The sequence below is a fragment of the Antribacter gilvus genome (genome assembly GCF_003946865.1).
In the GTDB taxonomy this organism is placed as follows: domain Bacteria; phylum Actinomycetota; class Actinomycetes; order Actinomycetales; family Cellulomonadaceae; genus Antribacter; species Antribacter gilvus.
The window spans coordinates 1-111,279 of the sequence record NZ_QXTH01000005.1; the positions used below are offsets into that span (position 1 = coordinate 1).

A 111,279-nucleotide genomic window follows, 5' to 3' on the forward strand; every position below is an offset into this window, starting at 1 on the left:
CGACGCCGTCACCACCGCCGCCGACCCCAACACCATCGCAGGCGACCTCCTGGACTGGATCAACCAACGCTGACCCATTCCGAAACACGCCCTAGTCGACGAGGACGACGTCGCTTTCGAAGGGCATCACTGATGGCGGGGAGAACGTCGGTTCGGGGCTGGGAGGCTCCGCGGGGTCGGTGGGAGAGGGGGACGGTGTCGGCTCCGGCGGGGGCGCACTGAGGCACGTGCCGTTGACTTCCCAGCCGAGTCGGCCCCCGTCCAGGCAGAGCCCGCCGGAGAGCTCGATGCGTGCGGTCGCTGTGGCGGCCTGTCGAACGTCGGTGCGAGGAACCGTGTCGAGGTGCCGGACGCTTGCCGTGACCTCGAGCCGACCGGGATCCACGTCGAGATCCGTGAGCTCGGCGCCGTTGCGGGCGGCGAAGTCGGATGCTGCCGCCGCCATCGCATCGTAGGTCAAGGATTCTTCGACAGGCAGGCCGGCGAGCTGCCAGAACGTCGAGTGCTCCCCGGCCCCGAGGTGCAGTCCGTGGAGTCCCTTGAGGCGGCCGTCCCACTCTTGGGCGGCTGCGAGGGCGGCGGCGTCGGCGGCTGCCGAGGCACGGCGTCGGTCGTCGGTCGCCGATCCCACCATGACTATGACCAGGATCGCCACGGAGAGGATGCCCACCGCGGCCGGGATCGTCGCGACGTGCATCGATCCGCGCTCCCGATCGTCCTGGGGGATCACCTCGGGACTGCGTCTCGTCGCCGGGCGAGGTAGAGCACGACTCCGGCGAGGCCGACCCAGAAGACGAGGTCCACCAGGAGGGCTCCCGGGCCGGGCGGGAACCACATCTGGGCGATGAATGCCCGGCCGTCCCACGCCATCGGGTTGAGTAGGTAGCCGATGGTGGCGGCGCCGGCGGCCCAAGGGAGCGCGAGCCCGCTGCGGCGCGCGACGAGCAGCGATACCAGGAACACGACGAGTGCGACCAGGACCGCCCGGGCGACCAGTCCGACGGCGACGTCCTGGGTCCCGACCGCGACTCCGACGGCACTCACTCCCGCGATGAAGCCGAGGAGGGCGTAGAGGACGGCCCAGAGGGCGGTCCGGGCGATTGCCTTGCCTGTCATGCGCGCTCTCCTGTTCGTCGTGTGATCGCCCCGACAAGGCCAGCCCACAGGGCGGCGACTCCGGCGAAGACCAGGAGGAACACCCCGAACTTCCAGCCACGCAAACCGTCGTTCGACGGGCCCGTGGCGAAGGTTTCGAGCCCTCCGCCAGAGCAGGTGAAGTAGCTCAGGCGGTAGTCGGACAGGTCGGTCAGGACGACAAAGGTCCTCGCGTCGGAGCTCTTTTGCTGCCGCTCTCCGGACCAGCTAGCCGGGACGGTCACACCGTCCGGCTCGTCGACAGAGGTCACGATGCACTGGACCTCGTCCGGGCGGAGGTCCTCTCCGCTGCCCCAGGCCACGACGTCCGACGGGAAGGTCTCAAGGGTGTGCCCGGCTTGCGTCGCGGTGTCCATGTGCGGGGGTGCGAGGCGGTCGCCGGCCAGGACGAACCCGAGCCCGACGATCCCGAACAGGAGCGCTCCACCCAGCGCCACAGCTCCGGACATGCGGAACGTGCGGGCTACAGAACTGCCGATATCCATCATTTTCCTCTCGTCAGGAGCCATCGACCGGTGCGATGCAGCCGGGGCGCGAGACATACTCGTCGCCGTCCCAGTACTCGTACGCCACGCCACGCCGGGCGGTGGCGGTGTACCCGGCCGCGAGCGCCGCTTCCAGGACGTACTTTGCGTCCAGCATCCCGCTCTGCTCGACCGATGACAGCAGGTAGTTCTGGCTCCACGCGTAGCCGTCGCGCATCGCCGCGTCCTGGAAGTCGCTCCAGCTCTGGCCGTAGTTCAGAGGACCGGGATCGATAGCGCTCAGTTCGGTGGTGACACCGTCGATCCCCAGCCCGAGCCCTGCGGCTACCCGGCCGGCGATCTGTCGCTGCTCGACCGTCTCGAGGGGCAGCTGCCAGGTCCGCTCGTCGTACGACGGGTCTTCCAGGGCGCCTTCTCCGACAGCGTCGGCGTAGACGGAACCGGTGAGACGCAGCCGCATCGACGTCGGGTTCCCGTTCTTGTCGCGGTCGACCTCGATCGCGACAGTGCCGTCGTAGGACGCTTTTGCGTTGTCCATGCCGTAGATCTCGTCATCGCGCTGCTGGCCGTCCACATCGCCGAAGCCGCCGAAGGCCGCGTTCGCCGCGCCCTTGGAGGACGCCTGGTAGAACTCGGTCATCGATCCGTCCTTCTTGGTTCGCTCGCCTTCGTAGAGTCCGGCGTCCACCTTGGCCCCGAGGTCGACTGCGATCACGTTGGCGAACGTGCCGTTGAGGCTTGCCTCGACCTTGCTCCCGTCACGGGTGAATGTCTCGTCCGGTTCCACCTTTTCAGCGTCGGAGGCCTGGGTCATCCAGTCGACGACGGACCGTCGCCACCCGTCCTCGCCGACGAGCGTGTCCTTCACAGTGTCGGCGACGGTCGCCGACAGCAGCTCCTCGGCCTCGGACTGGCTGCCGACGTAGAAAACGTCTCCCTGCTCGGAGACCTTCGTCGCGCTGGCGCCCGCGCCGAGCCCAGCGCCGTAGCGGTCGTCCCCGCTGGTGATCGACGCGTCGAAGCCGATCCCGACCTCTAGGCCGACGCCTGACTCGCTGGACCGGGTCATGCGGTACCCGCCGTCACCGAGCGCCTCGATGAACCACGTGACGCCACCGTCCACCTGGACGGCGGCCGCGACAGATCCGCGGACTTGTCCGCCGTCACCCTGAGCGACGCAGGCCTCGGGAGGTACGTAGTCCTCCGGGGCGCGCCCGCCGGCCGACACCGCAGTACTTCCGCAGGTCGCTCCGAGCGCCTCGCACAGTCGTGCCGCGATCGCTCCGCCCACTGGGGTAGCACCCACAGCGACCAGGACGAGCACCATCGTGACGACGACCGCGACGATCCCGACGTGCTCGGTCGACGCCGCGCCTCGTTCCCGGTCGTCGGTTCGCTGCTCGGTCACGGCGGCCGCCCTCAGCCGTCCGTGACGGGCACGTCGGTGATCCGGAACCGCTCCGGTGCGTCGATCGTCACCGTGTCCTGACCGGTGTCCGGCCAGACCACGGTGATGAGCACGACGTCGCCCACGCTGTCGAGGTGGCCGATGAGCTCCTCGCCGAGGAGCCTGCGGGTTGTTGTGCCTTCCGCGTCGTCGCCGACCTTCTCGTAGTCGAACGGCAGGACCCGCTCGGCCCCGGTCAACAGGGACAGGTTGTGCGTGCCGCCCATCTTGGACATGCCACGGAAGTTGCGTTCGCCGATCAGGCTCCCGTAGGACGGCAAGAACCAGGCGACAGTTCCTGAACCCTCCAGGAGCTCGCCTCGCAGCGTCCCCACGAGCGCACCCGGGCGTCGGACGACGGAATCCACCTCGACGGAGTACCTGCTGCCGTTCGCCTCGATCTCGACCGGCCCGTCGCTCACCGTCTGTGCGCTCGTCGGGGCCAGCTCCTCCTCCGGATCCGCGTCGAGGACCATCTGGCCCTCGAACTCGATCTCGACTCGCCGGTTGGCAGCACGCGCCTCAGGGCTCGTGCCGTCGACCGCCGGGTCGCTCTCGCCGCGCCCCTCAGGCGTGACGCTGAATCCTTCGCCGAGGGCAGCGGAGAGGCGGGCGGCCACCGCCTGCGCACGGCGCTCGCCGAGCGCCTGGTTGTACTCGTCCGTGTTGACGTCGTCCGTGTGCCCGATCACCTGGATCGCGCCACCGTCCGCCTGCTCGCGTACCGCGGACGCTGCCTGGTCGACCGTGACCTGGGCCTCCGGGGTCAGCGCATCCGCGTCGGGCGCGAAGAGGACGTCAGAGGTCAGCGTCACCGTGATGGTGTCAGCGTCGGCTGCCGTCGCCGACGAGGCGTCATAAGCCTGCTGCACCAGCCGCAGGCTTGCGAGCCTCGGTTCAGCAAGGCCGCCCGCGCCCTCCACCAGGCTGTCGAAGTTCTCGCCGGCTTCCACGACCGGAACGTCGAGAACGGCCCCGAGCTCAGGGAACAGCACGTCCACGGTGTCGCCTGGAGGCGGCGCGAACAGCGCTGTGCCGATCACGTCCCACGGGGCATCTGCCCCGCCCAGCCGCTCCACCGTTCCTGCCATCTCGTCGTCGGCGTTCACGCCTACCGCAGACACGATGGGAGCCTTCGCCGTGGACGCCGCGCACCACTGTTACGTCGACTTCGCCGCCGTCGGAACGCGCGGCCCGCAGTACGGCGCCCAGGCGCTGCTCCACGAGTGCTCCCATCTGCTCGCTGACCACGCGACCCTCGCGCAGGACCTCGGCGTCGGACCGACGACATCCCAGATCTGGAACGTCGCCGCCGACGCCGCGATCAACGACGACCTGCGCGACGGCGGTTGCGAGATGTTCAACGACGACAACCCGCACGGGCTCGTCCTGCCCGCACTCCTCGGCGAGCCGGACTATCTCACCCCGCACCACTACTTCGCGTCACTCATGGCACGCCTGGGTGGGCTGTCGGGAGGTTCGCGTTCCGCCGTCGGGCGGGACGACGCCCCGTGGGCAGGATGTGGTTCCGGGTCCGGTGGGACGGCTGCGCCGTGCGAGCTGGACGACACCGACGATCTCGGCGGAGCAGCATCGGCTGCGACCGGCACCGAGCGCGAACGGGTTCGAGTGACCGTCGCGACCGCAATCCGAGACGCCGCCAAGATTCGCGGCAGCGTGCCAGGATCGCGCGAAGCTCGCGGCGGGCGTCCTCCACGGAGAGGAAGCCGCCCTGGAGTGACGGGTCGACTGCGCGCCAGGCTCGTCGGGGTCTGCCGGGACCGTCCACTCGATCAGCCATCGTCCCTGCCCGGAGCGGGTCACGTAGCGGCGCGGCTCTGACCCCTCGCCATGCTTGCGTTTCGGCCGCGTCACGCTGTAGACGGTCCGTCGGTCGACGCCGAGAAGCTCGCACGCCTCGTCGACAGTGAGGGTGAGCCGGGGCCGGGCGGGCGCTTCGGTGGCCGGGCTTTCGGAGTGTCTGTTCATGCCGGGGTGATGTGCGGTTGCCACCGCCCCGTAGACGTACTCCCGGGCTACGCCTTGTGCCGGGAGGCCACCCGGTGCCACCAGGACCGGCTTACGAGTGGAATTGCGAATCGGCTCCGGCGCGGCACCTTCATGAAGAAGTATCCGCGCTGTTCCAGAGCCTTTCGCCGTTCCTCGGGAGTGGCATCCGGGGACAAGTAGTCGTTGTAGCCGTGGACGTGGAGCACCGCTCCCTTGCTGCCCGACGCCGGTCGCTCGCCCGGGCGCAACGCGTCGGCCGGGGCGTAGCGCACCAGCGTGGCCTCGCCGAGCACGGCTTCCTCGAAGGGCTCGCCGAGAAGATGGTCGGTGCGCCAGGCGAGGCCGACTGCCTCGTCGCTGGTCGCGGGGCCGCCTGGCGCCGGTGTAGTACTCGGGCTCACCGGGGGCTCGTATCCGCGGACGGTGGACGGGAGGTGGCGGAGGGGTTGCGCGGGGTGGGTGATCGGGAGGGTCCGTGGGTTTCCGCACGGCCGAGCCGACGCCGCAAAAGCTACGATGCGGAAGCATGGCCGCCCACGCGAGACCTGCCGCTCGTCCTCAGCGTGTCCCAGACATTGACCTGTCTCCCGACGACCTCCGTGCGGTCACCGCATTCAACCTGGCGTGCGCCTTGCTCGTCATCGACCTGTTCGAGTCGGTCCGGCCTCACGATGATCGTCCACGCCAAGCCCTGGTCGCGGCCGAGGACTTCGTTCGCGGTGGGCCGCGGTCGCGAGCTCAGCGCATCACCTCTCCGGGTGCCCATCGGGCCGCGAAGGAGGTCACCGGTGCTGCTTTCTACGCGGCGATGGCTGCCGGTGACGCAGCGGCCTCCGCGTACCTTCATCCGCTGGCTGACCCGGCGCAGGTCGGCCACATCCTCCGGGCCCCCGCACATTGCGTGCTCGCGATGGAGACGCGCGTTGACGAGCCGCTGATCCGCACGGATGCCGTCGCGACGGTGCTGGAGAGGGCGACGCCTCGTCTGGTCGACGTGTTGTGCCGGTACCCGCGGGCGGCCACGGCCACAGGAGATCGGGCGATCGCCGACGTGATGACGTGCCTATGCTCCCGGCTTCGCTCAACGGTGAGTCGATAGGGGGCGCGTGATCGCGGCTCGACGTCGGCCCGCGCGGGCGCCCATCAGGACGCCGCGGATGAACGCCAGGCACGCCTCGGCACCGAGCGCGACCAACTCTGCGTTACGCAGAGGACCAGCCCGATGGCCGAGGCGCTCCCACCGCGCGCGTGACGCCGGGGCCGGTGCGGGGCAGTTCACCGCGCCGAGCGACCCGAGTCTGATGGTGGGACGGTGCTGGTCGACGAACTTCGCCGACCAGCGTGCCGTATGTCAGGAGGGAACGATGTTCTCCGCCTGCGGGCCCTTCGGGCCCTGAGTGATGTCGAAGGTGACCTTCTGGCCTTCCTGCAGCTCGCGGAAGCCCGAGGCGGAGATGTTGCTGAAGTGTGCAAACACGTCGGGGCCGCCGCCGTCCTGCTCGATGAAGCCGAAGCCCTTTTCAGCGTTGAACCACTTCACGGTGCCAGTTGCCACTGTTTTCTCCTGTCAGGTGTGCGTGGGCTCACCCGGGGGTGCGCTGCGCGCGAGATCTTCTATTGCCTGGTCCGCCGACCCACACACAAGTGAGGGTGTGAGCCTGGTGACGTCGTGCGATACATGGTACTCGGTCTCCGACGGCCAGGCGGGATGACGGGCATCAACCTATCCCCGACCGAGCGATGTTGTCTCATCGGGGATGGCGTCGCGGACGTCGGGCCGCCTGGGCGGCGTGCCGAAAGAGGGGCGCTCGCCCGGGGCCTCAGGTGCTGCAGAAGCCGTCCCAGGGCTCACCGAAGCCGAGGCGGTTGGGGTAGAGCTCGGCCCAGTCGTACCCACTGGGGTCGATGTCGTGCTTTTCGAGGACGAGGCCGAAAAGGACACCCGCGTGCCAGAACTGGAACGGGCGGATCGCGATGTCGGCGTACTCGAGTCCGGGGAGGGCATCGAGCTGATCGGTGAGCCAGGCTTCGACGTCGAGGTCGTCGCCCTCGACCCGGACCTCGGAGCCGAGATGGTTCCCGTCAAGATCGAAGCGGTGCAGCACACCGAACAGCTGCCGATCCGGTCGACTTTCACCGCCGTAGGTCACGCAGGCGAAGAACTGCCCGCCCTCGTACCGGCCGATCGTGTCGGTGCGATAGTCCGGCTCGTGGGCGATGGGGATGAGGTCGGGGACAGCCATGGGCGGCATGCTGCCAGGCGTCACCGACACGCCGATGTTGGGGGCCCGCATGGGGTTCGCCAGTTCCGTCGGATGTCAGTAACGCTGGCTACGGTTCAGGCCATGGCCAGCAGCTTCACGACACTGTGGACGAACGACCTCTGCCGCGCGCTGGAGCGCGCGGGCCTGGCCGGCAAGTTTCCCGAGGCCCTCTTCGGCGGGCCCCATCAGTCTCTGCCGTCGTTCGTGAGCGCCGGGGCCAGGACCGGAGACTTGGTCTACCCGATCCGGGTCCACCGCAAGAAGCTGTGGGTCCTGGGCTGCTTTCGCATCGACCGGATCGCGGAGACCCGTTGGATCTTCGACCCCGGCCTCAGGCAGCTCGTGGAGGGCGACCCGCTGCCAGAACGAGTCAGCACCGTGTCGAGTGACTGGAACATGATGCGTGGTTCCTGCTACGACGAGGTCGTCCCCGTGACTGGCATCTCGCCGCTCAGGTTCGACCGTGCGATCCCGGGCGACATGCTCGGACGGCTGACCTACGTCTCGCGCCGCGGCCAGCGCACCATCAAGCACGTGTCCGACGGTGAGATCACGCGAGCCGTCAGCGTGCACGGCATCTACCGCCTCCATCCGACGTCGGCCACGGAGATCGGTGACCTGGTCACCGCGCTTGACCTGGAGACGGAAGAACTTCAACCGCGGGATCAGCGTCCTTGACCGGACGCGGATCTCGGGGACCTCACGGGCGTCCATCGCCGGTAGACGGTCCGACGGTCGACGCCGACAAGCCCGCACGTACCCCGGCTCTACGCCTTGTGCGGGGAGGCCACCCGGTCCCACCAAGACCGGATGACGAGCGGGATGACGAACCGGCTCGGGCGTGGCGTCCGCATGAGGAAGTATCCGCGCTGGTCCAGCGCCTGTCGCCGCTCCTCCGGCGGCGCATCCGGCGACAAGTAGTCGTCGTACGCCTGGAGGTGGACCCCCTTGCTGCCCGACGCCGGTCGCTCGCCTGGGTGCACCACCTCGGCTGGGGCGTAGCGCACCAGCGTGGCCTCGCCGAGCGGGGCTTCCTCGAACGGCTCGCCGAGCAGGTGGTCGGTTCGCCAGGCGAGGTTGCCGGGGGCGACCGGCTCGTGGCTGGTCGCGGGGCCTTCGGGCGCGGGCGTCGTACTGGGGCTCACCGGGGGATCGTATCCGCGGACGGTGGACCGGAGGTGGCGGAGGGTTGCGCGGGAAGGGTTGTCGGGCCGGGCCGAAGAGTTCGGGAAGAATCAACCCTGCTGGCTGGCCGACGCTTGTCCTGGTTGATCGGAAGAAGGGGAACCATGACGGAGCGAGCGGACGAGCCGTCCGAGACCGGCGGAGGTCGGGACTCCCGGCGCGCCGCACTCGTGCAGTCTCTCGAGACGATGGGCTGGCGCCTGACCGTGCCTGGACTCGCGAATGGATGGGTCGTTGTGCTCGACCCCGTGACTGAGGCCCGGTTCATCAAGTGGTACGTGCCCACGTTCCTGAAGCGACTCGAGACCTGGGGGATCACCGAGCTACCGGGTCGGCCGTACCGAGAGGGTCTCGAGGACGAGCTGATCAAGCTGGGCATCGCACGGATCTACCAGCAGGCCGACGGTCGTGGCGCTGGGACGGTGGTTCTCACCCTGGAGGGTCAGGTGTCCTGACACAATGAGCCAGTCTTCGTCAGATGCAGTCCGGCGCATAGCCGACGAGTTCTGCTCTGTCGCGGACGAAGACCCGCCATGACTCGACGTTGACGGACTGGTCTGGGAACGCGCTGACGCCGAGGGGTGCTGGCGACCCTGTTGGCCGTGGTCCACGACGAGCACCGTACCCGCGAGTCAGGTTCGCGCGGCCCGCGGCGGTCGTCGGAAGGCGCCAAGCAGCCGGTACCAGACGGAGCGAAGTCGTCGGTGGCGGAGGTCGCGCCAGGTGAAGACCAGCGTGAGGGCCCACCAGTCCCGCGATGAGGGGTGGGCGCCGGTGTAGCCCTCGATGTCGTCCAGAGCGTTCTCGACCCGTGCGGCGAACTCGAAGGGGTATCCGGGGGCGGTCCGGAGCCGCAGCCGGCGCAGGGCAGGGAGAACGAGATCGGCGTCGAGCACACGGTAGATCCGGGCGGTGTGGCCGAGGCACGTGATCGCGAGGGCGCTGACCTGCCAATCCTTGTGATCGAGCGCGACCCGTACGAGGTACTCGAACATCTCCTGGGGATCGGCTTCGTTCATCGTGAGGCCGAGAAGGGCGCGGGTGGCGATACTCGTGTCCGCGTTGTCCACCGCTCGGGCGAGCCTGTCGCGCCAGAGGTCGTAGTCGACATCGTCGTCGAAGACGCTCTCGTCGGACTCGGTCACGCGATCCTCTATTCAGCACGGCCGCGTCTGCGGCGGACCGAGCCATGCTAGAGCCTGGCCGCATCCTTGCCGCACTCCATACGCGCATGGTTCGAGCTTGAGCAGGACTTCGGGGTGGCCCACACTTGGCCAACCACGACGTGACCTGGAGGTACTTGCCTGTGACCGGATCTTTGGGGCTGACCCCTGATCTGTTTCGCCTCCTGAGGTGACCGGATCCGACAAGAGGAAGCGCTTCGCCCCTCTGGCGGAGCAAATGGTTGGTGCTGATCGTCGACGGCTCGGTACGTTCCCGCCCATGGACAGCCTGAGTACACAACCTCCCGGCCGGGGTCGCGATGCCGGCCCGGTGGGCGAGTGAGCCTTGCCGGCACCCGGTGGAGGATCGGGTCGGCTTACGTCGCCGTGGACGGGCGTGAGTTTCGGGTCGTGCGCCCGGTCGCCGACGATCTGTGGCAGCGAGGACTTCGGAGAACGGTTCGACCTGGTGCTCATGCACCACAGCCTCGGCTTGCCGGTCTCGGACTGGAAGGTTGCCCGGTCGCGGGTCCGGACGCTACGGCCGCAGACGGTGACGCTCCCGGAGCGGCCGTTCCGGGAGATCTCCGACGTCGAGTACGACCAAGCTCGTCTTGAAGGGTTCCTGGACCATCTGCGGTTCGAGACGGCCGCCCAGACGATGTTCGAGCTCCGAGCGGAGCAGCTACGCGAGCTGGTGGAGGAATGCCCGAGTCGTCTGGGGAACCGGGAGACGCACTGCTGCGCCGAGATCGGGATCGGTGGTGGTGTCGGATGGAGCCGAGCCGGGCTCCACATCGAGTACTGTCGATGCGGCGCTGAACCCCGCCAGGACGGCGCGACGCCAGAACCGAGGCCATGATCCCGTGCACCTGACCGGAGAGCGTAGCCGGGTCCGACGTCGACCCGATCGAGGCCGCCTGTCACCGGACGTACCAGAGCTCCCTGTCTCGCCACCACGTGGTGCCGCGGTAGCTGGGGCCGATGATGCGATCGTCGAGCGCGAAGACCAGACGCCGGAGCTCCCGAGCGGGGCGGGGACGGAGCCGCTGTAGGAGGCGCTCGATCTCGTCGCGCGCCTGGACCGGGTCGTCGCGGTCGCAGTCAGGACAGCCGGTATGTGGGTCCCAGCGCCCGAACCGCGGTCTGGTGGCGACGTCGGCCCACTCGGTCAGGGCGTGGAGGGCAGCGTAGGTGTCATCTGGGCGGGCTCGCGCTTCGACGCACAGAGCCGCGTCGACGGCTGACGAGAGGCCAACGAACGCGAGGCGAACGCCGTAGCCGGATGATCGTCGCGGTCGGGCAGAAGCCCGGACCTCAGAGGGGCGTCTACGCGCCATGCTCCTTCGTGGTGGTCATGGCCGGAAGACTAACCTGCCTGGCTGTGGCACTGAACGGGGAGCGTCTGACCGAAATGGTGGGCTTCGGGTCTCGGCTACGCTGGCATCTCCTGTCGGCTGTTGGCCGGCACTTGCGATGGCCCGGGCGCGCCGCGAAGCGTCCTCACCATGACGGACCCGGTCTCCACCTTGACCCTCCGGCTCACTGCGTCCCCGAGCCGCGACTTCCCGGTCGTGACGATTCTCGTGAACGGTGCTGAACCGTTCGCCTCGACCCACTTGAGCCAGGGCGGTGGGTTCCCACCCACCGAGCTCCTCGGCGAGGAGTCCCCGTTGCTGCCGCTGCCTCACCTGGGGCGTCGCGTAGCTGTCATCACCTGCGGCTGCGGGTTCGGGGGGTGCGGTGTCGCGGCCCCGGTCATCCAGCTCTCCGCGGACGGCCGCCGGGTGTCCTGGATCGACTTCCGTGACTACGTAGGCGTATTCGTCAGGCCCGTGTATGACGGCGTCGGGGGCCTCGAGGACATCGACGGACAGCCGTTGGACGTCGCGGACGTCGTTTTCGACGCCGAGCAGTACCTCGCCGAGGTGCGTCGCGCCTCCGAGGACGGCTCGTGGCGTCCCGCGACCCGTGATTAATCCGGGGCCATCGACGCGCACCCTCGGACAGACTGGCCGCGTGCGGAGTGAGACCAGCGTCGGTGCAGCCGGGAGGGGACTCGGAGGCGTCTCGCCGGTCGCGACCCAGACCATCCGGGTGCTCGACCGCGCGGGGCTCGATCTGGGCCCGGGGCTGACGGACGACCAGATCGCTCAGGTGGAAGGGTCCTACGGGTTCCGGTTCAACCGCGATCATGTCGACGTGCTGCGTCAGGTCACCCCGGCCGGCTGGATCGACTGGCTCGGCGACGCGGAGACCGTCCGTGGCGTGCTGGACTGGCCGATCCGCGGCGTGCTGTTCGACGTCGGTCACGCCTTCTGGATGCCGGCCTGGGGCGAGCGGCCGCCGACGAAGGCGGCGGCGATCGACCGCGCGCGTGAGCACCTGCACAGGGCACCCCAGCTCGTGCCAGTTCGCGGGCACAGGTACCTGCCGGCGGCACCTCAGCCCAGCCGCGCGCCGGTCTTCTCCGCATACCAGACCGATGTCATCTACTACGGCTCCGACCTGGCGGACTACTGCGCGCACGAGTACGTGGGTCAGTCGACGGGGCGCCGGCCCCGGCGGATCCCGTTCTGGTCGGACCTGGTCGACGGCGCCGGAGGAGTCACGTTCTGGGACTGACGGCTCCTTACACTGGCAGCGCTCCCTTCCGAGCAGACCCCCTTCACACGAGAGGTTCCCGCGTGACCGACGTCGTCGCGATCTTCGCCCAGGTGGAGGCAGCAGTCAGTGCTGCCCTGGCCCAGGTGCTCCCGGCCGAGCTGGCCGGCACCGACCCGGTGGTCCGACGATCCGACCGCGCCGACTTCCAGGCGAACGGGGCCTTGGCTGTGGCCAAGAAGGCGGGTGTTCCTGCGCACGCGGTCGCGACGGACGTAGCCCAGGAGCTGTGGTCCTCCGGCTTCAAGACCCTGTGCTCCGGCCCGGGCTTCCTGAACATCACGGTGCCCGACGGCGTCGTGTGGTCGGCCGTGGCGGCCCGTCTCACCGATGCGCGCCTGGGTGTCGCCGCGCGGCGCGCCGGCGAGCGCGTGGTGATCGACTACTCGGCGCCGAACGTCGCCAAGGAGATGCACGTCGGGCACCTGCGCTCGTCGGTGATCGGCGACGCGCTGGTGCGCGTCCTCTCACACCTGGGCGCCGACGTCGTCCGCCAGAACCACATCGGGGACTGGGGCACCCAGTTCGGCATGCTCATCCAGTACCTCGACGAGCACCCGGACGCTTCCTGGAAGGGCCAGGGAGCGGAGACCATGTCGGCCCTGGACGTCCTCTACAAGGCGGCTCGCGTCGAGTTCGAGGCTAACCCTGCGTTCGCCGACCGGTCCCGGTCCCGCGTGGTCGCCCTGCAGTCGGGCGACGAGGCCACGGTCGCGGTCTGGCGCGACCTGGTCGCAGAGTCGGAGAGGGCGTTCGAGGCGATCTACGCTCGCCTGGGCATCCTCCTGGACGACGGCGACTTCGACGGCGAGTCCCGCTACAACGACGCACTTCCCGGCATCGTCGAGGAGCTCGTCGCCAAGGGCGTCGCGACCGAGTCCGACGGCGCGGTGGTCACCTTCACCGAGGGCGTGCTCAACCCCGACGGCGACCCGGTGCCGCTCATCGTGCGCAAGAAGGACGGCGGCTTCGGGTACGGCGCCACCGATCTGGCGACGATCCGCCTGCGCGTCGAGGAGTACAAGGCCGACCGCATCCTCTATGTCGTCGACGCCCGCCAGGCGCTGCATTTCAAGATGGTGTTCGACACCGCACGCCAGGCGGGCTGGCTGCCCGAGTCCGTGCACGCGCAGCACGTCCCGTTCGGCACGGTGCTCGGCAAGGACGGCCGCCCGTTCAAGACCCGCTCGGGCAAGACCGTCCGCCTGGCCGACCTGCTCGACGACGCAGAGAACGCCGTCCGCGCCGTGCTCGAAGCCCGCGAGCACGACTTCACGCCCGACGAGCTGAGCGTCGTCGTGCACGTGGCAGGGACCGCGGCGATCAAGTACGCCGACCTGTCCAACACCAGGACCAAGGACTACGTGTTCGACGTCGACCAGATGGTCGCCACCACCGGCAACACTGGCGTGTACCTGCAGTACGCCCATGCCCGCGTGGCCTCCATCCTGCGGAAGGCGGGCGACGCCGTCGGGCACCTGGACGCGACCCTCCCGGCGCACGCCGCGGAGAAGGACCTGGCCCTCACCCTGGACGCGTTCGACGCGACCCTGCGCGACGTCGCCGAGACGCTCGAGCCGCACCGCCTGTGCGGGTACCTGTACGACGTCGCGACGGCGTTCACCCGCTTCTACGAAGCCTGCCCCGTCCTCAAGGCCGACAGCCCGGCAGAGCGGGCGAACCGGCTCGCCCTGTGCGACCTGACCCGACGCACCCTCGCGACGGGCCTCGACCTGCTCGGCATCGCCGCTCCGGAGCGGCTGTGACCCGCGGCTGCACTTTCGGGTCCTACTGGGAGGGGCAGAGATGAGCGAGGGGATCAGGTCTGCGGCTGCGCGCCTGTCAGGCCGGCGGATCGCGTCAGTCACGTACTACCCGTTGCGCTACGAGCGTGACGACGGCACACCAGGCATCGAGGACTGGGACGAGGAGTTCGGGCACGTGCCGACGATGGGCGTCGCGCTGCGTACGAGCGACGGTGCGGAGTTCTTCATCGGCTGGGCGCAGTCCCAGTGCGAGTCCGGCGTTGCGCTGTCCGAGGGCCTTCCGCTTCTCGTGTCGGAGGCGTTGCGTGCAGCGGTGCCCGTGACGGGCCACCCGATGTGGGTCCCGCTGGTAGGCGAGCCGGTCGAGGTCGACGTCGGGCCCACGCTGGACGGGCACGAGGAACCCGTCGTATTCGTCACGCTCAGTGTCGGGGATGGATCGGTCACGTTCGCGGCCGCAGAGCCGCGCTACGACGTCGAGCCGCCGGTGATTCAGCACGGCATGGACTGCGTGATGGTCTTCTCCGGACGCGAGGCGTGGGCTCGGTCGCGAGGGGCGCAATGACGGTGCCCGAGCAGTCGGAGCCGGCAAGGCCCTGGCGCCTCGGAGATTTCGTCAGCGCGACAAACGGAACTGATGCCGGGTCATTGGACCTTTTGTCGTACGGTCCCGCATGACTACTGCCTGGGACCGCTGGGGTGAGCTGGAGCCGCTTCCTGCCGATTCCTCAGCTAGGCGCATCGAATAGGTCCACGACCGGGACGCGGCGGTGGTCGTTCCGGGTGGCGGAGTCGGAGATGAAACCGACCACACGCCCCGGTCGCAGGCCTAACCTCGCACCATGAGTCGACGCCGGGTGCTCGGGCTGGTGGCCACGCTGCTCCTCGCCGGTTGCGCGCCGTCAGGCCCTCCGCCCGACGACGGCCTCTCTCCGCCCGTCATCGCGCAGTCCGTCGAGCCGGACGGGTTCATGGAGGCGCTGATCGAGGGCGAGGTGGTCCTGGCCGGAGGCTGCCTCAGTGTCCGGGTGTCGATAGACGGTCATCCGACCGACCACGCGATCATGTGGCCTTACGGCACCCGCCGGAACAAGGATGACGTCGCGGCCGTCGACGTTCCGGGCGCCGGCACGTTCGCGGTGGGGGACTACCTGCGGGCGGGCGGCGGGTTCATTCGGCACGAGCAGGACGAGGACGATCCGTTTACCGACTGCGCCATCACCGATGAGTTCGTCGTGATCAACCCTGACGTGGCCCATGCGACCCCCTCGCCGACACCGAGCGAGTGATGAGGATGGGGCAGTGTCGAGGGGCACTATGAACCTTATGGGGGCCGCTAAAAGTCGCGCCCCATGGATGAGGCCCCGGGCTGGACAGCGATCGATGCCGCACTCACACAGATCTACGGCAGAACCCCGCCGCAGCACTGGGCCACGCTCCTCAGCTGGCGGTTGGGCGGGCCGGACCCGTTGGACGGGGTGAGCGCTTACGCGCGTGAGATGCCGGTCCCGCACTGGCACTACGTCACCTACGGGTTCAGCGAGCTGTCCGAGAACGCGGAGGAGTCCGGCTGGGGCTTCGAGCTCACGTTCCGGCTCACGCGCAGCGCGGACGAGACCGAGGCCCCCGTGTGGCCCGCGAACCTCCTCCAGAACCTCGCACGGTACGTGTTCGGGTCGGGCAACGGGTTCGGTCAAGGGCACTACATCGACGCGAACGGGCCGATCGCCGCGGACCGTCCGGACTCGCAGGTCCGGGCGCTCGCGTTCACCGAGGACCCGGAGCTCAGGACCATCGCGACGCCCCATGGGCGCGTGGTGTTCCTGCAGGTAGTGGGCTTGACGTCCGAGGAGCACGCGACCGCAGCCACGGCCGGTGACGCGGCGGCCATCCTGGACCTCCTGGCGACCCGGTACCCGCTCCTGATTACGGACATCGACCGGTCATCATTGCTCGCCACGTCGTGAGCCGCGTCATCGCGTGCCGTCCCGACGCGCCGTGGTTGCCCGCGGGCGGACGGGCCGACGTCGTCCTCGCTCCCGGCGATCCGCTCCCCGCCCCGCTCGGGCTGGTCCGGCTCCTGGTCCGGGACGCGGAGGGCCGCGCCTTCACCGTCGCCCGCACGGGCGGGCGTCCCGGCTGGGACCTGCCCACGGCCGCGGTGCCCGACGGCGTCTTGGTCGCCACTGTCGACCACCTCACCCAGGTGGTGCTGGGCCGGGCGGTCGAGACCGAGCTGCTCGGCTTCGTGCGCAACGTGGTGCCCGAGGGACGGTGTACGGGTGGCCGAGCCCGGTGGCGCACTTCGCCGTTGTGCAGCCACGGGAAGCTGGGCTGGTGCCGGTCGTCGACGGGATCTGGCTCGGCGGCGACGAGGCGGCCGGCGCGCTGGGGGAGCGGCACTGGTGGCCCCTGGTCACCGTCGACCCGGTCGTCTCCGGCGCTGCCGGCGACGAGCTGGTGGCCGCCGGCGGCTACCGGCTCGACCGCGACCCGCCCGACCGCGACCGCGTGGTACGGGCGGCCGCGGACGCGCTCGTCGCGGGTCTCGACTCGCCCGCGCTCCGAGCGCTTGCCGGGTTGTACTCCGACGCTGACCCAGTGGAGATCGACGACGTCGTGCGGGAGGTCGCCGCGGAGCTCGACCTTCCTGAGCCGGGCCGCGAGGCCGCAGTGTGGACGGAGGCGGGCATCGTCTCGCGGGCGGTGATCGAGGGCCGGCAGGAGCCGTGGACGCTCACGGCGTGGGCGCACCAGCGAATCGGGCACGACGGCGGTCCAGGGCTCCTGGCGCTCGTCCGGCTCGACGACGAGTACGCCATGATCGAGGAGGTTCCGGGCTACTACGAGGTCCCCGACCGTCAGGAGCGGCTGCGAGCGCTCGACGACGTCGTCCGTGCCGCGGCGACTGTGATCGTCGCGGGCGAGACGGACCTGACCCGCTTTGTGCCTGTCCGGTGGCGGGCGTGACGCCCATGAAGGAGTACTGATGATCTGGGCCCGCGCCGAAGCGGGCGCTAGTGAACTCCGTGTACGTATGCCTCCCGCGGTGGCCCGAGCTCCAAGTCATGGTGGGTGGCCAGTGGTACCTCGGTCGTTCGGGCAGCGAGGGAGAGTACGTGGTGGACGGAATCGCGGAGGAGGCGAGTTGCCGGGGCTGCGGGGCGCACTTCCTGGGTGACCTCGTCCTGGATCTCCCGCGACTCGGCGAGGAGAGGCCGGGTGGCCGAGGGCGCTCGAAAACCTCCTCGGCGGTGAGGCCGTGGAGGAGCAGTGAGTCCTCCACACGAGGGGCTTACAGTCTGCGATGTGATGACGGACGACGCCGACAACCGACTGGCAGAGATCATGACGGGCGCCGCCCGGGATGTGCTCGCAGGAGGCGGTGACCCCTATTGGGTCGGGATCGCCGCGGCGGGCGAGATTCTTGACGAAGTCATCGAACATGCCACCCACGGAGGGGCCGCCTACGTCCTGTGGGGCGAGCTCACCGATGTACAGGATCATCCCAAGCTGGATGCTCCCGCGTGGTGCGCGGCGCTCACCCGGCTCGCGGCTGAGGACTGGCTCGCGATCGACAGCACTGTGGCCGAATCGGTGGCTCGTTACTTCGAGCGGTGGGCAGACCCCATACTGCAGACGCCGGCGCTCTTCACCGGCTCCGTGCCGGACAGTGGATGGCGGGACGAGCACTACCGGTTTCTCAAGGCCTTGATCACGGACACGGCCAGGGAACTGGCGGACCGGCTCGTGACCCGAGACATCGATGAAGTCGTCGCGATCGCCACGAGCGGCGAATACGGCTCGGCTCTGGAGCACCTCACGGGTGCGTTGGCCGAGGACCAGGTCGGACTGGCGGATCGCGAGCGTCGTCGTCTCTCCTACCTGGCGAAGCTCCTGCCGAGCGCCAGGGCACACCGAGATCTCGCAAGGTTGCCGCCACCTACGTCGGCGACCTGACCCGCTGCGTGACGCCATCTTCTGCCCCGGCGCGAGCTGGTCGACTTCCTCAGCACGTTCGGCGAGGGGTTCGATCAGGCGGCGCGGTCATGAGGGGACACGGCGGCGTCTCGCCGTCCGGGTGCTCGATCCTGCAAGCCTCGACGTGGGACGTAGCACTCCACGGTCCCGGCTAGGACCTGCCCACGCCCACCGAGTGGACGAGGCTGTCGATGTGGACGCCCAGGACTCCTCCCGAAGCATCCCGAGTGACCCAGACCGGCAGGCACGCGCCGCCGTACTGGAGACGTGCGGCGACAACCGCCAGCGTGGGGCCGGTTCCCGGCAACGGGATGATGGCGGCGCTGTGCTCGGCGGCGTTGACCGTGTCCAGCCACGAGGGGTTGTCCGGTCCTAGCCCGTAGATGGCGAGATCCTCCCGGTCCTCCTCGTCCACGGTTGACCAGGCGGGCGCTACGGCGTCGTGGTCCACGAAGCCGACGACGCCGGACATCCCTGCGATCTCGCCGGCGATCTCCACGGAGGTTGGTTCGCCGTCGCGCAGGCAGACCGAGAGGTACGCGACGTCCGGATCGTCCTCGGCAGGCTCCTCGAGCACGGTCGCACGCACGGGAAAGGTGCCAGGCGGGACGTCAAGGACCAGGCCGCTCAGCTCAGGATCATCACGGGCGATATCCACCAGGTCGCCAAGGACGAGCAGGCGCCCGGAGGGAACCTCCAGCAGGCCGACGTCGATCACCCGGTGCCGTCGGCACGCCCCGGACGACACCACGGCGGTCTTCTTGATGTCCTCCTCAGCTCGTGCGCGCGCTCCGCTCTCATCGATCATCGCCGCAGGGTACTGAGAGAGTCCGTGCCTGCCTGTGGTGGTCCCACGGGCGGGCGGTTCCGGTCGACCACATTCAGTTCGCTGGCCTCGAGCAGGTCTTCGAACACACCGATCCCGTGTCGACGGATCAGGCGGGCCTCAGCGAAGGAGATGGGGAGCAGCCACAGGAGGCTCACATGGTCGTCGCCCACGTGGAAATTCCCGATCTCTGGAGGAAAGGCGTAGGGCCTGACGACGGCGAGATGATCGTTCCGGGACGCAGTTACCCACGGTCTGCCGATCTTGAGGACGGAGCCGTGACTGAGGGGCATCGGGCGGACGACATGCCAGTGTGCAACCCACGCCAGGGTCTCGACGTGCTCGAGCGACGGTTCAGACGCCTGGAGAAAGAACTCGTGTCGTGCGTCAGGCCGAGCGAGGGACGTCCCGACCGAGACATACGTCCACGGGCTCGTGCTCGTCTCGCGGACCTCGCGAACGTGGAACCAGGGGATGGCGTCCTCGATCGGCTTGCCCGGCCAGTGCAGGTCGCGATGCTCACGTCCGGGCCAGGAACGATCGAAGTGCGTCCAGAGCTCGTCGATCTGGTCTATCACCCGGCGAGGGTAGCGCTCCGCGACTTCGCCACGCCTAAGCGTGGAGCTCGCAGTAGTGGACGTGCAGAGCGCTGGGCGGGTTGCGGTGGAGCTCGCGGTACCAAGGCCCGCCGATGTCGATCTCGGCGCAGTGGTGCCATTCCGGATGCTTCGCGATGTGGGCGGGACAGTCCTCGGCCAGCTCGCGAAGCCCGTCGGCCTGGAGCTCGAAGGCCCGACGGCTGCCGATCAGGAAGAGCGTGTCGGCCGCCAGGCCCCAGCGGAGGTGGTCCTGGAACTCGCGGTGGTTCGTCGCCACGTGGTCCTCGCGGGTGACTGCGGGGAACGGTCGTACGGGCAGCTGCACCGATCCCGCGGTCGCTCCATGCCGTGTGCGTGTGCGTAGCTCCTTCCAGCGTGAGAGCTGGAACCCGAGCGAGTGGTGCAGCATGACGAGGTCGATCGGACGCCCATCAGGGTCGTCGTGGGGCCCACGGAGCGGGAGGTGGACGAGCGTCCGCGGGGAACGCGCTGCGAGCCACCACGCTGCAGCGAGGTCTGCGACCGCGCTGACGCCGCTGCGGTGCACCGTCAGGGTGGGTCCCCACGACGACATGCTCAGCGACGCGCGCGCAAGGTCGTGTGCTGGGCGGACGACGCGGAACTGGTCCGGTGCGAGCGCGACGGTGCTGACGGTCGTGCGCCACGTATGGCCTGCGAGCTTTACCAAGAGTTCATCACGGGCCCGAACGCTACGGGCGAGGGCGAGAGGTGCGCCAGGACTTTCCTCCTTGGACCTCGACGCCGTTTCGGCCCCACACCTACACCCTTCGACGAGGTGGATGCCCAGCCCGCAACGCGCCCGGGCCTGGTCGAGCGCGTGGCCCGTGCGACGGCGTTGCGCCGCACGAGCCACGCCCCATAGAACTGCTCAGCGCTTCAGCGTGAACGTGAAGTCGCTCGACGTCTTGCCCGTCAGCCGGAATGCCGAGACGAGCCTGCCCTCGGCGAGCAGCCTCTCGACCTCGCCCCGCGACAGTTCGCAACCCTCGGCGATCAATCGCAAAGGCCGGACCGGGATCCGCGCGGCGAAGCGAACCCCGACCTCGATCACCTCCTGATCGAGGTGGTCATCTCCGCCGGGGTCGAGTCGCCAGGCGTTGGCCCAGTCGAGGGCGAAGCGATTGCGGTGCTGCACCAGGGGATCCTGGAGCAGCTCGGCGATCAGACCAGGGTCGTTGTGATGCAGCCGGTCCAGCAGCTCAGGTGGTACAGAGCGCACCTTTGTTCGCTCCAGGACCGTGAGCTTTGCCGTTTCCCCGCACGTCGTACAGAGGGCGAGGAGCCAGGCGTCGATGAGCTTGTTGTTGGCATTGACGCGGAACTTTCCGCTTGCCCGGAAGCGCTCGGACGCACACGTATGACAACGGCGGCGGACGAGCGGAAGGCAGGCGGGTGCGACCACCCAGGTAATGAGCACAGAAGTACACCGGTCTCTGTGAGAAATCCGCAGCAAGAAAGAGCGCGGCGCACAGCGGCGACGCGCGACAGATCAGCTCTCGGGAGGTCTCACAGGGTGTACAACGGCACGTCCTCGACTCGACTACCAGTTTCGAAGGCACGGTAGTGGCGCACGGCGGCGCAGCTCCACTGGTTTTCGAGCGCCATTTCCGGTTGACCGAGGGCAGGCGCCGGTGCGACGGTTCCCGCGTGCAATCCGCGGCGGAACCAATGCTCATGATCGACCCCGTCATCGAGGTCGCCGGTGAGCGCGGCTTCGACCTGTGGCCGGTCCTCGGCCATCGGCGCCTCACGTACCTTGCTCTGCACGGTGGACTTTCCGACAGGGAGACCGGGTCTGCCGTCTACGAGATCCTGCACTGGTTCCACACGGACGACGACGGCGCGCCCGCCACGTCCGTCGACTCCTATCTCCAGCACGCGCTCGGACCGTACGACCCGGAGGGAACGCAGCCGCTCGCGATGGGCGGCCTGCGCTTCACCGACGCGACGACCGGGGTGACCATCCTTCCGGGCTGCTGCTACTCGATCGACGAACGCATCGAGGTCTATGGCGTCCTGGACGGCGGGACCGAGTGCTGGCTCGGGCACTCGCCCGACGGGCGCCTGACGATCTGCGACGGCGTCGTCGAGATCGTCCAGGACACCGACGAGCCGTCGAGGGGCTTGATCAGGGCGACCGAGGGTGACCTGCGTGCGGGGATGGCCGACGTCGAGGCGAAGCTCAGTGCCTTCGTCGGACGCGTGGCGGACTGGGCGCTCGAGCATGCGCCGGCCCACGCCGACCGGCTGGCCGAGGTGGTGGCGCTCGGCCTCGTCGTGGAGCGCCGGCAGGTCAGTCTCTCGAGACGCTCCGAGAACCGGTGACCTGAACGGCAGGTCAAAGAGCCCATTGTGGGAGACTGCGCCGTGCGCTTCGTGATCGCTGAACCGTCTGACGGCCTGCTGGCCGAGTACCTTGGCGAGCACGGCTACGTCGTCGACTGACCATGGCCCTGTTCAACTCGCTGTATGTCGAGCTTCCGTGCCCTGGCTGCGGTACGACCACCTGCCGCGAGATCCAGTACCGGTACGGACACATGTGGCAGCACCGCTACGAGCTCGGCGACACCATCATCTGGGGTCCCGCAGCCGTCGGGGACCCCACCGCTCACGACGTCGTCGTCGACGGCTGGCTCTCTGAATGCCCCGACTGCGACCACGAAGAAGACCGCATCGCTGTCTACGTGCGGGACGGCGTGCTGGACGCCGTCGGCCCGGTCGGAGAGGTCCCGAACCTTCCTCAGACCGAGTGGATGGTCCTTCCGGAACAGCCAGGCGTGCCGGGCTGAGCTTTGCTGACCACAGAGGCGGCGCGGCACGCCCCCGCCGTACGATCGGCCGGTGAGAGCGTACGAGAACCTGATTGCCACACAGAACCCCGCCTGGCCGGAGCTGGCGCAACGAGTGGAACAGGCAGGGACTTCGGTCCTGCTGTTCGAACCGGCCGACGCGACCGCTCGGCGGACGCTCGAGCAGCTGCAGGTCTCGACGGGGTCGTTCCTCGGCGCCGTCGTGGTTCACACGGGTGGCGTGCTGATCGACCACGGCTGGCTGCGCGTGTACGGGAGCCCGGCTCCGGGTGAAGGGTCCGGCATGCCGAGCCTGGCCGATGTGAACGGGTTCCCCGAAGCGGTCGAGGACTCGTGGTTCCCGGAGTACGGGCTTGTCGTCGCGCACGACGTCCTCGGCGGCACGTACGTACTGAACGGGCACGACCCGTCAGCCGTTGGTCGTCCCGGGGAGCGCGGCGAGATGACCTACCTCGCCCCGGACACTCTTCAGTGGGAGGCGCTCGGCGCCGGTTACGCGGCGTGGCTGACGTGGGCGCTCGAAGGAGGCCTGGGGGAGTTCACATCAGGTCTGCGCTGGGACGGCTGGGAGTCGGAGGTCGAGTCGATCCACGGCGACCAGGGTCTGAACTTCTTCCCTCCGTTGTGGTCGAAGGAGGCGCACGGGGATCTCGCGGCGACGAGTCGGCACGAGGTCCCGATGCGGGAGATCGTGGGCATGGCCTGGGAGACCGCTGCCCAGATCGACGGCGTCGACCTGGGGCCGCTCGGCAGCTTCGCGACGCAGTAGCTCCGGGACCCTGCGTACTCGAGTCCCGGGTCAGCGGCGGTCGTTCGCCAGCAGTCTGCGGCGATGTCCGACGACCCGATGCCCGACCTGCCGCAGGAGTCCTGAGCTTCGCCCCATCAGCTCCAGCCCACTCGCCGGCTCCTGCTGACCCCCGTAGGCAGGGTTTGGATGGTTCTGGGTCAGAGTGGTTTCCCCACCGGGGGCCCGGCAGGACGAAGCCGTCGCCTGCTGGGAGTCCGCCGTACTTCGCGCCCCTCGGATACGGTGGTCCTGACCGGAACAGAGAAGGGGCGTGGGCGTGACGGAGGTAGAAGGTTCCGATCGCTCGCTCGAACCGTTCCGTTCGGAGTTGCTGGCGTACTGCTACCGGATGCTCGGCTCGTCTCACGACGCTGAGGACCTGGTGCAGGACACGTACCTGAGGGCATGGCGAGCGCGGGAGCAGTACGACGCGACCCGCAGCTCGCTGCGCACCTGGCTCTACCGGATCGCGACGAACGCCTGCCTGACCGCCCTTGAGGTACGCGGTCGCCGGCCGCTGCCGTCGGGCCTGGTGGCCGCCTCGGAGCCGCTCGCTCCGTTCGTGCCGGGAGAGAACGCCGCCTGGCTCCAGCCGCTGCCGGACTCCTTGCTGGAAGCGGGTGATCCGGCCGGGGCCGTGATCGACCGCAGCAGCCTGCGGCTGGCGTTCGCCGCCGCACTACAACACCTGTCGGCACGTCAGCGCGGCGCCCTGATCCTGCGTGACGTGCTCGGCTTCTCCGCGTCCGAGGCGGCCGGCATCCTCGGTACCACCGTCGTGTCGGTGAACAGCTCGCTGCAGCGGGCGCGTGTCCGGGTGAAGGAGGTCGGGGTCCAGCAGGATCGTCTCAGCGAGCCGTCCGCGGCCGAGCAGCGCGCCTGGGTGGAACGCTACATGAAGGCGTTCGAGAACGCCGACGTCGAGGGCCTCAAACAGTTGCTCACCGAGGACGTCCTCATGGAGATGCCCCCGATGCTCAACTGGTTCGCCGGCCCCGACAACTATGGCGTCTTCATGGAGTGGGTCTTCGAACAGGCCGGAAGGGACTGGGTCCTCAAGGCGGTCGCGGCCAACGGCCAGGCCGGGTTCGCCGCTTACCGGCGCGTCGAGACGCATACCAGCTGCACACGCTCCAGGTCTTCACCGTCACCGCCCAGGGCATCAGCCGGAACTCGGTGTTCCAGGACCCCGAGATCTTCGCGGCCTTCGGCCTGGCGGCCGGACTCGACGCCCAGGGCCTCGGCGTCGTCGAGTGACGCGTCCGGTGCTGCTCCGCGTGCGTTCGTGGAGGGGTGTTCGGGAACGTCGTCCTGGTAGCCGTCCCGCTTGCGAGGTGGAGGGCGAATCCCCACTTCCCTCATTGCCGCGGTCGAGGTGACCAGGTCGAACTGTCCTTCTCCGCCCTGACCGCCGGGTCCTGCGACACGGCGGCCGATCCCCGGCGTGACGGCCCGCCCGCGGCGGGCGATCCGAGCGGGCGATCCGCCACGCCCCGCGACGGGCCCTCGCCGTCCAGCACGGCGCACCACCTTTTTCCGCTGGCGCGATGAGTTCCGACCCCGGCGCCGGTATGTATTGACGAGTTCGCCGGAACACTCCGGGCGAACCGAACCACAAGGGAGAATCCGATGTCAGACAGCCGTCCGGACGACGTGGCCGCCATCCAGGCCGTTATGGCCGACTCCTACAAGGCCTGGTCGGCGGGTGACGCCGACGGCATGGTCGCCAACTACACCGAGGACTCGACCGCCATCATGACCGGCTCGCTCCGCGACAGCCGTGCCGTGATCCGCGAGAGCATGGCCCTGGCCTTCGCGGGACCGCTCAAGGACACCTCGACCTACAACAAGCAGCTCAGCATCCGCTTCGTCGGCAGGGACGCGGCGATCGTCATCAGCGAGTCCGGCATCCTCTTCGGCAGCCAGACCGAGGTCCCGCACGCGGCCAAGGTGAACAACACCTGGGTGCTCGAGAAGCGGGACGGCCAGTGGCTGATCGCCGCTTACCACAACAGCCCCGCGCAGGCGCCGGAGCAGTAAGCCCCTGCCGGTGGCAGGCAGTTACCGCGTGTAGTGGTGCAGGGGCCTGTCATCGCCGGCCGATGTCCCCGCCCTACCGTCGACCGCGTGGAGCCCCTGGGAAGGCGAGCTCTCGTCGAGCCCGTCCTCTGCCAGGGGCTCCGCGCGGACACCGCCGACACCAGCCGGCCCGCTTCGACCACCAGCCCCAGCCACCCAGCCACCCGTACGCGCCCGACAGCCGTGCGGCCGTCGAGGCGACCGCCCCGGGCCCATCCGCCTGGCGGATCCGCGCCGAACACACTGACTTGCCAACGAACGGGCGGTCGCGGATGTCCTTCCCGGCGACGGCGAGGACGTCGAAGAGCACCAGCGAGGCGGTCTGTTGGGACAGGGGTCTTGGCGTGTCCGCCAACAGACGACGGCACCGACGGGAAACGGCCCAGGTTGCCCTGGGCCGTCGACCGGCGGACGCCACCGAGGTGACTGCGCTTCGTAGGAAAGGTCCTGCTCCCACCATGTAGCGAGGGCAGGGAAGCTGTCCGCGGCCCGGACGCTATCAGGCAAATGCCGCAGACCGTCAATCGCCCCGACGTGAAGAGGGCTACCCGAGCGTCAGGTCCACCCGGGACTCGGTCTGACGCCACCCTGCCGCGATGAACGCGCGGGCCATGGGCCAGTTGGCGTCGTCGGTCGTGGCGATCAGCGTGGTGGCGCCCTCCGCGACGAGGTCGCGTGTCCCGGCGGCGACGAGCCGCCGGGCGAGGCCGCGCCCGCGGAACGCCTGGGCGACCCCCACCTGGGACAGGTATCCGTTGCCGCTCGGCATGACGCGGCGCACGACGAGCCCCGCGTCCTGCCCGTCGACCACGGCGAACCGGAAGTACTCGATCGGGTCGCCGTCGAGGAGGGACTCGGTCTCGTCGGCAGCGGCCGCCTCGAGGCCGCGCTCGGCGAGGTTGGCCTGGTCGCGGACGTCGAGCGAGCCGGGCAGCATCTGTCGTACGAACGCCTCCACGCGGCTGCGCCCACCGAGCCCGGCCGGTTCCAGCCCGACGGGCGGCACGCCCTCGCCCAGCCCGGCGTTGGGCGCGTGCTCGTAGTGCTTCCGGGTCACCAGGACGCGCCAGCCGTGCGCCTCGAAGGCCGCGACGACGGCGCGGGTCGCAGGTTCGTCGAGCGGGACGTCGGACGGCGGCGCGTCGAACGACGCCTCGACGTGCCCGTACGAGCGAGCCCAGTCCGTCGCGGCGCCGACGAGGGCCTCGGCGACGTGTGGGTCGTCCGGCAGGGAGATGAGGTCGATCAGCCCGTCGGACGGCGAGAGGGTGCGCGCGCCGACCAGGCCGAGCCCGGCGTCGTCGGGCCCTGGGCCGACGGCGGCCTGGCCGGGCCGGGCGGCCCAGACCAGCTCCGGGCGGCGAGCGCCGCGCTCGAAGAGGCGCTCGAGGGAGGGGGCGCCGAAGAGGGTGCGCTGGCCGGCGGTGTCGAACGTGGGGGTGCAGGACTGGACCAGCGCGACCGCGTCGTCGCGCGTAGCGGGGGAGAAGAGCTTCATGGGGAAGGTCCTTCGAGGTGGGCCGGGGATTCCCCGGCGGTCGGGCGTGTGCCCGACGGCGTGTCAGCCGACCTCGGGACCGAGGGCGGCCGGGGATGCGTGGAACATGTCGACCTCCCTTCGGCTCTGGCTCCGTGCGGAGCGATGGAGAACGTAGCACGGCACGACTGCTACCGGCGGTCCCGAAGCTCCGCGTTGATCTCGGCGACGCGGTGCATCGTGATGCCTGAGAGCTGTTCGGTCACGAGAGGGTGGTCCAGCTCCGGGTGCAGCTCGATCCACGGCACGACGCCAGGTTCGCGAGTGTGCAGCCGGGCGGCCATGGGGCTGGTCGTCGGCTCGTAGGGGAGGCGGGTGCAGACCCAGGCGAACATCGGCTCGAGCCTCGCGCGCGCCGGGTCGTCCCAGTGCGCGACCTGCTTGCTCATGCTGGCCTGGCTCAGCGAGACCCAGACGGACCACACGAACGTGCCGACTCCGTCGTCGAGCACCGGGATCTCGATGTGGCCACGAACGAAGTAGTGGCGGGTGCCGTCGATGCCCGGCAGGACGCACATGTCGGCGTTGAGCTCCCCGTCGGCCTGCTCCGCGTCGGTCGCCAGCCACCACGGGTCGGGGGCCGTCGGGCCGAAGACCATCGTGAGCCCTGAGTGTGCCTCTCCGCAGGTCGCGCACGTCCACGCCGTCATCCGACACCTCACGTCTCGGGAGAGCCGCCCGCTTGCGGCATGGAGGAGAACCTATCGGGCAAAACGATTAGGTGACCCGCCAAGGCTTGACGCAAACGACGGCGCCGGTATCGTAAACCGGACATTATATCGATTCACAGGAGTGGGCCCTCCGACTCCGTCCCCATCGAAGGAGCCTGCCGTGCACTCTCCCTCATCACGGCGCTGGAGCCGCTTGCGATGGATCGCCGCCTCGCTCGGCGCGGTCCTCGTCGCGGCGGCCCTGCCCGGACCGACCTCCACGGCCCACGCGGCCGTCACCCCTGGTACCTGGTACGTGGTCGCCAACGAGCACTCCGGGCTCGTGGTCGACATCGAGGGCCGTTCGACCTCGAACGGGGCCAAGGCGCTGTTGTGGAGCCGCACCGACGCGGCCAACCAGCAGTTCCGCTTCGTCGACGCGGGAGGCGGCTACTTCCGCATCGAAGCCCGGCACAGCGGTCAGGTGCTCGACGTCAGCGCGAAGAGCACCGCGAACGGCGCCGACATCGTCCAGTGGCCCAGCAACGGCGGCACCAACCAGCAGTGGCAGCTCAACGAGCAGTCCGACGGCTCCTACGAGATCGTCAACCGCAACTCCGGCAAGGCCCTCGACAACTGGGAACGGGCGACCGCGCCCGGCAGCCGCGTCTCGCAGTACGACCGCAACGGGTCCGCCGTGCAGCGCTGGCGGCTGATCCCCCTCGGTGGAGGCGGCGGAGGCCAGGCGGGTGACGGCTCGGTCCTGGACCGGAACCTCCAGTACTACGGCCGGTGGGCTCCCGACGGCTCATGGCGCACCATGGGCTGGGCCGGCGGCTACGTCGAGGCGGCCTTCGCCGGCTCCACGATCGGCGTCCGGCTGCGGAGCTCGATCGACCTGTACTACTCGGTCGACGGCGCACCCGAGCAATGGAGGCGAGGCGCCTCAGGAACCGTCACCCTCGCGTCGGGCCTCGGCGCCGGAACGCACACGGTCCGCATCGGTTTCCGCGAGCGCGCCGGGTCGTACACCGGTGATCCGGCGTTCGGCGGGTTCGCCCTCGCATCGGGCGGCTCGACGACGTCGATCGCACGCCCGGCCAGCTTCGTCGAGTTCATCGGCGACTCGATCACCGTGGGCCAGCCCAACGGCAACCGGCCCTTCACGGCCTACCCGTACCTGGTCGGGGAGGCGCTCGGCGCCGGGCACACCCAGGTGGCCCAGGGTGGCGCCTGCCTGGTCAGCACCTCGGACGGCTGCTACGGGATGATGGACTGGTTCCGCCGCTCGTCGGCCTGGGCGAGCCAGGACGACTGGAACTTCTCGACCTACCAGGCCACCGCCGTCGTGATCAACCTGGGCACGAACGACGTCGGGCACGGCGTCTCCACCACAGACTTCCAGCGCAACTATGTCGTGATGCTGGAGCGGGTGCGTCAGGCCTACCCGAACGCCGAGATCTTGGCGATGGGCGTGTTCCGGAACCGGTACGTGACGGAGACGCGGAACGCGGTCCAGGCTCGCGTCGCCGCCGGTGACACCCGGGTCCACTTCGTCGACACGAGCGGCTGGGTCGACCCGGCGACGGACACCCACGACAACGTCCACCCGACCGACGCCGGGCACCGCAAGATCGCCGGCCTGCTCGCCCCGATCATCGACCGGTACATCTAGCACAGCCGCGAGGTGGGCCTCGGCGACGACGCCGGGGCCCACCGCTCACACCCTGGAGCACAGATGCGCACTCCCGAATCCACCGGCCCGCTCGGGGCCGGGATCACCCGCCGGTCCCTGTTCGGTCTCGCGGCCGGGGCCGCTGCGGCGGCCGGCGGCCTCCTCACCGCCTCCCCGGCGCACGCGGCGTTCCGGACCGGCACCTGGTACGTCCTCCAGTCCCGCCATTCCGCCCTGGTCCTCGACATCGACGGGAGGTCGGCCACGACCGGCGCGAAGCTGGTGCAGTGGAACCGCACCGACGCGACCAACCAGCAGTTCCGCTTCGTCGACGCCGGCGGCGGCTACTACAAGGTCCAGGCCCGCCACTCGAACCTCGTGCTCGACGTCTACGGCAGGAGCACCGCGAACGGCGCCGACGTGGTCCAGTGGAGCGACACCGGTGGCACGAACCAGCAGTGGCAGATCATCGACGACGGCACCTACCTGCGCTTCGTCAACCGTCACTCCGGCAAGGCCCTCGATCTGTGGGAGAGGTCCACGACGCCCGGAGCCCGCATCTCGCAGTACGACTCCAACGGCAGCACCAACCAGCAGTGGCGACCCCTCCCCGTGGGGGTGCCGTCGGACGGGACGCCGACGATCTACATCGCCTCGGACTCGACCGCCCAGACCTACAGCTCCGGGTACTACCCGCAGATGGGCTGGGGCCAGAAGCTCGCGAACTACCTCGACGCGAGCACGACCGTGGCCAACCACGCCATCGGCGGGCGCTCCTCCCGCTCGTTCATCGAGCAGGGGCGCCTGGACGCCATCCTCAACGTCATCCAGCCGGGCGACTACCTGTTCGTCCAGTTCGGGCACAACGACGCCAGCTCGGGCAACCCCGAGCGGTACACCTCGCCCGCCGACTACAAGCGGTACCTCCGCGACAGCTACATGGCCGGGGCGACCGCACGAGGTGCCATACCGGTCCTGATCACCCCGGTCTCACGGCGCGACTACGACTCGAACGGCCAGTTCCGGGTCTCGTTCCCCGACTACGTGAACCGCGTCTACGAGCTGGCCGCCGAGACCGGCGTCGCGATGATCGACCTCTCGGCGCGCTCGCGGGCATACCTCACCTCGATCGGTCCCGAGGCGGCCAAGCGGGTGTTCCTCCACCTGAGCGCGGGCCAGTACCCGGCTTTCCCCGACGGGGTCACCGACAACACGCACTTCCAGGAGCACGGGGCCGACCAGATGGCGCGCATCGTCTCCGAGGGCACGGCCGCACTGCCCCTGCCGATCGCGAGCCACGTCCGATAGGCCCCGGATCACATGGACGAGGATCGGTTCCCGCTCGGCACGCCGTCGGGCGGCGATCGAGTCGGACCAGCGGTAGGTCAAGCAACCCACCACAGCATCGCGGCGCCGAGGGCGGCAGGTCCCTCAGCCGATCCAGACCACCATGCCCATCCCGGCGTCCGCCGCCTCACGGAAGAACCGGGCGAGCCCCGTCAGGTTCTCGACCAGCCACAGGGCGGTCTCGGGGTCGTCCCACCCGCCGGTCGGGTAGGTCTCCTCGGCGACGAGCTCGGCCGGGCTGACCGCCGCGACGACCCTGGCCGGGTCGACGTCGGCCAGCCGGCCGGCCAGCTCGCGGACACGCTCCGGACGCAGAGACCGGGGTGGGCCGTAGCCCCAGTCGTCCGCCCCGGGGATCTCGTCGTCGCCGTAGACGACGGCGTCGGACACCCCGGCGCGCTCGAGGACGAGGGCAAGGGCGTTCCAGGCCTTGTCGACGTCGAACAGGCGCGGGTCCTCGGAGCCGTACAGGTCCTCGACGGACTCCCGGAACGCGTCAGGGTCGGACACGGCCCGCTCCAGGTCCGTGGGCGCCAGGCGGAGGTACTCACCGATCATGCTCATGCTCGGAGGATAGGCGCGGGCACTGACAGTGCCAGGGCGCTCGCGGCTCCCTACCCGAGGACGAGCCCCGCGACGTCGTCGGCCACCTCGTCGGCGGCCCGTCCCGTCGTGTCGACGACGTGTCCCGGCCCGGGCTCCATGGCGCTCGCGGCGGCGGCCACGGTGCGCAGGTCCTCGATGCTGCGGCCGCGGAGCGGGTCGCCGGGCTGCGCCCAGCTTCCGCCGTCCCGACGGCTGACGATCCGCGCTTCGAGCTCGTCCGGCGCGGCGTCCAGCCGCACCAGGGTGCGCCGGTGCGGCGGGAACGCGGTCTCGTAGGCGGGGAGCCCGTCGTCGTCCACCTGGCCGACGACGACCAGGCGGCAGCACGTCCAGATCGGAGGGCGGGCCGACCGGTGCGGGGGTGGCCTGCGCGGTACCGGCCGGCGCCGGACCGGGCTCGGCCTCCGGCCAGCCGGCGACGGCACCGCGGACCGCAGCGACGACCTCACCCACCGTGAGCGCGGTCGTGTCGACGATGTGCGCAGCCCACCGCGCGCGATCCAGGTCGGCGGCCTCCGCGAGGGCGCCGCCCACCAGGTCGGCTGCGCCGCGTCGCTCCAGCCGGGCGGTGAGCACCGCGTCGTCGGCGCGCAGCCGGACCACGGCCAGGGCTGCGCCGGGCAGCAGGGCCGCGTCAGGCCCGAGCCGGGGATCGACGACGCCGGAGACGACGACGGCGCTCGCGCCCGCCGAGCGGTACGTCTCCAACACGACGGCGAGGTTGCGAGCCTTGGGGCTGTGCCGGTCCGGGTCGTCAGGCGGCTCGGGGTAGCAGATGCCGAGCTGGTCGATGTCGACGTACGCCACCCGCGGGCCGAGCTCCTCGCTCAACGCCCAGGCGACGGTCGACTTCCCCGAACCGGGCGGGCCACAGATCCACAGCACTGGCATCGTCACGGACGGAACCTACCGGCCTGGCCGGCCGGTGCGAAGCCAATAGTCGAACTACCGATCACACGGCGGCGTCGGCCCGCGAACCACGCAAGGTCAGCTCGAACACCGGGTGCTCGTCCGCCTCCGCGACGAACGCCGCGACGTCGTCGTCCAGCGTCGCCCGGAAGTAGGGGCGGGTCGCCGAAGCCACGCGCACGTACTTCTTCAGCACAGGCCCGGCCTCGGCGGCTGCGACCTCGCGCACCGTGTACGACGCCCGTTCCGTCCGTCGGCGGAGCGTCACGGACCCGTTGGCGCGCACGTTGCGGACCCAGGAGACCACCCCGTAGGGCGCGACCAGCCAGAGGTGGCCGTCGTGCACGACCAGGGTCGCCGGATGGGTGAGCTCGCGGCCGGTCGTGCGGCCCGTCGTGGTGAGCAGGTAGGTGCTGGGGACGAGCCCCAGCGCGACGAACCTGCTGATGATCGCGTCGCCGATCCTCCGGCCACGGCTCCGCCGGAACTGGCGGGCCGGCTGGTCAGGTGAGGTCATCGACGGTCAGCCATCCTCGCTGGACGGCGAGGGCGCCGGCCTGGAACCTGCTGGTGGCGTCGAGGCGCTCCATGAGGGCGCTGCTCAGCCTGCGGACGGTCCGGACGGAGACGCCGAGCCGGTGCGCGGCGGACTCGTCGGTCGATCCCTTGGCCCACAGCCGGAGGAGCTCGCACTCCTGGGCGGACAGCCCGTGGCCGTCCCTGGACCGGCTCGCGCCGAGGGGGTTCGACGAGCGCCAGACGTGCTGGAACAGCGCCGCGAGGGCGGCGACGATCCCGGGCGCGGTGAGCAGCACCGCCCCCGTGCCCGCCTCCGCCTGCCACTGCGGGACCAGCGCGTAGTCGTCGTCGATCAGGTGGAGCCGGATCGGGATGGCGGGTGCGAGCCGGATCTCCGCGCCGTGGTCACGCAGCCAGACGGCGTGCGCCCAGGTGTCGGGGTTGTTGCGGATGCTCTCCAGGTACACCGTGCGCATCTGCACGCCGCGGCCCAGGAGGGACTCGCCGAGCGGCCGGCTGGCTGCGATGCCCGCGGGCGTCGTCTTCCGGGTCGGCACGAAGCTGCGCCACTGGGTGGTGCAGCCCCGGGTCAGCCCCACGAGACGGTCGCGGACGTCCTGGACCGACTTGAGGACCTCGACGTCGGGCTCCTGCCGCAGGTCGCTCTGCGCCGCGAGGAGCTGCGCCAGGGCGACCCGGCCTTCCTCGATCTCCTGGTTGCGGCGGGCAAGCTGTGCCTGCTCGCGCGCCAGGAGTGCGGGGATCCCGACGGCAGGGCTCACGGCCCGGAGGTGTGACGATCCCGGCTGCGACTCCTGCACCAGCGCCATCCGCGCCAGCTCGTCGAGGGCGCCGCGCACGTCCTCCGGGGCCTGGCCCACGGTCTGGGCGAGGTTGTCCACGCCCGCCTCCGGAGTGCGCAGCATCTCCAGGTAGACGGCCTCTGCCGTCGCAGTCAGTCCGAGGATCTCGAGCATTGCCGCTCCGTGGTGCGTATCGCCGAAGGCCCTGTGCGGGGTCATCGACGTCCGGGTCATTCCTCAGGACTGTACCGGAACAACGTGAAGAGGGTTTTCACGGTATAAGCGCAGCACGACGAAGAGGCCCCCAGGGCACGGGGGCCTCTTCGTGTCGGGTCGACCTGGTGTCAGGTCAGCCAGTGCTTGCCGGCCTCGGCGGCGGTGATCTCGCCGAAGGTCCAGCCGCTCTCCATGCCGAGCTGCTCGGCCGCCGTGAAGGTGAGGCGCAGGGCCGTGCGAGCGGCCTGCTCCGCAGGCCCGAGCAGGAAGAAAGCGACCGCGAGACCGTCGGCACGGTCTTCGGCGTACACGTGCTCGAGCCGATCTTCATCCGTGGCCGACGACGTCACGGCGGACGCCAGGTGAGTGGCGCTCACCGCCGACGACTGCGCCCGGATGTAGGTCTTCACGAGGTGCACGATGTCAGTCCCACTGGGGGTCGGAGCTGACGAACGCGCTGTCCCACTGCGGGTCGGCCCGGTCCCACTGGGGGTCGGCCTGGGCGCCCGAGGCGACGGCGAAGGTGAGTGCTGCGCCGACGGCGGCGACAGCGAGAATGCGGAAGGTCTTGATCATGGAGTTCTCCGATCGGTTGGTGTGGCACCTTCCTATCCGGGCGCTCCTCGACCGGGCAACGAAATCTGGCTTCCGCTGAGTGCCATGGGCAGTACCTGCCACCTCGCGATCAGGACGCGGCCTGGCTCCTGAGCCGCCGCAGCATCCGCGGATCCTGGAATCCGACGGCGCGCGCCGCCGACCCGACGGTGGCGCCGTGCCCGATGAGGTGCTCCGCGCGCTCACGCCGGAGCGCCTGCTGGTAGCGCAGCGGGGTGAGGCCCGTGGCTCGGGTGAAGAGCCGGGTGAGCGTCCGGTCGGCGACGCCCACGAGCGCCGCCAGCTCGGCGAGGAGGAGCGGCTGGGCGAAGTGGGCGTCGATGTGGTCCTGGACGCGGTGGACGGCGTCGTCCACGTGCGACCGGTGCCGCAGCATCGTGCTCGCCTGCTGCTCCGTCCCGTTGCGGCGCGCGTAGACGACCATCTCCCGGGCGACGCGCGCCGCGAGCGCCGGGCCGTGCCGCATGGCGAGGAGGTGCAGGGTGAGGTCGATCCCGCTGGCGATGCCGGCAGAGGTGACGACGCGGTCGTCGGTGGTGAAGAGGACGTCGCGGACCACGCGTGCGGACGGGTAGCTGGCGGCGAGCTCGTCCTGGACGGAGTGGTGGGTGGTGCAGCGGCGGCCGTCGAGCAGCCCGGCCTGGCCCAGGGTGTCGGCTCCCGCGCAGACGCTCGCGACGGTGCCACCGGCGGCATGGTGGGCGCGGAGCCCGTCGCGCATCCTGGCGGTCAGGCGGGGTCGTGTCCGGAGCCCGGCCGCAACCCGCCACCCGGGCACGACGACGAGGTCGTCGGGGCCCAGGTCGGGCCAGTCCGTGCCGGCGACCAGGGGGAGGCCCTGGGCGGAGGTGACCGCGCCGTCGTCGGACACATACCGCAGGTCGTAGGGGAAGCCGAGGTCTCCCGCCGCGAAGAACGCCTGCGCGGGGCCGGCCAGGTCGAGCAGGTGGACCCCGGGCAGGAGCACGAACAGGACAGTGGTCATCCGGCCGATGCTGCCACCTTTTCCGGGCCGACGGCGGCCTCCGCCTCCAGCTCCGCGACGGTCGCGATGCGGGCGAACCGGTCGCGGAGGACCGCCTCGGTGCGCTCGAGGAGGTCGGCGGCGCTGAAGCGGCCGAGGGGGTCGGTGGTGGTCGCGTCGCTGACGAACGTCACGGCGTAGCCGAGGTCGGACGCGACGCGTGCGGTGGTCTCCACGCACTGCTCGGCGCGGATGCCGCACACGCGCAGCTCGCTCACGCCGTGCCCGGTGAGGATCTGCTGAAGGTTGGTGGTGGTGAACGCGTTGTGCGAGGTCTTGCGCAGGAGAGGCTCGCCCGGCAGGGGCTCGCCCAGCTCCTCGAAGAGGCGGACGTGCCCGGACTCCGGGTCGAACGGGTTGCCGGACCCGGGCTCGGTGTGGAGCACCCACACGACCAGGTCGCCCGCCGCGCGGGCGAGCGCGACGAGGCGGTTGACGGATCCGGCGATGCCGGGGTTGAGGGTGTCCGCCCAGAGGGGGCGGGCGCGGAAGGACTCCTGGACGTCGACCACGACGAGGGCTCGGTTCATGGCCCGAGTCTGTCCCGCGCGGGAGGGGAAGCACGAGACCGGATCCGGTCGGAGGGCGGACGGATCCGGTCACGCGCACGCCGGTCAGGTCACGGATGGAGCCGCGCGCCCTTGACCACCTTGTCCACGACGCGGCGGTCGCCCACCACGCCCAGGCCCACCAGGTCGAGCTTCTCCGTGGGGACGCCGGACACGGCGGCACGGTTGTCGGCGTCGTTCCCCGTGGCGAACAGGTCGGCGGTGTACAGGCTGAACCGGAGCCCGCGGTCCGCCGCCCTGCGCCGCACGGTCGCGAGCTGCTCGCCCGACGCCACCATCACCATGACGGGCACCCCGAGCATCGGGAGGTACGTGGCGCCGTCGGCGTCCCGGTAGGGCTCGCCCACCAGCTCCGGGCGGGCGGCCGTGACGCCGCTGACGAGGAAGGCCGTCACGTTGTTCTCCTGCCAGGCGAGCAGGTCGTCACGCAGCACGACGACGATCTTGGGCTGGTCGATCTCCATGCCCCGAGCATCCGGCCCCCGCGCAACCCTGGTCTTGTACGTTCTTGGCATGACCGCGGATCCCGACGAGGTGCGGGCCTGGCGCCCCGCGGTCCCCGGGGTCGCCGAGGTGCTGCACGCGCGGTGGGCGGAGCACGCCTACCCGCTCCACACCCACGACACCTGGACCGTCCTCGTCATCGACGAGGGCATGGTCGGCTACGCCCTCGACCGGCACGAGCACGCCGCCCTCACCTCCGGCGTGACGGTGCTCCCGCCGCACGTCGCCCACGACGGGCGATCTGTGACGCACGGCGGCTTCCGCAAGCGCGTCGTCTACCTGGACGCGGGCGTGCTCCCCGAGTCGCTCGTCGGCCGGGCCGTGGACGGGCCCCTCCTGCGCGACGCGGACCTGCGGTCCGGCGTCGTCCGGCTCGACCGCGCCCTCGTCGCCGGAGACCTGCTCGCCGCCGAGACCGGCCTGGCGCTCGCGGCGGAGCGGATCGCCTGGCACCTGCTCGGCAGGCCGTCGCTGCCCGACGGCGGCCCCGGGTCCGCCGTCGCGCGCGCGACGCGGGACCTGCTCGACGCCGACCCGACCGCCGACGTCCGCCTCGCCGACCTCGCCGCCGCCCTCGGCGTGACGACCCCGCACCTGGTGCGCTCGTTCACGCGAGAGTTCGGGCTGCCGCCGCACCGCTACCTCGTGGGGCGGCGGCTCGACCTGGCCCGGCGGCGGCTCCTCGCGGGCGAGCCCGCCGGCGACGTGGCGGCCGCGACCGGCTTCCACGACCAGTCGCACCTCACGCGGCACTTCCGCCGCCTCCTGCGCACGACGCCGGGCCGCTACCAGCGGGGCCGGTGAGAGATCCGGCGCTGTTTCAGGCGCGTCGGTCCCTTGTTGCGGCGTCGGTCGATTCGACCGACGCCGCGCGGTGGGCTGCGGGCACCCGTCAGACGAAGCCGAAGAGCGGCGGGAAGGCCACCACGACGACCGCTGCCCAAGCGCCGTACAGCGGCAGGTACTGCGTCTGCCAGCGCTCGAGGGCGGCGAACGGCCGCTGCCCGCGCAGGAAGCCGACGGTGAGCCACGCGGACCGGGCGAGGTGCACCAGCAGCAGGAGGTTCAGCCCGAGAGCCGCGATCTTGTTGGGGCTGGAGCCGAACTCCGCGATCCGGGTCACCATCGCCGTGAGCATCACGACGTCGACGGCGATGGCGGCGCCCACGAGGACGAGCTGCAGCCTGTCGAAGAAGCCGGGCGGGGCGAGGGAGTCGCGCGCGGAGACGGCGTAGAGCAGCAGCCCCATGACGAGCAGCAGGACGGCGTCGGTGAGGATGAGCAGCCCGCGGTCCACGTCGTCCAGGCCGCCGCCGGCGGCGAGGACGCCCAGGAACGCGAGCAGCATGAGGATGGTCAGGGGCGTGAACACCTTGGTCAGGACGGGGGCGATGTTCTCGACGACGTTCTGCTTGGCCTCCACCAGCCAGGCGGCGACCACGAGTGCGCCCGCCGGTGCGAACGGCATGATCCACTGCTCCATGACGAGCTCGAAGTCGACGCCCACGAGCTCGAAGATCGCGAACGTCAGGCCGATCAGGACGCCGCCGCCGAGGGCGAGCAGCGCGAGGTAGACCACGAGCTCGCCGGTGAACCGGGCGAAGTCCATGCGCCGGGCGTGGGACTGCCATGAGCCGCCGACGTACGCCAGCCCGACGAGCACCCACAGGACGGCCGGGGCGTGGAGGGCGGCGAGCCCTTCGGTCATGCCGATCTCGTTCGCGAAGGCCTCGGTGCCGCCGGTCGCGAACGGGTAGACGTTGAGGGCCACGGCGAGCGCGGCGAACGCGGCCAGCAGGATCGCCCCCACGCGGAGGGTGAGCCGGCGCTTCCACGCGAAGTACCCCGCGAGGAACGGGAGCACGAGCAGGCCGACGTTGCGCAGGAGGGCGGCGTCGCCGTCGAGGACGGAGACGCCGACCTTGACCGCGACCCCTGCCCCGACGGCGAACAGCAGGACGACGGCGAGCTCCCGCCACGCCGGAGCGCCGGAGCCTGCGGACTCGTCCGGGACGAGCGAGAGCTGCTTCCAGAGCCGGTCGGAGTGCTCGCGGGCGTACTCGCGGGACACCGTGTCCAGGTTCCCCAGGCGCTTGATCGCGACGAGGAACGCCTCCTCGTCGTCGAGGCCCGTCGCCTGGAGGTCGGTGACCTGCTCGCGCAGGTGGTCCTCCAGCTCCTCGACGTCGGCGGCGGAGATCGCCTGGCGGCGCAGCACGTACCCGCGCCAGGCGTCGATCTGGGCCTCGAGGCCCGCGTGAAGCCCCGTCATGCCCACACCTCCGCGACGACGGGCCGCTGGGCGGCCTGCCACACCTGCTTGAGTGCGTCGGCGACGACGCTCCACTGCTCCTGGCGCTCGGCGAGCACCTCGCGCCCGGCGGGCGTGATCGCGTAGTGCTTGCGCCGCCGCCCGGCCTCGGACGTTCCCCACGACGACGACACGTAGCCGAGCCGCTCCAGCCGGTGCAGCAGGGGGTAGAGCATGCCGTCGGTCCACTGCATGCGGCCGCCGGAGAGGTCGCTCACCCGCTTGAGGATCGCGTACCCGTACAGGTCGCCGTCCGACAGGATCCCCAGCACGAGGGGGGTTGCCGACGCTGCGACCAGGTCCTTTTCGATGCGCACCGGGCGCCTCCTTATACCTAGGTCTGCGAGGTATTGAACCCTAGTGCTTCTAGGTATGGCAAGAGGCGCTCCTCGTGCGCGCACGGCGGCGGTACCCTGACGCGGTGACGGAACCTCGGGGGCGCCACGCGAAGGCGCCGGACCACGACGATGCGGATGGTGAACGGCGCGACGTGCGTGGCGTAGCGGCACGAACGTTCCTCGTCTCCGGTCGCGTGCTCCCGGTGCTCGCGGTGGCCGCCGTGGTCTGGGCACGGTCCACCGAGGACTCGTGGCGCCGGGCGACGCTCGACGAGGCGGGCTACACCACCGCTTGGGCCCCGAACGTCGCGATGCTCTTGATCGCCCTGACGATCGCGGTGCTGCCGTACCTCGTGCTGCCGATGGCGTCGTCAGGACTGGCCGAGCGGGACGGTGACACCCTGACCGTCCCGACGGTTCTCGGCCGGCGGAGTGTCGCCCTCGTCGGCGCGCAGACCTGGCGCGCCCGGATGCCGGGGGAGGTCGTGGGGCTTCAGGTGGTGGTGGTCACGGGATCGACCGGCTGGGTGATCCTCATGGCGTCGGAAGCCTGGCTCGACCCGGGCCAGACGCCGCTCGGGGACGTCGGCGAGGGCGACCAGAACTCCGGGCGGAACGTGACGTTCCGGGGCTGGGCGCTCATGCTTGCCTGGGTGCTGCTGATCTTCGTCGGGTTCGGGATCGGCGGCTCGGTCGCGGGGACCTTCTGACGGAGGTCAGCCCAGGGGCAGGCCGCGATCGCCGCCTCAGCCACGGCGGCTCTCATTCTCGTCGTTCGCGAGCGAGGCTGTATGAATGAGGACCCGAACGAACTCGGATCTCACGAGCCGTCAGGTGGCCCCTGAACCAGGAGCATGCGAGCCCGGCGATTGTCATGAGACGTCGGGCTGCGCGAGATCCACCCCGCAGTGCAGGCACCGGAACCAGTGCACGAGAAGGTCCCCGTCGGGATCCACGATCACCTGTGCATCGGCTGGCAGCCCGAGCGCGTGGCGGACCTGCTGCTCAAGTTCCGGCATCGCCCGAAGCGCAGCGGTGTCGAGCCGACCTCGGTAGGCCGCGGCATCGTTGCAGTGCGACAGCCAGGACAGGTCCTGCCAGGACGAGTACGACGGTGTGCGGTGGCAGATCTCATCGACCACGTCGTCCGGCACGACCAGGTAGCCGGGAGGTGGGTCGGGCCACTCGTCGTCGTCATAAAAGTTGTACCAGGGATGATGCCCGACGGCGTCGTTGAAGGTCGTGCCGAAGCGCGCGGCGGATGAGCCGTCCGCGATGCACCACGGGCACAGGTCGCCTACCTCGTTCACGCCGTACACCGGCAGGGCGTAGCGGTGCGTCCGCTCCTCACCACACGAGCAACAGATGATCTCGTCGGCGATGATCGACCCGGTAGCGACCGGGTCGGGGTGGTAGCGGAACATCGGTAGGTCGTCACGCGACCGCGCGTGCCCTGGCGCTCCGCCGCGATGCGTCGCCGTCACGCGTCCGCGCGTGCCCTGGCGATCAGCCGCGCGAACGCGCTCTCCGCGCCTCCGAAGAGCGAACCACCCTCGCGCACGGCCTGCTGCCACGCGTCGAGCACGTCGTGGCGGTCCATGGCCATGACCGCCTCCCACGGATCGTCCTCCTCGACGGGAACGCCGCCCCTGCCCCATCGCGCCGCCTCGTACAAGAGCGGGATCGCCGCGATGCCGCGCTCCGTCGCCGAGTAGGTGACCTTGCGGGCATCCGTCTCGCTCGGGGTGCGCACAATGACTCCGCTGCGCTCGAGCCGGGCGAGGCGGTCGGCGAGCACGCTCGGACCGATGCGCTCCTCGGACCGGAGGAACTCTCCGAAGGTGTGCTTGCCGAGTGTGAGCAGGTCGCGCATGATCAGCAGCGACCAGCTGTCGCCGAAGGTCTCGACGGTGAAGTTGGTGGGGCAGGTCGACCGCCCTTCAGCTCGCTTCATGTGTCGAGTCTACGGCATTGACTTTGATCATCGTAGTGACCTACGCTTCGATCATCGAAGTGAAACAGGTGCCGCGGCAGCGGCCCGCAGCGGAGGAGCCACGATGAACGACACGACCCAGCACGAGACGCACGATCTCGTCGTGAGCCGCGACATCCCCGCCCCCATCGAGGCGGCCTGGAAGTCGTGGACCGAATCCGACCGCGTGCTTCGCTGGTGGGGCCCGAACGGCTTCACCTGCACGGTCGCCGCGCTCGACGTGCGCGTCGGCGGCACGTCCCTCGTGTGCATGAGCGCCCCCGACTGGGGGTTCCCGGCGCTGTACAGCACCTGGGCGTACACGCTCGTCGACGCACCGCACCGCCTCGAGTTCATCCACAACATCGCCGACGAGCACGGCGCCACGATCGACCCCGCGACCATCGGGGCCGCGGACATCCCGCGCGACGTGCGGCACGTCATCACGTTCGAGTCGATCGGCGACGACGCGACTCGACTCACCGTCACCGAGCTCGGCTACAGCGACCCCGAGCAGCTCGCGCTCTCGAAGAAGGGCCTCGAGGAGTCCCTCGACAAGCTCGTCGCGATCTACGTGTGAGCACAGCCGCCCCGGACGTCCCCGCATCCCCGAGGCCGCACGCACCGCGCTGCCTTCAGCCATGGGGCCACGCCGTGATCGCCGCCTCGATCTCCGCAACGGTCCCCGCCGGGACGCCGGGCACGAGGTCGAACGGCGCCTCGCCCTTCTTCGGGGCGCGACGCCAGGTACCGACCACCTGACCGTCCACCAGGACGGCAGGCCGGAAGATGCCGTTGATGAACGGGACCACGGTCCGCATGGCCTCCGGCGACGCGACGAGGCTGCGGTCCTGATAACCGAGCACGATCTCGTCGAACCCGGGCACGAGCACCACTCCTGCGGGCCGCTCGAGAGACGCCGCCTCGTGTCCCACGGCGAGCATCGCCCTGCCGTCGACGACGACCGGGGCGAGCGGGGCGTCGTCGGGCAGCGAGGCGACCGCCGCGCGGACCGGGGTCTTGGGCAGGCCGAGCCACCAGGCGAGGTCGTCCACGGTGGCCGGGCCGCGGCTCGCGAAGTACGCGAGCGCGATGCGGCGGAGCAGCGCGGCGGGCTCCTGCGGCGAATGCGGGACCGGAGACGCGACGAGGAGCTGCTGCGCCCCGGCGAACGGGCCCCAGTGCAGGAGCCCGCGCAACGCCAGGGTGGCGATCAGGTGGTAGCCACGCTGGCCCTCGATCGGGACGCCGGCCTGCTGCCAGAGGTCGATCAGGGTGGCGCGGGTGACGGCACTGTCGGACAGCGCCTCGCGGGCGACCGCCTCCGCTCGCGCGACGACCGCGTCGTCGATGCCCTCCCGGGTACGGACGAGCGTGCCTGCCTTGGTCATGCGCTCGCCCGTGAGCGAGACCAGCGCCGCGAGGTCGTGCGGTGTGGTCGCGAAGAGGGTGCCGCGCTGGGTCCAGCCGCGCACCAGATCGCCGGCGTCGAAGGCGGCGCGCACGTCCTCCAGCGTGGTCCCGGGGCGGGACCGGACCGCGATCGCCCGCAGCACCGCCGGGAGGTCCTGCCCTTGGAGGGCGACCATGCGCCGGACGACCTCGACCGGCGTGGGACCGTCGCCGTCGGGCCCCCGGGTGAGCAGTCCTTGGGAGCGCAGGCGGAGGCGGCGGGCGGCGTCGGCCGTGAGCAGGGCGGGTTCGAGGGTCACCTCCCGAACGCTATCCGGGAGGGCTGACACTCTCGCGGTCAGCGCAGATCAGCGCGCGGCAGCGGGTTAGAGCACCGGCGACGTCGGCTCGACCAGGCAGAACACGTGGCCCACCGGATCGGCGTAGACGCGGAACCGGTCGGCGGGGTGCCCCTCCTCCTCGGGCGTGCCGGTCATCGGCGTGGCCCCGCGGGCGACGGCGTGCTCGTGGCCGGCGGCGAGGTCGTCGACGGCAAGGTCGAGGTGGATCCGTGCGTCCCGACGCCACGGGGTCACGGGGGCGTCGGAGCGCTGGAAGACGATCCGGGGGCCGCCGTGCGGCGCCTCCAGCCGGAGCCAGTCCTCACGCTCCGGGTCGTCCACCTCATGGCCCGCCTCGTACTCCCAGCCGAGCAGTGGCCGGTAGAACTCCGCGAGGGCGCGCGGGTCCGGGCAGTCGAGAACCACTTCGTAGAGCCGCAGAGATGCCATACCGGGCATCGTATCGGCGGCGTCCTCAGCTCGCGGCGGTGCCCGACGGCGTCCCGGCGGTCACCTCGGCGGAGGGCGCCCCCGCCGTCCGCAGCCCGCCCCGCTCCCACAACCCGGCGAAGTGGCTGATCGGCCCGTTGCCGCCGCCCACCTGGAGTGCGGCGCCGTGCGCGATCGACTCGTGCAGCCAGCGCTTCGCCTCCGCGACGGCCACGGCCCAGTCGCCGGTGGACGCCCGGAGCGTCGCGACGGCCGACGAGAACGAGCACCCCGTCCCGTGCGTGCTCGTCGTCTCGATCCGGGTCCCGGGGAACTCGAGCGTGGACCCGGAGGCGGCGTCGACCAGCGCGTCCGGCGCGTGGGGGCCCGCGAGGTGCCCACCCTTGGCGAGGACCCGTACGCCGAACCGCTCCGAGACGGCGCGCGCCTGGTCGAGCGCCTCGGCCCAGCCCTCGGCCACGGGCGCGCCCACGAGGACCGCGAGCTCGGGCAGGTTCGGGGTGATCAGGTGCGCGCGGGGGAGGAGGCCGCAGAGTGCGGACTCCGCGTCAGCGTCGAGCAGCCGGTCGCCGCTCGTGGCGATCATGACGGGGTCGAGGACCACGACGGGTGGCCGCACCCGCCCCAGCCACTCACCGACCGCGGCGACGATCTCCGCGTTCCCGAGCATGCCGATCTTGACGGCGTCGATGGTGACGTCGTCGCTCACGGCGTCGAGCTGCTGGGTGAGGAACGCGACCGGCGGCACGTGCACCTGCCGCACCCCGCGGGTGTTCTGCGCCACCAGGGCCGTGACCACCGCCATGCCGTAGCCGCCTACCGCGGCGATGCTCTTCAGGTCGGCCTGGATCCCGGCGCCACCCGTCGGGTCGGTGCCGGCGATGCTGAGGACGCGCGGCGGCGTCGGGACGGTGGTCATCGGGCGTCACCGTAGGCGACCCGGTCCGCCGCTGTCGAGGCACCGCCACCCGGGCGCCCTGAGACCGCCTCGACAGCCCCCGGCGCACCGGCGAGACTGCAGCCGTGCAGATCCATCCCCACCTGGTGCCTCGGCTCGCGCCGCTCCTGGCCATCGACCCGGTCGACGCCGACACCCCCGCCGCCCGCGCGCTGATCGACGCGTACTACGCGTCGCTCGCCGCGCCCTGGGATCCGCCCGCGGTCGATGTCGCCGACGACGCGGTACCCGGCCCGCACGGCGACGTACCGGTCCGCGTCTACCGGCCGCGCGACGCCGTCGGCCCCCTGCCCGGGCTCGTGTGGCTGCACGGCGGAGCCTGGGTGCACGGCGGGCTCGACATGCCTGAGGCGCACGTGGTCGCCGCGGAGCTCGCGGTGGCAGCGAACGCCGTCGTCGTCTCCGTGGACTACCACCTGGCCGGCCCGACCGTGCGCTACCCCGTCCCGGTCGACGACACCGTCGCCGTCTGGGAGCACGTCACCGCCGGGCGGGTGGCCGGGCTCGACCCCTCCCGCGTCGCCCTCGGCGGCGCGAGCGCGGGCGGCAACATCGCCCTCGGCGCCGCGCTGCGGCTGCGCGACGGCGTCGGCGCCGCCCCCGCCGGCCTGGTGCTCGCCTACCCCGTGGCGCACGTCCCGATCCCCGCGCCCGACGACGACCTCGGCGAGCTCCTCCGGCAGGTGCCAGCGGTGCTCCGCTTCACCCCCGCGCGGTCGTTCCAGGCGCTCGCGACCTACCTGGGCCGGATCGACGACATCCCCCTCGAGGTCTCGCCCGGCCACGCCCGGCTCGCGGGCCTGCCGCCGACCTGGCTGGGGCTGAGCGAGGTCGACACGCTGCGGCCCTCGGGCGACCTGCTCGCGGTCCAGCTGGAGGCGGCAGGCGTGCCGGTCCGGGTGCACGTCGCGGAGGGGATGCTGCACGGGCACCTCAACCAGGTGCCGCGCCCCGCGCTGCCCGGGATCCGGGCCACGCTCGACTTCCTGGCCGAGGGGCTGGCCGCTGCCTTCTGAGACAGGTTGCCAGAGGCTCCCCGGCGAACAGGCCGGGGAGCCTCTGACAGCTCAGGGGTCGCTGATCGATCAGGTGGTCGAGCAGCTCGCCGGGGGTGTGGTGTTGTTGCCGTTCTTGTAGACGGTGATGCCGAAGCTGTTGCCGCTACCGTTCGGCGTCGCTGTCAGGGTGCCGGAGGTGCCGCTGACGGACGCGTTCCAGCTGTTCTGCAGGGTCTGGCCGCCCTGCAGGCCGATGGAGACGCGCCAGCTGCTGGTGCCGCTGACCGAGTAGGTCACGTTGAACCGGTCGGAGTACTCCGTGCCGCGGGTGACGCTCACCGTGCAGCCGGAACCGCCTCCTCCTCCGCCGCTCGACGAGGAGCAGGTTGCCGGGGGTGTGGTGTTGTTGCCGTTCTTGTAGACGGTGATGCCGAAGCTGTTGCCGCTACCGTTCGGCGTCGCTGTCAGGGTGCCGGAGGTGCCGCTGACGGACGCGTTCCAGCTGTTCTGCAGGGTCTGGCCGCCCTGCAGGCCGATGGAGACGCGCCAGCTGCTGGTGCCGCTGACCGCGTACGTCACGTTGAACCGGTCCGAGTACTCCGTGCCGCGGGTGACGCTGACGGTGCAGGTGCCGTCGCCGCCGGGTGGGGGCGTGGTGGGTGGGGGTGTGGTGCCGCCGCCGCCTCCGCCGCCGGTGGTGCCGAGGGTGACGTTGGAGTTGCCGGAGGACTGGTATCCCTCGGTGGCCATGATCTGGTAGTAGTGGCTGCTGCCGAGGTTCATGCCCTTGCTGGCCCAGGCGTTGACGTGGTTCTGGAAGGTGATGGTGCCGCTGGTGCGCTTGGCGGTGCGGACGGACCAGTACTGGTAGAAGGTCGCGGTGCCGTCGATGGAGGGCTGGTTGACGCGCTGGGTGCGGTAGATGTCGTAGGTGCCGCCGTCGCTGTTGACGGTGCCCATGTGGGTTCCGGTGGGGCGGTAGGTGCCCCAGGAGTCCACGACGTAGTACTCGATGAGGGAGTTGCGGGTCCACCCGTAGAGGGTGAGGTAGGCGTTGCCGGAGGGGTTGAACGTGGCGGAGTAGTTGACGACGCGGCTGTTGGTGCCGGTCTGCCAGCCCTTGCCGGCGACGAAGTTGCCGGTGTTGGACCAGCGGGTGGAGTAGTTGCCTCCGGAGCCGAGGTCCATGGTGACGGTGCCCTGGGAGTCGGTCCAGAACGAGTAGAAGTACCCGTCGTGGGTCCCCTCACCGTTCGTCGTGATCGCCGCCGCAGGCGACGCTGCCACGAGGCCGCTGACCATCAGGGCGAGGGTTGCCCCGATGGCGGCGAGGATGCTTGCTGCCCGACGCCGCGGGGATGGACCTGGTCGGTTGGTAAACGATTTCTGAGTCGTAAACGATTTCGACATCTGGCACTCCTTCGTGCTGCTGGACTTCTGTCGGGATGGTGGTGCATGTCGTCGGGGCTCGGGCGGCAGTGCGCGAGATGACCGGATCTCCATGCGAGGCCGGGGCTGGGAAGTCCCGACGCCGGCGGCGTGTGCAGCCAGTGTGCTGCTGGCGAAACGCGCGGTCAAGACATCGGGAGGGGTTAGTTCAAGACTTAAACGATTCATGGCCGGGCGAGCTCCGGCGCGTCCGGCACGCCGCCCCGCGGTGGTGGCGGAGGGGTGCGTGGCGCCGGAGCCGACCGCCGGGGGGACGGCAGGCTCCGGCGCCACGCTGGTCACGGCTGACGTGTCCGGCCGACCAGGGGGATCGGACCGGCCGGTCAACCCTGGCCGGTCGGTGGCCGCCTGCAGGCGGCGACCCGGGTCGGGCGGTCGGGGTCGACGACTGCGGCGGCCGACCGTCTCGATGCCAGGCGATGGCTCGATGATACGAGTTGGACGAGCGTCCAGTTCGGCGTCTTTCCGCCGGTCGCAGGCGGTTGTGAAGGCCCTTGGGCGTGCTGGTGTTGCGCACGTCACAGCAAGACTTCACCCGGTCGCTGTCAGCCTCACACCGCCTCGGCGACGTCACGCACCCAGCGCGCGCCCTCGTCGTCGGGCCGGAAGCCGACGCTCCGCAGGTATGCGACCTGGCTCCGACCCACCTGCGGCACGACGACGCGGCGGAAACCCTTCGCCGTGAAGATCCCGCTGCGCCGGTGCACGAACTCGCCCGGTGTGAAGTCCCGGAACCGCTGCGTCACCCAGTCCAGCTCCACGACCCCGACGCCGTCGCCCGCGTCGCGCACCTCGACGACGCCGACCGTCTCGTCGCCACGCTGCACCAGGAATGCCGAGCGGCTCTCGCCCGGTGCGGGCTCCGCCACGAACCCCGGCGCGAACCGCTCGATGTCTGCCGCGTGGGTGTGCAGGACGTGCAGGAGGTACGCGTCGTCGGGCGCGACCTCGACCACCTCGTAGACCCCGGCGTCGTGACGCTCCCGGTTCAGCCGCACCAACCAGTAGACGTTGATCACCGCGATCGCCGCGTTCATGGCGGCGAACGGCCAGATGCCGATGATCGCGTTGTACGCGGTGGCGATGACGGAGCCCGTCAGGTTGAGCCAGCGGAAGCGCAGCACGCGCGCCTGCGTGAGGGACAGCACGACGAGGGCTGAACCCACCCAGCCGGCGATCTCGAGCCAGGGGAACATGAGACCGACCCTAGGCGACGAGTCGGCCGGGCGAGCGCCGACGGGTGTCGGTGCTCGCCCGGCCGCGCGGGACGGGATCAGCCGTGGATCAGCTCAGGGCCGGCGTGGTCCACGTCCGCCACTCCGACAGGTTGCCGGACTTGGAGGAGGCGACCTGGAAGGCGCCGGTCGAGCCGCTGCCGTTCAGGAGGAACTTCTGCAGGTTGGCCGTGAGCGGGCCGCGCCACTCGGACCGGGTTGCGCAGTGCGTTCCGTCGGACACCGCGGAGATGTACGTGATGTTCGACTGCACGCCGAGGGCCGTGTAGATCTCGCGTCCGGCGAGCGCCGACACGTGGCCCGAACGGGCGCCCAGCCAGTTCACGCTCGGGTTCTCCATGATGTAGAGCCCGCGAGGAGCGACCATGCCGATCACCGAGTGCATGTCCACGGGCAGGCCGGACGTGTTGTTCTGGTAGGACGAGAACGCGTCACCGAGCCACGGCTGCTCGCCGTAGGCGCTGCCGGGCGACTGGGCGCCCGACTCCGTGGCGAGGCCGCGCATGATCGGCACGCCGCCGGCGCCCGACTCGATGGGCATCGTCAGGTCGATCCGCTGGTCGAACGCACCAGCGGCGAACGCTCCCTTGCCGTAGCGGGAGCAGCCGGTGACGCCGAACGAGTCGGTCCGCAGGATGCTGCCGCCGGAGGCTTCGACCACGTCGATGATCCGGCTGACGCCCCAGGACCACGCCGTGAGGATGCCCGTGCTGCTGGTGGCGCCGTAGATCGAGTAGAACGCGCCCTGCTTGTTGTTCCGGGCGGTGCCCTCCCGCCCGAGGGCGATCGGGTCGAGGTTGATCACGGCGACGCCGGCGTTCTTGATCGTCGTGGTGTCGGCCCCGAAGCCGCCCAGGACGATCACGGCGGGGTACGGGGCGCTGCCAGTGCTCGGCAGCTCGACGCCGGCCGAGAAGCTGGAGCTCCGGCCGTTGTGCGAGACGTTCACGGTGATCCCGGTCCTGCTGACCGTCCCTGTGACGCTCGCCGGCTTGCCGGGCTTGTCACCGTAGATCGTGTTCTCGGCGAGCTCCTTGATCTCGGCGCGACGGCAGGTCCAGTCGGACTTCGCCGTGATCCGCGTGCCGTTCAGCCGCAGGAACGGGTCGGGCAGGCGGGTGTTCGACCCGGGGGCCGTGCCGGACACCGTGCAGTGCGACCCGTCGAACTCGCCGCCCGAGGGCGGGGGCGGGGGAGGGGGCGTCGTCGGCGTGGGCGTGGGGGTGGGGGTGGGGGTGGGCGGGGGAGGCGGCGGGAGGGTGGGGGTCGGCGTCGGCGTGGGGTTCCCGCCGACGGCGCCGGTGCACGCGACCCCGTTGAGCGTGAAGCCGGTCGGTGTCGACGAGGCGCCGTTGCCGATGAACCCGAAGGTGGCGGTCCCGCCGGTGGCGAGAGAGCCGTTCCAGCTCACGTTCCTCGCCGAGACCTGGCTCCCGCTCTGCGTCACCTGCGCGTTCCAGGCCTGGGAGATGGTCTGCCCGCTGGTGAACTGCCAGCCGAGGGTCCAGGAGGAGATGGGGTCGCCCAGGTTCTTGATGCTCACGTCGCCCTGGTAGCCGCCCTGCCAGGAGTTCACGACGCGGTACGTGACCTCACAACCGGTGGCCGCGGCGGCGGTGGGGGCGATCACGGTGGCCGCCGCCGTGGCGGTCGTGACCAGGGAGACGACGGCGGCGAGGGCCGCCCAGCGTGTTCGACGTCGGGTGCGCATGAAGGATCTCCTTCGATCGGGACGTGTGCGGTCACCCTAGGGACGGGACACCTGCCGAGACAGAACCTAAAACGTTTAATATGCAACGTTTTATAGACCTAGAGAACCGGCCTTCAGCGCTCAGAGGGCGGTAGCGCCGTCGAGCGACTCGCGAAGGAGGTCGGCGTGGCCGGCGTGGCGGGAGTACTCCTCGACCAGGTGGACCAGGATCCACCGGAGGCTCACCGTCGAGCCGTGCCGCTCCCGGACCGACGTCGCGTCGAGCCCGTCGCCGGTCGCGAGCGCCGCCGCCAGGTCGCGGTCGGACTGCTCCACGGCGGCGACGAACAGGTCGTCGGTCTCCTGCGGCGTGAGGCTGCGGGCGTGGTGCCAGTCCCAGTCCGTGTCGTCGGACCAGGGGGCCGACGCCCAGGGCTCGGCGGCGGCCCTGCCGAGGAGGATCTCGCCGAACCAGAACTGCTCCACCCACGCGAGGTGCGTCAGCATGCCGCCGAGCGTCATGACCGACGGCGCGAGCGGCGTGCTCAGCTGCTCGGCGGTGAGGCCCTCGCACTGGCGGCGCAGGGTCCCGCGGTAGTGGTCCACGAACGAGCGGAGCATCGTGAGCTCGTCGGCGACGTAGGGCGGATCGGTCCTGGCGATCGTGGTCATGCGGGACACGGTAGGCGATCATGGTCCGGGCCTCGTCGGCCTTTGTCCGCTGGAACCGTGACCCGTCCCCTGGAGGACCGATGACCGACCCGACAGAACGGCAGCGCGAGGTGTGGGACGCCGTGGCCGGGAGCTACGACGGGCAGATGGGCCTGCTCGAGCGCGTCGCGTTCGCGGGCGGGCGCGAGTGGCTCGGGTCCCGGGCCCGGGGCCGGGTCCTCGAGGTGGCGATCGGCACCGGCCGCAACCTGCCGTTCTACCCGCAGGACACGGCGGTGACGGGGATCGACCTCAGCCCGGCGATGCTCCAGGTGGCGCGGCGCCGGGCGGAGGACCTGGGCCGGGCGGCGGACCTGCGGGTGTCCGACGCCGAGGCGCTGCCCTTCCCGGACGCGGCCTTCGACACGGTGGTCTGTGCGCTGTCGTTGTGCAGCATCCCGCGGCCGGACGTCGCCGTCGGGGAGATGGCGCGCGTGCTCGTGCCGGGCGGGCGGCTGCTGCTCCTGGACCACGTGGGCAGCGACCGGCGGTGGTTCCTGGCGGCGCAGCGGTGGTTCGAGCGGTTCACGATCCGGACGGCGGGGGAGCACTTCACGCGTCGCCAGCTGCCGCTCGTGGAGGCGGCCGGGCTCCAGGTCGTGGAGTCGGAGCGGCTCAAGCTGGGCACCGTCGAGCGGGTCCACGCGTTGAAGCCGGCGTGAGGCGGCGCGCACGCGTCGTCGTGTCAGTCATCCTCGCTACGGTGAGGCCGTACCTGCGACGAAGGAGCACCACGTGCCCACCTCTGCCTCACCCCACCCGCTTCCGCCGCCGATCGAGCCCACGAGGGCGATGGGCGTGATCAGGGGCCTCTCCCGGAAGATCGGGCGGGAGCTGCTCGAGAAGGCTCTGCTGGCGTACTACCTGGCCATCGACCCGCAGACGCCGCAGGGGGTGCGGCTGAAGCTGCTCGGCGCGCTCGCCTACCTCGGGCTGCCCATCGACGTGATCCCGGACGCGCTGCCGGGCGGCTTCGTCGACGACGCGGCGGTGCTGGTGTGGGCGCTGATGGCAGTCATCACCCACCTGCGCGTGCGCCACCTGCGGCGGGCCCGGGCGATGATGCAGAAGCTGGGGGTCCGGGCGGCCGAGGTGGACCCCCTCCTGCCCGACGACGCTCCGCTGAACGAGGGCTTCATGGGGCGGAAGGCGCCGGAGTCCGGTCGGTGACCGGGCGCTGACCGGGCACGCGCCCGGCCACGACGGCGACGAGCACCTGCGTCCCGGCGATCGCGGCCAGGAGGGTGAGGGCCGCCGACCATGTGCCCGTGCGCTCGACGAGGTGCCCGGCGACGACGGGTCCCACGGCGGCGGCCAGGTAGCCCACGGACTGCGCCATGCCGGAGAGCCGCGTGGTCTCCGCCTGCGAACGCCCGCGCAGGCTGAGGAGAGACAGGGCCACGACGAGGGACGCGCCCGACCCGAGGCCTGCGAGCGTGACCCAGACGAGCACCGGCCCTGGGGCGAGGAGGAGTCCCAGGGCTGCGGCGAGCATGGGGATGCTCGCGACCACACCGGCCACCACCTGGTTCCGGCCGCGCATGATGAGCGGGACCAGCAGTCCCGAGACGATGCTGACCACCTGGTAGAGGAGCATGTGGAGGCCGGCGGCCCGGTCGTCGACGCCCACGGACGCCTCGACCGACGGCAGCCACGTGACCATGAAGTAGAACGTGGTGGACTGCAGGCCCATGAACGCGGTGAGCCACCAGGCCATGGGGCGGCGCCAGACGGTCGGCCCCGAGTCGGCGGCGACGGCGGTGGGCGGCGGCCCGGCGGCGAGGGTGCGGGGGAGCCACGCCGCGGCGACCACCACGGCGAGGACCGCCCACACCGCCAGGGCGGGGCGCCAGCCGGCCTGGTCGGCGATCGGCACGGACACGGCGCTCGCGACGCCCGCCGCGCCGGCGAGGAACGCGGAGTACACGCCGGTGGCGCGGGACACGTTGGCGGCGTAGTCGCGCTTGACGATCGCGGGCACGAGCACGTTGCCCACGGCGATGGCGCAGCCGATCACGGCGGTGCCGATCCAGAGGCCGGCCGGCCCGGTGTACGAGCGGGCGAGCGTGGCGGCCGCCAGCACGACGAGCGCCCCCAGCACGGCACGCTCCGCGCCGACCCGGGCGGAGAGCTTGTGCACGAGCGGGGACATGACCGCGAAGGCGAGGAGCGGCAGCGCCCCCAGGAGACCCATCGCGCCCTCGCCGAGCCCTTCGTCGGCGCCGATCCGCGGGAGCACGGGACCCACCGCGGTGATCGCCGGCCTCAGGCACAGGGTGACGAGGAAGACGGTCGCGGCCAGGAGCGCGGCTCGGCGCACCACGGCCGGGGGCGGAACGGTCACGGGAGGTCCTCTCGCAGGTGGTGGGCGGGCGCCGCCCGCGCTCACCCTTCCAAGCTGTTGCCCGGGGCGAGCGCCGTGTCAATATACGGCGGCTCGCCAGGGCCGCGGGACCACCACCCGCGTCGCCCGCGAGGTCGACCGTCGGGCGGGAGGCGACCTACGTGGGGTTCGCGCGGTCCTGGCGCCAGGCGCGCACGCCGGCCACGACGGAGGCGGCGACGACGGCCAGCGCGACGCCGTACGCGACCGGCCGGACGGCGGGGTCGGTCGCTGCGAGGTAGCCCACGACGGTGATCAGCACGCCCCAGGTCAGCGCCCCGAAGACGTTCGCCGTGAGGAAGCGGAGGTACGCCATGCCGGCGACCCCGGCGACTGGTGGGACGAAGACCCGCGCCCAGGGCACGTACCGGCCGATGACGACGGACCACCAGCCGAAGAGCGTGTAGAACCGCTCGGTGCGGGCCACGGCGCCCTGCACCCAGCGGCCACCCCGTCGCGCGAGGTAGGGACGTCCGTACCGGCGGCCGAGGACGAACCCCACCTGGTCTCCGGCCACGGCGGCCAGGCCCACGCCGATCGTCAGCACCCAGATGTTGACGGAGTCCGTGCTCCCCGCCACGAGCCCGGCGCCGAAGAGGAGGGAGTCGCCCGTCAGGAACGGGACCACCACGCCGACGAACAGCGCGGTCCCGGCGAACACGAGCCCCCAGACGATCAGGTAGAACGCGACCGGGCCCACGACGTCGAGCCAGCCCGCGACGTCGTCGCGCACGGCGAGCGGGACGAGGACCGGCGGGAGGGTGGTCATGCAGGCCATCTTCCCAGGCTCGAGGTCCTGGACCCGCGACCTCGTGTGCCGCCCCGTGTGCGTGGCAGGATCCAGGCGTGCGCAACGTCAGCAGGGCTGTGCAGTCGAAGATCTACTCGGAGGGCGTGTACGGCCGCAGGCCCGTCGTCCCCACCTCGGGGGACCGGCTCGAGCAGGCGGCCCGGCGGGTCATGACACCGCAGGGCTGGTCCTACGTCGCGGGCGGCGCAGGGATGCAGCGCACGGTCGAGGCCAACACTGCGGCATTCCGGAAGTATCCGGTCGTACCCCGCCAGCTCGTGGACGTCGGAGAGCGTTCGTTGACGACGACGCTCCTCGGGCGAGAGCTCCCGGCGCCGGTCGTCTTCGGCCCGGTAGGGGCGCTCGAGCTCGCGGTCCAGCACCGCCGCGGGCGCCGCGGCGGTCCCGACGCTGCCGAGCCGGCGCTGGCGCGCGCGGCCCGGGACCTCGGCCTCCCCGTCGTGATCTCGTCGCAGGCCTCCACACCGATGGAGGCCACGGCGGCAGCGCTCGGCGACAGCCCCCGATGGTTCCAGCTCTACTGGTCCTCCTCGGACGACCTGGTGGACTCGTTCGTCGCTCGGGCCGAGGCCTGCGGCGCGGAGGCGCTCGTCGTCACGACCGACACGCACCTCCTCGGCTGGCGAACCCGCGACCTGGACCTCGGGTACCTTCCGTTCGCGCGGGCAGAGGGGATGGCGCAGTACCTGACCGACCCGGTCTTCCTGGCGATGGTGGAGCGCCGGTGCTCGACCCCGCAGCAGGGCCGGGCCGTCACGGGGTCGGGCCGGCGGCCCACCCTGGCGGCTTTGAGTGCGCTCGCCTCCATGGCCCGCCACCACCCCGGACCGACGTGGAAGAACCTGCGGTCGCCTCTGCCGCGCGCCGCCGTCGAGACGTTCCTCGACGTGTTCTCCCGTTCCACCCTGACCTGGGCCGACCTCGAGAGGCTGAGTGAGCGCACCCGTCTCCCCATCCTCGTCAAGGGAGTCCAGCACCCCGACGACGCACGTGCCGCGCTCGACCACGGTGCGACCGGCGTCATCGTGTCCAATCACGGAGGGCGCCAGCTGGACAACGCCGTCGCCTCCCTCGACACGCTGCCCGCGATCGTCGCAGCCATCGCGGGCAGGGGTCCCGTCCTCTTCGACTCCGGCATCCGCACCGGTGCCGACGTCTTCACCGCCCTGGCCCTCGGCGCCGACGCGGTGCTCCTCGGTCGGCCCTGGGTCTACGGGCTGGCGCTCGCCGGTGCGGACGGTGTCCGTGCCGTCACCGAGCACGTGCTCGCCGAGCTCGACATCACGATGGCGCTCGCAGGGGTCCGTAACAGCCGCGAGATCGGGCGGCACAACCTGGCAGGGTGAGATCGCTACCCAGCGTTCACCTGCAGGCGGCATGCTTGCGCGCATGAGCGAATCGACGTCCACCTCGGCGACGGAGCCGAGTCCCCTTCCCCTGACGGGGCTACAGCTGCAGGAGGGCAGGGCCGTGCCGCGGCGGCGGACAGCGGCCTGGGTGCTGTGGGACTGGGCGACCCAGCCGCTGAACACGGTGCTCATCACCTTCGTGTTCGTGGCGTCCTACCTGACGTCCGACGCGTTCCTCGCCCCGGAGGTCGCCGCGCTCGGTCAGGGCGACCCGACGTACGACCGCGCACTCGCCGGGCTGGCCAGCAACTACGGGTACGCGACCGCGCTGGCCGGCATCGTCGTCGCACTGCTCGCCCCCGTGCTGGGCCAGCGTGCGGACGTCAACGGCACCCGCAAGGCGTGGCTGGCGGGGACCACCGCTCTGCTCGCGCTGTCGCAGTTCGCGCTGTTCTTCGTCGAGGCGGACCCGAGGTACTTCTGGTACGGCGCCATCATGATCGGCCTGATGCAGGTCATCCAGGAGATCGCGGGCGTCAACTACAACGCGATGATCGTGCAGGTAGCAACGCCGAAGACCGTCGGCAAGGTCTCAGGACTCGGCTGGGCGATGGGCTACCTCGGCGGGATCGTCGCCCTCCTGCTCGTCGTGGTGGTGACCTCGTTCGAGTGGTTCGGCATGGACACCAGCAACGGGTTCGCGTTCCGGGTGATCGCTGTGGGCTGCGGGATCTGGACGGTCGTGTTCGCGTGGCCCATCTTCGTCCACGTCCCGGCCGTGCCCCCCAGAGCAGGCGCCGAGCGTGTCGGCTTCTTCCGCGGCTACGTCGTGCTCGCTCGCGACGTCAAGGAGCTGTGGCGGCACGCACGCCCCACCCTGTGGTTCCTCGTCGCGAGCGCCGTCTACCGCGACGGGCTCACCGGAGTGTTCCAGTTCGGGGCCGTCATCGCCGTGCAGTCGTTCGGGTTCTCCGACTCGGGCAAGAACAACTTCGGCCTCGTGGCCCTTCTGGTCGCCGGCCTCGCGTCCTTCGGCGCCGGATGGTTCGACGACCGTTTCGGCAGCAAGCGAGTCATCAGCGTCTCGCTCGTCGGCCTCCTCGTGGCAGGCACGGTCGTCCTGGTGTTCCACCCGCTCGGCGCAGTCGTCTTCTGGGTCGCAGGCCTCTTCCTGTGCCTCTTCGTGGGTCCCGCGCAGGCCGCCTCACGCTCCTTCCTGAGCAGGGTCACGCCGGCGGGCCGCGAGTCCGAGGTCTTCGGCCTCTACGCCACGACCGGCCGCGCCGCGTCGTTCCTGACCCCGCTCCTGTGGGCCATCGTCATCGATCTCACCGGTGCGACGATCTGGGGCACGGTCGCGATCCTCGCCGTCGTCCTCCTCGGCTACATCCTGCTCCGGCTGGTGAAGGAGCAGCCTCAGGCCGTCGGGACCCAGTAGCGGCGCTTGCGCGCCCCCTCGTGCGTGACCACCGACTCCAGCTCGCCCCCGCACCGCTCGATCACCCGTGCCGAGGCGACGTTGTCGTCGTCGCACGTCACGAGGGCGCGCTCGACCCGGAGCGCCGCGAGCACCGCCAGGCCCGCACGCAGCAGCGCCGTCCCGTGACCGCGGCCCCGGAACGCCGGGCGCACCCCGTACCCGACGTGCCCGCCGACGACGGCCAGCCTCTCCGTCAGCGCGAACCGCACCGACAGGCGCCCCACCAGCTCGCCGTCGGCCTCCGCCACGAGGAACGCGTGCGGCACCCGCGGGAGCTCGGCGCCACGGCGCTCGCGGGCGAGGTCCGCCACGTGCTCGGCCCAGGTCTCGTCGTCGTCCAGGAAGAGGAACGGCCAGCCGTCGAGCTCGGCGTGCGCCGTGCGGGCGGCGTCCTCGTCGGCGAGGGTGAGCTCGCGCAGGACCAGGCCGCCGGCGCGCTCCTGCGCCTCCCGCAGCCCGGGGACCGGGTGCTCGAGGGCGGCGAGCCGGTCGAGCCAGCGGCGGGCGGTCGCGCCGTCGAACGGGGCCCTTCCGTCGCGGACCTGCTCCAGGAGCGTGTCGGCGTCGTGCCGCACCTGGGCGACCACCTCGGGCGGGTACCCGTACCGGACCTGGTGCTCGGCGAACTCGTCCTCGTCGTCGATGAAGGCGGGCAGGGTGGTCTTCGCGATGACGTCGAGGTCCAGGTCGGGCATGGTGACCTCGTGCGCCGTCCCCTCGGGGCCGGACCCGGTGGCCGACCAGCGGGGCGTCCCCGTGAGGTCCACGTAGATGCGGGTACCGGTGGGGTGCCAGGCGTTGAACGTTGCGGTCCAGCCCGCCTCCGGGAACACGGCGACGCTGTCCCACACGCCCGTGAACGCCGCCCCCGGGCGCGACGAGCGGGTCCCGGCCGGCTGCCCGAGCCAGACACCGTGCTCGTCCCTGCCGAGGTAGACGGCGTCGCTCTCCCAGTGCGGGGAACCGTCCCACTTCGTGTAGCGGACGTGGACCGGGGAGCCGGGGCGGGAGGGCGTCGACATGTCCTGGACGATATCGGTCCTGCTCAGCACGTCCGGCCACGGCTCAGCGGCTCGGCTCGGCTCAGCCGGCCCGCATCGCGTCGATCTCGTCGCGGCGGAGCAGGACCAGGCGGTCCAGGACGCCGTCGGGCAAGGGGTGGTCCGGCGTGAAGCGGACCGTGCCCTTGGCCAGAGACCAGCCCTCCAGGTCCGGTGCGACGACCTCGACGGCCTGCGGGCTGAACGGGTACAGGCCGATGTGGTGGGCCGTCACCCGGGCGGAGACCAGCGGGCTGCCGCGGTAGCGCAGCGCGGCCATGCCGTAGCTCATGCCCTCCTCGGCCTCCGGGACGAGCTCGACGGCCCGGGCGCGGACGCGCTCCACGGCGTCGCGCTCCGCGCCGTCGAGCGTCGCGATGTAGTCGCTGAAGTCACCCATGAGGCCATCGTGCTCCGCGCGGCCCGACGACGCTGCCCGACGACGCGGCGAGGCGGCGACGACGCGACGGGGCCGGGTCGCGCACGCGACAAGGCCCGGCGACCGAGGTCGCCGGGCCTTGTCGCGTGCCGTCAGTGCTGCGGCGACCAGCCGTCGTCGCCCGCGAGGTAGTCGGCCACCTCGTGGTCCGCCGCCTGCGATCGCGTCAGCTGCGGCCGGTCCGCGTTCACCACGGCCCCGGGACCCCAGTTCCGGTACTCCGCGTTGCTCCCCGCCGACCAGTCGTAACCCGACATCGTCGTCCACGGGTCCGCCTTCAGGAAGTCGCCGATCCACGAGCTGCGGACCACCACCCGCGGGTCGTTGTCCGGCGCGCTGCTCGGGTGCCACGGACGCCCCAGGTAGTAGCTGCCCGGCCCCGCGTTCGACACGAACCGCGAGCCCGTCACCAGGAACCCGTGCGCGAACCCCCGCGACGTGCTCGGCGCGAACACATACCCCGACGGGTCGCTCGCCCGGCGCAGCGCCTTGATCGTGCAGCCCTCGATGACCGCGGTCGCCCGCCCGAACACGAAGTCCACATCACCCTCGATCCAGCTGTCGCGCACGTACACCCGCGCCGGGGTCGTCGCCGACGGCGAGTCCAGGTACAACGTGTCCTGGTTGCCCAGGAACCGCACCCGGTGGAACACCACCCGGTCCGCCGTCGTCTTCACCGCCACCGCCTGCCGGTTCCTGATCTCCGGGTGCGCCGCCTCGTCGAACGCGTTCTCGAACGTCACCGCCCGCGCCTCGAACCCCGCCCCCGCCACCGTCACGCTCGCGCTGCCCGTCGTACCCCACGTCCCGCCCTCGGGACGCGGCGTCCCCGCCGCCCGGTCGTCGGTGATCACCACGTCCGCCGGATCGCCCGTGGCACCCACGAACGACAGGTCCGTCCGCGCACGGTCCACCACCACCCGGCCCGCATACGTCCCCGGCTCGAACCGGATCTCCACCCGCTCCACCGTGCCCGACGGCGCCAGGTCCACCGCACCCTGCGCCGTCGTCGCATCCCCCGAACCGTCCGCGGCCACCACGATGCGCTCCCGCGCACCCAGCCCCTGCGGACCCGCGAGCTGCCCCACCACGCGCGGCACCGCCGCCACCGGGTGCACGGTGCGCCGCAGCACACCCTCCCACGACGGGACCTGGACGACGTCCGGGTCGTGCGTCGCGTTGTACTGCCCCAGCAGGTCCGTCACCACGCCGTTCACCGCATTGCCGGTCTCCGTCATCGCCGTCCCGTTGTACCGCCCCACCACCCGGTCCAGCGCGAAACCCTCCGGCACCGAGAACGCGTTCGCCTCCGCCAGCAGGTGCGACTCCTTGCCCACCCCCCACGAGTACCCGTACCCGATGCCCGAGCCCGCGTCCTGCACGTAATGGTTGTTGTAGACGTCCACCTGCCCGAACCGCACCCGCGGCACCCGCTGCCCCAGGTTCCGGAACTCGTTGTGGTGCATCGTGATCCGCAGCTTCCCCCGGTCCGTGATCCGTGAGTCGCTCGACCCCACCAGCATCGACTTGTCATGGTCGTGCAACCGGTTGTACGACACCGTCACCAGGTCCGAACCGTTCGTGATGTCCAGCAGACCGTCGTGCACCTGGTACGGACGCCCGAAGTACAGCGGCTGTGCCGAGTCCAGGTTGTCGCCGTCCCCCAGGTCGTTGTGGTCGATCCACAGGTTCGTGCTCTCCCGCACCGTCACCAGGTCGTACTCCGAGTTCCACGCCCCCGCCGCCCCGTCCGTCGGGTCCCACGCCGGGAAGCAGTCGTGCGCATCGACCAGCGTCAAGCCCCGCACGATCACGTTCTGCACCCCGACGAGCTGCAGCGCCGCCCCCGCGACCTGCGCGCCCGGCGCACCGATCAGCGTCGTGTTCGACCCCACCCGCGCCGTCACGTGCGCCGCGTGCGCCCGCTGCGACGCCCGCCGCGCATCCTCCACCGGCCCGCTCGGCACCGTGTCCGTGCCCCACACCGCCGGGTCGTACGTCGCCAGGTACTGCTCCAGCGAGTACCCCTCCTGCGCGAACGCCTCACAGCCCAGCGGAGCACCCGCCGCATCCGTGTTCGCGTCGATCCGCCCGTCCACCACCACGATCTTCGGGTCGTTCCCCGTCACCGCAGCCTTCAGTTCCGGCCACGTCCGCACCGTCACGACGGCGCTCGCGGCCGAGCCGCCGGTGGTGCCCGCGCCCGCAGAGCCCCAGCCGTCCCCGGCCGGGATGGTCTGCCGTGCGAGGCGCTCGAGGGCGGCGCCGTGGTCATGGTTGCCGTCGTGGTCGTGAGAGTCGCCGGCCATGGCCGGCGGGACCGCCAGGGCGGCGATCGTCAGCCCGGCGGCAGCCGCGGCGACGACGGCTCCGCGGACGGCGCGGTGACCCGTCCAGGAGCGGGGGCCCGGCCCGGTCCCGGTGGGCGGGACTGTGCTGGGAGAAGGGGTGGAGCGTGGAACGTGCATTGCGACCTCCGGGTCGGCTCTCCGTTGAACCCCGGCGGGAAACCGGTTTCTCACACCCAAGCACAGGGGCGGTCCCGGCACAAGGGGTAAGGGCCGAGACAGTGGACTGCGCTTACCGACTTTCGTCCGTGGGTGAGCGCGCACATGACTTCGGCACTTCGTCGTCGGATCGGCACTTCGAAGTGCCGATCCGACGACGAAGTGCCGAAGCAATGTGCGCAGCCCGGCCGCGGGAACCGGTGGCGTTTCGCTGTCAAGGTCGCCGCGGCCGTGTTCCCGTGGTGGGCCGTCCGGGCGCGACGAGCACCGGCGCCTCGACGTCCGTGTTGTCCACCACATGCGTCGCCCGGGCCCACGGCGCGCACTCCGTGAGGTAGAGGCGCTGGCCCTGCACGTAGCGCCGCATCGAGGGGTGCTCCGGGTCCGGCGACGACCCGTCCCGGACGGACATGCGGCGGGCGGTCTCCTGGAACGGCACGTCGAGGAAGAGGGACCAGTCCCACCGCCCGCGCAGCTCGTCCCGGTGGAGGAACATGCCTTCGACGATCACGACCGCCTGGCCGGGAGCGACCTCGTCCGGATCGTCGACCGGCGCGTCCCGCAGATGGTCGAACCCCCGGCGCCGGAACCGTCCGTCGCCGCCGGACCCGAGCGGGTCCAGGACGAACCGGATGAGGGACGCACGGTCGACCGAGTCCCGGTAGAACCCCTCGGGCGACTCGCGGCCGAGCCGGTACCGGACGGTGCGCGGGTTGAGGAAGTCGTCGGCGTGCACGACGACGACCTGCCGGTCGAGGTCGGTCAGCTGCTGCGCGAGACCGGCGGCGAACCGGGTCTTGCCGCTCCCGTCCACGCCGTCGACGGCGACGAGCACCCGTCGTCCGAGGTGGGGAACGTCCCGGGCGAGCGTCTCGAGCAGGTGCGGCACCCGGTCATCGTCCCAGACGCGCGCACACGGACCCGATCCATGGGACCGAGCTCAGCTCGGCGGGGGGAGCAAGGGGTTCACCCGCAGGCTCTCGCGAACTCCGGCAGGCAGGTGTCGCGCGACCCGTGCGACGACGTCGTCGGGCCGGTCGTAGGCGGTGACGCGCACGATCGTCCACCGCTCCCGAACGGCATCGCCGCGCCTCTTCTCGTCGATCAAGGCCTGTCTGCCGTCGTGTCCCGCGCCGAAGGCTCCGTCGGTGTACTTGACCTGACCGTCGAACTCGACGCCGACGCGCCACTCCTTCCAGCCCATGTCGACGTGGAACAGGCCGAGCCGTGTCTGGACGGGCGCCTGCGTCTGAGGCGGGGGGAAACCAGCACGCAGAAGGACGTAGCGGAGCCAGGTCTCCCACACCGACTGCGCTCCGCAGGCGGTCAGGTCCAGGACCAGTGCCGCCCTCCGGATCCCGTTCGCCTCGCCGTGCTGGGCCAGCAGGGCTCTGGCGCGTCCCAGGTCGAGGCCGTTCTCCATGGCCCAGTCCGCGACGACGAGGGCTTCGAGCGGGTGCAGGGTCATCGCACAGTCGACGACCGTCCGGGCGAGCGAGGTCACAGGCAGCCCACCCGCCTCGACCTGGTCGGCCGACGGGACGTCCGTCACGTGCCGAGCGACGTCCCGGGCCGCGCGCGAGGACGGGCGGTACCCCTGGATCACATGGGTGCGCACCGGGGGTCGCCAGAGCGGCGCGCCGAGCAGCAGGGCTGCCGTCTCGTGGCTGAACCGGTGCTCGGCGCGGAGCTGACGGTGCAGCCCCCGCGCTCGGTCGATCGCCCGGGCGTAGGCGTCCCGGGCCTTTGCGGATCGATCAGCGCCCGGGGCCAGCGGCGCGCGATACACCCCGCGCCGGATGCGCTCGAGCTCGCCCGCGTTCAGTGCGCGCAGCAGGGCGTCGCGGTTCGTCTCGCGGGCGATCACAACGTCGGTCCGGGTGCTCATGCGACGAGACTGCCTGCTTGCCGGACCCCCTGGGGCGCCGTTGCTGAATCTGTGGATAGCGCGCGCACATCACCTCGGCAGTTCGTCGTCGGATCGGCACCTCGAACTGCCGATCCGACGACGAACTGCCGGAGCAATGTGCGCCGCACTCGCGCACTGACCGCACTGACCGCACCGACCGCACCCGGCGCACGGGACGGCTACGGCACCCGTGTCCGTCCCGCCAGCACCACCACCCCCGCGGCCAGCGCCGCCATCAGCCCGAAGCAGGCCGCGTACGCGGGCAGCCCCACGAGGTCGTGCAGCGTCCAGAGCAGCGCACCGGTCGCGGCGGACGCGCCGGCGCCCGCGAGGGCGTCGGCGACCTGGAGCCCGGAGGAGGCCAGGCCCTGCTCGTGCGGCTCGGCCAGCTCGAGCGTCAGCACGGAGAGCGTGGGGTAGGCGAACCCCATGCCGAGGCCCGACAGCACCCAGGAGATCATCCCGACGGTCACCGGCACCCCGGGCGCCGCCAGCACCCCGGCGGCGAGCGTTCCCGCAGCGAGCAGGGCACCGCCGAGCCGCAGGTATCCCGCGTGGGACAGCCGCAGCAGGTCCCGGCCGCGCACCCATGACGCGCCGGACCAGCCGAGCGCACCCACCGTGAGGATGAGCCCGGCGGCCGTGAGGGTGAGCCGCCGCTCGTGCACGAGCACGAGGGGGAGGAGCACCTCCGCGCCGGTGAAGGCCGCGGTCGCGAGCGCGCGGACGGTGATGACGGCGGAGAGGCCGCGGGCGGCGCGCAGCGTCCCGAGGGCGAGAGCGAGCGCGCGGGCCGGACGCGGGGCGGCGGCAGACCCCGCCCGGGAGGCCCTGTCGCCGACGGCCCTACCCGAGACGGCCCCGCCCGAGACGGCCCCGCCCGAGACGGCCCCGCCCGAGACGGCCCCACCAGAAGTCCCGTGCCCCCGGGCCGCGGCGAGACCCGGCGCGAGCAGGATCGCGGCCACCACCGCGAGCGCGGGCACGCCCAGGAACACCCACCGCCACCCGAGGTGGGTGACGATCAGCCCGGTCAGCGCCGGCCCGACGATCGCCGGGAGCACCCACGCCGCCGCGAACGCCGAGAACACCCGCGGGCGCCGCTCGGGCGCGAAGACCCGTGCGACCAGCACGTACAGGGCCACGGAGAACAGCCCGCTGCCGATGCCCTGCAGGGCCCGCCCCGCAATGAGCGTCCCCATGCTCGTGGCGGTCCCCGCGACGACGAGCCCGCCGGCGAACAGCGCCATGCCGGTCCACATCGCCGGGGCCGGACCGCGCCGGTCGTTCCACCAGCCCGCGGTCAGCAGCCCCACGACGCTCGCCGCGAACGTCACCGAGAACGCCAGCGTGTAGTGCCGCAGCCCGCCCAGCTCGACGGCGACGGTGGGCATCGCGGTGGCCACAGCCAGCGCCTCGAACGCCCCGAGGGCGCACAGCGCGACCATGCCGACGAGGACCGTGCGCTGCGTGCCCGGGCTCAGCGCCGCCGCGGCGGACGCATCGGCAGTCGCCACAGCCGGCGCATCGGCAGCCCGCGCGTCGGCAGCCCGCGCATCGGCGGGCCCGCCGTGGGCCGTCGTCGTCCCGGTGTCCGGGGCCGTCATACCAGGACCACCTTCCCGACGGTGCGTCGCTCCTCGAGCTCGCGGTGGGCCCGTGCGGCCTCGGCGAACGGCACGCGGTGGGTCAGCACCCGCCACGTCCCGGCGGCCGCGAGCCCGAGCGCCCGATCCTGGAAGCGTCGCATGTCGCCCGGCGCGGGGGCACCCGGGCCGACGGCGGCACGCACCTCGAGCGGTCGTGGCGCCTCCGCCGTGGCGTACCGGTTGGCGGTGCCCGACGACCAGCCGTTGACGACGACCCGTCCGCCGTCGAGCAGGAGGTCGGCCGCGGCGGTCCCGGCGTCGCCGCCGACGCCGTCGAGGAGCAGCGTGGCGTCGTCGGCCCCGAGGGTGGCGAGCGCGGCTCGTGCCCGTGCGGTCCAGCCCGGGGCGGCGTAGTCGACCACGGCGAGGCGTTCGGAGCCGGAGAGCCCCTCGACCACCGGGGTCTTGTCGCCGCTCGCGAGCGCCAGCACGCGGGCGCCTGCCAGGAGCGCAGTCTGGACAAAAAGTGTGCCAAGCCCGCCGGCCGCGGCGGTCACCACGACGACCTCGTCCCGCCAGGGCGCCGACGGCCACGGGTCCGCCGGGTCGAGCGGCTCGGGCAGCCCGGCGACCTCCAGCGTGTACGCCGCCATGCGGCCGGTGCCGATCATGGCGATGGCCTCGGCCTCGTCGAGACCGTCGGGCACGGGGTGGAGGCCTGCGACCGGGGCGAGGGCGAGGCGGGCGTACCCGCCGCCGTCGGGCGTGGCGCCGAGGTGCGCGGCGACCCGCTGCCCCACCCAGGCCGGGTCCACCCCGGGCCCGACGGCGGCCACGGTGCCCGCGACCTCCCGCCCGGGGACCGTGGGGAGCTGGGGGAGGGGGAGCGGTCCGCCCTGCTCGCCGCGCCGGAGCGTGGTGTCGAGCAGGTGCACACCATGGGCGACGGCGGCGACGAGCACCTGCCCGGGGCCGGGCTGGGGGTCGGGCAGCCGGTCGAGCACGAGGCTCTCGGGCGGGCCGAAGGCGTGGATCCTGATCGCGTCCATGTGGTCATCCTGGAACCTCAACCTTGGTCCAGGTCAAGCCGTTAAGATCGGGCGCATGGACGCAGCCGAGCTCCGTGCCCGTCAGGCACCCCTCAAGGAGCAGTACCGGACCGACCCGGCCGGCGCGGCCACACCGCTCGGCGCCTCGGCCACGTTCGCCGACCCCGGCATCACGGCGACCGTCGGGTCGTGGGCGGGCCCGGTCCGTGCGGGCCTCCATCCCGCCACGGGCGGCGACGGCTCCGACGCCTGCAGCGGCGACATGCTGCTCGAGGCGGTGCTCGCCTGTGCGGGCGTGACGCTCCGTAGCGTCGCCACGGTGATGGGCGTCGAGATCCGCTCCGCCGCCCTCTCGGCGACCGGCTCGTTCGACGCCCGCGGCACGCTCGGCCTGGACCGCGAGGTCCCGGTGGGCGTCGGCCCGGTGACGATCGAGGCGGTCCTCGACACCGACGCTGACGACGCGGCCCTGCACCGTCTCGCCGTCCTCACGGAGCGGTACTGCGTGGTGGGCCAGAGCCTGCGGGTGCCGCCCGCGCTCGTGGTCCGGCGGGTCGCCGAGGGGCCGGCGTGACCGACGACGTCCCCTGGGACCATGACGAGCTGACGGTCGGCGAGCTCGCGGCGCGCAGCGGGGTGCGGGTCTCCGCGCTGCACTTCTACGAGAAGCAGGGGCTGATCTCCAGCCGCCGCACGTCGGGCAACCAGCGGCGCTATCAGCGCGAGACGCTGCGGCGCGTGGCGTTCATCCGGGTGTCGCAGCGGGTGGGTATCCCGCTCGCCGACATCGGCGCGGCGCTCGCCACGCTCCCCGGCGACCGCACGCCCACGGCGAAGGACTGGCGTCGCATCTCGAAGGCCTGGCACGCCGACCTGGACGCGCGCATCGAGCAGCTCCAGCGCCTGCGCGACCATCTGACCGACTGCATCGGCTGCGGGTGCCTCTCGTTGCGCAAGTGCCGGCTGACCAACCCGTTCGACGAGCTGGGCACCGCCGGTCCCGGGCCGCGGACGCTCCTGGTGGAGGACCTCGACCCGGCCTAGGCTCACCGGTGTGACCACCACGCAGCCTCACGTCCTCGTGCTCAACGGCCCCAACCTGGGCCGCCTCGGCGTCCGCGAGCCGGAGATCTACGGCCACGCCTCCATGGCAGACCTCGAGGTGTCCGCCGCGAAGTGGGGCGGCGAGCTGGGCCTGGTCGCCGAGGTGCGCCAGACCGACGACGAGTCCGAGATCGTGGGCTGGCTCCACGAGGCGGTCGACACGGGCTCGCACGTGGTGCTCAACCCCGCCGCCTTCACCCACTACAGCTACGCCCTGCGCGACGCCGCCGCCCAGGTCACCTCTGCTGGGCTGCTGCTGGTGGAGGTGCACCTGTCGAACCCCGCGAGCCGGGAGACGTTCCGCCACCTGTCCGTCGTGGCCGGTATCGCCACCGGGACGATCGCGGGCTTCGGCTTCGACTCGTACCGGCTGGCGCTGAGCGCCGTCGCCACAAGGTTGCAGACTTGATTTATAGATCTTAAGGCTTAGACCTTGAGAACACAGAATCAAGGGTCTAGCCTTAAGGCGTGATCGTCCTGACCGCAGACCAGCGCGGCAGCACCCGCGGGCCCGACCTGGTGCCCGAGGTGCTGGAGACGCTCGCGCGCCTCGCCCACGGGCGTGCGGGCCTCGTCGTGGCGTTCGAGCGCACCGTCGGCGACGAGGTCCAGGGCGTGCTCGACGACGCCACGCTCACCGTCGACCTGACGCTCGCCCTCCTGAGGGACCGGGGCTGGAGCGTCGGCCTGGGCGTGGGGCCCGTCGAGGAGCCGCTGCCCCGGGTGTCGCGCGAGGCCCGAGGCCCGGCCTTCGTCCGGGCCCGCGAGGCGGTCGAGCGGGCGAAGACGAGGCCGCCCGGCGGCACGATCGCCGTCGAGGGCGGCGACCCGGACCGCGCCGCCGAGGTGGAGGCGCTCCTGCGCCTGCTCGGTGCGGTCGGCGCGCGGCGGTCCGCGGCAGGGTGGGAGACGGTCGATACGCTCGCCTCGCTGCCCGACGCCGGACAGCCCGGCCGGCAGAAGCGGGTCGCCTCCGCGCTGGGCATCAGCGAGCAGGCGGTGAGCCAGCGGCTGCGCGCGGCGCTGTGGCACGAGGAGGAGGCGGTGCGGCCGGTGGTGTGCCGGCTGCTGGGCGAACTGAGCGTCGGCGACCCGAGCGGCGTCGACGACCTGAGCATTGAGGAGAGCAGTCGGTGACCTGGGACATCGCGGGGGACCTGAACGTCGGGCAGTGGTTCGCGATCGCGGGCGTGTGGGTGGTGACGCTCGGGCTGAGCGTGGTCGTGGGGTCGTGGGTGGTGCCCTGGGTCCTGCGGCACGCCTCGTCGGGCGACCTGCCCTGGATGCCGTGGAGGCCGCCGCCCGCGCCGCCCGCGGTGACCCCGCAGACGGCCGACCCGGCCGACCCCGGGGGGCGGATGCCCGGGGCGAGCCCCGCCTCGGGTGCGGCCGGGGGAGAGGGGGGCGAGCCGCCGTCGGGCACCATGAGCCCGCAGGCCATGGAGGTGCTGCGCGGCGGCGCCTGGCTGGGGGTGCTGGAGCGCCTGGCCATCACGTCCGCCCTGCTGGCCGGCTACCCGTACGGGATCGCGATCGTCGTGGCGATCAAGGGCCTCGGGCGCTATGCGGAGCTGCGGGAGCACCCGGTCGCGTCGGAGCGGTTCGTCGTGGGGACGCTCGCGTCGCTCATCTGGGCTGTGGGCTGCGGCCTGGGCGGGCTGATCGTCATCGCGGCGATCATGTAACCCTGGAGTAGACTGGGCCGCTGCTCCTTGACATCCGCGGTGAGCGCCGCGCCCCCGCGGCGTGGCCCTGCGCAATCGACCGACACAGGAAGACGAACGTGGCAACCAGCAACGACATCAAGAACGGCACCGTGCTCCGTATCGACGGTCAGCTCTGGACGATCATCGAGTTCCAGCACGTCAAGCCGGGCAAGGGTGGCGCGTTCGTCCGCACCAAGATGAAGAACGTGCTCTCCGGCAAGGTCGTCGACAAGACGTTCAACGCGGGCATCAAGATCGAGACGGCCAGCGTGGACCGCCGCGACTTCCAGTACCTGTACATGGACGGCGCCGACTACGTGTTCATGGACAACGACACGTACGACCAGATCATGGTCCCCCCGGCGACGGTGGGCGACGCCAAGGACTACCTCCTCGAGGGCATGAGCGTCATGGTCGCGTCGAACGACGGCACGCCGCTGTACGTCGAGCTCCCCGCCTCCGTGGTGCTGGAGATCACCTACACCGAGCCGGGCCTCCAGGGCGACCGCTCCACCGGTGGCACCAAGCCGGCCACGCTTGAGACCGGCGCCCAGATCCAGGTGCCGCTGTTCCTCGAGCAGGGCACCAAGGTCAAGGTGGACACGCGTGACGGGTCGTACCTCGGCCGTGTGAACGACTGACGTGTCTGCTCGTACCAAGGCACGCAAGCGCGCCGTAGACATCCTCTTCGAGGCCGAGCAGCGCGGCGTCGACCCGATCCGGCTCGTCGCCGACCGGGTGGTCCAGCCGCACACCGAGGCGTCCGTCCCGCAGTACACGGTCGACCTGGTCGAGGGCGTCATGGCGCACCGCGACCGCATCGACGAGCTGCTGGAGACGTACTCCCACGGCTGGACGCTCGAGCGCATGCCCGCGGTGGACCGCGCGCTGCTGCGCGTGGGCACCTGGGAGGTGCTCTTCAACGACGACGTGCCGGACGCGGTGGCCGTGGACGAGGCGGTGAGCCTCGCCGGCGACCTGTCGACCGACGACTCCCCGACGTTCGTCAACGGCCTCCTGGGCCGGATCGTGGACCTCAAGCCGAGCCTGCTGGCCTGAGCCGGCGCCCCCAGCCTGGGGCGCAACCGCCGGGTTGCAATGTAGCGCCACAGGTGCGAGCCTTGGTTGTGCAATCAATTGGTTGCACAACCAAGGCTCGCGTCGTCTCGCGAGCGAGGAGGATGCCATGACCACGCAGACCACCGCCGCGTCGATCGACCTCGACGCGCGCACCGTGACCCGGACCGTCCGCGTCCCCGCCCGCCCGCACGCCGTCTGGCGCGCGCTCACCGAGCCCGAGCACGTGGCCGGCTGGTTCGGCGACGCCTGCGAGACCACCGACGGGGCCCCGTTCGCCGTCGGCGGGCGCGGCCGCCTGCACTTCGAGGGCTACGGCTGGTTCCCGTTCGAGGTCACACGCCTCGACCCGGGGGAGCTGCTCGCGTTCCGCTGGGGCCAGTCGGTCGACGATCCCGACCACTACACCGAGGCCACCTTCACCCTGGTTGCTGACGGCGACGCCACGGTCCTCACCGTCCTGGAGACGGGCTTCACCGGCGCGGACGACGACGCCGTCCGCGCCGCGCTCGAGGGCAACCGCGAGGGCTGGGACGGCGAGCTCGACGAGCTGGTCGCCTACGTGGGGTCGCGCGAGTGGTGACCCCTGTGGCGGCGTTCGCCGCGCTGGCCGACGAGACGCGCTGGGCGGTGCTCCAGGCGCTCGGCGCGGAGGATCTGTCGGCGTCGGCGCTGGCCGCGCGCCTGCCGGTGACCCGGCAGGCCGTGGCGAAGCACCTGGCGGTGCTGGAGGGGGCGGGCCTGGTGGAGTCGTACACCGCTGGCCGCGAGCGCCGGTACCGGGCGCTCGGCGCGGAGCTCACCGCGCTCGGCAGGCAGCTGGAGGGCATCGGGAAGGCGTGGGACGCGCGACTGGCCCGCCTGTCCCGGCTGGCGCAGGACCTGGACCGGTAGCCCGCCGTCGGCCCTGCGTCGCGGGGGAGGGCGGGTGTGAGCAACGCCGCTCGTCCGCAGTCCGGGCGCAGGGCGGCCCGCCGGACCCGGCGCGTTATGGTGGGGGCTGTCAGACTCCCTTTAAAGCCCGTCCGGTGAGGCGGGGAAGGAGGTCGCCAGATGAACGCTGGCACCGCTGTGCCCGGATCCGGCACCAGCAGCACGAGCACCACCACCAGCTCCGCGCCCGCTGTCACCGTCCTCGGTGAGGCGGAGATCGCCCGGGCGCTGACCCGCATCGCGCACGAGATCACCGAGCGCAACAAGGGTGCGCGCGACGTGGTCCTGCTCGGCATCCCGACCCGCGGCGTGACCCTCGCCGCCCGCCTGGCGACGCTCCTCGCCGAGATCGAGCCGTCCTTCGACCCCGACGCCGTGGGTGAGCTGGACGTCACGATGTACCGCGACGACCTGCAGCGCCAGCCCACCCGCTCCGTCGGCGTGACGCGCGTCCCGGTGAGCATCGACGACCGGACGGTGGTCCTGGTCGACGACGTGCTCTTCTCGGGCCGCACCATCCGCGCAGCCCTCGACGCGCTCAACGACCTGGGCCGGCCACGCGTGGTCCAGCTCGCCGCCCTCGTGGACCGGGGCCACCGCGAGCTCCCGATCCGCGCCGACTTCGTCGGCAAGAACCTCCCCACCTCCCGCTCCGAGCGCGTCGGGGTGCGCCTGCGGGAGACCGACGGCGTGGCCGACGCCGTCCTGATCGCCGGGAGGGCCTCCGCATGAAGCACCTCCTGTCGACCGCCGACCTGTCCAAGGACGACGCGATCCTCCTGCTGGACACCGCCGCCCAGATGGCCGCGACCCAGTCGCGCGAGATCAAGAAGCTGCCCACGCTGCGCGGCCGCACGGTGGTCAACCTCTTCTTCGAGGACTCGACCCGCACCCGGATCTCGTTCGAGACCGCGGCGAAGCGCCTCAGCGCGGACGTGATCAACTTCTCGGCCAAGGGGTCGAGCGTGTCCAAGGGCGAGTCGCTCAAGGACACCGCCCTGACGCTGCACGCCATGGGGGCCGACGCCGTCGTGGTGCGCCACCACGCGTCCGGCGCCCCGCACATGCTGGCGCACGCGGGCTGGCTCGACGCCGGCGTCCTCAACGCCGGCGACGGCACCCACCAGCACCCCACGCAGGCGCTCCTGGACGCGTTCACCATCCGCCGCCACCTGGTGGGTCAGCGGTCGGGCACCGACCCGGTGGGCGCCGACCTCGCCGGTCTGCGCGTCGCGATCGTGGGCGACGTGCTCCACTCCCGCGTGGCCCGCTCGAACGTGCACCTGCTGCACACGCTCGGCGCCGAGGTGACCCTGGTCTCCCCGCCGACGCTGCTGCCGGTGGGCGTCGAGGCGTGGCCGTGCCGGGTGTCGTACCACCTGGACGAGACGCTCCTGCAGTGGCAGCCCGACGCGGTCATGATGCTCCGGGTGCAGCGGGAGCGGATGGGCGGCGGTTCCGGCGCCTTCTTCCCGAGCCCGCAGGAGTACAGCCGCACGTTCGGCCTGAACGCGCGCCGGCTGGCCTTCCTGCCGGACCACGCGATCGTGATGCACCCCGGGCCGATGAACCGCGGCCTGGAGATCTCCGCGGACGCCGCCGACCATGTCCGCTCCGTGATCGTGGAGCAGGTCGCGAACGGCGTCGCTGTACGGATGGCCGCGCTGTACCTGCTGCTGGCCGGGAACGAGTCGAGCGAGAGGAACGCGCTGTGAGCACCACCTACATCCTCCGAGGGGTGCGCCCCTACGGCGGCGACCCGGTCGACCTGGTCCTCGCGGGCGGCGTGATCGAGTCGGTGACGGGAGCGGGCGAGGCCCGCCCGGCCGCCGCCGGGCAGGACGTGGTGGAGATCGACGCCGCGGGCCTGGTGGCCCTGCCGGGGCTCGTGGACCTGCACACGCACCTGCGCGAGCCGGGCCGCGAGGACGCCGAGACCGTCTGGTCCGGCACCCGCGCCGCCGCGGCGGGCGGCTTCACCGCCGTGCACGCCATGGCGAACACGACCCCCACGCAGGACACGGCCGGCGTGGTGGAGCAGGTGTGGCGGCTCGGCCGCGACGCCGGCTGGGCCGACGTCCAGCCGGTGGGCGCCGTGACCGTCGGACTGGCGGGGGAGCGGCTCGCCGAGCTCGGGGCGATGGCCGACTCCCGCGCCCGCGTCCGCGTCTTCTCCGACGACGGCAAGTGCGTGCACGACCCGGTCCTCATGCGCCGCGCGCTGGAGTACGTCAAGGCGTTCGACGGCGTCGTGGCCCAGCACGCGCAGGAGCCGCGCCTCACCGAGGGCGCGCAGATGAACGAGGGCGTGGTCTCCGCGGAGATCGGCCTGACCGGCTGGCCGGCCGCCGCGGAGGAGGCGATCATCGCGCGCGACGTGCTGCTCGCCGAGCACGTGGGCTCCCGTCTGCACGTGTGCCACCTCTCCACCGCGCGCTCGGTCGAGATCATCCGCTGGGCCAAGTCCCGCGGCGTGGACGTCACTGCCGAGGTGACCCCGCACCACCTGATCCTCACGGACGAGCTGGCCCGCGGGTACAACCCGGTGTTCAAGGTCAACCCGCCGCTGCGCACGGCCGAGGACGTCGAGGCGGTCCGCCAGGGCCTCGCGGACGGCACCATCGACATCGTGGCGACCGACCACGCCCCGCACCCGGTCGAGGACAAGGACTGCGAGTGGGCGGCGGCCGCGTTCGGCATGACGGGCCTGGAGACCGCGCTGTCGGTGGTCCAGTCCACGATGGTGGACACGGGCCGCATGACGTGGGCCGACGTCGCCCGCGTGCTCTCCAGCGCCCCCGCACGCATCGGCCGCATCGAGGACCGGCACGGCCGGCCGCTCGACGCGGGCGAGCCGGCGAACCTCGTCCTGGTCGACCCTGCCGCCACGCGCCGGATCGACGGCGCCGCGCAGGTCACCGCGAGCACCAACACCCCCTTCCAGGGCATGGAGCTGCCCGGCCGCGTCGTCGCGACCTTCCTGCGCGGCCGCGCCACCGTCCTCGACGGCACGCCGGTGGAGCCCGCCGCCCTGGGGTCCGACACGTTCGAAGGAGCCGCCCGATGACCCAGCCCGTCGCCATGGCGATCGTCGCCCTGCTCGGACTCGTCCTGCTGTACGCGGTGCTGACGGGCCGACGACGCCTCGCGCGCCGCACGCGCGCCCTGGTCCCGCCGCCGCCCGCTGTGCCGAGCACGCTGGGGCTCGTGCGCGTCGGACCGATCGACGCCACCTACGTGTCCAGCACGCTGGCCGGTGACTGGCTCGCGCGGATCGGCGCCCACGGGCTCGGCGACCGCTCGTCGGCCCGCGTGAGCGTCTACGAGCCGGGCGTCCTCATCGAGCGCGAGGGCGCCGAGGAGATCTTCATCCCGGTCGAGACCGTCGAGGCCGCAGGCCTCGGCCCCGGCATGGCCGGAAAGTACGTGGGCACCGACGGCCTCGTCGTGATCACGTGGGAGGTCCCCGCCGACCCCGACGTGCCCGACGTGCCCGCCACCGTGATCGACACCGGGCTGCGCACCCGGCGCGCCACCGACCGCGGCGCGCTGGTCGACGCCGTGCGCCACCTGGTCGCCGCCCAGACCCACCCGTACCCCGAGGAAGCCCGATGAGCACCACCACCGAACAGAACGAAGCGATCCTCGTCCTCGAGGACGGCACCACCTTCACCGGACGCCGGTACGGCGCAACCGGCACCACCTTCGGCGAGATCGTCTTCTCGACCGGCATGACGGGCTACCAGGAGACCCTGACGGACCCGTCGTACCACCGGCAGATCGTCGTCATGACGGCCCCGCACGTGGGCAACACCGGCGTGAACTCCGAGGACCCCGAGTCGGGCAAGATCTGGGTCGCCGGCTACGTCGTGCGCGACCCCGCGCGCCGCGTGTCGTCGTGGCGCGCCGAGCGCTCGCTGGGCGAGGAGCTCGCCGACCAGGGTGTCGTGGGCATCAGCGACCTCGACACGCGCGCGCTGACGCGCCACCTCCGCGAGACCGGCGTGATGCGCGCCGGGATCTTCTCCGCCGACGACCTGGTGCGCGGCGGCTACCCCCGCCCCGTCGAGGAGCTGGTGGCCGAGGTGCAGGCCTCGCCGCAGATGAAGGGCGCCAACCTGGCCGGCGAGGTCACCACCGCCGAGCCGTACGTGGTGGAGCCCCGCGGCGCGTTCGAGGGCCTCGACCCGGTGGCGACCGTGGTCGCCGTCGACCTCGGCATCAAGACCATGACGCCGGTCCGGCTCGCGGAGCGCGGCGTGCGCGTGCACGTGGTCCCGCAGTCCTCGACCGTCGAGGACGTCGAGGCGCTCCTGCCCGACGGCGCCCCGGGCGGCGTCTTCTTCTCGAACGGCCCGGGCGACCCGGGGGCCGCGAGCCACGAGGTGTCCCTCCTGCGCGAGGTCCTCGCCCGCCGCATCCCGTTCTTCGGCATCTGCTTCGGCAACCAGCTCCTCGGCCGGGCCCTCGGCTACGGCACCTACAAGCTGGGCTACGGCCACCGCGGCATCAACCAGCCCGTGCTCGACCGCACCACCGGCAAGGTGGAGGTCACGGCGCACAACCACGGCTTCGCGGTGGACGCGCCCCTCGACCAGGCCGGGACGCAGGCCCCGCACGACGCCGGCTACGGCCGCGTCGTCGTCTCCCACGTGGGGCTCAACGACCGCGTGGTCGAGGGCCTGACGTGCCTCGACCTGCCCGCCTTCTCCGTGCAGTACCACCCGGAGGCGGCGGCCGGCCCGCACGACGCCGCCTACCTGTTCGACCGGTTCGTCGGCCTCATGACCGACCCCGCAGCCTGGCCCCCCGCGATCCTCGACGCGGGCACGACCCTCGACGCCACCACCAAGGAGAACTGAGCAATGCCCCGCCGTACCGACATCTCCTCGGTCCTCGTCATCGGGTCCGGCCCCATCGTCATCGGGCAGGCCTGCGAGTTCGACTACTCCGGCACCCAGGCGTGCCGCGTGCTCAAGGAGGAGGGCCTGCGGGTCATCCTCGTGAACTCGAACCCGGCCACGATCATGACCGACCCCGAGTTCGCGGACGCCACCTACGTGGAGCCCATCACCACCGACGTCCTCACCACGATCATCGCCAAGGAGCGCCCCGACGCGCTCCTGCCGACGCTCGGCGGCCAGACCGCGCTCAACGCGGCCATCGCCCTCGACGAGGCCGGCGTGCTCGAGCAGTACGGCGTCGAGCTCATCGGCGCCAACATCGAGGCGATCCAGAAGGGCGAGGACCGCGAGCAGTTCAAGCAGGTCGTCGAGAAGTGCGGCGGTGAGTCGGCCCGGTCGCTCATCGTGCACACCGTCGAGGAGGCGCTGGGCGCCGCGGCCGACCTGGGCTACCCGATGGTCGTGCGCCCGTCGTTCACCATGGGCGGCCTCGGCTCCGGCATCGCGTACGACGAGAGGGACCTGAGCCGGATCGTCGGCCAGGGTCTGCACTACTCGCCCACCACCGAGGTGCTCCTGGAGGAGTCCATCCTCGGCTGGAAGGAGTACGAGCTGGAGCTGATGCGCGACAAGAACGACAACGTCGTGGTCGTCTGCTCCATCGAGAACGTGGACCCGGTGGGCGTGCACACGGGCGACAGCGTCACCGTGGCCCCCGCCATGACGCTCACGGACCGCGAGTACCAGCGCCTGCGCGACATCGGCATCTCGGTCATCCGCGAGGTCGGCGTCGACACCGGCGGCTGCAACATCCAGTACGCCGTCGAGCCCTCGACGGGCCGGATCATCGTCATCGAGATGAACCCGCGCGTGTCGCGGTCCTCGGCGCTCGCCTCCAAGGCGACCGGCTTCCCGATCGCCAAGATCGCCGCGAAGCTTGCCGTGGGCTACACGCTCGACGAGATCCCGAACGACATCACCAAGGTCACCCCCGCCAGCTTTGAGCCAACGCTCGACTATGTGGTGGTCAAGGTCCCGCGCTTCGCGTTCGAGAAGTTCCCCGCGGCCGACGACACGCTCACCACCACCATGAAGTCGGTCGGCGAGGCGATGGCCCTGGGCCGCAACTTCACCGAGGCGCTCGGCAAGGCGCTGCGCTCGATCGACAAGGGCGGCGTGTCCTTCCACTGGGACGGCGACGCCCCGGCCGGGGCCGCGCTGGAGGCCCTTCTCGCCGACATCGCCCGGCCCACCGAGGGCCGCCTGGTGGGCGTGCAGCAGGCCCTGCGGGCCGGCGCCACGATCGAGCAGGTCTTCGAGGCCACCAAGATCGACCCGTGGTTCCTGGACCAGGTCCAGCTCGTCAACGAGATCGCCGCCGAGGTGGCCGCGGCCCCCGCGCTGACCGCCGAGGTGCTGCGCACCGCCAAGCGGCACGGCCTGTCCGACGCCCAGGTCGCGCGCCTGCGCGGCATGGGACCCGGCGGGGAGTCGACGGTCCGCGAGGTCCGCTACGCGCTCGGGATCCGCCCGGTCTACAAGACGGTGGACACCTGCGCCGCCGAGTTCCAGGCCACCACGCCGTACCACTACTCGAGCTACGACCAGGAGACCGAGGTGCGGCCGCGCGAGCGCGAGGCCGTCATCATCCTGGGCAGCGGCCCCAACCGCATCGGGCAGGGCATCGAGTTCGACTACTCGTGCGTGCACGCCACGCTGGCCCTCCGGGACCGGTACGAGACCATCATGGTCAACTGCAACCCGGAGACGGTCTCGACGGACTACGACACGTCGGACCGCCTGTACTTCGAGCCGCTGACCTTCGAGGACGTCCTCGAGGTCTACCACGCCGAGCTCGCGGCGGGCCCCGTCAAGGGCATCATCGTCCAGCTCGGCGGCCAGACGCCGCTGTCGCTGGCGCAGCGCCTCGCCGACGCCGGCCTGCCGATCCTGGGCACGAGCCCCGCGGCCATCGACGCCGCCGAGGACCGCGAGCAGTTCGGCCAGGTGCTGATGGACGCCGGCCTCCCGGCTCCCGCGTTCGGCACGGCCCGCTCGCTCGCCCAGGCACGCGAGATCGCGGCGGGCATCGGCTACCCGGTGCTGGTGCGCCCGTCGTACGTGCTCGGCGGCCGCGGCATGGAGATCGTCTACAGCGAGGACCAGCTCACGGGCTACGTGGAGCGCGCGCTCGTCGCGAGCGCCGCCGACGCCGCGTCGGCGGGCGGCACCACGCTGCCCGCGCCGCTGCTGATCGACCGGTTCCTCGACGACGCGATGGAGATCGACGTCGACGCCCTGTACGACGGCACGGAGCTGTTCCTGGGCGGCGTCATGGAGCACATCGAGGAGGCCGGCATCCACTCGGGCGACTCGGCGTGCGTGCTGCCGCCCGTGTCGCTGAGCGAGGCCGAGATCGAGCGCATCCGCCGCTCCACTGAGGCCATCGCGCGCGGCGTGGGGGTGCGCGGGCTCCTGAACGTGCAGTACGCGCTCGTGAGCGACGTCCTGTACGTCCTGGAGGCCAACCCGCGCGCCTCGCGCACGGTGCCGTTCGTGTCGAAGGCCACGGGCACGTCGCTCGCGAAGGCTGCCGCGCTCGTGATGGTCGGGGACAGCATCGCCGACCTGCGCGCGGCGGGCGTCCTGCCCGCCGAGGGCGACGGCGGCACGCTCGACCTGGGCGCGCCCATCGCGGTCAAGGAGGCGGTGCTGCCGTTCAAGCGGTTCCGCACCAAGGAGGGCCTGGTCGTGGACTCGGTCCTCGGCCCGGAGATGCGGTCCACGGGCGAGGTCATGGGCTTCGACAAGGACTTCCCGCACGCGTTCGCGAAGTCGCAGGCGGCGGCGTTCGGCGGCCTGCCGACGTCGGGCACGGTGTTCGTCTCGGTCGCCGACCGGGACAAGCGCTCGATCGTCTTCCCGGTGAAGCGCCTGGCGGAGCTCGGCTTCGAGATCCTCGCGACGACCGGTACCGCGACGGTGCTGCGCCGCAACGGCATCGCGGCGAGCGTGGTGCGCAAGTACTCGGCGGGCCGCGGCGAGGCCGGCGAGCCGACGATCGTGGACCTCATCACCGAGGGCAAGGTGGACCTGGTGGTCAACTCGCCGTCGGGCCAGGGCGCCCGCGCCGACGGCTACGAGATCCGCGCCGCCACGACGGCCGCCGACAAGCCGATCGTCACCACGGTGGACCAGCTGGCCGCGGCCGTGCAGGGCATCGAGGCGGTCCTTGCGGGCCCGTTCCAGGTGGCGAGCCTCCAGGAGCACAACACGGCGATGCGCGCCCGCCTGGCGGTCGCAGAGGCGGCCCTGGCGTCCGACGCCGTGCCCGCGACGGTCCCGGCGTGACGGGGGAGCGGCCCTCGGGGGCGCGGGTGACGCCCTTCGGGGCGCGCCTCGCGGCGGCGATGGACGAGCACGGCCCCCTGTGCGTCGGCATCGACCCGCACGCGTCGCTCCTGGCGGAGTGGGGCCTGCCGGACACGGCGGCCGGCGTGCGCGACTTCAGCCTCCGCGTGGTCGACGCCCTCGGCGGGCGGGTGGCGGCGTTCAAGCCGCAGGCCGCCTTCTTCGAGCGGCACGGCTCCGCGGGCGTGGCGGTCCTGGAGGACGTTCTCGCGGCCTCCCGGGCCGCGGGGACGCTCACGATCGTGGACGCCAAGCGCGGCGACATCGGCTCCACCATGGCCGCGTACGCCGACGCGTTCCTGCGCGACGGCTCGCCCCTCGCGGGCGACGCGCTCACCGTCTCGCCGTACCTCGGCTTCGGCTCGCTGGCCCCGGCGGCGGAAGCCGCCGCGGCCACGGGCCGCGGGCTCTTCGTGCTGTGCCTCACCTCCAACAAGGAGGGCTTCGAGGTCCAGCACGCGAGGACGCTGCCCGACGACGTCACGGGTCGCCCGGGTGCGTCCGTCGCCTCGGCCCTGGCCGCCCAGGCGGCGGTGCTGAACGCCGGGGCCGAGCCGTTCGGCTCGGTGGGCCTCGTGGTCGGCGCCACGGTCGGTGCGGCGGTCCGGGAGACGGGGACCGACCTGGTGGCCGTCAACGGACCCCTCCTGGCGCCCGGTGTGGGCGCTCAGGGGGCGGGTGCGCGCGAGCTCGCGGACGTCTTCGGCGATGCCCGGCGGGCCGTTCTCGCGTCGTCCTCGCGGGGGGTCCTCGCCGCCGGGCCGGATGCAGGTGCGCTGGTGAGCGCCGCGCGAGCCGCCGCTGACGAGGTCACGTCGGCGCTGCGCGGCTGAGCAAATGTCGCTCATGAAGTGCGCGAAGGGCATTCACGAGTACGGGTTTATCTGCCAATGTCCTGAAAGCGATATTTAGCGAGACCAGAGTGTTGGGAGAAACGCCCGTCCAGCGATTGCCGAGGAGGTGGGTGATGGCTACTTTCGATGCAGCAGTCCACACCCAGACCGGCGGTGACGTCGGTCGAGACCCGAGTAGGTGACTTGCGTGGCACTTCCTCCCCTCACTCCTGAGCAGCGTGCAGCGGCGCTCGAGAAGGCAGCCGAGGCCCGGCGGGCCCGGGCAGAGATCAAGAACCGGCTGAAGTACTCCCAGGGCTCCATCAAGGAGGTCATCGAGCAGGGCCGTACCGACAAGGTCGTCGGCAACCTCAAGGTGGTCTCGTTGCTGGAGTCGCTCCCCGGCGTAGGTAAGGTGAAGGCCAGGGCGATCATGGAGGAGATCGGGATCGCCGAGACGCGTCGCGTCCGTGGCCTCGGGCCGCACCAGACGGCGGCACTCATCGAGAGGTTCGGCTGACATTTCCAGTTCCACGGCTCCCGCACGTCTGACCGTCCTCGCCGGCCCTACGGCGGTCGGCAAGGGCACGGTCTCCGCCGACGTCCGCACGCGCTACCCGCAGGTGTGGCTCTCGGTGTCCGCGACCACGAGGGCTCCTCGCCCCGGTGAGGTCGACGGCGTGCACTACCTGTTCGTCACCCCTGAGGAGTTCGACCGCATGGTCGACGCGGGGGAGATGCTCGAGTGGGCCGTGGTCCACGGCCGCAACCGTTACGGCACCCCGCGCCGGCCCGTCGAGGAGAAGCTGGCCGCCGGGGTGCCCGTCCTCCTGGAGATCGACCTCCAGGGCGCCCGCCAGGTGCGTGAGGCCACCCAGGCCGCGGGCCTGGAGGCGTTGTTCGTCTTCCTTGCCCCGCCGAGCTTCGACGAGCTGGTGCGCCGGCTCGTCGGGCGCGGCACGGAGGACGAGGAGGAGCGCACCCGCCGCCTGGAGACGGCGCGGGTGGAGCTCGCCTGCGAGAACGAGTTCGACGTCACGATCGTGAACGACGACGTGCACCGGGCCACCGACGAGCTGGTCTCGGTGATGGGCGTCGGCAGGTCCGCGCCCGTCGCCGGGTAGACTTGCTCCTCAGACTTCCCTTTCCCCCTCTCTAGCCTCTGGAGCATCACCATGGCCGGAACCGTCGCCCAGCCCGAGGGCATCACCGACCCGCCGATCGACGAGCTGCTCGAGCGCACCGACTCGAAGTACGGCCTGGTCCTGTACGCCGCCCAGCGCGCGCGTCAGATCAACGCGTACTACTCGCAGCTGAACGAGGGCCTCCTCGAGAACGTGGGCCCGCTCGTCGAGACGCGCAACCAGGAGAAGCCCCTGTCGATCGCCATGCGCGAGATCAACCAGGGTCTCCTGACGATCGAGCACGTCGAGCCGGCCGAGCCCATCAAGGGCCAGCCCACGCCGGAGTACCCCGCCTGACCCGGCCCGGTACCGAGACGGTTCGGGACCGAGCATGAGGATCCTGCTGGGCGTCAGCGGGGGTATCGCCGCCTACAAGGCGGTGCTCCTGCTGCGTCTGCTCCGCGAGCAGGGGCACGCTGTGCGCGTGATCCCCACCGCCGCAGCGCTCCGGTTCGTCGGTGCGCCCACGTTCGAGGCGCTGTCCGGCGAGCCCGTGAGCACCGAGGTCTTCGACGACGTCGAGCACGTCCAGCACGTGGCGCTCGGTCAGGGTGCTGACCTCGTGATCGTCGCCCCCGCCACGGCGGACCTGCTGTCGCGCGCCGCGACCGGCCGTGCCGACGACCTGCTGACCTCCACCCTGCTCACCGCGCGGTGCCCCGTCGTGATGGCCCCGGCGATGCACACGGAGATGTGGGACCACCCCGCCACCCGCGCGAACGTGGCGACTCTGCGTGAGCGGGGCGTGCACGTCATCGAGCCCGCGTCGGGCAGGCTCACCGGGACCGACACCGGTCGCGGCCGTCTGCCCGAGCCCGAGGACATCGCCGCGTACGCGCTGGCCGTCGTGGCCGATCCCCCCGGCGGGACCGCTGCGGGGGGAGGTGGCACGTCCGGCGCGCTCGGGGCGCCGGGCGCCGCGGGCGACCTCGCGAGGCGCCGCGTCGTCGTCTCCGCGGGCGGCACGCGCGAGCCCATCGACCCCGTGCGCTTCATCGGCAACCGGTCCAGCGGCCTGCAGGGCGTCGCGCTGGCCGCGGCGGCCGCCGCGCGCGGGGCGAGCGTGACGCTCGTGGCCGCGAACGTCGCCCGGGAGGTGCTGGCCGAGGTGACGTCGCCGCCCGAGGGGCGCTCCGGCGTCGGGCGCGATGCTGCCGGGGGTGCCGGTGGGGGTGCCGGTGGGGGTGCCGGTGCCGGGACGGGCGACGTCCAGGTCGTCGCGGTGGAGTCCACCGCGGAGCTGCGCGACGCCGTGCGCACGGCGGCCGCCGAGGCCGACGTCGTGGTGATGGCCGCCGCCGTGGCGGACTTCCGGCCCGCGAGCGCCCCGGACGCCAAGATCAAGAAGGTTCCGGGTGAGCCTCCCGCCCCGATCGTGCTCGTGGAGAACCCGGACATCCTGGCGGAGCTCGCGCGGGACCGGCTGCGGGCCGGACAGCTCGTGGTGGGCTTCGCGGCCGAGACGGGCGACGCCTCGGCGGGCGTGCTGGAGCACGGCCGGGCCAAGGCCCGCCGCAAGGGTGCCGACCTGCTCGCGGTGAACGAGGTCGGGTCGGGCCGCGGGTTCGGCGAGGCCGTGAACGACGTCACGCTGCTCGACGCCGTGGGCGAGGTGGTCTCCCGGGCCGCGGGCACCAAGCGCGAGGTCGCGGACGCGATCTGGGACGCCGTCGCCAAGCTGATCCCCTGACGCGTCTCGCGCCTTGAGCGCCAATCGTGTCCACGATGTGAGATTCTCCCATCATGTGAGACGAGGAACCCCTTCTCATGGCGCTTGACGGCCCTTCGCCCCGTAGCATGTCCGGCATGACACATGCGCTGCGGCTGTTCACGTCCGAGTCGGTGACCGAGGGGCACCCCGACAAGGTCTGTGACCAGATCTCCGACTCGATCCTCGACGCGCTCCTCGAGCAGGACCCCACGTCGCGGGTCGCCGTCGAGACGATGGTCACGACCGGCCTGGTCCACGTGGCCGGCGAGGTGACGACCAAGGCGTACGTCGAGATCCCCCAGCTCGTCCGCGAGGTGGTGCGGAGCATCGGCTACACGTCGTCCGCGATCGGGTTCGACGGCGACTCGTGCGGCGTCTCCGTGTCGATCGGGCAGCAGTCGCCCGACATCGCGGCGGGCGTCGACAAGGCGCTCGAGCAGCGCGAGGACTCGTCCGACATCGACCCGCTGGACGCTCAGGGCGCCGGCGACCAGGGCCTGATGTTCGGCTACGCGTCGGACGAGACGCCCACGCTCATGCCGCTGCCGATCTGGCTCGCGCACCGCCTCGCGGAGCGCCTCGCCGAGGTGCGCCGCTCGGGCGAGGTGCCCGGCCTGCGCCCGGACGGGAAGACCCAGGTCACCATCGGGTACGACGGCGACCGCGCGGTCCGCCTCGACACGGTGGTGCTCTCCACCCAGCACGACGCCGACGTGATCCAGGAGAAGCTGCACCGGCAGGTCGCGGAGCAGGTCATCACCCCGGTGGTGCAGGGCCTGGGCGAGGCGGCCGGCCTGGACGTGGCCGGCTTCCGCACGATCGTCAACCCGACCGGCAAGTTCGTCGTGGGCGGTCCCCAGGGCGACGCCGGCCTGACGGGCCGCAAGATCATCGTCGACACCTACGGCGGGATGGCCCGCCACGGTGGTGGCGCGTTCTCCGGCAAGGACCCGTCGAAGGTGGACCGCTCCGCCGCGTACGCGATGCGCTGGGTGGCCAAGAACGTCGTCGCCGCGGGCCTCGCCCGCCGGTGCGAGGTCCAGGTCGCCTACGCGATCGGCAAGGCGCAGCCTGTGGGGCTGTACGTCGAGACGTTCGGCACGGAGCAGGTGCCCGTGGAGCGCATCACCGCGGCGATCAAGGAGGTCTTCGACCTGCGTCCCGCCGCGATCGTGCGCGACCTCGACCTCCTGCGCCCCATCTACCGCCGCACCGCTGCCTACGGGCACTTCGGGCGGGAGCTGCCGGAGTTCACGTGGGAGCGCACCGACCGTGTCGAGGCGCTGACGTCCCTGTTCTGACCTCTGGTCCCTCGTCTCGTCCCGAGGGCGCCGGGGTGGGCCGGGCCGCTCGCCGGGCCAGGTCCCGGCCCGTGCCCGGGGTGTCGGCGGCTCGTGATGGGATGGGGCCGTGATCGTGACTCGTGACCCCGCCGAGCCCGAGCAGCCCGCGCTGCTCGGGCTCGACGACGTGGGGGCCGCGCAGCGCCCGGCCCGCGGCCGGGGCCCGCGCAGCCGCGCGGTCGTGGAGACGGCGGGCGTGCCGATCGCGACGGAGCTGCCCGTCGCTCGCGTGGTCCTGGACCTGCAGCCGGCGCACCTCGACCAGCCGTACGACTACCTCGTGCCCGCGGCGCTGTCCGACGACGCGCAGCCCGGCGTGCGGGTCAAGGCGCGGTTCGGGCGGCAGGACGTCGACGGCTTCGTCGTGGCGCGGCAGGATTCGTCGGACCACGACGGGCGGCTCGTCCCGCTGCGGCGCGTGGTGTCGCCGGAGCAGGTGCTGACGCCGCAGGTGCTGCTCCTGTGCCGGGCCGTGGCCGACCGTTTCGCGGGAACGCTCGCGGACGTCCTCCGGCTGGCGGTCCCGCCGCGGCACGCGCGCGTGGAGAAGTCGGTGTCGGCGGAGGACGCGGAGGGTCCCGAGGGTCCCGAGGGTGCCGAGGGTGCCGAGGCAGCGGGCCAGGAGGACGCCCCGGGCTCGGAGCCGGCGCCCGCTCGGGAGGAGGCCGCGCCGTCGTCGTCCGCCTGGGTGCCGTACCGGGGTGGGGAGGCCTTCCTGCGGCGCGTCCAGGCGGGCGAGGCGCCGCGCGCCGTGTGGTCCGCGCTCCCGGGCGTCGAGGGGACCGACCCGCACTGGGCACTGGCGGTCGGGGAGGCGGTCCGGGCGTGCGTCGCGGGCGGGCGGGGCGCGCTGGTCGTGGCGCCGGACGCCCGGGACGTCGCCCGGCTGCAGGCAGCCCTGGAGGTGGCGGGCGTGGAGGCCCACGTCCGGCTGCTGGCCGACGACGGACCCGCGCCCCGCTACCGCTCCTTCCTCGCGGCCCTGCACGGCCGGGCGCGGGTGGTGGTCGGCACGCGGGCGGCGATGTTCGCCCCCGTGGCGGACCTGGGGCTCGTGGTGCTGTGGGGCGACGGCGAGGACACCCTGGCCGAGCCGCACGCCCCGTACCCGCACCCGCGCGACGTGCTGGCGCTGCGCGCGGAGCAGGAGGGCGCCGCCTACCTGCTGGGGTCCCCTGGCCGCACGGTCCAGGCGCAGGCGCTGCTGGCGTCGGGCTGGGCGCGGGAGCTGGGGGTGCCGAGGGACGTCCTGCGGACCCGGGCGCCCCGGGTGCGGGCCCTGACGTCGGTGGAGCTGGCGCGCGAGGGGGCGGCTGCCGCGGCGCGGCTCCCGTCCGCCGCGTGGCGGGCGGCCCGCGAGGCGCTGGCGCACGGCCCCGTCCTGGTCCAGGTGCCGCGGTCCGGCTACCTGCCGGTCGTGGCGTGCGCGCGGTGCCGCACCGCCGCCCGGTGCGCGGCCTGCCACGGCCCGCTGGGCCTGCCGAGCGCGGGCGGTGCCCCGCAGTGCACGTGGTGCGGCCGCCTGGCCGGGGGCTGGTCGTGCGACGAGTGCGGGTTCACCGGGCTCCGCTCCGTCCGCGTCGGGTCCGACCGCACGGCCGAGGAGCTCGGCCGCGCCTTCCCGGGCGTGCCGGTCCGCCTCTCCGCGGCGTCCGCGCCGGGCGGCGTCGTCGACGAGGTGCCGGGCAGGCCCGCGCTCGTCGTCGCCACCCCCGGTGCCGAGCCCGTGGCCGACGGCGGCTACGTCGTCGCCCTGCTGCTCGACGCCGCCGTGCTGACCGGGGGGACCGGCCTCGCGACGGGCACCGAGGCCGTCCACCGGTGGCTCGCGGCCGCGTCGCTCGTCCGGTCCGCGCCCCACGGGCAGGTGCTGCTCGTGGGCGACGCCGCGCCCGCGCCCACGCAGGCGCTCGTCCGCTGGGACCCGGCAGGATTCGCGGACCGAGAGCTGGCGGAGCGGGTCGAGCTCGACCTCCCGCCCGCGGTCCGGGTGGCGGCCGTGACGGGCGACCGGGACGCCGTCGACGCCCTGATCTCCCGGGTGGGCCTCGGCACGGTGCTCGGGCCGGTGGAGGTGCCGGAGCCGCCCCGGCCGGGCGGGACCGGCGGCCGGCCTGCGACGCTCGGCGCACCGGTCCGTGCCGTGCTCCGCGTTCCCCTCGGCGAGGGCGCGGAGCTCGCCCGCCGCCTCCGCGACTCGCTGGCCGTGCGGTCCGCACGGCGCGAGGGCGGGACCGTCCGCGTCCAGCTCGACCCGAAGGAGATGCTGTGACCAGCCGCGAGACCAGCCGCACGACCGCCCGCGAGGCCACCCGCGACACCACTGAGGAGGCCACCACGGTGATCGACACCGTCGTCTACGACCTCGGCAACGTCCTCGTCCACTGGGACCCGCGCCTGCCGTACGAGGGACACCTCACGCCGGAGGAGGTGGACCGGCTGTTCGACGAGATCGACTTCTTCGCGCTGAACCACCGGCAGGACCTCGGGGAGCCCTGGCCCGTGCTCCTGGAGGAGGTGGCGCGCACCCACCCGCACCGGGTGGAGGACCTGCGCCGGTACGTCGACGGCTACGCCCTCGCCCTCCCGGGGCCGGTCGAGGGGTCGCAGGAGCTCGCGCGGGAGCTCAAGGACCTGGGCCTGCGCCTCGTCGGGCTCACCAACTGGTCGGCGGAGACCTTCCACCTGGCCGACGCGATCCCGGCGGTACAGCTCCTCGACGACGTCCTCGTGTCGGGTCGCGTGGGCCTCGCCAAGCCGGACCCGCGGATCTTCCGCCTCCTCGTCGAGTCCTACGGCGTGGACCCCGCACGTGCCGTCTTCACCGACGACATGGAGGCGAACGTCGTCGCGGGTCGTGCGGCGGGCTTCCACGCCCAGCTCTTCACGAGCACCGCCGGCCTCCGCCACGACCTGGCAGCGCTCGGGGTGCCCGTCCGTACCACCGCGCAGCCGCAGGACCGCTCCTAGACTGTCCCGGTGCGCCTCCTCTTCGCCGGAACCCCCGAACCCGCCGTCCCGTCCCTGGAGGCCCTCCTCGCCTCCCGCCACGAGGTCGTCGCGGTGCTCACCCGGGCCGACGCGCCCTCGGGCCGCGGCCGTCGCCTCACCCCCAGCCCGGTGCGCGCCCGGGCCGAGGAGGCGGGGATCCCGGTCCTCACCGACGTGCCCCGCGGCGAGGACTTCCTCGCCCGGCTCCGCGGGCTCGACGTCGACGCCGCTCCCGTGGTCGCCTACGGGCACCTCCTGCGCTCCGACGTGCTCGCCGTCCCCCGGCTGGGCTGGATCAACCTCCACTTCTCCGTGCTGCCCGCCTGGCGGGGCGCCGCCCCCGTCCAGCGCGCGCTGATCGCCGGCGACGAGGTCACCGGCGCCACCACGTTCCTCCTCGACGAGGGGATGGACACGGGGCCCGTTCTCGGTACCGTCACGGAGACCATCCGGCCCCGCGACACCGCGGGCGACCTCCTCGGGCGCCTGGCGGTCTCCGGCGCGGGCCTGCTCGTCGCCACCCTCGACGCCCTCGAGGACGGCACGCTCAGCCCCCAGCCGCAGCCCGCCGACGGCGTCTCCATCGCCCCCAAGCTCGCACCGCAGGACGCCCGCGTGCGGTGGGACGTGCCCGCCCTCGCCGTCGACCGGCTGGTCCGCGGCTGCACGCCCGCCCCCGGGGCCTGGACCGTCCTGCCCCCCGAGACCCGCCTCGGCCTCGGCCCCGTCACCCTCGCCCCCGAGGTCACCGACCTCGCCCCGGGAGCGGTACGGGCCCTCAAGAAGGAGGTCCTCGTCGGGACCGCCACCCACGCCGTCCGGCTCGGCGAGGTCACCCCCGTCGGCAAGCGCGCCATGCCGGCGGCCGACTGGGCACGGGGCGCCCGCGGCCTCTTCGACGCAGGGGACGTGGTCCTGGGCTGAGTGCCGGCACCCGTACCGGACGACGACCGACGGCCGGCACCCCGAGAGGGTGCCGGCCGCCGACGTGCCGAGCACAGGCTCAGCGCGCGGAGCCCGGGATCAGCTCCAGAACTCCTTCACCGGCGTGCACCGCGTCGGCGTCGAGCCGCTCATCTCGCACAGCTCGCCCCGGAGGTTCGTGTCCTCCACCCAGATCAGCGCACAGCTCACACGGCCGTCCCCGGCGACGTCGTCGCGGCAGCGCACGTGCGTGCCGCCCTTGTTGCCCTCGCGCCACACGTCGAGCCGCACGTTGCGGTCGTTGAGGTACGGGTCGTTGACGTACACGCGGTTGGCCGCGTCGTCGAACGACGCCGTCCCCACCACCGTCCCGCTCGCGTTCGTGAGCCGCCACGACTGGTCGTTCGCCGATGCCTGCGCGGCGGCCCCCAGCACGAGCCCGAACGACACCATGGCGACGCTCACGCCGCGCACCAGCTGCTTGACACCCATCATCTTCCCCCTGCAGTAGTTTCGAAGGTGCTTCGTCGACAGCGCTTCACCGATGAAGCTGACGAGGTCCGTCGCGAGTGACGCTAGGCACAGCCCGAACACCGCGCACGGTCACCGCATGGGGAGGACTCCCCATCGCACCCCTGTCACACGAGCCCTTCAGCGCGCTCGCGGCCCCGCCCCGGGCTCGTCCCGGCCCTGTCGCGGCCCTGTCGCGGCCCTGTCCCGGCCCCGTCCCGGTCCCCCGGGGCGGCCGCGACACCACCGCTCGATAGACTCAGGCAGTGTCCAGCGCGAAGACCCCCCAGACCTCGGTGCCGGCGTGACCGCCGACCACGACCGGCGCGACGCCCAAGGCCGCCAGCGCTCCGCCGCCCGCTCCCGCGGCGAGCGCTCCCAGACCTCCCTCGCCCCGTCCGAACGCCGTAAGGGCACCGACCCGGCCCGCACCGCCGCGTTCGACGTGCTCCGCGCCGTCGACGGCTCCGACGCCTACGCCAACCTCGTCCTCCCGCCCATGCTCCGCGAACGCCGCCTCCACGGCCGCGACGCCGGCTTCGCCACCGAGCTCGCCTACGGCACCCTGCGCCTCCGCGGACGCTACGACGCCATCCTTACCCGATGCGTCGACCGGCCCCTCGACCGCCTCGACCCCGAGGTCCTCGACCTCCTCCGCCTCGGCGCCCACCAGCTCCTCGGCATGCGCGTCCCGCAGCACGCCGCCGTGTCCGAGACCGTCGGCCTCGCCCGCGCACGCGCCGGCGCCGGCTCCGCCCAGCTCGTCAACGCCGTCCTCCGCGCCGTCGCCCGCACCACCCTCGACGAATGGCTCGCCCGCCTCACCGACGAGGCCCCCGACGCCGTCACCGCCCTCTCCGACACCGGATCCCACCCCGCCTGGATCACCCGCGCCCTCCGCGAGGCGCTCGCGGGCAACGGGCGCGCCGTCGACGAGATCGGCGACCTGCTCGAGGCCGACAACACCGCGCCCCGGGTCACCCTCGTCGCACGCCCCGGCCTGGTCGACCCCCGGGACGACGAGGCGTGGGGCGACGCCGACCTCCTCCCCGGGCGCTGGTCACCCACCGCGCTCGTGCTCGCCGGAAGCGACCCCACTGGCGTGCCCGCGGTCCGCGAGGGCCTGGCCGGCGTGCAGGACGAAGGCTCCCAGCTCGTCACCCTCGCCCTCGTGGCCACCCCGATCGAGGGCCCCGACGAGCGCTGGCTCGACCTGTGCGCCGGACCGGGCGGCAAGGCTGCCCTCTTCGCGGCCCTCGCCGGCACGCGCGGCGCACGGATCGTCGCCAACGAGGTCCAGCCGCACCGCACCCGCCTGGTCGAGAAGGCGCTCCGCGCCGTGCCCGACGACGCGGTGGAGACCGTCCGCACCAGCGACGGCCGGGAGACAGGAGCCCAGGAGCCGGGCGGGTACGACCGGGTGCTCGTCGACGCGCCGTGCACCGGCCTGGGCGCGCTGCGCCGCCGGCCCGAGTCCCGCTGGCGCCGCACGCCCGGCGACCTCGCCGTGCTCACCTCGCTCCAGCGCGACCTGCTGAGCTCCGCGCTCGACGCCGTCCGACCCGGGGGAGTGGTGGGCTACGTGACCTGCTCGCCCCACCTCGCCGAGACCCAGCTCGTGGTCACGGACGTGCTGCGCAAGCGCGACGACGTCGAGCGGATCGACGCCGCGGCCGTGCTGCGCTCCGTGGTGCGCCCCGGCGCCGACATCCCGCTGGCCGACCGGGACGACGTCCAGCTCTGGCCGCACGTCCACGGCACCGACGCGATGCACCTGACGCTGCTGCGCAAGCGCTGACGCAGACGGGACTACACCCCGGCCGGCGGCCAGACGCCCAAGATCACCGCCATGACCAGCACGGTCACGAGCTCGTGGGCGAGGTTCAGGGTGGTCAGCCCCGCCGGGCGACCCTCGAACGCGTCGTGGGTGATCATCCGGGCGGCCGTGAAGCCCGCCCACAGGAGGACCCCGGTCACGACGGCGGCGGTGAGGAAGCCGTCGTCGTAGAACGACCACGCGATGAAGGTGGCGCCCGCGAGCACCCAGGCCGACACAAAGCTCACCAGCACCGTCACCACGATGGGCCACGGACCCGCGGCGGCCGCCATCTCGGGGTCCACCTTCGCGAGCCGCATCCAGCGGTTACCGAACGCTCTCGGCGTATACCAGATCGACCCCACCACCATCGTGGAGAGAGTCGCGACGATCACTGCCCAGTAGTTGATGTCGGGGACCATCGGTACTCCTCGAGCGTCAGCACGGCGGAAGGTGGCTCTACGCTGGCAGCATGGCAGCCCTCATCGCCCCGAGCATCCTGTCGGCAGACTTCGCGAACCTCGAGCGCGACCTCAACGCGATCGCCGACGCGGACTACGCGCACGTCGACGTCATGGACTATCACTTCGTGCCGAACCTGACGCTCGGTCTACCGGTGTTCGAGCGCCTGGCGAAGGTGTCGCCGATCCCGCTCGACGCCCACCTCATGATCGCCGAGCCCGACCGCTGGGCACCCGCCTACGCCGAGGCTGGGGCAGCGTCCGTGACGTTCCACGCGGAAGCCGCGACAGCACCCGTACGCCTCGCCCGGGAGCTACGACGCCTCGGGTCGCGAGCCGGGGTCGCACTGCGGCCCGCGACGCCGATCGAGCCGTTCCTCGACCTCCTGACCGAGGTGGACATGATCCTCGTCATGACGGTGGAGCCCGGGTTCGGCGGGCAGTCGTTCATCGAGGGCACGCTGCCCAAGATCCGCCGCGCACGCGAGGCGGTCAGCGAGTCCGGGCTCGACGTCTGGATCCAGGTCGACGGGGGAGTGTCCCGGGAGACCATCGAGCGCGCCGCCGACGCCGGAGCCAACGTCTTCGTCGCCGGCTCCGCGGTGTACGGGGCGGAGGACATCCCCGCTGAGATCGCCACGCTGCGCGACCTCGCGAGCAAGCACGTGCACTGAGCCGGTCGCACTGACCCGGGTGCACTGACACTCGCTACTTGCCAGCCTCCACACGTCGAGGCACAGACGGCACTCCGGGGACGCCCCGCTGCATCGACGGGCGACGCTCAGGCTCCGGCATGGCGCTCGCGGCCGTCGCCGCGCCGCCTGCCGTCGCTGACGGCGTCGTGGACCGGGCCCATGCCCTGTTCATTCTCTGGTGCTCTCAGGTTCCCAGGTGGGTGTCTCGGTGATGGTGTTGCCGTGGGGGTCGGTGAAGGTCCATTCGCCGTTTTCTCGGGTCATGGTGATGTTGGTGGTGTCGACGTGGTCGTGGTGGTGCCAGCAGAGCAGGGCGCTGTTGGTCACGGAGGTTTCTCCTCCGGCGGCCCAGTGACGTATCGCGTGGTGGACCTCGCAGCGGGAGGGTGGTTGGTCGCAGCCGGGCCAGGTGCAGTGTCTGTCGCGGGCGATGACGGCGCGGCGTAGCTCGCCGGTGATGGTTCTCCTGGTGCGTCCGACGTCCAGGACCTGGGAGTCGGGTCCGAACACGACGCGGGTGACCTGGGAGTCACAGGCGATCTTGGCGAGCAGGGTCGGAGGGATCAGCACCCCGGTCTCGGTGAACACCGCCCCGCCGGACGTGCCGATCCGGCCGGTCCCGCCGGTCCCGCCTGCCCTGCCGGTTCCGCCGGTCGGTGCCGGGGCCGGGCCGGTCGTGCTCGTGGTCCCGACGCCGCCGAGGCTGCCGATCCCGCCGATCCCGGCGATGCCGGCGATCTGGGCGGTCTGGGTGGGGGTGGCGCCTGTCTGGGTGGCGAGGGCTGTCAGTTCGGTCCAGGAGACGGTGACGGTCAGGTGGGGGCGGACGGCTGCGCCAGAACCGGTGTGGGCGTTGTCCAGGACGACCCGGGCGAGGTCGGCGAGGGCTTGGGCGCGCCGCTGGGTGGTGGTGCGTCCGGTGCCGGGGGTGGGGGGTCCCATGACGGAGCTCAGGGCGGTGGTCAGGGTCAGGCCGTGCTCGTCGGTGAGGAACCCGCTCAGGTGGTACCCGCCGATCGTCTTGGACAGCTCGAGGTGTTCGCGGTCCTTGGTGTGGGTGTAGCCGCGTTCGTCGGCGTCGGGGTCGCTCACGGCGGCGAACCGGGCGACCAGGCGCCGGAACCGGTCGGGGCGGTGGGCACGAGCCTGGGCAAGGAGGAACACCTCACCCGTGACCGGCCCGCCCCCGTCAACCGCGCCCCCGTTCCCCGCGCCCTGGTCACCCGCGCCCTCGTCGCCCGTGCCCTGGTCACCCGGGTCCGGGTCGGGCGCGCTGTCGGGGACGGGGACGGGTGTGGTCAGGGCGGTCTTGCGGGCCGGGCTGGTCGGGGCGCCGTTGACCAGGATGGTGAGGTGGTCGGGGCCGATGGTCCCGGACAGGGCCGCTGTGCGGGTGGCGGGCAGGTCCTGGTCCAGGACGCGGGCGACCCTCACCTCACGTCGGGCGGTGGCCGGGGTGATGTTCTGGACCATCGCGTGCCAGGTCGCGAACGACCGTGTGCCGGCGCCGGGGCCGATACCCCAGCGGCCGTCGGCCTCGATGCGGGGCAGGAACGACAGACGCAACGCGTCCAACCGCCCGGTCACCGCCCGCAGGCGGGCACCGGCACCGACAAGCCGGGACACGACCAGCCCACCCGCGACGTCCAGCACGTCCAGCGCGCCCGGCCCGGCGACCGTGACCAGCTCGCCCGCCACCGCTTCCAGGTCCGCCAGCACGACCTCCAACGACCGCGGCCCAGGCACGACCGGCACCGACACGACCGGCACCGACGCGACCGGCACAGGCACGACCGGCACGGACGCGACCGGCATGGACGCGACCGGCACCGACGCGACCGGCACGGCGGTCATCGCGGGCACGGAGGGCGCCGCATCAATGGCTCCGATCGTCATCCCGCACCCCCTCCGGACCCGCGTGTTCTGGCCGTTCCTGACCCTCCCAACTCTATCGAACACGCGTTCTTACGGCCCGCTGACCAGCACATCTGTGCACAGAACCGCCAACCGACCCCCTGTGGTCGGGCTCCCACCCGTACGACACCCCACGGGCGACAGATCGTCGTGCGGTCAGGAGCGCGTGACGTAGGGGGGCGAGCTTGTAAGCCCTCCGTTAAAAAGTGTGCCAGGCGTCGAGAAGGCACCCCGCAGGGCGCTCCGTCGTCCACCACCAACCCGGACCGCGAAGCCAGCCCTCGATCACGCGCACTGCCCGCCGCCCCGCACCGTCGTCGAGCGCGGCGTCAGACGGCTCGAGCGGTTCCGTCCACCGGCCACATCGACGCGCCGGGCGAGCCGTTCTGCTCTCCGATCCCGCGGATCGCCTCGAACGGGTAGGGCGTTGCCCGGTTCTCCCGCTGGAACCGGCGATAGAAGTCGCCCACCACTGCGGCGACCGGCGCGTCACGGACCAGGGCGGCCGCGGCGGCCGCTGGAGCTTTCCCCGGCGACCCACCCTGGGCGCAGGAGCGTACAAACACTCGGCGTTCTTCCGGGCCGTACCCGTGCAGCGCGACGGTCAGCCAGTTCACGAAGTACGTGGCGGTGTAGTCCCTGTCGTAGCCCTGGTGCTCGTCGAAGAAGTCGGCCTCGTCCGGGGTGAGCTCGAAGCGGGAGGAGATCGCCAGACCGTAGTCGGCGAAGTAGAGCCGCCTGCCGTCGGTCAGGATGTTCTCGAAGTGGGCGTCGAAGTGCAGCAGCCCGCGGGCGTTCATGAACGAGATGCCGGCTCTCAGCTCGTCGTCCACCATGGCGCAGGCCTGCTCGGCCACGTCGCCACCGGCACCGAGCTGGGCGTCCAGCCAGTGGTGCAGGTTCTGTGGGACGTACTCCAGGAACAGCATGATGCTCGCCGAGGACTGCTGCAGGGCCTCGATACGCCGGCGTACTGCCGATCCGCCTCCCCAGTAGGCGACGGCTCGTTCCACGTCGGCCAGCTCCTCGGGAAGTGGCTGGCCGGCGTCGGGCAGCACCCGCCAGTGGTGCATCAGGGGGAAGCCTTCGTAGTCTCCCGCGATCACCCAGCTCGTCGTCATGATCTGCACGGCCAGCTCACGCCAGGCTCCGAACCCTGGTCCGCCGATGGTGCCGACGCCGTAGTGGCAGAAGGCCGGCAGCTCGAACAGGTTCGCTGTCGAGCGAACGTTCTCCGGCTGTCGCTCGAGATCGGTCAGGCGCACCTGCTTGACGAAGACCGAGACTCCTTCGACGTCCAGCAGGACGGTCTTCCCGCCGATGCCGGAACCGATCGGTGTGGCAGCGTCCACGAGCTCGCGCAGCCTGCGATCGCTGCACAGCGACAGCGCGGTGGAGACGGCTCCGTGCGCGGCCAGTCGGGCACCGCGGGACATGTCAGGGCTCTTCAACGCTGCCTCCAGCCGGGCGCCCGCCTCTCGTGCAAGCACGTCAGCGGACACCGCGGCAGGAGCTGCAACCACCCTCTCACGCGGGGTGACGACAAAAAGTGTGCCAAGCGTTGAGGAGCGGCCGGCCGCTAACGGCGGGCGGCACGGAGCCGACGTTCCCTCCGGGCCTTGCGCTCCGAGGCCGTGCCGCGCTCCAGCCACCACTCCGCGATCACCAGATTGACCATGAGGCCGACCCAGACGCCGATGCTGCTGAACATCTGCGTGCGCGGGTCGGTCGGACCGGTCAGCTCGGCCATCTGCTCGCCGTACATGATGAAACCGAAGATCCCGCTGGTCACTCGCGTCGTGATGATCGCGAAGGTCAGCCAGAAGCTGCGCACCATCCAGCGCCGGTGCTCGACGAACCGACGCTGGCGCGCCATGCGGAATCCCGCGATCGTCGTCGCGAGCCACAGGATGCCGAGGGTGACGTTGGCGGCGCGGACGACCGGTCCGAACGGGCTCACCAAGCCGACGACGATGGCGAGCACGCCGCCCGGGAGCACCCCGGCGAGAACGTAGGTCCGGCCCATGACGCGGTGCGCTCTCGGGTACCGGGCTCGGAACGCGGGCCAGATCTGAAAGCACGCGGTGACCATGGCGACGGTGCCGCACAGGACGTGTCCGACCAGCAGCACGTAGTGAGCAGGGAAGCCGTCGGGTGCGGGCACGTTCGACTGCACAGGGTCGAAGGTGAGGTAGCGGGGCACGGAGAACGCGAGGAAGGCCGCTGCCAGGAGCATCAGCGGGCCTATCCACGGACGGCGCCAGAAGCGTGGCCGGGGTTCGGTCGGGGGTGACGGGGTCGACGTCGCCTTGTCGATGGTGCTGGTCATCAGGGGTTCCGTTCGATCGACGAAAACTCTGTGTGACGTACACCGAGCAATGTATCCGATACAGAGTTTTAGGATGTACCCACCACGACGATTGGAGAACGATGCCCCGCGACACCGGTGGCATGGCACGCACCGTCGAGCTCCTGTGGGGCGTGCGCACGCCGCGTGGCACCCGCGGACCGCGCCCGGGCCTCTCCGTCGAGGCCATCACCCGAGCCGCGCTCGCCATAGCCGACGCGGAGGGCCTCGGGGCGGTCTCCATGCAGCGCGTCGCGAAGGATCTCGGTTACACGACGATGTCGTTGTACAACTACGTGCCGAGCAAGGACCAGCTCGTCGAGCTCATGATCGACGCCGCCACCCCGCCACCCCCGGTCCCCGAGGACGGCGACGGCTGGCGCGAGGAGGTCGAGCACTGGGTGCGCGCCACGTGGGACCTCTATCACGCGCACCGGTGGGTCCTCAAGGTTCCGACGGTGCACGCACCGCTCGGACCCAACCAGATGGCCTGGTTCGAGGCGCTGCTGCACGGCCTGAGTCGCGGGGGTCTCGAAGGCGCCGAGGTGATGGCGGTCGCCCAGCACATCCTCGCGTCGGCCCGGGGTCAGGCCGCCCTCGCGATCGACCTGGCCACCGGCGAGGACGGCGCCACCGCCGACTTCGGTGAGGCGATGCTGCGGCTGGCCACCTCGGACCGGTTCCCGACGCTGCACGGGCTCGTCGCCGCGGCGAAGCCCGGCGGCTTCGACGTGGGTGCGGAGATGTACGCGGGGCTTCGGCTCGGCGTCCGGCTGCTGCTGGACGGGGTGGAGGGGCACGTGGAGCGTGCCGCGCCGTCACGGCCGTAGCCCGGTCGTCACGGCCGTAGCCCGGCCGTCACGCCCGTGGCCGGCGAGCCCCCACATCTCGTCCTTCCGGCTGGTCCCCGCGGGGCGAGAGCCGCCTAGCATGAGCCCGTGTCAGCCCTCCGGTCCCTCTGGGACGAGCCCCGTCCAGCAGCGGCACCGCCGCGCGTCTGGCGTGACCGGGTGCTCGTCTGCGCGCTCGTGGCTGCGGCCGTCCTGGAGGGTGCGCTCCGCCCGGACGCGCCGTGGCGCTGGCTCGAGGTCACGACGGTCGTGCTGCTCGCCCCGCTCCTGCTCTGGCGTCGCACGCACCCGCTGCGCGTGATCGCCGTCGCCTTCACGGCCTCGGCGGTGACGTCCACGATCATGGGCCGGGACGGGGACCTGTACACGACGGTCTTCATGCTCCTGCTGCCGTACGCGCTGTACCGGTGGGGGAGCGGGCGCGAGATCGTTCTCGGCAGCGCGGTCCTGCTGGGCAACCTCGGTCTCACGACGGCGCTGGGCCTGACCGGCCTCGGGGAGGCCGGCGGCGGGCTCGTCGTGGTGGCCGCCGTCTGTTCGGCGGGGGCCGCGGCGCGGTTCCGGACGGGCCTGCGGTCGCGGGAGCTCGCCCAGGCGAGGCTCACGGAGCGCGAGCGCATCGCTCGCGACCTGCACGACGTCGTCGGGCACCATATGTCCGCCGTCGCCGTCCGGGCGCAGGCCGGGCTGGCCGCGTCCGCGGGGCGGCCCGAGGCCGCCACGGAGGCTCTGCACGTCATCGAGGCCGCGGCCACGCGGGCCCTCGCCGAGATGCGCACCATCGTGCGTGTCCTCCGCGCGGACGAGCTGGACGAGCCTCACGCACCCGGTGCGGCCGCCACGGCGGCCGCCCTCCTCGCCCCAGGCCCCTCGATCGCCCACCTCGCCTCGCTCAGGGCCGGGCCCCCGCCGCAGGTCGACGTCCACGTCGACGACGACATGGACGACCTCCCCGCAGCGGTCGGGGCCGCCGTCTACCGCCTGGCACAGGAGTCGGTCACGAACGCGCGGCGGCACGCCCGGAACGCCACGAGGGTGGTCGTGCGCGTGACTGCCGAGGGCACGCAGGTCCGCCTCCAGGTGTCCGACGACGGGGACCCGCCTCCGCGTCCGGCCTCCGAAGGCCTGGGGCTGGCCGGGATGCGGGAGCGCGCCGGCCTCCTCGGCGGCACCTTCGTCGCCGGCCCGCGCGACCCCGCCGGCCCGCGCGACCCCGCCGGCCCGCGCGACCCCGCCGGCCCGCGCGACCCCGCCGGCCCGCGCGACCCCGCCGGCTGGGTGGTCGAGGCAGTCCTCCCGCGGAGTGGTGCGCGGGCCGGGCCGGGACGCGCGCGACCAGGCCCGCGCTCGTGACCGTCACCGTCCTGGTCGCGGACGACCAGGAGATCGTCCGGACCGGCCTCGCGATGATCCTGGACGCCCAGGAGGGCATCGAGGTCGTGGCGCAGGCCGCCGACGGCCTCGCCGCCGTCGAGCTCGCGCGCCGCCTCCGGCCCGACGTGTGCCTCCTCGACGTCCGCATGCCCGGCCTCGACGGGCTCGAGGCGACGCGCCGCCTCGCGGGGCCGGACGTCGTGGACCCGCTGGCCGTCGTCGTCATCACCACGTTCGACCTGGACGAGTACGTGTACGCGGCCCTGCGCGCCGGCGCCCGCGGGTTCCTCCTCAAGGACGCCGGGGCCGCCCTGCTCGCGCAGGCGGTCCACGCCGCGGCCGTCGGCGACGCGCTCATCGCGCCCAGCGTCACGTCGCGTCTCCTGAGGGCCTTCGCCGACGGCGGCACGCGCGGAACGGCTCAGCACCGGCGCCCGCACCACCAGCTCGAGCAGCCCTTCGAGCCGCTGACGGAGCGCGAGGAGCAGGTCCTGCTGGCCGTCGCGCGAGGGCGCACCAACACGGAGATCGCGCAGGAGCTGTACATCACGCTCAGCACCGTGAAGTCGCACGTCGCGCGGCTCATGATGAAGCTCGGCGTGCGCAACCGGGTCGAGGTCGCCCTCTGGGCGTACGACACCGGACGGCTCCGGGCCGGCTAGTACTTTCGGCGTCCAGGACTGGTCCAGGGACCGATGCCTGCCGGCCTCGGGCACGCGAGGCTCGTCCCCATGACCACCACCACAGTCCGCGCCTCCCGCCGCGAGTGGCTCGTCCCCGCCGGGCTGCTCCTGCTCACCGTGATCCCGATGCTCGGGGGAGCGGTCCGCCTCGGTGACCTCGCGTCGACCCCGGCTGTCACCCCGGAGAACGCGCGTTTCGTCGGCGACCCGTTCCCCGTCGTCGTGCACATCGTGGCCGCCGTCGTGTACGGCGTGGGCGGGGCGCTGCAGTTCGCGCCGTCGCTCCGGCGCCGGGCCTGGCACCGCCGGGCGGGGCGGCTCCTCGCGCCGGCGGGCCTCGTCGTCGCCCTCAGCGGCCTCTGGATGACGGCGGCGTACGACCTGCCGGATGGTCTGGAGGTCGTCAACGCCATGCGCTACCTGGTCGGCGCCGGGATGGCGGTGTCGATCGTCCTGGGGGTCCGGGCAGCGGTACGGAAGGACTTCGTGAGCCACCCGGCGTGGATGATGCGGGCGTACGCGCTGGCCATGGGTGCGGGAACACAGGGCGTGCTGGGCGTCGCCGTGGCTGTCACGACCGGCTCCACGGGCCTCGACCCGGTGACGAACACACTGGTCATGGGCGGGGGCTGGGCGATCAACGTGGCGGTCGCGGAGTGGATCATCCGGCGGCGCAAATGACCCATGGCACGAAATTTCATACCGCGACACGCGGGTGGAACGCGCCGAGAGCCTTGAGGTGTCGGGCGGATCCGAGGACTATCGGTCCATGCGACGGCGCAGAGGGGTGGCGGCAGCGTCCCTGCCTGCTCTCGTGGGACTGGCGCTGGCGCTCGGCGGCTGTGGCCTGGACACCGGAACCACGTGCCTCGACTGGGGCGTCTACGACACGCCCGGGGAGGCTGCCGAGGGCGCGACGGTCGTGGTCCGAGCGAGCGTCGTGCGCGACGACGGCACCGAGCGCCTCTGGGGCGTCCGTGCCAACCGCTGGGTCATCGAGGTCGACGAGGTCATCTCCGGCGACATGGCCGACGTCGCGGCGGGGGAGGAGCTCACCGTCGTCTCGACGCCGCGGACCTGCACGGCCGGCAACGAGCTGTACCCGGCGGGGGACCCGCTCGACACCGAGGACGAGGTGATCGTCCTCGTCGAGGACGACACGCGCTTCGACGTGGTGCGCACGCTCACGCCGTACGACGGCGTGGTCGAGCCCGGTCCCGACGGCGGCCTCCCGCAGATCTGGCCACACGGACAGCACGTCTTTTAATAGTGTGCCAAGCGTTTCATGACGCACCCACGGACCCCGAGCGCACCTCACCACCCAGCCCGGAGAACCCGGGCCGCCCGCCCCGAGGATCGCTGCCCGAGGATCACCCGGCCGGGGGAGTGTGCATCGCGACACATCTCGGCTTCGACGACCTGCCGATGTGGCATTCTGGCCGGGCAAGCACACAGCACACGTGCTCCGGGGTCGGTGTAATTCCGAGCCGGCGGTGACAGTCCGCGACCCGCACTTCGGTGCGGTTGACCTGGTGGAACTCCAGGACCGACGGTGAAAGTCCGGATGGGAGGAAGCACGTGCGGCGCGCACCGCCTCTGGCGGAGCGTGCCGTGGCGTCGTGCGGCGGGGATCTCACGTCCCTGCCTCCCGTCGTCGTACCCCGGAGCACCGACGCCCGGAGGACGACATGACGATCTACACCAGCCCGGCCCGCGGCGCTCTCGTCGAGCGCGCCGCCCGCCGACCCTCCGTGGTGCGCCCCACGATCCCCGCGGAGGAGTTCTGATGTTCACCGGAATCGTCGAAGAGCTCGGCACCATCATCGCGATCGGCTTCCCGGGGTCCAGCCCCGGGGCGGACCCTGGCTCCGACGTGGGAGGGGACGCCGTCCTCACCGTCGAGGGTCCCCTGGTCACCAGCGACGCCCGCCCGGGCGACTCCATCGCCGTCGACGGCGTCTGCCTGACGATCTCCACGATCGCCGACGGCCGGTTCACCGCCGACGTCATGCCCGAGACCCTCAGCAGATCCACCCTGGGCGCGCTCGCCGCCGGCACCCGGGTCAACCTCGAACGTGCCCTGCCGGCGCACGGCCGCCTGGGCGGCCACGTGGTCCAGGGCCACGTGGACGGCACGGCCACGCTCGAGTCGCGGGCCCCCGGCCCGCGCTGGGACGACCTGGCCTTCGCCGCGTCGCCCGAGCTGACCCGGTACGTCGCGGAGAAGGGCTCCATCGCCCTCGGCGGCGTCTCCCTCACGGTGACCTGGGTGACCGACGACGGCTTCGGCGTCTCCCTCATCCCCACCACCCTCGCGGCGACGACCCTCGGCGCCCTCGCGGCGGGCAGCCCCGTGAACGTCGAGGTGGACGTGCTGGCCAAGTACGTGGAGCGGCTCCTGCGGGCGGGGGTCCGGTCGTGACCCGCGCCTTCGGGGACCTCCTCGAGACGGCCCTCGCCGAGCTGCGCGCGGGTCGCCCGGTCCTCGTCGCCGACGACGCCGGCCGCGAGAACGAGGTGGACGTGGTCCTCGCCGCGAGCGCCGCGACGGCGGAGTGGGTGGCGTGGACGGTTCGGCACTCGTCGGGGTATCTGTGTGCGCCGTTGCCGGCGGGGCGGGCGGACGAGCTGGGGTTGCCGTTGATGGTGGCGGACAGCGAGGATCCGCGGCGGACGGCGTATGCGGTGGCGGTGGATGCGGCGTCGGGGGTGACGACGGGGATCAGTGCGGCGGACCGGGCGCGGACGGTGCGGGTGCTGGCGGACCCGGCGTCGGGTCCGTCGGACCTGATCCGTCCGGGGCACGTGCTGCCGTTGCGGGCGGTGCCGGGCGGGGTGCTGGAGCGTCCGGGGCACACGGAGGCGGCGGTGGACCTGGCGCGGCTGGCGGGGCTCGGGGAGGTGGGGGTGATCGCGGAGCTGGTCCGGGACGACGGCGGCATGGTGCGTCTTCCGGAGGCGGAGGCGCTGGCGGCGCGGGAGGGTCTGGTGGTCCTGTCGATCGCGGACCTGGTGGCGTGGCGGCGTGAGCACGACCCGGTCCCGGTCGTCCCGCTGACGAGCGCGGTGCCCGACGTCGTCCCGGTCGCCCGGGTGCGGCGGGTCGCGGAGGCGTCGCTGCCGTCGGAGCACGGGGAGCTGCGCATGGTCGGGTACCGGGACCTGGTGACGGGTGCGGAGCATGTGGCGCTGGTTCCCGCTGCGGGGCCGGTCGGGGCGTTGGTGCGGGTGCACTCGGAGTGCCTCACGGGGGATGCTCTGGGTTCGCTGCGCTGCGACTGTGGTCCGCAGCTGCGGGCGGCGCTGGCGCTGGTCGCCCGCGAGGGTGGCGCGGTGGTGTACGTGCGTGGGCACGAGGGCCGGGGGATCGGGCTGGCGCAGAAGGTCGCGGCGTACGCGCTGCAGGACGGCGGCCTGGACACGGTGGAGGCCAACGTGGCGCTGGGTCTGCCGGCGGACGCCCGGGAGTACGGTGCGGCGGCGGCGATCCTTGCGGATCTCGGGCTGGGCCCGGTGACGCTGCTGACGAACAACCCGGAGAAGGTGCGGGGGCTGCGGGAGGCGGGGGCGGACGTCGTCGGCTCGCGGCGGCTGGAGGTGGGGCTCGGGGTGCACAACCGCGGGTATCTGAAGACCAAGAAGGAACGGATGGGGCACCTGCTGGAGCTGGTGCCCGCGCTGGGAGGCGGACGATGAGCGGAGCAGGAGCACCGGTAGTGACGGTGGACGGGACGGGGCTGCGCGTGACGGTGGTCGCGGCGAGCTGGCACGAGCAGGTGATGGACGGCCTGCTGGCGGGTGCGCGGCGTGCGCTGGCGGAGTCGGGGGCGTCATGGACGGAGGTGCGGGTGCCGGGGTCGTTCGAGCTGCCGGTCGCTGCGGCTCGGGCGGCGGCCGCGGGCGCGGACGCTGTGGTGGCGCTGGGGGTCGTGATCCGTGGGGGCACCCCGCACTTCGACTATGTGTGCTCGGCGGCGACGTCGGGCCTGACGGACGTGAGTGTCCGGACGGGCGTCCCGGTGGGGTTCGGTGTGCTGACGTGCGACGACGACCAGCAGGCTCTGGACCGGGCGGGGCTGGAGGGGTCGAAGGAGGACAAGGGCGCGGAGGCGGCTCTGGCGGCGGTGGCCACGGCGGTCGTCCTGCGGGGCGTGCTGGTTCCCGGGGAGCCGGCGGGGACGTCCTTGTGACTGCCCGCACAGCGGACGCCCGGGGCGCGGTCGCCGGGCCCGACTACGCTGGTTCTGTGAAGACCTTCGACTCCCTGTTCGCCGAGCTGTCCGACAAGGCCGCATCCCGTCCCGAGGGCTCGGGCACCGTGGCACAGCTGGACGCCGGCGTGCATGCGATCGGCAAGAAGGTCGTGGAGGAGGCTGCCGAGGTGTGGATGGCGGCCGAGTACCAGAGCGACGCGGAGACCGCCGAGGAGATCTCCCAGCTGCTGTACCACCTGCAGGTCCTCATGCTGGCGAAGGGTCTGACCCTGGAGGACGTGTACGCGCATCTGTGAGCGTCGCTGACGCTCACCGGCCCGTTCACGTACCCCTGAGAGGAACCACCTCCGTGCTGCGAATCGCTGTTCCCAACAAGGGCTCCCTGTCGGAGCCTGCTGCCCAGATGCTGCGTGAGGCGGGCTACCGCCAGCGCCGCGACACCCGCGAGCTGGTGCTCGCCGACCCCGACAACGACGCCGAGTTCTTCTTCCTGCGCCCGCGGGACGTCGCGGTGTACGTCGGGACGGGCACGGTCGACATCGGGATCACCGGCCGTGACCTGATGCTCGACTCGGGCTCCTCCGCGGTGGAGCACCTCGGCCTGGGCTTCGCCCGGTCCACGTTCCGCTTCGCGGCGCCTGCCGGCACCGTGACCGAGGTGGAGCAGATCGCGGGGCTGCGCGTGGCGTCGTCGTACACCACGCTGGTGCGCGACCACCTTGCGAAGCAGGGCGTGGAGCCCGGGGCGATCGTCCACCTGGACGGGGCCGTGGAGTCGTCGGTGCAGCTCGGCGTCGCCGACGTGATCGCCGACGTGGTCGAGACGGGCACCACGCTCCGCGCGGCCGGTCTGGAGATCTTCGGCGAGCCGATCCTCCGGTCGGAGGCCGTGCTTATCCGCCGCGCGGACACCGAGGCCCCGGCCGGGCTCGAGATCCTCACGCGCCGGCTCCAGGGTGTCATCACCGCCCGCGAGTACGTCCTCATGGACTACGACGTGCCGGTGTCGCTCGTGGACGCGGCGGTGGCCGTCACGCCGGGCCTCGAGTCGCCCACGGTCTCCCCGCTGCACGACCGCGAGTGGGCGGCCGTGCGGGTCATGGTGCCCCGGGCGCAGACGAACCGGGTGATGGACGCGCTGTACGACGTCGGTGCGCGCGCCATCATCGTCACCTCCATCCACGCGAGCCGGCTCTAGCCGAGGCAGGAGCGAGGGCGTGCCGACGGGGGCAGGGGACCGGTACCGCGCGTTCCGCGGGCGGTGGACCACGCCTGTCGCGTACGTCCTCGCCCTGTCGCTCGTGGTGGGGAGCACGGTCATGGCCATGGCCGCGCGCGGCCTCGGCACGGACCCGGTCAACCGGGCGTCGTTCATCGTGTTCGGGCTCGCCTGCGCGGTGGTCGCCTGGCGGTTCGGCGCCGTCCGCGCCGTCCCCGACCAGCGCGGCCTCACGGTGATCAACTACGTCCGACGGCGGAGGCTCGCCTGGGCGGAGATCGTCTCCGTGCGCTTCGGGTCGGGCGACCCGTGGGTGCACCTCGACCTCGCCGACGGGTCCGTGCTCGCCGTCATGGGGATCCAGCGGTCCGACGGCGAGCACGGCATGGCCGAGGCGCGCCGTCTCGCGGAGCTCGTCTCCGAGCACGGCGAGGCGCCGGAACCGGAACTCTGAACGGCTGGCGCCGAACGCCGAACGCCGAACGCCGAACGCCGAACGCCGAACGCCGGACATGCGAATGTGGCCGATCCTGAGTCTCAGGATCGGCCACACTCACATGCTCAGCCCGGGGTCAGACCCCGGGATCACGCCCCGGGGGACGCTCAGTACGAGCGGGTGCGCGCCGGGCGACGCTCCGACGAGGAGGAACGTGCCTCGTAGTGCGACGGGCCGCGCGGGCTGCGCGGGCGGTCGTTGTCGCGCGACTCGCGGGCGAAGCCGCCGGCGCCGGCGCGGGCCGGGGCGCCGCGGTCGACGGTGATACGCAGGGGCTTGCCGGCGACACGGGCGCGCGACAGGCGGTCGAGCGTGGCCTCGTCGAGGTTCGCGGAGATGTCCACGATCGAGAAGGTGCCGAAGATGTCGATCTTGCCGACGTCGGCGCCGGTCAGGCCACCCTCGTTCGTGAGGGCACCCACGATGCCGCCGGGCTGCACGCCGTGCGTGTGGCCCACGGCGATGCGGTAGCGCGTGCCGTTGGCACGGTCGCCACGCTCGGCCCGGTGCGGGCGGTCGCCGGTGCGGTCGTGCCGCTCGGCGCCACGCGTCTCGCGACGTGCGGCGTTCGCGCGGCTCTCGGAACGCTCACGCTCGAACTCCTCCTGCTCCTCGCGGGCACGGGGGCCGTCGTCGCCGACCGAGAGGGCAGCGAGCGCCGCGGCGACCTGGATGACGTCGTCGGGCCCGGCGGTGTTCTCCGCGAGGTAGGTGCGGATCAGGTCGGCGTACAGGTCGAGGCGACCTGCCTCGATCCGGCCGGCGATCGAGCCGAGCAGGCGTGCGACCTTGTGGGCGGAGACGTCGCGGGGCGAGGGGATCTCGACCTCCTCGAGCGTCGCGCGGATGGTGCGCTCGATGCTCTTCAGCTTGCCGCGCTCGTGGGGCGTGACGAACGTCAGCGCCTCGCCGGTGCGGCCGGCACGGCCGGTGCGGCCGATGCGGTGCACGTAGGCCTCGGGCTCGCCCGGCACGTCGAAGTTCACGACGAGGCCGATGCGGTCGACGTCCAGGCCGCGGGCCGCGACGTCGGTGGCGACGAGCACGTCGAGGGTGCCGGCGCGCAGGCGCTCGACGATCTTCTCGCGCTCCTTCTGGGCCACGTCGCCGGAGATCGTGGCGGCGGAGATGCCCTTCTCGGCCAGGGCCGAGCCGACGTCCTCGGCGGAGCCGCGGGTACGCGTGAACACGATCGCGGCGTCGGCGTCGGAGGTGGCCAGGACGCGCGTCAGCGCACCGATCTTGTGACGGAACGGCACGATCGCGTACGTCTGGCGCACCGACGTGACGGTCGAGGACTGACGGTCGACGGCGATCCCGACGGGGTCGACCAGGTGCTGGTCGGCGACCCGGCGGATGGCCGGCGGCATCGTCGCGGAGAACAGGGCGACCTGACGCTTGCGGGGCGCCTGGCCGAAGATCTCCTCGACGTCCTCCGCGAAGCCCATGCGGAGCATCTCGTCGGCCTCGTCGAGGACGAGGAAGCGGATGTCGTCCAGGATCAGCGCGCCGCGCTCCAGGTGGTCCTTGACGCGGCCGGGGGTGCCGACGACGACCTGGACGCCCTCACGGAGCGCACGCTGCTGCGGGATGTAGGGGGAGCCGCCGTAGACGGACAGGACGCGGACGCCCGGGAGGTGCGTCGCGAACGACTCGATCGCCTCGGCGACCTGGATCGCGAGCTCGCGCGTCGGGGTCAGGACGAGGGCCTGCACCTGGCGCAGCGACGGGTCCACAGCCGCGAGGAGCGGCAGGCCGAACGCAGCGGTCTTGCCGGTGCCGGTCTGGGCCACGCCCGTGATGTCGCGCCCGGCGAGCAGGGCGGGGACCGCCTGCTCCTGGATCGCGGAGGGGATGGTGAAGCCGAGGTCGGTCACGGCCGCGAGGAGCGCGTCCGGGAGGCCGAGGTCGGCGAACGTCACGGCGTCCGGCGCCACCGGGGCGGTGACCGCCACCGGGGTCGTGACCGCCTCGGGGGCGGTCGTCTCGAGGTCGGTCGTCTCGAAGGAGGCGGAGGCAGACGTCTGGACAGGGGTGTTGCTGGGCATGAAGAGGTGCACCGTTTCGTCGGAGGCGTTTTGGGAGTCCAGGTGGCACCGCCCAGTGATCTCCAGGCTGGCCCTACCGGTCGTACGCTCCCGAACACACCTGCCCCGCAGGCTTGATGCTGCGGGCTTTTCACGCACGAACACGCGGGAAAGTCGACGAACTCCACAAGGGGTTGCCGCCCATCCTACGGCCACGAGCGCCTGGGGGACAGGCCGGGGTCGCGTGACGTGGAGCACTGCGGCCTGGGCCGTGACCTGGTACGCCAGTGGTGTGAGGGTGTCGTGTGAGCGTGTCGTTGACGGCGGCGCGCCGTGCGGATACGCAACAGGTCCGCCGTAGTATGGCGCGCACGGAAGAGCGACGGTGAGGCGGTGTTCGTGTCCACAGGACAGGAGGTCAGCTCCCGGGTCCTGACGGTGCCCAACGTGATCAGCCTGCTGCGTCTGGCGCTGGTGCCGGTGTTCGCGGTGCTGATCGTCGCCGGGCAGGACGTGTGGGCGTTGGTCGTGCTGGCGGTGTCGGGTGCGTCCGACTGGCTGGACGGCGTGCTGGCGCGGCGCCTGCACCAGGTCAGCAAGCTGGGGCAGATGCTCGACCCCGCGGCGGACCGCCTCTTCATCTTCGTGACCTTGCTGGGCCTGGCGTGGCGCGACGTGGTGCCCCTGTGGCTCGTGGTCGTGGTCGTGGTGCGCGACGTGATGCTGGCGTGCACGGTGCCGGTCCTGGCCCGCCACGGTTACGGGACGCTGAACGTGAGCCTGGTGGGCAAGGCGGCCACGTTCGCGCTGCTGTACGCGTTCCCGCTGCTGCTCCTGGCCGAGGTGCCGGGCGTCGTCGGCCAGGTGGCGCACGTGGTGGGCTGGGCGTTCACGTGGTGGGGCGTGGGCCTGTACTGGCTCGCGGGCCTGCAGTACGTGTCGCAGACGCGCCGGATCGCGGCTACGGCGGGGTGAGGCGGTGACGACGCAGTGGCGCGTGCGGCCCGACGCCTCGATGACCCTCCTGACCGAAGTGATGGAGCGACCGCTGGACCCGGGCTATGCCGAGGCTGCGGCACGTCGTGCCGCGGCAGGTGTGGCAGGCGCCGGGCGGGTCCGCCGCAAGCAGTCCCTGGTGGTCCTGTTCCTGCTCGCGGCGGCGCTGGGTCTGGTGACGGCCACCGCGACGCGGGAGTTGCGAGCGCCGCGGACGGAGATCGAGGCGGCGCGGGAGCTGCTGGCGGAGCAGATCACGGCGCGCACGGCTGAGGCGGAGGCGCTGACCTTGCGGTCGGTGACGCTGGGTGCGGAGGTGGACGGGCTGCAGCAGGCGGTGGGCGTGCCGCCGCTGGTCAGCGAGCGGGCGCGTCTGGACCGGATGGTGAACGGCTCGGCGCCGGTCACGGGTCCTGGCCTGGTGGTGTCGTTGACCGACGGCGGGGGCGGGCTCGTGGACCCGGCGGAGGCGGACCCGGACGCGCGGGTGCGTGACGTGGACGTCCAGGAGGTCGTGAACGCGTTGTGGGGGGCGGGCGCGGAGGCGGTGGCCGTGAACGGGCAGCGGCTGACGGCGCTGTCGGCGATCCGGAACGCGGGCGAGGCCATCCTGGTGGACCTGCAGCCGTTGAACGGTCCCACGTACGTGATCGAGGCGGTCGGCAACCCGGAGGAGCTGCAGGTGGAGTTCGCCCGGTCGAGCGCGACGCCGTACCTGCAGATGCTGGGCTCCCGGTACGGCATCAAGCAGAGCGTCATCACGCAGAGCGCGCTGAGGCTGCCGGGCGCCGGTGCGCGGCCGTTGCGGGCGGCGTCGGCGGTGGGCAGCTCGATCCCGAGCCCGGACGCCCCGGCGCCGGCCAGTACCGCACCATCGACCATGACGACCACGAGCGAGCCGTCGGCGACGCCGTCGCCCACCGGAGCAGGCCAGGAGGAGCAGGGATGATCGCAGTCGTAGGCCTCGCCATCGGGGTGATCGCCGGGCTGGTGCTCCAGCCCACGGTGCCGGTGGTGCTGCAGCCGTACCTGCCGATCGCGGTGGTCGCCGCGCTCGACGCGTTGTTCGGCGGCCTGCGTGCCCGGTTCGACGGCGTGTTCGACGACAAGGTGTTCCTGGTGTCGTTCCTGTCGAACATCCTGGTGGCCGCGTTCATCGTGTTCCTCGGTGACCAGCTCGGCGTGGGGAGCCAGCTCTCGACGGCTGTCGTGGTGGTCCTGGGCATCCGGATCTTCTCCAACGCGGCGTCGATCCGCCGGCACATCTTCAAGGCGTGAGGGCCCTGCGGGCCGGACGACGGCGTACGCCGGACCTGCGAGTGTGTTGAAGATGGATGACAGGGCAGTTGATTCGCTGAGCCCGAGGGATTCCGGCACGCTCTGCTGCATCACAGCAATCCGTTGGAGCGGGGCGTTGGGTGCGATCTCACGGAGCTTCGGGTTCGGGGACGACTACGACTCTGTCGATCGTGGTGTCCGAGCCGCCCTTTCAAGACATCAAGGTGGCGAGCTCCAGATCGATCGGGTCTCAGAGGGATTCGCATCGAGCTGGTATCTCGCCACGGTTCTCTTCACGAAGGGTGAGCTCGCGGCAATCTGTGTCAAAGGGCTTCACGTCTCGACCTTTGCAATAGTCACCGCGACAGAAGATTGCACCGGCCAGGTCCTGAGGACAGTGCTGGAGACGGCGATGGAAGCTGCACGTCTTTGGCACTGGCCGGTTGGACCGGTGCCATTCTCCGACCTTGCCGCATTTGAGTCGAAGTGCCAGGAGGAAGACATCGCGCAGATCATGTCCGGGGACATCGCTTCGTTGATTGCGCGAGCCGACGCGGAGTCTCGGATCCTCAGGTCCGTTGTCGAGGCGCGGCAGTCCCCGCCCGGGCGGCCGTGACTCGTCCCCGCCCGCCTGCTCCCCAAGCGGCCATCGTCAAGGCGTGCCGGCGCCGGCCCGGACTGCTTCGGTCATGGGGAACGCCACCTCGACGACGAGGCCGCCGTCGGGGCGCGGTCGGGCGGTGACCGTCGCGCCGTGGGCGCGGACGATCGCGCGGACGATCGACAGCCCGAGGCCGTGGTGCCCGTCGTCGGTGGTGCGGTGCAGCCGCTGGAACGACTCGAACAGCCCGTCGACCTGGCCGGCCGAGATGACCTCGCCGGTGTTGGTCACGGTGAGCACTGCTCGGCCGATCTTGCGGTGGACGCTCACCTCGACCGTGCCGCCGGGAACGTTGTGGTGGATCGCGTTGTCGCAGAGGTTGACGAGCAGCCGGCCGAGCAGCACCGGGTCGCCCGGTATCCACGTCGGCCGCAGGGACGTCTCCATGTGGATCCCGCGCCGCTGGGCCTCGGGTGCCCGCTCGCGAAGGGTGAGCTGAACAAGGTCGGCGATGTCGACCAGCTCGTCCGCACCGCGGCCCTGCTCGCTGCTGGACAGGATGAGCAGCGACTCCAGCAGCTGCGCGCGCTGGTCGCTGATCACCAGGAGCCGCTCGAAGCTCGACCGGAACGACTCCAGGTCGGCCTCCGGATCGATCAGCGGTTCCTCCAGCAGCGCGCGTTCGACGGTCAGCGGGGTACGCATCTCGTGGGCGGCGTTGGCGACGAACACCTTGTGCGCGTCGAGTGCGGTCCCCAGCCGGCCGAGCAGCCCGTCGACCGTGTCAGCCAGGTCCTTCAGCTCGGTACGGCGGCCGGGGAGGGCCAGCCGCTCGTGCACGTTGCGCTCGGAGATCTGGCGCAGGCGTTCCGTCATGGTGAGCACGGGGCGCAGCACGCGGCCGGCGATCAGCCAGCCGAGGAACAGCGAGATCAACGCCATGATGGCCAGCGCGATCAGCGGTTGCACCAGTCCGTCGTCGGAGGAGCCGACGGCATCGAGCGCCGGTGGGGGCAGCAAGTCGGCGTCGTCCCCGGGCGGCGGGGGAGAGGGTGCCGTCAGCTCTGAGAGGTCGGGCACCGGCAGCAGGTCGCCGCTCAGGCTCTCGGCGAGGGCCCACATGATGACCAGCAGGACCGCGCTCGACATCACCGAGACGAGGCAGTACAGCAGCGTCAGCCGGAGCCGGAGGGGATGGTCTGCGAGTCGCACGGTCAGATCCGGTATCCGGCTCGGGGCACCGTCTCGATGATCGGCGGGTCGCCGAGCTTGGCCCGCAGGCGGTTCACCGTGGCCTTGACCGTGGTGGTGAACGGGTCGGCGGCCTCGTCCCAGACCCGGTCGAGCAGCTCCTCGGCCGACACGGCCCGGCTGCCGCACGTCAACAGGTACTCCAGCACGGCGAACTCCTTGGGGCTCAAGGGGAGGCGGGCTCCGGCCCGGGTAGCGGTCCGCTGCGCCGGGTCGAGGCGGACGTCGGCGTGCACGAGCACCGGGGGCGCCGCAGGCTGCGAGCGCCGGGCCACGGCCCTGATCCGCGCGATCAGCTCGGCGTAGGCGAAGGGCTTGGCGAGGTAGTCGTCGGCCCCGAGACCCAGGCCTTCGACAAGGTTGGAGAGGGTGCCGGAGGCGGTCAGCATGAGCACCCGGCTCGTCGACCTGCGGTTGACGAGGGTGCGGCACACGTCGTCGCCGTGCACCACGGGCAGGTCCCGGTCGAGGACGATGACGTCGTAGGGGACCACGGCTGCCCGTTCGAGCGCCGCCCCGCCGTCGTAGGCGACGTCCACGGCCATGCCCTCGCGCCGCAGCACCCGGGCCACGGAGTCGGCCAGGTCCGGTTGGTCCTCGACCACGAGTACTCGCATCGCTCGCCTCCTGGTACCAGCAGCCGTCTGCCGTGTGGGTCAGGTGTTGCCGGACCGTGCCGGTCCCACGCTAACGGAGGGCCCGTCACAGCCGGGTCACAGCGGCGCGGACCGTGCTGTGACTGTCTGCCGCGTAGAAATCGTCGGTGACAGCACGAGTCCGAAGAACGCAGGAGGACCTGATGAGCCTGACCATCCACACGCAGGCGCTGAGCAAGCGCTATCGCCGCCGTCTCGCGCTCGACCGGTGCACGTTGTCGATCCCGGAGGGGCGGATCGTCGGCCTCGTCGGTCCCAACGGGGCGGGGAAGTCGACGCTGCTCGGGCTGGTGTCCGGCATGATCGCGCCGACGAGCGGGAGCGTCGAGGTGCTCGGTCACCGGCCGGCCGTCAGTGCCGACCAGCTGGCCCGGGTCGGTTTCGTCGCTCAGGACGCCCCGGTCTATCCCCGGCTCACCGTGGCCGACCACCTGAGGCTCGGCGCCCGGCTGAACCCCAGGTGGGACCAGGGGTTCGCGGAGCGGCGGATCCGTGCGCGTGGGCTGGACCTCGAGCAGAAGGCAGGGTCGCTGTCGGGCGGTCAGCGAGCCCAGCTCGCGCTGACGGCCGCCGCGGCCAAGCGGGGGGACCTGCTCGTCCTCGACGAGCCGGTCGCCGCGCTGGACCCGCTGGCCCGGCGCGGGTTCCTGCGAGACCTGCTCGACTTCGTCGACGAGCTGGACGTCAGCGTCGTGCTCTCGTCGCACCTGCTCGGCGACCTGGAGCAGGTCTGCGACCACCTCGTCGTGCTGGCCGCCGGCCGGGTGCAGATCTCGGGCGACGTCGCCGACCTGCTCGCCGTGCACCACCGGATCTCGCGTCGTACGGACGACCCGTTCCGGCTGCCGGCCGGGGCCGAGGTGATCCACGCCGAGCACTCCCGTGGCGAGTCGTCCGTGATCGTCCGGTCCGTCGACGCGCCGGTCCCCGGTGCCGAGGCGGTCGACCTCGAGGACCTGACCCTCGCCTACCTGACCCGGGCCGCGGCCGGGGCGCTGGACGGTTCGTCCGCAACGGTGGCGTCCGCAACGGTGGCGGGAGCGGACCGATGATCTGGCTGACCTGGCGGCAGTTCCGCGCCCAGACTCTGGTGGCCGTCGGTGCGCTGGCGCTGCTCACCGTCTATCTCGTCTACCTGGGCGGTGAGAT

General features: G+C 71.9%; 124 protein-coding genes, 1 pseudogene and 1 riboswitch (1 of these 126 only partly in view). Of the genes and pseudogenes, 71 read left to right on the plus strand and 54 right to left on the minus strand.

What is annotated here, in order from left to right; all coding sequences use genetic code 11:
- Positions 1-91 precede the first annotated feature (91 nt).
- The 5 genes from D1350_RS09635 to D1350_RS09655 form a co-directional block, all read right to left on the minus strand.
- Positions 92-670, minus strand: coding sequence for a pilus assembly protein TadG-related protein (locus D1350_RS09635; RefSeq protein WP_164545106.1), 579 nt, complete (start codon positions 668-670; stop codon positions 92-94).
- Positions 671-726: 56 nt separating this feature from the next.
- Complete coding sequence (locus D1350_RS09640; RefSeq protein ID WP_125775796.1) at positions 727-1,116, minus strand: hypothetical protein; 390 nt, start codon at positions 1,114-1,116, stop codon at positions 727-729.
- Complete coding sequence (locus D1350_RS09645) at positions 1,113-1,604, minus strand: hypothetical protein (protein ID WP_125775797.1); 492 nt, start codon at positions 1,602-1,604, stop codon at positions 1,113-1,115. The genes D1350_RS09640 and D1350_RS09645 overlap by 4 nt, the downstream gene beginning before the upstream one ends.
- Before the next feature lie 49 nt (positions 1,605-1,653).
- The gene (locus tag D1350_RS09650) at positions 1,654-2,763 is read right to left on the minus strand and encodes a hypothetical protein (protein ID WP_164545107.1); all 1,110 of its coding nucleotides are present in this window, start codon (positions 2,761-2,763) and stop codon (positions 1,654-1,656) included.
- A gap of 296 nt (positions 2,764-3,059) precedes the next feature.
- Positions 3,060-4,211 carry an OmpA family protein gene (locus tag D1350_RS09655; protein ID WP_125775799.1) on the minus strand — a complete coding sequence of 384 codons (1,152 nt, stop codon included), beginning with the start codon at positions 4,209-4,211 and terminating at the stop codon, positions 3,060-3,062.
- A gap of 1 nt (position 4,212) precedes the next feature.
- Between D1350_RS09655 and D1350_RS09660 the strand changes: the two genes are divergently transcribed.
- Positions 4,213-4,929, plus strand: a complete 717-nt coding sequence (locus tag D1350_RS09660) for a DUF2201 family putative metallopeptidase (RefSeq protein WP_125775800.1) — start codon at positions 4,213-4,215, stop codon at positions 4,927-4,929.
- A gap of 194 nt (positions 4,930-5,123) precedes the next feature.
- On the opposite strand, the gene D1350_RS24095 is transcribed toward D1350_RS09660, so the two are convergent.
- Complete coding sequence (locus tag D1350_RS24095; RefSeq protein ID WP_206074489.1) at positions 5,124-5,498, minus strand: hypothetical protein; 375 nt, start codon at positions 5,496-5,498, stop codon at positions 5,124-5,126.
- A 125-nt stretch (positions 5,499-5,623) separates the two neighbouring features.
- Between D1350_RS24095 and D1350_RS09670 the strand changes: the two genes are divergently transcribed.
- Entirely contained in the window at positions 5,624-6,196 is a 573-nt protein-coding gene (locus D1350_RS09670; protein WP_125775801.1) for a putative immunity protein, read from the plus strand.
- Positions 6,197-6,448: 252 nt separating this feature from the next.
- Here D1350_RS09670 and D1350_RS09675 read toward each other — a convergent pair whose 3' ends face one another.
- Together D1350_RS09675 and D1350_RS09680 are read right to left on the minus strand one after the other, a co-directional pair.
- Positions 6,449-6,652, minus strand: coding sequence for a cold-shock protein (locus tag D1350_RS09675; RefSeq protein WP_125775802.1), 204 nt, complete (start codon positions 6,650-6,652; stop codon positions 6,449-6,451).
- Positions 6,653-6,917: 265 nt separating this feature from the next.
- Entirely contained in the window at positions 6,918-7,340 is a 423-nt protein-coding gene (locus D1350_RS09680) for a hypothetical protein (protein ID WP_125775803.1), read from the minus strand.
- 102 nt (positions 7,341-7,442) lie between these two features.
- Here D1350_RS09680 and D1350_RS09685 point away from each other — a divergent pair, with 102 nt between their 5' ends.
- Positions 7,443-8,039 (plus strand): hypothetical protein, encoded by a 597-nt coding sequence (locus tag D1350_RS09685; protein ID WP_125775804.1) that lies wholly within the window; start codon positions 7,443-7,445, stop codon positions 8,037-8,039.
- An 89-nt stretch (positions 8,040-8,128) separates the two neighbouring features.
- Here D1350_RS09685 and D1350_RS09690 read toward each other — a convergent pair whose 3' ends face one another.
- Positions 8,129-8,506: a hypothetical protein gene (locus D1350_RS09690; RefSeq protein ID WP_125775805.1), complete on the minus strand. Its 378-nt coding sequence runs from the start codon at positions 8,504-8,506 to the stop codon at positions 8,129-8,131.
- Between the two features lie 144 nt (positions 8,507-8,650).
- Here D1350_RS09690 and D1350_RS09695 point away from each other — a divergent pair, with 144 nt between their 5' ends.
- Positions 8,651-9,001: a hypothetical protein gene (locus D1350_RS09695; RefSeq protein WP_125775806.1), complete on the plus strand. Its 351-nt coding sequence runs from the start codon at positions 8,651-8,653 to the stop codon at positions 8,999-9,001.
- 177 nt (positions 9,002-9,178) lie between these two features.
- Here the strand turns inward: D1350_RS09695 and D1350_RS09700 are convergent, their stop codons facing one another.
- The gene (locus D1350_RS09700) at positions 9,179-9,691 is read right to left on the minus strand and encodes a hypothetical protein (RefSeq protein ID WP_125775807.1); all 513 of its coding nucleotides are present in this window, start codon (positions 9,689-9,691) and stop codon (positions 9,179-9,181) included.
- Between the two features lie 415 nt (positions 9,692-10,106).
- Here D1350_RS09700 and D1350_RS09705 point away from each other — a divergent pair, with 415 nt between their 5' ends.
- The 9 genes from D1350_RS09705 (at position 10,107) to D1350_RS09745 (ending at position 18,099) form a co-directional block, all read left to right on the plus strand.
- Positions 10,107-10,571: a hypothetical protein gene (locus tag D1350_RS09705; protein ID WP_125775808.1), complete on the plus strand. Its 465-nt coding sequence runs from the start codon at positions 10,107-10,109 to the stop codon at positions 10,569-10,571.
- Between the two features lie 646 nt (positions 10,572-11,217).
- Positions 11,218-11,688, plus strand: a complete 471-nt coding sequence (locus tag D1350_RS09710; protein WP_125775809.1) for a hypothetical protein — start codon at positions 11,218-11,220, stop codon at positions 11,686-11,688.
- Between the two features lie 40 nt (positions 11,689-11,728).
- Positions 11,729-12,334 carry a hypothetical protein gene (locus D1350_RS09715; protein ID WP_125775810.1) on the plus strand — a complete coding sequence of 202 codons (606 nt, stop codon included), beginning with the start codon at positions 11,729-11,731 and terminating at the stop codon, positions 12,332-12,334.
- A gap of 62 nt (positions 12,335-12,396) precedes the next feature.
- Positions 12,397-14,139, plus strand: a complete 1,743-nt coding sequence (gene argS / locus D1350_RS09720) for an arginine--tRNA ligase (protein ID WP_125775811.1) — start codon at positions 12,397-12,399, stop codon at positions 14,137-14,139.
- A 40-nt stretch (positions 14,140-14,179) separates the two neighbouring features.
- Entirely contained in the window at positions 14,180-14,704 is a 525-nt protein-coding gene (locus D1350_RS09725; protein ID WP_125775812.1) for a hypothetical protein, read from the plus strand.
- A gap of 304 nt (positions 14,705-15,008) precedes the next feature.
- Positions 15,009-15,428, plus strand: coding sequence for a hypothetical protein (locus D1350_RS09730; RefSeq protein WP_164545108.1), 420 nt, complete (start codon positions 15,009-15,011; stop codon positions 15,426-15,428).
- A gap of 63 nt (positions 15,429-15,491) precedes the next feature.
- A complete protein-coding gene (locus D1350_RS09735; protein WP_125775814.1) occupies positions 15,492-16,106 on the plus strand; it encodes a suppressor of fused domain protein in 615 nt (204 codons plus the stop codon).
- A 370-nt stretch (positions 16,107-16,476) separates the two neighbouring features.
- Positions 16,477-17,109, plus strand: a complete 633-nt coding sequence (locus D1350_RS09740) for a hypothetical protein (protein ID WP_125775815.1) — start codon at positions 16,477-16,479, stop codon at positions 17,107-17,109.
- A gap of 342 nt (positions 17,110-17,451) precedes the next feature.
- Entirely contained in the window at positions 17,452-18,099 is a 648-nt protein-coding gene (locus tag D1350_RS09745; RefSeq protein ID WP_125775816.1) for a hypothetical protein, read from the plus strand.
- A 172-nt stretch (positions 18,100-18,271) separates the two neighbouring features.
- On the opposite strand, the gene D1350_RS09750 is transcribed toward D1350_RS09745, so the two are convergent.
- The 4 genes from D1350_RS09750 to D1350_RS09765 form a co-directional block, all read right to left on the minus strand.
- On the minus strand, positions 18,272-18,928 hold the full coding sequence (locus tag D1350_RS09750; protein ID WP_125775817.1) for a DUF4241 domain-containing protein: 657 nt from the start codon (positions 18,926-18,928) through the stop codon (positions 18,272-18,274).
- The gene (locus D1350_RS09755) at positions 18,925-19,524 is read right to left on the minus strand and encodes a suppressor of fused domain protein (protein WP_164545109.1); all 600 of its coding nucleotides are present in this window, start codon (positions 19,522-19,524) and stop codon (positions 18,925-18,927) included. The genes D1350_RS09750 and D1350_RS09755 overlap by 4 nt, the downstream gene beginning before the upstream one ends.
- 34 nt (positions 19,525-19,558) lie before the next feature.
- Positions 19,559-20,233: a hypothetical protein gene (locus D1350_RS09760; RefSeq protein ID WP_125775819.1), complete on the minus strand. Its 675-nt coding sequence runs from the start codon at positions 20,231-20,233 to the stop codon at positions 19,559-19,561.
- Between the two features lie 201 nt (positions 20,234-20,434).
- A complete protein-coding gene (locus D1350_RS09765) occupies positions 20,435-20,968 on the minus strand; it encodes a DUF1062 domain-containing protein (protein WP_240644014.1) in 534 nt (177 codons plus the stop codon).
- A gap of 272 nt (positions 20,969-21,240) precedes the next feature.
- On the opposite strand from D1350_RS09765, the gene D1350_RS09770 reads away from it, so the two are divergent.
- The 5 genes from D1350_RS09770 (at position 21,241) to D1350_RS09790 (ending at position 25,206) form a co-directional block, all read left to right on the plus strand.
- Positions 21,241-21,891 (plus strand): hypothetical protein, encoded by a 651-nt coding sequence (locus D1350_RS09770; protein WP_125775821.1) that lies wholly within the window; start codon positions 21,241-21,243, stop codon positions 21,889-21,891.
- Between the two features lie 122 nt (positions 21,892-22,013).
- Positions 22,014-22,355, plus strand: a complete 342-nt coding sequence (locus D1350_RS09775) for a hypothetical protein (protein ID WP_125775822.1) — start codon at positions 22,014-22,016, stop codon at positions 22,353-22,355.
- Between the two features lie 52 nt (positions 22,356-22,407).
- Positions 22,408-23,145, plus strand: coding sequence for a DUF2625 family protein (locus D1350_RS09780; RefSeq protein ID WP_125775823.1), 738 nt, complete (start codon positions 22,408-22,410; stop codon positions 23,143-23,145).
- 292 nt (positions 23,146-23,437) lie between these two features.
- Entirely contained in the window at positions 23,438-24,484 is a 1,047-nt protein-coding gene (locus D1350_RS09785) for an RNA polymerase subunit sigma-70 (RefSeq protein WP_206074490.1), read from the plus strand.
- 311 nt (positions 24,485-24,795) lie between these two features.
- On the plus strand, positions 24,796-25,206 hold the full coding sequence (locus D1350_RS09790; RefSeq protein ID WP_125775824.1) for an SgcJ/EcaC family oxidoreductase: 411 nt from the start codon (positions 24,796-24,798) through the stop codon (positions 25,204-25,206).
- A 583-nt stretch (positions 25,207-25,789) separates the two neighbouring features.
- On the opposite strand, the gene D1350_RS09795 is transcribed toward D1350_RS09790, so the two are convergent.
- Together D1350_RS09795 and D1350_RS09800 are read right to left on the minus strand one after the other, a co-directional pair.
- On the minus strand, positions 25,790-26,743 hold the full coding sequence (locus D1350_RS09795) for a GNAT family N-acetyltransferase (protein ID WP_125775825.1): 954 nt from the start codon (positions 26,741-26,743) through the stop codon (positions 25,790-25,792).
- 170 nt (positions 26,744-26,913) lie between these two features.
- Positions 26,914-27,432 (minus strand): DUF2199 domain-containing protein, encoded by a 519-nt coding sequence (locus D1350_RS09800; RefSeq protein WP_125775826.1) that lies wholly within the window; start codon positions 27,430-27,432, stop codon positions 26,914-26,916.
- 181 nt (positions 27,433-27,613) lie between these two features.
- On the opposite strand from D1350_RS09800, the gene D1350_RS09805 reads away from it, so the two are divergent.
- Positions 27,614-29,107, plus strand: a complete 1,494-nt coding sequence (locus D1350_RS09805) for an RICIN domain-containing protein (RefSeq protein ID WP_164545111.1) — start codon at positions 27,614-27,616, stop codon at positions 29,105-29,107.
- A gap of 63 nt (positions 29,108-29,170) precedes the next feature.
- On the plus strand, positions 29,171-30,415 hold the full coding sequence (locus D1350_RS09810; RefSeq protein WP_125775828.1) for an RICIN domain-containing protein: 1,245 nt from the start codon (positions 29,171-29,173) through the stop codon (positions 30,413-30,415).
- Between the two features lie 123 nt (positions 30,416-30,538).
- On the opposite strand, the gene D1350_RS24410 is transcribed toward D1350_RS09810, so the two are convergent.
- The 10 genes and pseudogenes from D1350_RS24410 to D1350_RS09845 all read right to left on the minus strand — a co-directional run bounded on the left by D1350_RS24410 (position 30,539) and on the right by D1350_RS09845 (position 36,179).
- Positions 30,539-31,018: a YfbM family protein gene (locus D1350_RS24410; protein ID WP_240644015.1), complete on the minus strand. Its 480-nt coding sequence runs from the start codon at positions 31,016-31,018 to the stop codon at positions 30,539-30,541.
- Positions 31,019-31,068: 50 nt separating this feature from the next.
- A complete protein-coding gene (locus tag D1350_RS24415; RefSeq protein WP_240644017.1) occupies positions 31,069-31,359 on the minus strand; it encodes a hypothetical protein in 291 nt (96 codons plus the stop codon).
- A 229-nt stretch (positions 31,360-31,588) separates the two neighbouring features.
- A pseudogene (locus D1350_RS24880) lies at positions 31,589-31,951 on the minus strand (AAA family ATPase); the annotation flags it as partial.
- A 61-nt stretch (positions 31,952-32,012) separates the two neighbouring features.
- The gene (locus tag D1350_RS09820) at positions 32,013-32,486 is read right to left on the minus strand and encodes a nitroreductase family deazaflavin-dependent oxidoreductase (protein WP_125775830.1); all 474 of its coding nucleotides are present in this window, start codon (positions 32,484-32,486) and stop codon (positions 32,013-32,015) included.
- Entirely contained in the window at positions 32,473-33,465 is a 993-nt protein-coding gene (locus D1350_RS09825) for a LuxR C-terminal-related transcriptional regulator (RefSeq protein WP_125775831.1), read from the minus strand. Before D1350_RS09825 ends, D1350_RS09820 begins: the two co-directional genes overlap by 14 nt.
- Before the next feature lie 170 nt (positions 33,466-33,635).
- Positions 33,636-33,917 (minus strand): hypothetical protein, encoded by a 282-nt coding sequence (locus D1350_RS09830; protein WP_125775832.1) that lies wholly within the window; start codon positions 33,915-33,917, stop codon positions 33,636-33,638.
- 13 nt (positions 33,918-33,930) lie between these two features.
- The gene (locus D1350_RS23670) at positions 33,931-34,083 is read right to left on the minus strand and encodes a hypothetical protein (RefSeq protein WP_164545112.1); all 153 of its coding nucleotides are present in this window, start codon (positions 34,081-34,083) and stop codon (positions 33,931-33,933) included.
- A 109-nt stretch (positions 34,084-34,192) separates the two neighbouring features.
- Positions 34,193-35,107 carry a GlxA family transcriptional regulator gene (locus D1350_RS09835; RefSeq protein ID WP_125775833.1) on the minus strand — a complete coding sequence of 305 codons (915 nt, stop codon included), beginning with the start codon at positions 35,105-35,107 and terminating at the stop codon, positions 34,193-34,195.
- A complete protein-coding gene (locus tag D1350_RS09840; protein WP_125775834.1) occupies positions 35,104-35,676 on the minus strand; it encodes a cysteine hydrolase family protein in 573 nt (190 codons plus the stop codon). Before D1350_RS09840 ends, D1350_RS09835 begins: the two co-directional genes overlap by 4 nt.
- 89 nt (positions 35,677-35,765) lie before the next feature.
- A complete protein-coding gene (locus D1350_RS09845; protein ID WP_125775835.1) occupies positions 35,766-36,179 on the minus strand; it encodes a DUF2000 domain-containing protein in 414 nt (137 codons plus the stop codon).
- 49 nt (positions 36,180-36,228) lie between these two features.
- On the opposite strand from D1350_RS09845, the gene D1350_RS09850 reads away from it, so the two are divergent.
- Positions 36,229-37,023 (plus strand): AraC family transcriptional regulator, encoded by a 795-nt coding sequence (locus D1350_RS09850; RefSeq protein WP_125775836.1) that lies wholly within the window; start codon positions 36,229-36,231, stop codon positions 37,021-37,023.
- Between the two features lie 88 nt (positions 37,024-37,111).
- Here D1350_RS09850 and D1350_RS09855 read toward each other — a convergent pair whose 3' ends face one another.
- Positions 37,112-38,491, minus strand: a complete 1,380-nt coding sequence (locus D1350_RS09855) for a permease prefix domain 1-containing protein (RefSeq protein WP_125775837.1) — start codon at positions 38,489-38,491, stop codon at positions 37,112-37,114.
- A complete protein-coding gene (locus D1350_RS09860; RefSeq protein ID WP_125775838.1) occupies positions 38,488-38,847 on the minus strand; it encodes a PadR family transcriptional regulator in 360 nt (119 codons plus the stop codon). Before D1350_RS09860 ends, D1350_RS09855 begins: the two co-directional genes overlap by 4 nt.
- 104 nt (positions 38,848-38,951) lie before the next feature.
- Between D1350_RS09860 and D1350_RS09865 the strand changes: the two genes are divergently transcribed.
- Positions 38,952-39,578 carry a hypothetical protein gene (locus D1350_RS09865; RefSeq protein ID WP_125775839.1) on the plus strand — a complete coding sequence of 209 codons (627 nt, stop codon included), beginning with the start codon at positions 38,952-38,954 and terminating at the stop codon, positions 39,576-39,578.
- Positions 39,579-39,740: 162 nt separating this feature from the next.
- On the opposite strand, the gene D1350_RS09870 is transcribed toward D1350_RS09865, so the two are convergent.
- Both D1350_RS09870 and D1350_RS09875 read right to left on the minus strand, forming a co-directional pair.
- Positions 39,741-40,292: a CbrC family protein gene (locus D1350_RS09870; RefSeq protein ID WP_164545113.1), complete on the minus strand. Its 552-nt coding sequence runs from the start codon at positions 40,290-40,292 to the stop codon at positions 39,741-39,743.
- Between the two features lie 56 nt (positions 40,293-40,348).
- Positions 40,349-40,822, minus strand: coding sequence for a winged helix-turn-helix transcriptional regulator (locus tag D1350_RS09875; RefSeq protein WP_125775841.1), 474 nt, complete (start codon positions 40,820-40,822; stop codon positions 40,349-40,351).
- A gap of 103 nt (positions 40,823-40,925) precedes the next feature.
- Here D1350_RS09875 and D1350_RS09880 point away from each other — a divergent pair, with 103 nt between their 5' ends.
- Positions 40,926-41,420 carry an SRPBCC family protein gene (locus D1350_RS09880; protein WP_164545114.1) on the plus strand — a complete coding sequence of 165 codons (495 nt, stop codon included), beginning with the start codon at positions 40,926-40,928 and terminating at the stop codon, positions 41,418-41,420.
- A gap of 55 nt (positions 41,421-41,475) precedes the next feature.
- On the opposite strand, the gene D1350_RS09885 is transcribed toward D1350_RS09880, so the two are convergent.
- From D1350_RS09885 to thiD, 3 genes are all read right to left on the minus strand, one after another.
- On the minus strand, positions 41,476-42,552 hold the full coding sequence (locus D1350_RS09885) for a winged helix DNA-binding domain-containing protein (RefSeq protein WP_125775843.1): 1,077 nt from the start codon (positions 42,550-42,552) through the stop codon (positions 41,476-41,478).
- A gap of 66 nt (positions 42,553-42,618) precedes the next feature.
- The gene (locus tag D1350_RS09890; RefSeq protein WP_125775844.1) at positions 42,619-43,023 is read right to left on the minus strand and encodes a VOC family protein; all 405 of its coding nucleotides are present in this window, start codon (positions 43,021-43,023) and stop codon (positions 42,619-42,621) included.
- A 25-nt stretch (positions 43,024-43,048) separates the two neighbouring features.
- Complete coding sequence (gene thiD, locus D1350_RS09895) at positions 43,049-43,942, minus strand: bifunctional hydroxymethylpyrimidine kinase/phosphomethylpyrimidine kinase (protein ID WP_125775845.1); 894 nt, start codon at positions 43,940-43,942, stop codon at positions 43,049-43,051.
- Between the two features lie 104 nt (positions 43,943-44,046).
- On the opposite strand from thiD, the gene D1350_RS09900 reads away from it, so the two are divergent.
- Positions 44,047-44,997, plus strand: a complete 951-nt coding sequence (locus D1350_RS09900) for an alpha/beta hydrolase (RefSeq protein WP_125775846.1) — start codon at positions 44,047-44,049, stop codon at positions 44,995-44,997.
- Between the two features lie 69 nt (positions 44,998-45,066).
- Here D1350_RS09900 and D1350_RS24740 read toward each other — a convergent pair whose 3' ends face one another.
- The 4 genes from D1350_RS24740 to D1350_RS09920 form a co-directional block, all read right to left on the minus strand.
- Positions 45,067-46,281 (minus strand): glycoside hydrolase family 11 protein, encoded by a 1,215-nt coding sequence (locus D1350_RS24740; RefSeq protein ID WP_276313726.1) that lies wholly within the window; start codon positions 46,279-46,281, stop codon positions 45,067-45,069.
- A gap of 698 nt (positions 46,282-46,979) precedes the next feature.
- The gene (locus tag D1350_RS09910) at positions 46,980-47,624 is read right to left on the minus strand and encodes a hypothetical protein (protein ID WP_125775848.1); all 645 of its coding nucleotides are present in this window, start codon (positions 47,622-47,624) and stop codon (positions 46,980-46,982) included.
- A gap of 88 nt (positions 47,625-47,712) precedes the next feature.
- Positions 47,713-49,374 (minus strand): cellulose-binding domain-containing protein, encoded by a 1,662-nt coding sequence (locus D1350_RS09915; RefSeq protein ID WP_125775849.1) that lies wholly within the window; start codon positions 49,372-49,374, stop codon positions 47,713-47,715.
- Between the two features lie 120 nt (positions 49,375-49,494).
- Positions 49,495-50,025 (minus strand): DinB family protein, encoded by a 531-nt coding sequence (locus D1350_RS09920; RefSeq protein ID WP_125775850.1) that lies wholly within the window; start codon positions 50,023-50,025, stop codon positions 49,495-49,497.
- An 80-nt stretch (positions 50,026-50,105) separates the two neighbouring features.
- Between D1350_RS09920 and D1350_RS09925 the strand changes: the two genes are divergently transcribed.
- Positions 50,106-50,726, plus strand: a complete 621-nt coding sequence (locus D1350_RS09925) for a class I SAM-dependent methyltransferase (RefSeq protein WP_125775851.1) — start codon at positions 50,106-50,108, stop codon at positions 50,724-50,726.
- Positions 50,727-50,799: 73 nt separating this feature from the next.
- Positions 50,800-51,234 (plus strand): YkvA family protein, encoded by a 435-nt coding sequence (locus D1350_RS09930; RefSeq protein ID WP_206074491.1) that lies wholly within the window; start codon positions 50,800-50,802, stop codon positions 51,232-51,234.
- Here the strand turns inward: D1350_RS09930 and D1350_RS09935 are convergent.
- Both D1350_RS09935 and D1350_RS09940 read right to left on the minus strand, forming a co-directional pair.
- Complete coding sequence (locus tag D1350_RS09935; protein ID WP_206074492.1) at positions 51,200-52,408, minus strand: MFS transporter; 1,209 nt, start codon at positions 52,406-52,408, stop codon at positions 51,200-51,202. The two genes, D1350_RS09930 and D1350_RS09935, sit on opposite strands and share 35 nt — an antisense overlap.
- A 157-nt stretch (positions 52,409-52,565) precedes the next feature.
- Positions 52,566-53,216 (minus strand): DedA family protein, encoded by a 651-nt coding sequence (locus D1350_RS09940; protein WP_240644018.1) that lies wholly within the window; start codon positions 53,214-53,216, stop codon positions 52,566-52,568.
- Positions 53,217-53,293: 77 nt separating this feature from the next.
- On the opposite strand from D1350_RS09940, the gene D1350_RS09945 reads away from it, so the two are divergent.
- Positions 53,294-54,604 (plus strand): alpha-hydroxy-acid oxidizing protein, encoded by a 1,311-nt coding sequence (locus D1350_RS09945; protein WP_125775852.1) that lies wholly within the window; start codon positions 53,294-53,296, stop codon positions 54,602-54,604.
- 43 nt (positions 54,605-54,647) lie between these two features.
- Positions 54,648-56,045 carry an MFS transporter gene (locus tag D1350_RS09950; RefSeq protein WP_125775853.1) on the plus strand — a complete coding sequence of 466 codons (1,398 nt, stop codon included), beginning with the start codon at positions 54,648-54,650 and terminating at the stop codon, positions 56,043-56,045.
- Here the strand turns inward: D1350_RS09950 and D1350_RS24425 are convergent.
- The 7 genes from D1350_RS24425 to D1350_RS09985 all read right to left on the minus strand — a co-directional run bounded on the left by D1350_RS24425 (position 56,024) and on the right by D1350_RS09985 (position 64,620).
- A complete protein-coding gene (locus D1350_RS24425) occupies positions 56,024-57,109 on the minus strand; it encodes a GNAT family N-acetyltransferase (protein WP_240644019.1) in 1,086 nt (361 codons plus the stop codon). The two genes, D1350_RS09950 and D1350_RS24425, sit on opposite strands and share 22 nt — an antisense overlap.
- A 61-nt stretch (positions 57,110-57,170) precedes the next feature.
- Entirely contained in the window at positions 57,171-57,527 is a 357-nt protein-coding gene (locus D1350_RS09960; RefSeq protein ID WP_125775854.1) for an iron chaperone, read from the minus strand.
- A 131-nt stretch (positions 57,528-57,658) separates the two neighbouring features.
- Positions 57,659-60,034, minus strand: coding sequence for a pectinesterase family protein (locus D1350_RS09965; RefSeq protein WP_164545115.1), 2,376 nt, complete (start codon positions 60,032-60,034; stop codon positions 57,659-57,661).
- Positions 60,035-60,287: 253 nt separating this feature from the next.
- On the minus strand, positions 60,288-60,962 hold the full coding sequence (locus D1350_RS09970) for a nucleoside/nucleotide kinase family protein (protein WP_125775856.1): 675 nt from the start codon (positions 60,960-60,962) through the stop codon (positions 60,288-60,290).
- Positions 60,963-61,013: 51 nt separating this feature from the next.
- Complete coding sequence (locus D1350_RS09975) at positions 61,014-61,961, minus strand: hypothetical protein (protein WP_125775857.1); 948 nt, start codon at positions 61,959-61,961, stop codon at positions 61,014-61,016.
- 200 nt (positions 61,962-62,161) lie between these two features.
- Entirely contained in the window at positions 62,162-63,589 is a 1,428-nt protein-coding gene (locus tag D1350_RS09980) for an MFS transporter (RefSeq protein WP_125775858.1), read from the minus strand.
- The gene (locus tag D1350_RS09985) at positions 63,586-64,620 is read right to left on the minus strand and encodes an alcohol dehydrogenase catalytic domain-containing protein (RefSeq protein WP_125775859.1); all 1,035 of its coding nucleotides are present in this window, start codon (positions 64,618-64,620) and stop codon (positions 63,586-63,588) included. Before D1350_RS09985 ends, D1350_RS09980 begins: the two co-directional genes overlap by 4 nt.
- Positions 64,621-64,675: 55 nt before the next feature.
- Between D1350_RS09985 and D1350_RS09990 the strand changes: the two genes are divergently transcribed.
- From D1350_RS09990 to fmt, 24 genes are all read left to right on the plus strand, one after another.
- A complete protein-coding gene (locus D1350_RS09990) occupies positions 64,676-65,194 on the plus strand; it encodes an OsmC family protein (RefSeq protein ID WP_125775860.1) in 519 nt (172 codons plus the stop codon).
- The gene (gene soxR / locus D1350_RS09995) at positions 65,191-65,664 is read left to right on the plus strand and encodes a redox-sensitive transcriptional activator SoxR (protein ID WP_125775861.1); all 474 of its coding nucleotides are present in this window, start codon (positions 65,191-65,193) and stop codon (positions 65,662-65,664) included. Before D1350_RS09990 ends, soxR begins: the two co-directional genes overlap by 4 nt.
- Positions 65,665-65,674: 10 nt before the next feature.
- Entirely contained in the window at positions 65,675-66,133 is a 459-nt protein-coding gene (locus D1350_RS10000; protein WP_125775862.1) for a type II 3-dehydroquinate dehydratase, read from the plus strand.
- A 59-nt stretch (positions 66,134-66,192) separates the two neighbouring features.
- The gene (locus D1350_RS10005; RefSeq protein ID WP_125775863.1) at positions 66,193-66,861 is read left to right on the plus strand and encodes a SatD family protein; all 669 of its coding nucleotides are present in this window, start codon (positions 66,193-66,195) and stop codon (positions 66,859-66,861) included.
- A complete protein-coding gene (locus D1350_RS24430; protein WP_240644020.1) occupies positions 66,858-67,409 on the plus strand; it encodes a hypothetical protein in 552 nt (183 codons plus the stop codon). The genes D1350_RS10005 and D1350_RS24430 overlap by 4 nt, the downstream gene beginning before the upstream one ends.
- Before the next feature lie 98 nt (positions 67,410-67,507).
- The gene (gene efp / locus D1350_RS10015; protein WP_125775864.1) at positions 67,508-68,071 is read left to right on the plus strand and encodes an elongation factor P; all 564 of its coding nucleotides are present in this window, start codon (positions 67,508-67,510) and stop codon (positions 68,069-68,071) included.
- Position 68,072: 1 nt separating this feature from the next.
- Complete coding sequence (nusB, locus tag D1350_RS10020) at positions 68,073-68,489, plus strand: transcription antitermination factor NusB (RefSeq protein ID WP_125775865.1); 417 nt, start codon at positions 68,073-68,075, stop codon at positions 68,487-68,489.
- Positions 68,490-68,616: 127 nt separating this feature from the next.
- Complete coding sequence (locus D1350_RS10025; RefSeq protein ID WP_125775866.1) at positions 68,617-69,090, plus strand: SRPBCC domain-containing protein; 474 nt, start codon at positions 68,617-68,619, stop codon at positions 69,088-69,090.
- The gene (locus D1350_RS10030; protein WP_125775867.1) at positions 69,084-69,401 is read left to right on the plus strand and encodes an ArsR/SmtB family transcription factor; all 318 of its coding nucleotides are present in this window, start codon (positions 69,084-69,086) and stop codon (positions 69,399-69,401) included. Before D1350_RS10025 ends, D1350_RS10030 begins: the two co-directional genes overlap by 7 nt.
- Positions 69,402-69,560: 159 nt before the next feature.
- Entirely contained in the window at positions 69,561-70,172 is a 612-nt protein-coding gene (gene pyrR / locus D1350_RS10035) for a bifunctional pyr operon transcriptional regulator/uracil phosphoribosyltransferase PyrR (protein WP_125775868.1), read from the plus strand.
- Positions 70,169-71,155: an aspartate carbamoyltransferase catalytic subunit gene (locus D1350_RS10040; RefSeq protein WP_125775869.1), complete on the plus strand. Its 987-nt coding sequence runs from the start codon at positions 70,169-70,171 to the stop codon at positions 71,153-71,155. Before pyrR ends, D1350_RS10040 begins: the two co-directional genes overlap by 4 nt.
- Positions 71,152-72,507, plus strand: coding sequence for a dihydroorotase (locus D1350_RS10045; protein WP_125775870.1), 1,356 nt, complete (start codon positions 71,152-71,154; stop codon positions 72,505-72,507). The genes D1350_RS10040 and D1350_RS10045 overlap by 4 nt, the downstream gene beginning before the upstream one ends.
- Positions 72,504-73,055 carry a PH-like domain-containing protein gene (locus D1350_RS10050; protein WP_125775871.1) on the plus strand — a complete coding sequence of 184 codons (552 nt, stop codon included), beginning with the start codon at positions 72,504-72,506 and terminating at the stop codon, positions 73,053-73,055. The genes D1350_RS10045 and D1350_RS10050 overlap by 4 nt, the downstream gene beginning before the upstream one ends.
- The gene (carA, locus tag D1350_RS10055) at positions 73,052-74,302 is read left to right on the plus strand and encodes a glutamine-hydrolyzing carbamoyl-phosphate synthase small subunit (RefSeq protein ID WP_125775872.1); all 1,251 of its coding nucleotides are present in this window, start codon (positions 73,052-73,054) and stop codon (positions 74,300-74,302) included. Before D1350_RS10050 ends, carA begins: the two co-directional genes overlap by 4 nt.
- Positions 74,303-74,305: 3 nt before the next feature.
- Entirely contained in the window at positions 74,306-77,695 is a 3,390-nt protein-coding gene (carB, locus tag D1350_RS10060; RefSeq protein ID WP_125775873.1) for a carbamoyl-phosphate synthase large subunit, read from the plus strand.
- 59 nt (positions 77,696-77,754) lie between these two features.
- Positions 77,755-78,588 carry an orotidine-5'-phosphate decarboxylase gene (gene pyrF / locus D1350_RS10065; RefSeq protein WP_240644040.1) on the plus strand — a complete coding sequence of 278 codons (834 nt, stop codon included), beginning with the start codon at positions 77,755-77,757 and terminating at the stop codon, positions 78,586-78,588.
- Between the two features lie 208 nt (positions 78,589-78,796).
- Complete coding sequence (mihF, locus tag D1350_RS10070; RefSeq protein ID WP_125775875.1) at positions 78,797-79,108, plus strand: integration host factor, actinobacterial type; 312 nt, start codon at positions 78,797-78,799, stop codon at positions 79,106-79,108.
- A gap of 1 nt (position 79,109) precedes the next feature.
- Positions 79,110-79,712 (plus strand): guanylate kinase, encoded by a 603-nt coding sequence (gmk, locus tag D1350_RS10075; RefSeq protein ID WP_125776104.1) that lies wholly within the window; start codon positions 79,110-79,112, stop codon positions 79,710-79,712.
- A 51-nt stretch (positions 79,713-79,763) separates the two neighbouring features.
- Positions 79,764-80,069, plus strand: a complete 306-nt coding sequence (gene rpoZ / locus D1350_RS10080; protein ID WP_125775876.1) for a DNA-directed RNA polymerase subunit omega — start codon at positions 79,764-79,766, stop codon at positions 80,067-80,069.
- A gap of 34 nt (positions 80,070-80,103) precedes the next feature.
- Positions 80,104-81,462, plus strand: coding sequence for a bifunctional phosphopantothenoylcysteine decarboxylase/phosphopantothenate synthase (locus D1350_RS10085; protein WP_125775877.1), 1,359 nt, complete (start codon positions 80,104-80,106; stop codon positions 81,460-81,462).
- A 116-nt stretch (positions 81,463-81,578) separates the two neighbouring features.
- Positions 81,579-82,784, plus strand: coding sequence for a methionine adenosyltransferase (metK, locus tag D1350_RS10090; RefSeq protein ID WP_125775878.1), 1,206 nt, complete (start codon positions 81,579-81,581; stop codon positions 82,782-82,784).
- A 109-nt stretch (positions 82,785-82,893) separates the two neighbouring features.
- On the plus strand, positions 82,894-85,098 hold the full coding sequence (locus D1350_RS10095) for a primosomal protein N' (RefSeq protein ID WP_125775879.1): 2,205 nt from the start codon (positions 82,894-82,896) through the stop codon (positions 85,096-85,098).
- Complete coding sequence (locus D1350_RS10100) at positions 85,095-85,796, plus strand: HAD family hydrolase (protein WP_240644021.1); 702 nt, start codon at positions 85,095-85,097, stop codon at positions 85,794-85,796. The genes D1350_RS10095 and D1350_RS10100 overlap by 4 nt, the downstream gene beginning before the upstream one ends.
- Positions 85,797-85,805: 9 nt before the next feature.
- Entirely contained in the window at positions 85,806-86,741 is a 936-nt protein-coding gene (fmt, locus tag D1350_RS10105; RefSeq protein WP_125775880.1) for a methionyl-tRNA formyltransferase, read from the plus strand.
- A gap of 99 nt (positions 86,742-86,840) precedes the next feature.
- On the opposite strand, the gene D1350_RS10110 is transcribed toward fmt, so the two are convergent.
- On the minus strand, positions 86,841-87,233 hold the full coding sequence (locus tag D1350_RS10110; RefSeq protein ID WP_125775881.1) for a hypothetical protein: 393 nt from the start codon (positions 87,231-87,233) through the stop codon (positions 86,841-86,843).
- A gap of 322 nt (positions 87,234-87,555) precedes the next feature.
- On the opposite strand from D1350_RS10110, the gene D1350_RS10115 reads away from it, so the two are divergent.
- On the plus strand, positions 87,556-89,049 hold the full coding sequence (locus tag D1350_RS10115; RefSeq protein ID WP_240644022.1) for an RsmB/NOP family class I SAM-dependent RNA methyltransferase: 1,494 nt from the start codon (positions 87,556-87,558) through the stop codon (positions 89,047-89,049).
- A gap of 11 nt (positions 89,050-89,060) precedes the next feature.
- On the opposite strand, the gene D1350_RS10120 is transcribed toward D1350_RS10115, so the two are convergent.
- A complete protein-coding gene (locus D1350_RS10120; RefSeq protein ID WP_125775883.1) occupies positions 89,061-89,489 on the minus strand; it encodes a DUF1761 domain-containing protein in 429 nt (142 codons plus the stop codon).
- A gap of 50 nt (positions 89,490-89,539) precedes the next feature.
- On the opposite strand from D1350_RS10120, the gene rpe reads away from it, so the two are divergent.
- Entirely contained in the window at positions 89,540-90,202 is a 663-nt protein-coding gene (rpe, locus tag D1350_RS10125; protein WP_125775884.1) for a ribulose-phosphate 3-epimerase, read from the plus strand.
- Between the two features lie 189 nt (positions 90,203-90,391).
- On the opposite strand, the gene D1350_RS10130 is transcribed toward rpe, so the two are convergent.
- The 3 genes from D1350_RS10130 to D1350_RS10145 all read right to left on the minus strand — a co-directional run bounded on the left by D1350_RS10130 (position 90,392) and on the right by D1350_RS10145 (position 94,466).
- Positions 90,392-92,119: an HNH endonuclease signature motif containing protein gene (locus tag D1350_RS10130; RefSeq protein WP_164545116.1), complete on the minus strand. Its 1,728-nt coding sequence runs from the start codon at positions 92,117-92,119 to the stop codon at positions 90,392-90,394.
- Positions 92,120-92,466: 347 nt separating this feature from the next.
- The gene (locus tag D1350_RS10140) at positions 92,467-93,573 is read right to left on the minus strand and encodes a protein kinase family protein (protein ID WP_125775887.1); all 1,107 of its coding nucleotides are present in this window, start codon (positions 93,571-93,573) and stop codon (positions 92,467-92,469) included.
- Between the two features lie 143 nt (positions 93,574-93,716).
- Complete coding sequence (locus D1350_RS10145; RefSeq protein ID WP_125775888.1) at positions 93,717-94,466, minus strand: DUF2306 domain-containing protein; 750 nt, start codon at positions 94,464-94,466, stop codon at positions 93,717-93,719.
- Between the two features lie 101 nt (positions 94,467-94,567).
- Here D1350_RS10145 and D1350_RS10150 point away from each other — a divergent pair, with 101 nt between their 5' ends.
- The 11 genes from D1350_RS10150 to D1350_RS10200 all read left to right on the plus strand — a co-directional run bounded on the left by D1350_RS10150 (position 94,568) and on the right by D1350_RS10200 (position 103,279).
- Positions 94,568-95,314, plus strand: a complete 747-nt coding sequence (locus tag D1350_RS10150) for a TetR/AcrR family transcriptional regulator (protein WP_125775889.1) — start codon at positions 94,568-94,570, stop codon at positions 95,312-95,314.
- Between the two features lie 108 nt (positions 95,315-95,422).
- Positions 95,423-96,688, plus strand: coding sequence for a sensor histidine kinase (locus tag D1350_RS10155; protein WP_125775890.1), 1,266 nt, complete (start codon positions 95,423-95,425; stop codon positions 96,686-96,688).
- Positions 96,685-97,371 carry a response regulator gene (locus D1350_RS10160; protein WP_125775891.1) on the plus strand — a complete coding sequence of 229 codons (687 nt, stop codon included), beginning with the start codon at positions 96,685-96,687 and terminating at the stop codon, positions 97,369-97,371. Before D1350_RS10155 ends, D1350_RS10160 begins: the two co-directional genes overlap by 4 nt.
- Before the next feature lie 69 nt (positions 97,372-97,440).
- Positions 97,441-98,073 (plus strand): DUF2306 domain-containing protein, encoded by a 633-nt coding sequence (locus D1350_RS10165; RefSeq protein WP_240644023.1) that lies wholly within the window; start codon positions 97,441-97,443, stop codon positions 98,071-98,073.
- An 88-nt stretch (positions 98,074-98,161) separates the two neighbouring features.
- Positions 98,162-98,659, plus strand: a complete 498-nt coding sequence (locus tag D1350_RS10170; protein WP_125775893.1) for a hypothetical protein — start codon at positions 98,162-98,164, stop codon at positions 98,657-98,659.
- 189 nt (positions 98,660-98,848) lie between these two features.
- Positions 98,849-98,974, plus strand: a riboswitch (FMN riboswitch).
- Positions 98,975-99,178: 204 nt separating this feature from the next.
- Positions 99,179-99,814: a riboflavin synthase gene (locus tag D1350_RS10175; protein WP_125775894.1), complete on the plus strand. Its 636-nt coding sequence runs from the start codon at positions 99,179-99,181 to the stop codon at positions 99,812-99,814.
- Positions 99,811-101,088 carry a GTP cyclohydrolase II gene (ribA, locus tag D1350_RS10180; protein ID WP_125775895.1) on the plus strand — a complete coding sequence of 426 codons (1,278 nt, stop codon included), beginning with the start codon at positions 99,811-99,813 and terminating at the stop codon, positions 101,086-101,088. The genes D1350_RS10175 and ribA overlap by 4 nt, the downstream gene beginning before the upstream one ends.
- On the plus strand, positions 101,085-101,582 hold the full coding sequence (gene ribH / locus D1350_RS10185; protein ID WP_125775896.1) for a 6,7-dimethyl-8-ribityllumazine synthase: 498 nt from the start codon (positions 101,085-101,087) through the stop codon (positions 101,580-101,582). The genes ribA and ribH overlap by 4 nt, the downstream gene beginning before the upstream one ends.
- A gap of 56 nt (positions 101,583-101,638) precedes the next feature.
- On the plus strand, positions 101,639-101,902 hold the full coding sequence (locus D1350_RS10190; RefSeq protein WP_125775897.1) for a phosphoribosyl-ATP diphosphatase: 264 nt from the start codon (positions 101,639-101,641) through the stop codon (positions 101,900-101,902).
- A gap of 53 nt (positions 101,903-101,955) precedes the next feature.
- Positions 101,956-102,804, plus strand: a complete 849-nt coding sequence (hisG, locus tag D1350_RS10195; RefSeq protein WP_125775898.1) for an ATP phosphoribosyltransferase — start codon at positions 101,956-101,958, stop codon at positions 102,802-102,804.
- A gap of 19 nt (positions 102,805-102,823) precedes the next feature.
- The gene (locus D1350_RS10200) at positions 102,824-103,279 is read left to right on the plus strand and encodes a PH domain-containing protein (RefSeq protein WP_240644024.1); all 456 of its coding nucleotides are present in this window, start codon (positions 102,824-102,826) and stop codon (positions 103,277-103,279) included.
- A gap of 149 nt (positions 103,280-103,428) precedes the next feature.
- Here D1350_RS10200 and D1350_RS10205 read toward each other — a convergent pair whose 3' ends face one another.
- Positions 103,429-105,369, minus strand: a complete 1,941-nt coding sequence (locus D1350_RS10205; protein WP_125775899.1) for a DEAD/DEAH box helicase — start codon at positions 105,367-105,369, stop codon at positions 103,429-103,431.
- Positions 105,370-105,747: 378 nt separating this feature from the next.
- Between D1350_RS10205 and clsA the strand changes: the two genes are divergently transcribed.
- The 4 genes from clsA to D1350_RS10225 are packed head-to-tail and all read left to right on the plus strand — an operon-like array spanning position 105,748 to position 108,238.
- The gene (clsA, locus tag D1350_RS10210; RefSeq protein ID WP_125775900.1) at positions 105,748-106,323 is read left to right on the plus strand and encodes a cardiolipin synthase ClsA; all 576 of its coding nucleotides are present in this window, start codon (positions 105,748-105,750) and stop codon (positions 106,321-106,323) included.
- A gap of 4 nt (positions 106,324-106,327) precedes the next feature.
- Positions 106,328-107,293, plus strand: coding sequence for a DUF881 domain-containing protein (locus D1350_RS10215; RefSeq protein WP_240644025.1), 966 nt, complete (start codon positions 106,328-106,330; stop codon positions 107,291-107,293).
- A complete protein-coding gene (locus D1350_RS10220; protein WP_125775901.1) occupies positions 107,290-107,622 on the plus strand; it encodes a small basic family protein in 333 nt (110 codons plus the stop codon). Before D1350_RS10215 ends, D1350_RS10220 begins: the two co-directional genes overlap by 4 nt.
- 52 nt (positions 107,623-107,674) lie before the next feature.
- Complete coding sequence (locus D1350_RS10225) at positions 107,675-108,238, plus strand: hypothetical protein (protein WP_125775902.1); 564 nt, start codon at positions 107,675-107,677, stop codon at positions 108,236-108,238.
- 36 nt (positions 108,239-108,274) lie between these two features.
- Here D1350_RS10225 and D1350_RS10230 read toward each other — a convergent pair whose 3' ends face one another.
- Together D1350_RS10230 and D1350_RS10235 are read right to left on the minus strand one after the other, a co-directional pair.
- On the minus strand, positions 108,275-109,435 hold the full coding sequence (locus D1350_RS10230) for a sensor histidine kinase (protein WP_125775903.1): 1,161 nt from the start codon (positions 109,433-109,435) through the stop codon (positions 108,275-108,277).
- A 2-nt stretch (positions 109,436-109,437) separates the two neighbouring features.
- On the minus strand, positions 109,438-110,091 hold the full coding sequence (locus tag D1350_RS10235) for a response regulator transcription factor (RefSeq protein ID WP_125775904.1): 654 nt from the start codon (positions 110,089-110,091) through the stop codon (positions 109,438-109,440).
- A 182-nt stretch (positions 110,092-110,273) separates the two neighbouring features.
- Between D1350_RS10235 and D1350_RS10240 the strand changes: the two genes are divergently transcribed.
- Positions 110,274-111,182 carry an ABC transporter ATP-binding protein gene (locus tag D1350_RS10240; RefSeq protein ID WP_125775905.1) on the plus strand — a complete coding sequence of 303 codons (909 nt, stop codon included), beginning with the start codon at positions 110,274-110,276 and terminating at the stop codon, positions 111,180-111,182.
- Positions 111,179-111,279, plus strand: the beginning of a protein-coding gene (locus D1350_RS10245) for an ABC-2 transporter permease (protein ID WP_125775906.1). 895 nt of this gene lie beyond the right edge of the window; 101 of the gene's 996 nt are visible here — the first part of the coding sequence; it begins with the start codon at positions 111,179-111,181; its stop codon lies beyond the right edge, outside the window. The genes D1350_RS10240 and D1350_RS10245 overlap by 4 nt, the downstream gene beginning before the upstream one ends.

Bases quoted from the DNA above. Each gene is read 5' to 3' on its own strand.
- D1350_RS09770 (WP_125775821.1), top strand. From the start codon at position 21,241: ATGATCGACCCCGTCATCGAGGTCGCCGGTGAGCGCGGCTTCGACCTG.
- D1350_RS10170 (WP_125775893.1), top strand. From the start codon at position 98,162: ATGCGACGGCGCAGAGGGGTGGCGGCAGCGTCCCTGCCTGCTCTCGTG.
- D1350_RS09920 (WP_125775850.1), bottom strand. From the start codon at position 50,025: ATGACCACGATCGCCAGGACCGATCCGCCCTACGTCGCCGACGAGCTC.
- D1350_RS09880 (WP_164545114.1), top strand. From the start codon at position 40,926: ATGAACGACACGACCCAGCACGAGACGCACGATCTCGTCGTGAGCCGC.
- D1350_RS10150 (WP_125775889.1), top strand. From the start codon at position 94,568: ATGCCCCGCGACACCGGTGGCATGGCACGCACCGTCGAGCTCCTGTGG.
- D1350_RS10085 (WP_125775877.1), top strand. From the start codon at position 80,104: ATGAGGATCCTGCTGGGCGTCAGCGGGGGTATCGCCGCCTACAAGGCG.
- D1350_RS10165 (WP_240644023.1), top strand. From the start codon at position 97,441: ATGACCACCACCACAGTCCGCGCCTCCCGCCGCGAGTGGCTCGTCCCC.
- D1350_RS24740 (WP_276313726.1), bottom strand. From the start codon at position 46,281: ATGGTCAGCGGCCTCGTGGCAGCGTCGCCTGCGGCGGCGATCACGACG.
- D1350_RS09910 (WP_125775848.1), bottom strand. From the start codon at position 47,624: ATGTTCCCCTGGCTCGAGATCGCCGGCTGGGTGGGTTCAGCCCTCGTC.
- D1350_RS10140 (WP_125775887.1), bottom strand. From the start codon at position 93,573: ATGTCCCGCGGTGCCCGACTGGCCGCGCACGGAGCCGTCTCCACCGCG.
- D1350_RS10240 (WP_125775905.1), top strand. From the start codon at position 110,274: ATGAGCCTGACCATCCACACGCAGGCGCTGAGCAAGCGCTATCGCCGC.
- D1350_RS10025 (WP_125775866.1), top strand. From the start codon at position 68,617: ATGACCACGCAGACCACCGCCGCGTCGATCGACCTCGACGCGCGCACC.
- D1350_RS09835 (WP_125775833.1), bottom strand. From the start codon at position 35,107: ATGACCACTGTCCTGTTCGTGCTCCTGCCCGGGGTCCACCTGCTCGAC.
- D1350_RS09985 (WP_125775859.1), bottom strand. From the start codon at position 64,620: ATGGACGCGATCAGGATCCACGCCTTCGGCCCGCCCGAGAGCCTCGTG.
- carB (WP_125775873.1), top strand. From the start codon at position 74,306: ATGCCCCGCCGTACCGACATCTCCTCGGTCCTCGTCATCGGGTCCGGC.
- D1350_RS09725 (WP_125775812.1), top strand. From the start codon at position 14,180: ATGAGCGAGGGGATCAGGTCTGCGGCTGCGCGCCTGTCAGGCCGGCGG.
- D1350_RS09990 (WP_125775860.1), top strand. From the start codon at position 64,676: ATGGACGCAGCCGAGCTCCGTGCCCGTCAGGCACCCCTCAAGGAGCAG.
- D1350_RS09680 (WP_125775803.1), bottom strand. From the start codon at position 7,340: ATGGCTGTCCCCGACCTCATCCCCATCGCCCACGAGCCGGACTATCGC.
- D1350_RS09965 (WP_164545115.1), bottom strand. From the start codon at position 60,034: ATGCACGTTCCACGCTCCACCCCTTCTCCCAGCACAGTCCCGCCCACC.
- D1350_RS09800 (WP_125775826.1), bottom strand. From the start codon at position 27,432: ATGACGGCGTGGACGTGCGCGACCTGCGGAGAGGCACACTCAGGGCTC.
- D1350_RS09950 (WP_125775853.1), top strand. From the start codon at position 54,648: ATGAGCGAATCGACGTCCACCTCGGCGACGGAGCCGAGTCCCCTTCCC.
- ribH (WP_125775896.1), top strand. From the start codon at position 101,085: ATGAGCGGAGCAGGAGCACCGGTAGTGACGGTGGACGGGACGGGGCTG.
- D1350_RS10220 (WP_125775901.1), top strand. From the start codon at position 107,290: ATGATCGCAGTCGTAGGCCTCGCCATCGGGGTGATCGCCGGGCTGGTG.
- D1350_RS09640 (WP_125775796.1), bottom strand. From the start codon at position 1,116: ATGACAGGCAAGGCAATCGCCCGGACCGCCCTCTGGGCCGTCCTCTAC.
- D1350_RS10205 (WP_125775899.1), bottom strand. From the start codon at position 105,369: ATGCCCAGCAACACCCCTGTCCAGACGTCTGCCTCCGCCTCCTTCGAG.
- D1350_RS09840 (WP_125775834.1), bottom strand. From the start codon at position 35,676: ATGAACCGAGCCCTCGTCGTGGTCGACGTCCAGGAGTCCTTCCGCGCC.
- D1350_RS09940 (WP_240644018.1), bottom strand. From the start codon at position 53,216: ATGACCACCCTCCCGCCGGTCCTCGTCCCGCTCGCCGTGCGCGACGAC.
- D1350_RS10225 (WP_125775902.1), top strand. From the start codon at position 107,675: ATGGATGACAGGGCAGTTGATTCGCTGAGCCCGAGGGATTCCGGCACG.
- D1350_RS10130 (WP_164545116.1), bottom strand. From the start codon at position 92,119: ATGACGATCGGAGCCATTGATGCGGCGCCCTCCGTGCCCGCGATGACC.
- D1350_RS10145 (WP_125775888.1), bottom strand. From the start codon at position 94,466: ATGACCAGCACCATCGACAAGGCGACGTCGACCCCGTCACCCCCGACC.
- D1350_RS09660 (WP_125775800.1), top strand. From the start codon at position 4,213: ATGGGAGCCTTCGCCGTGGACGCCGCGCACCACTGTTACGTCGACTTC.
- D1350_RS09695 (WP_125775806.1), top strand. From the start codon at position 8,651: ATGACGGAGCGAGCGGACGAGCCGTCCGAGACCGGCGGAGGTCGGGAC.
- pyrR (WP_125775868.1), top strand. From the start codon at position 69,561: ATGAACGCTGGCACCGCTGTGCCCGGATCCGGCACCAGCAGCACGAGC.
- D1350_RS09790 (WP_125775824.1), top strand. From the start codon at position 24,796: ATGTCAGACAGCCGTCCGGACGACGTGGCCGCCATCCAGGCCGTTATG.
- D1350_RS09825 (WP_125775831.1), bottom strand. From the start codon at position 33,465: ATGCTCGAGATCCTCGGACTGACTGCGACGGCAGAGGCCGTCTACCTG.
- D1350_RS09820 (WP_125775830.1), bottom strand. From the start codon at position 32,486: ATGACCTCACCTGACCAGCCGGCCCGCCAGTTCCGGCGGAGCCGTGGC.
- D1350_RS09915 (WP_125775849.1), bottom strand. From the start codon at position 49,374: ATGCGCACCCGACGTCGAACACGCTGGGCGGCCCTCGCCGCCGTCGTC.
- D1350_RS24410 (WP_240644015.1), bottom strand. From the start codon at position 31,018: ATGAGCATGATCGGTGAGTACCTCCGCCTGGCGCCCACGGACCTGGAG.
- D1350_RS09980 (WP_125775858.1), bottom strand. From the start codon at position 63,589: ATGACGGCCCCGGACACCGGGACGACGACGGCCCACGGCGGGCCCGCC.
- D1350_RS09870 (WP_164545113.1), bottom strand. From the start codon at position 40,292: ATGTTCCGCTACCACCCCGACCCGGTCGCTACCGGGTCGATCATCGCC.
- thiD (WP_125775845.1), bottom strand. From the start codon at position 43,942: ATGACCACCGTCCCGACGCCGCCGCGCGTCCTCAGCATCGCCGGCACC.
- D1350_RS09875 (WP_125775841.1), bottom strand. From the start codon at position 40,822: ATGAAGCGAGCTGAAGGGCGGTCGACCTGCCCCACCAACTTCACCGTC.
- D1350_RS10120 (WP_125775883.1), bottom strand. From the start codon at position 89,489: ATGGTCCCCGACATCAACTACTGGGCAGTGATCGTCGCGACTCTCTCC.
- D1350_RS10040 (WP_125775869.1), top strand. From the start codon at position 70,169: ATGAAGCACCTCCTGTCGACCGCCGACCTGTCCAAGGACGACGCGATC.
- D1350_RS09810 (WP_125775828.1), top strand. From the start codon at position 29,171: ATGCGCACTCCCGAATCCACCGGCCCGCTCGGGGCCGGGATCACCCGC.
- D1350_RS09975 (WP_125775857.1), bottom strand. From the start codon at position 61,961: ATGAGCACCCGGACCGACGTTGTGATCGCCCGCGAGACGAACCGCGAC.
- D1350_RS09850 (WP_125775836.1), top strand. From the start codon at position 36,229: ATGACCGCGGATCCCGACGAGGTGCGGGCCTGGCGCCCCGCGGTCCCC.
- metK (WP_125775878.1), top strand. From the start codon at position 81,579: ATGACACATGCGCTGCGGCTGTTCACGTCCGAGTCGGTGACCGAGGGG.
- carA (WP_125775872.1), top strand. From the start codon at position 73,052: ATGAGCACCACCACCGAACAGAACGAAGCGATCCTCGTCCTCGAGGAC.
- D1350_RS09745 (WP_125775816.1), top strand. From the start codon at position 17,452: ATGACGGACGACGCCGACAACCGACTGGCAGAGATCATGACGGGCGCC.
- D1350_RS10110 (WP_125775881.1), bottom strand. From the start codon at position 87,233: ATGGGTGTCAAGCAGCTGGTGCGCGGCGTGAGCGTCGCCATGGTGTCG.
- D1350_RS09670 (WP_125775801.1), top strand. From the start codon at position 5,624: ATGGCCGCCCACGCGAGACCTGCCGCTCGTCCTCAGCGTGTCCCAGAC.
- D1350_RS09855 (WP_125775837.1), bottom strand. From the start codon at position 38,491: ATGACGGGGCTTCACGCGGGCCTCGAGGCCCAGATCGACGCCTGGCGC.
- D1350_RS09890 (WP_125775844.1), bottom strand. From the start codon at position 43,023: ATGGCATCTCTGCGGCTCTACGAAGTGGTTCTCGACTGCCCGGACCCG.
- D1350_RS10175 (WP_125775894.1), top strand. From the start codon at position 99,179: ATGTTCACCGGAATCGTCGAAGAGCTCGGCACCATCATCGCGATCGGC.
- D1350_RS24425 (WP_240644019.1), bottom strand. From the start codon at position 57,109: ATGTCGACGCCCTCCCGCCCCGGCTCCCCGGTCCACGTCCGCTACACG.
- rpe (WP_125775884.1), top strand. From the start codon at position 89,540: ATGGCAGCCCTCATCGCCCCGAGCATCCTGTCGGCAGACTTCGCGAAC.
- D1350_RS09845 (WP_125775835.1), bottom strand. From the start codon at position 36,179: ATGGAGATCGACCAGCCCAAGATCGTCGTCGTGCTGCGTGACGACCTG.
- D1350_RS09925 (WP_125775851.1), top strand. From the start codon at position 50,106: ATGACCGACCCGACAGAACGGCAGCGCGAGGTGTGGGACGCCGTGGCC.
- D1350_RS09960 (WP_125775854.1), bottom strand. From the start codon at position 57,527: ATGGGTGACTTCAGCGACTACATCGCGACGCTCGACGGCGCGGAGCGC.
- D1350_RS09735 (WP_125775814.1), top strand. From the start codon at position 15,492: ATGGATGAGGCCCCGGGCTGGACAGCGATCGATGCCGCACTCACACAG.
- D1350_RS09710 (WP_125775809.1), top strand. From the start codon at position 11,218: ATGACGGACCCGGTCTCCACCTTGACCCTCCGGCTCACTGCGTCCCCG.
- D1350_RS10050 (WP_125775871.1), top strand. From the start codon at position 72,504: ATGACCCAGCCCGTCGCCATGGCGATCGTCGCCCTGCTCGGACTCGTC.
- D1350_RS09685 (WP_125775804.1), top strand. From the start codon at position 7,443: ATGGCCAGCAGCTTCACGACACTGTGGACGAACGACCTCTGCCGCGCG.
- D1350_RS09775 (WP_125775822.1), top strand. From the start codon at position 22,014: ATGGCCCTGTTCAACTCGCTGTATGTCGAGCTTCCGTGCCCTGGCTGC.
- D1350_RS09750 (WP_125775817.1), bottom strand. From the start codon at position 18,928: ATGATCGATGAGAGCGGAGCGCGCGCACGAGCTGAGGAGGACATCAAG.
- D1350_RS10235 (WP_125775904.1), bottom strand. From the start codon at position 110,091: ATGCGAGTACTCGTGGTCGAGGACCAACCGGACCTGGCCGACTCCGTG.
- rpoZ (WP_125775876.1), top strand. From the start codon at position 79,764: ATGGCCGGAACCGTCGCCCAGCCCGAGGGCATCACCGACCCGCCGATC.
- pyrF (WP_240644040.1), top strand. From the start codon at position 77,755: ATGGACGAGCACGGCCCCCTGTGCGTCGGCATCGACCCGCACGCGTCG.
- D1350_RS09795 (WP_125775825.1), bottom strand. From the start codon at position 26,743: ATGAAGCTCTTCTCCCCCGCTACGCGCGACGACGCGGTCGCGCTGGTC.
- D1350_RS09645 (WP_125775797.1), bottom strand. From the start codon at position 1,604: ATGTCCGGAGCTGTGGCGCTGGGTGGAGCGCTCCTGTTCGGGATCGTC.
- D1350_RS23670 (WP_164545112.1), bottom strand. From the start codon at position 34,083: ATGATCAAGACCTTCCGCATTCTCGCTGTCGCCGCCGTCGGCGCAGCA.